Origin of the sequence: Nonomuraea rhodomycinica, assembly GCF_013363995.1 — a bacterium.
GTDB classification, from domain to species: Bacteria; Actinomycetota; Actinomycetes; order Streptosporangiales; family Streptosporangiaceae; genus Nonomuraea; species Nonomuraea rhodomycinica.
Genome location: NZ_JABWGO010000001.1, coordinates 1,924,810 through 2,038,962, shown reverse-complemented (window position 1 = coordinate 2,038,962; position 114,153 = coordinate 1,924,810). Strand labels below are relative to the sequence as shown.

95 protein-coding genes, 1 tRNA gene and 3 pseudogenes (3 of these 99 running past the window's edge) are annotated in these 114,153 nt (G+C 73.8%); 53 read left to right on the top strand and 46 right to left on the bottom strand.

All coding sequences use genetic code 11. The annotated features are described in order from the left end of the window. Positions 1-365, bottom strand: partial view of a hypothetical protein gene (locus tag HT134_RS09350; protein ID WP_175599736.1) — the 5' portion only. Its footprint begins 118 nt before the window's first position; the window shows 365 of its 483 coding nt (coding positions 1-365); the start codon lies at positions 363-365; its stop codon lies beyond the left edge, outside the window. Between the two features lie 136 nt (positions 366-501). Then, on the bottom strand, positions 502-1,227 hold the full coding sequence (locus HT134_RS09345; protein ID WP_376768075.1) for a Mut7-C RNAse domain-containing protein: 726 nt from the start codon (positions 1,225-1,227) through the stop codon (positions 502-504). Between the two features lie 41 nt (positions 1,228-1,268). Here HT134_RS09345 and HT134_RS09340 point away from each other — a divergent pair, with 41 nt between their 5' ends. Then, the gene (locus tag HT134_RS09340) at positions 1,269-2,168 is read left to right on the top strand and encodes a TAXI family TRAP transporter solute-binding subunit (RefSeq protein ID WP_175600246.1); all 900 of its coding nucleotides are present in this window, start codon (positions 1,269-1,271) and stop codon (positions 2,166-2,168) included. A gap of 19 nt (positions 2,169-2,187) precedes the next feature. Here HT134_RS09340 and HT134_RS09335 read toward each other — a convergent pair whose 3' ends face one another. The 4 genes from HT134_RS09335 to HT134_RS09320 all read right to left on the bottom strand — a co-directional run bounded on the left by HT134_RS09335 (position 2,188) and on the right by HT134_RS09320 (position 5,927). After that, on the bottom strand, positions 2,188-3,525 hold the full coding sequence (locus HT134_RS09335) for a sensor histidine kinase (RefSeq protein ID WP_175599734.1): 1,338 nt from the start codon (positions 3,523-3,525) through the stop codon (positions 2,188-2,190). Then, positions 3,522-4,187 (bottom strand): response regulator transcription factor, encoded by a 666-nt coding sequence (locus HT134_RS09330; RefSeq protein WP_175599733.1) that lies wholly within the window; start codon positions 4,185-4,187, stop codon positions 3,522-3,524. The genes HT134_RS09335 and HT134_RS09330 overlap by 4 nt, the downstream gene beginning before the upstream one ends. 10 nt (positions 4,188-4,197) lie before the next feature. After that, positions 4,198-5,523, bottom strand: coding sequence for an MFS transporter (locus HT134_RS09325; protein ID WP_175599732.1), 1,326 nt, complete (start codon positions 5,521-5,523; stop codon positions 4,198-4,200). A gap of 158 nt (positions 5,524-5,681) precedes the next feature. Continuing rightward, positions 5,682-5,927, bottom strand: a complete 246-nt coding sequence (locus HT134_RS09320) for a DUF2630 family protein (RefSeq protein WP_175599731.1) — start codon at positions 5,925-5,927, stop codon at positions 5,682-5,684. Between the two features lie 38 nt (positions 5,928-5,965). Between HT134_RS09320 and ddaH (HT134_RS09315) the strand changes: the two genes are divergently transcribed. Both ddaH (HT134_RS09315) and leuA read left to right on the top strand, forming a co-directional pair. Further along, on the top strand, positions 5,966-6,727 hold the full coding sequence (ddaH, locus tag HT134_RS09315) for a dimethylargininase (RefSeq protein WP_175599730.1): 762 nt from the start codon (positions 5,966-5,968) through the stop codon (positions 6,725-6,727). A 175-nt stretch (positions 6,728-6,902) separates the two neighbouring features. Beyond that, the gene (leuA, locus tag HT134_RS09310) at positions 6,903-8,609 is read left to right on the top strand and encodes a 2-isopropylmalate synthase (protein ID WP_175599729.1); all 1,707 of its coding nucleotides are present in this window, start codon (positions 6,903-6,905) and stop codon (positions 8,607-8,609) included. Between the two features lie 106 nt (positions 8,610-8,715). Here leuA and HT134_RS09305 read toward each other — a convergent pair whose 3' ends face one another. Beyond that, entirely contained in the window at positions 8,716-9,420 is a 705-nt protein-coding gene (locus HT134_RS09305) for a TetR/AcrR family transcriptional regulator (protein ID WP_175599728.1), read from the bottom strand. Positions 9,421-9,534: 114 nt separating this feature from the next. On the opposite strand from HT134_RS09305, the gene HT134_RS09300 reads away from it, so the two are divergent. Genes HT134_RS09300 through HT134_RS09290 form a run of 3 tightly spaced genes read left to right on the top strand, consistent with a single transcriptional unit; the run spans position 9,535 to position 11,701 of the window. After that, the gene (locus HT134_RS09300) at positions 9,535-9,888 is read left to right on the top strand and encodes a YrdB family protein (protein WP_175599727.1); all 354 of its coding nucleotides are present in this window, start codon (positions 9,535-9,537) and stop codon (positions 9,886-9,888) included. Positions 9,889-9,890: 2 nt separating this feature from the next. Further along, positions 9,891-10,802 carry an NAD-dependent epimerase/dehydratase family protein gene (locus HT134_RS09295; protein ID WP_175599726.1) on the top strand — a complete coding sequence of 304 codons (912 nt, stop codon included), beginning with the start codon at positions 9,891-9,893 and terminating at the stop codon, positions 10,800-10,802. Then, a complete protein-coding gene (locus tag HT134_RS09290; RefSeq protein ID WP_175599725.1) occupies positions 10,799-11,701 on the top strand; it encodes a Gfo/Idh/MocA family protein in 903 nt (300 codons plus the stop codon). The genes HT134_RS09295 and HT134_RS09290 overlap by 4 nt, the downstream gene beginning before the upstream one ends. 1,004 nt (positions 11,702-12,705) lie before the next feature. Here HT134_RS09290 and HT134_RS09285 read toward each other — a convergent pair. Continuing rightward, positions 12,706-14,013: a Glu/Leu/Phe/Val family dehydrogenase gene (locus HT134_RS09285; protein WP_175599724.1), complete on the bottom strand. Its 1,308-nt coding sequence runs from the start codon at positions 14,011-14,013 to the stop codon at positions 12,706-12,708. A gap of 243 nt (positions 14,014-14,256) precedes the next feature. Here HT134_RS09285 and HT134_RS09280 point away from each other — a divergent pair, with 243 nt between their 5' ends. Next, the gene (locus HT134_RS09280; RefSeq protein ID WP_175599723.1) at positions 14,257-15,810 is read left to right on the top strand and encodes an alkaline phosphatase D family protein; all 1,554 of its coding nucleotides are present in this window, start codon (positions 14,257-14,259) and stop codon (positions 15,808-15,810) included. A gap of 21 nt (positions 15,811-15,831) precedes the next feature. Further along, the gene (locus HT134_RS09275) at positions 15,832-16,548 is read left to right on the top strand and encodes a class I SAM-dependent methyltransferase (RefSeq protein ID WP_175599722.1); all 717 of its coding nucleotides are present in this window, start codon (positions 15,832-15,834) and stop codon (positions 16,546-16,548) included. A 123-nt stretch (positions 16,549-16,671) separates the two neighbouring features. Here the strand turns inward: HT134_RS09275 and rocD are convergent, their stop codons facing one another. The 3 genes from rocD to HT134_RS09260 form a co-directional block, all read right to left on the bottom strand. Beyond that, entirely contained in the window at positions 16,672-17,880 is a 1,209-nt protein-coding gene (rocD, locus tag HT134_RS09270; protein ID WP_175599721.1) for an ornithine--oxo-acid transaminase, read from the bottom strand. Position 17,881: 1 nt separating this feature from the next. Next, the gene (gene ddaH / locus HT134_RS09265) at positions 17,882-18,679 is read right to left on the bottom strand and encodes a dimethylargininase (protein WP_175599720.1); all 798 of its coding nucleotides are present in this window, start codon (positions 18,677-18,679) and stop codon (positions 17,882-17,884) included. A 183-nt stretch (positions 18,680-18,862) separates the two neighbouring features. Continuing rightward, entirely contained in the window at positions 18,863-19,372 is a 510-nt protein-coding gene (locus tag HT134_RS09260; RefSeq protein WP_175599719.1) for an Lrp/AsnC family transcriptional regulator, read from the bottom strand. Between the two features lie 144 nt (positions 19,373-19,516). On the opposite strand from HT134_RS09260, the gene HT134_RS47580 reads away from it, so the two are divergent. Beyond that, positions 19,517-21,871 carry a GH1 family beta-glucosidase gene (locus tag HT134_RS47580; RefSeq protein ID WP_217707253.1) on the top strand — a complete coding sequence of 785 codons (2,355 nt, stop codon included), beginning with the start codon at positions 19,517-19,519 and terminating at the stop codon, positions 21,869-21,871. Positions 21,872-21,958: 87 nt separating this feature from the next. On the opposite strand, the gene HT134_RS46805 is transcribed toward HT134_RS47580, so the two are convergent. From HT134_RS46805 to HT134_RS46795, 3 genes are all read right to left on the bottom strand, one after another. Further along, the gene (locus HT134_RS46805; protein WP_175599718.1) at positions 21,959-23,362 is read right to left on the bottom strand and encodes a glycoside hydrolase family 16 protein; all 1,404 of its coding nucleotides are present in this window, start codon (positions 23,360-23,362) and stop codon (positions 21,959-21,961) included. A 193-nt stretch (positions 23,363-23,555) separates the two neighbouring features. Beyond that, a complete protein-coding gene (locus HT134_RS46800; RefSeq protein ID WP_175599717.1) occupies positions 23,556-24,275 on the bottom strand; it encodes a DUF5941 domain-containing protein in 720 nt (239 codons plus the stop codon). Then, complete coding sequence (locus HT134_RS46795) at positions 24,272-25,780, bottom strand: CDP-alcohol phosphatidyltransferase family protein (protein ID WP_175599716.1); 1,509 nt, start codon at positions 25,778-25,780, stop codon at positions 24,272-24,274. The genes HT134_RS46800 and HT134_RS46795 overlap by 4 nt, the downstream gene beginning before the upstream one ends. A gap of 143 nt (positions 25,781-25,923) precedes the next feature. Here HT134_RS46795 and recO point away from each other — a divergent pair, with 143 nt between their 5' ends. The 3 genes from recO to tsaA are packed head-to-tail and all read left to right on the top strand — an operon-like array spanning position 25,924 to position 27,881. After that, positions 25,924-26,658 carry a DNA repair protein RecO gene (gene recO, locus HT134_RS09235; protein WP_175599715.1) on the top strand — a complete coding sequence of 245 codons (735 nt, stop codon included), beginning with the start codon at positions 25,924-25,926 and terminating at the stop codon, positions 26,656-26,658. Next, positions 26,655-27,428, top strand: coding sequence for an isoprenyl transferase (locus tag HT134_RS09230; RefSeq protein ID WP_312888045.1), 774 nt, complete (start codon positions 26,655-26,657; stop codon positions 27,426-27,428). The genes recO and HT134_RS09230 overlap by 4 nt, the downstream gene beginning before the upstream one ends. Before the next feature lie 42 nt (positions 27,429-27,470). Next, entirely contained in the window at positions 27,471-27,881 is a 411-nt protein-coding gene (gene tsaA, locus HT134_RS09225; protein WP_175599713.1) for a tRNA (N6-threonylcarbamoyladenosine(37)-N6)-methyltransferase TrmO, read from the top strand. Positions 27,882-27,912: 31 nt separating this feature from the next. On the opposite strand, the gene HT134_RS09220 is transcribed toward tsaA, so the two are convergent. Further along, entirely contained in the window at positions 27,913-28,461 is a 549-nt protein-coding gene (locus HT134_RS09220; protein WP_175599712.1) for a CGNR zinc finger domain-containing protein, read from the bottom strand. A gap of 72 nt (positions 28,462-28,533) precedes the next feature. On the opposite strand from HT134_RS09220, the gene HT134_RS09215 reads away from it, so the two are divergent. After that, positions 28,534-29,451: a DMT family transporter gene (locus HT134_RS09215; RefSeq protein WP_312888044.1), complete on the top strand. Its 918-nt coding sequence runs from the start codon at positions 28,534-28,536 to the stop codon at positions 29,449-29,451. On the opposite strand, the gene HT134_RS09210 is transcribed toward HT134_RS09215, so the two are convergent. The 5 genes and pseudogenes from HT134_RS09210 to HT134_RS09190 all read right to left on the bottom strand — a co-directional run. Then, a complete protein-coding gene (locus tag HT134_RS09210) occupies positions 29,391-29,780 on the bottom strand; it encodes a Fur family transcriptional regulator (protein ID WP_175599710.1) in 390 nt (129 codons plus the stop codon). The two genes, HT134_RS09215 and HT134_RS09210, sit on opposite strands and share 61 nt — an antisense overlap. Further along, positions 29,777-30,643: a metal ABC transporter permease gene (locus HT134_RS09205; RefSeq protein WP_175599709.1), complete on the bottom strand. Its 867-nt coding sequence runs from the start codon at positions 30,641-30,643 to the stop codon at positions 29,777-29,779. The genes HT134_RS09210 and HT134_RS09205 overlap by 4 nt, the downstream gene beginning before the upstream one ends. After that, on the bottom strand, positions 30,640-31,482 hold the full coding sequence (locus HT134_RS09200; protein ID WP_217707252.1) for a metal ABC transporter ATP-binding protein: 843 nt from the start codon (positions 31,480-31,482) through the stop codon (positions 30,640-30,642). Before HT134_RS09200 ends, HT134_RS09205 begins: the two co-directional genes overlap by 4 nt. Positions 31,483-31,484: 2 nt before the next feature. After that, entirely contained in the window at positions 31,485-32,399 is a 915-nt protein-coding gene (locus HT134_RS09195; protein ID WP_246363596.1) for a metal ABC transporter substrate-binding protein, read from the bottom strand. 393 nt (positions 32,400-32,792) lie between these two features. Next, positions 32,793-32,936 (bottom strand): annotated as a pseudogene (locus tag HT134_RS09190) (formate dehydrogenase accessory sulfurtransferase FdhD); the annotation flags it as partial. Positions 32,937-33,050: 114 nt separating this feature from the next. Here HT134_RS09190 and HT134_RS45365 point away from each other — a divergent pair. Further along, positions 33,051-33,254, top strand: a pseudogene (locus HT134_RS45365) (aldehyde dehydrogenase family protein); the annotation flags it as partial. A 7-nt stretch (positions 33,255-33,261) separates the two neighbouring features. On the opposite strand, the gene HT134_RS09180 reads toward HT134_RS45365, so the two are convergent. Then, the gene (locus tag HT134_RS09180) at positions 33,262-33,618 is read right to left on the bottom strand and encodes a DUF6703 family protein (RefSeq protein ID WP_175599708.1); all 357 of its coding nucleotides are present in this window, start codon (positions 33,616-33,618) and stop codon (positions 33,262-33,264) included. 59 nt (positions 33,619-33,677) lie between these two features. Here HT134_RS09180 and HT134_RS09175 point away from each other — a divergent pair, with 59 nt between their 5' ends. Then, complete coding sequence (locus tag HT134_RS09175) at positions 33,678-33,965, top strand: antibiotic biosynthesis monooxygenase family protein (protein ID WP_175589137.1); 288 nt, start codon at positions 33,678-33,680, stop codon at positions 33,963-33,965. A 92-nt stretch (positions 33,966-34,057) separates the two neighbouring features. After that, positions 34,058-35,443 (top strand): glycine--tRNA ligase, encoded by a 1,386-nt coding sequence (locus HT134_RS09170; protein WP_175599707.1) that lies wholly within the window; start codon positions 34,058-34,060, stop codon positions 35,441-35,443. 117 nt (positions 35,444-35,560) lie between these two features. Here HT134_RS09170 and HT134_RS09165 read toward each other — a convergent pair whose 3' ends face one another. Next, complete coding sequence (locus HT134_RS09165) at positions 35,561-36,958, bottom strand: cytochrome b (protein ID WP_175599706.1); 1,398 nt, start codon at positions 36,956-36,958, stop codon at positions 35,561-35,563. 226 nt (positions 36,959-37,184) lie between these two features. Here HT134_RS09165 and ppdK point away from each other — a divergent pair, with 226 nt between their 5' ends. Then, a complete protein-coding gene (ppdK, locus tag HT134_RS09160; RefSeq protein ID WP_175599705.1) occupies positions 37,185-39,836 on the top strand; it encodes a pyruvate, phosphate dikinase in 2,652 nt (883 codons plus the stop codon). Positions 39,837-39,908: 72 nt separating this feature from the next. On the opposite strand, the gene HT134_RS09155 is transcribed toward ppdK, so the two are convergent. Next, entirely contained in the window at positions 39,909-41,417 is a 1,509-nt protein-coding gene (locus HT134_RS09155; RefSeq protein WP_175599704.1) for a M48 family metallopeptidase, read from the bottom strand. An 81-nt stretch (positions 41,418-41,498) separates the two neighbouring features. On the opposite strand from HT134_RS09155, the gene HT134_RS09150 reads away from it, so the two are divergent. Together HT134_RS09150 and HT134_RS09145 are read left to right on the top strand one after the other, a co-directional pair. Next, complete coding sequence (locus tag HT134_RS09150; protein ID WP_175599703.1) at positions 41,499-42,719, top strand: deoxyguanosinetriphosphate triphosphohydrolase; 1,221 nt, start codon at positions 41,499-41,501, stop codon at positions 42,717-42,719. 12 nt (positions 42,720-42,731) lie between these two features. Next, positions 42,732-43,901 (top strand): NAD(P)/FAD-dependent oxidoreductase, encoded by a 1,170-nt coding sequence (locus HT134_RS09145; protein WP_175599702.1) that lies wholly within the window; start codon positions 42,732-42,734, stop codon positions 43,899-43,901. A gap of 21 nt (positions 43,902-43,922) precedes the next feature. Here HT134_RS09145 and HT134_RS09140 read toward each other — a convergent pair whose 3' ends face one another. After that, positions 43,923-44,780: a M23 family metallopeptidase gene (locus tag HT134_RS09140; protein WP_175600242.1), complete on the bottom strand. Its 858-nt coding sequence runs from the start codon at positions 44,778-44,780 to the stop codon at positions 43,923-43,925. A gap of 184 nt (positions 44,781-44,964) precedes the next feature. Here HT134_RS09140 and dnaG point away from each other — a divergent pair, with 184 nt between their 5' ends. After that, positions 44,965-46,806 (top strand): DNA primase, encoded by a 1,842-nt coding sequence (gene dnaG, locus HT134_RS09135; RefSeq protein WP_175599701.1) that lies wholly within the window; start codon positions 44,965-44,967, stop codon positions 46,804-46,806. A gap of 390 nt (positions 46,807-47,196) precedes the next feature. After that, positions 47,197-48,300 carry an RNA polymerase sigma factor RpoD gene (rpoD, locus tag HT134_RS09130; RefSeq protein WP_376768074.1) on the top strand — a complete coding sequence of 368 codons (1,104 nt, stop codon included), beginning with the start codon at positions 47,197-47,199 and terminating at the stop codon, positions 48,298-48,300. A gap of 60 nt (positions 48,301-48,360) precedes the next feature. Here rpoD and HT134_RS09125 read toward each other — a convergent pair whose 3' ends face one another. From HT134_RS09125 to HT134_RS09095, 7 genes are read right to left on the bottom strand one after another with little or no spacing between them, the layout of a single operon-like run. Continuing rightward, positions 48,361-49,188, bottom strand: coding sequence for a glutamate ABC transporter substrate-binding protein (locus HT134_RS09125; RefSeq protein WP_175599700.1), 828 nt, complete (start codon positions 49,186-49,188; stop codon positions 48,361-48,363). Then, positions 49,185-50,618 (bottom strand): GlnX family signal transduction membrane protein, encoded by a 1,434-nt coding sequence (locus HT134_RS09120; RefSeq protein WP_175599699.1) that lies wholly within the window; start codon positions 50,616-50,618, stop codon positions 49,185-49,187. The genes HT134_RS09125 and HT134_RS09120 overlap by 4 nt, the downstream gene beginning before the upstream one ends. Continuing rightward, a complete protein-coding gene (locus HT134_RS09115; protein ID WP_175599698.1) occupies positions 50,615-51,280 on the bottom strand; it encodes an FHA domain-containing protein in 666 nt (221 codons plus the stop codon). The genes HT134_RS09120 and HT134_RS09115 overlap by 4 nt, the downstream gene beginning before the upstream one ends. Continuing rightward, a complete protein-coding gene (locus HT134_RS09110; RefSeq protein WP_175599697.1) occupies positions 51,280-52,572 on the bottom strand; it encodes a vWA domain-containing protein in 1,293 nt (430 codons plus the stop codon). Before HT134_RS09110 ends, HT134_RS09115 begins: the two co-directional genes overlap by 1 nt. Then, positions 52,565-53,422 (bottom strand): PP2C family protein-serine/threonine phosphatase, encoded by an 858-nt coding sequence (locus HT134_RS09105; RefSeq protein WP_217707250.1) that lies wholly within the window; start codon positions 53,420-53,422, stop codon positions 52,565-52,567. The genes HT134_RS09110 and HT134_RS09105 overlap by 8 nt, the downstream gene beginning before the upstream one ends. Beyond that, positions 53,413-55,746, bottom strand: coding sequence for a serine/threonine-protein kinase (locus tag HT134_RS09100; protein WP_175599696.1), 2,334 nt, complete (start codon positions 55,744-55,746; stop codon positions 53,413-53,415). Before HT134_RS09100 ends, HT134_RS09105 begins: the two co-directional genes overlap by 10 nt. Next, positions 55,743-57,062, bottom strand: a complete 1,320-nt coding sequence (locus HT134_RS09095) for a hypothetical protein (RefSeq protein ID WP_175599695.1) — start codon at positions 57,060-57,062, stop codon at positions 55,743-55,745. Before HT134_RS09095 ends, HT134_RS09100 begins: the two co-directional genes overlap by 4 nt. Positions 57,063-57,238: 176 nt before the next feature. Between HT134_RS09095 and HT134_RS09090 the strand changes: the two genes are divergently transcribed. From HT134_RS09090 to HT134_RS09080, 3 genes are read left to right on the top strand one after another with little or no spacing between them, the layout of a single operon-like run. After that, complete coding sequence (locus tag HT134_RS09090; RefSeq protein ID WP_175599694.1) at positions 57,239-57,397, top strand: hypothetical protein; 159 nt, start codon at positions 57,239-57,241, stop codon at positions 57,395-57,397. A gap of 32 nt (positions 57,398-57,429) precedes the next feature. Continuing rightward, positions 57,430-58,704: an amylo-alpha-1,6-glucosidase gene (locus HT134_RS09085; RefSeq protein WP_175599693.1), complete on the top strand. Its 1,275-nt coding sequence runs from the start codon at positions 57,430-57,432 to the stop codon at positions 58,702-58,704. Next, positions 58,701-59,174, top strand: coding sequence for a hypothetical protein (locus tag HT134_RS09080; RefSeq protein WP_175589120.1), 474 nt, complete (start codon positions 58,701-58,703; stop codon positions 59,172-59,174). The genes HT134_RS09085 and HT134_RS09080 overlap by 4 nt, the downstream gene beginning before the upstream one ends. 134 nt (positions 59,175-59,308) lie before the next feature. Here the strand turns inward: HT134_RS09080 and HT134_RS09075 are convergent, their stop codons facing one another. Then, positions 59,309-59,620, bottom strand: coding sequence for a YtxH domain-containing protein (locus HT134_RS09075; protein WP_175599692.1), 312 nt, complete (start codon positions 59,618-59,620; stop codon positions 59,309-59,311). Positions 59,621-59,746: 126 nt separating this feature from the next. Here HT134_RS09075 and HT134_RS09070 point away from each other — a divergent pair. The 3 genes from HT134_RS09070 (at position 59,747) to HT134_RS09060 (ending at position 62,316) form a co-directional block, all read left to right on the top strand. After that, positions 59,747-59,818, top strand: a tRNA-Asn gene (locus tag HT134_RS09070). A 546-nt stretch (positions 59,819-60,364) separates the two neighbouring features. Beyond that, the gene (locus tag HT134_RS09065; RefSeq protein ID WP_175599691.1) at positions 60,365-61,498 is read left to right on the top strand and encodes a nitric oxide synthase oxygenase; all 1,134 of its coding nucleotides are present in this window, start codon (positions 60,365-60,367) and stop codon (positions 61,496-61,498) included. A gap of 44 nt (positions 61,499-61,542) precedes the next feature. Continuing rightward, positions 61,543-62,316, top strand: coding sequence for an enoyl-CoA hydratase-related protein (locus HT134_RS09060; protein ID WP_175599690.1), 774 nt, complete (start codon positions 61,543-61,545; stop codon positions 62,314-62,316). Position 62,317: 1 nt separating this feature from the next. Here HT134_RS09060 and galK read toward each other — a convergent pair whose 3' ends face one another. Further along, positions 62,318-63,442, bottom strand: a complete 1,125-nt coding sequence (galK, locus tag HT134_RS09055) for a galactokinase (protein ID WP_175599689.1) — start codon at positions 63,440-63,442, stop codon at positions 62,318-62,320. Positions 63,443-63,486: 44 nt separating this feature from the next. Here galK and HT134_RS09050 point away from each other — a divergent pair, with 44 nt between their 5' ends. Further along, positions 63,487-64,302 carry a 1-aminocyclopropane-1-carboxylate deaminase/D-cysteine desulfhydrase gene (locus HT134_RS09050; RefSeq protein WP_175599688.1) on the top strand — a complete coding sequence of 272 codons (816 nt, stop codon included), beginning with the start codon at positions 63,487-63,489 and terminating at the stop codon, positions 64,300-64,302. Positions 64,303-64,306: 4 nt separating this feature from the next. Here HT134_RS09050 and HT134_RS09045 read toward each other — a convergent pair whose 3' ends face one another. Continuing rightward, positions 64,307-64,978, bottom strand: coding sequence for a DUF6766 family protein (locus HT134_RS09045; protein WP_175599687.1), 672 nt, complete (start codon positions 64,976-64,978; stop codon positions 64,307-64,309). Positions 64,979-65,080: 102 nt separating this feature from the next. Continuing rightward, complete coding sequence (locus tag HT134_RS09040; protein ID WP_175599686.1) at positions 65,081-65,470, bottom strand: hypothetical protein; 390 nt, start codon at positions 65,468-65,470, stop codon at positions 65,081-65,083. A gap of 136 nt (positions 65,471-65,606) precedes the next feature. Here HT134_RS09040 and HT134_RS09035 point away from each other — a divergent pair, with 136 nt between their 5' ends. From HT134_RS09035 to HT134_RS09020, 4 genes are all read left to right on the top strand, one after another. Then, on the top strand, positions 65,607-71,135 hold the full coding sequence (locus HT134_RS09035; RefSeq protein WP_175599685.1) for a tetratricopeptide repeat protein: 5,529 nt from the start codon (positions 65,607-65,609) through the stop codon (positions 71,133-71,135). 61 nt (positions 71,136-71,196) lie between these two features. Further along, on the top strand, positions 71,197-71,970 hold the full coding sequence (locus HT134_RS09030) for a TetR/AcrR family transcriptional regulator (protein ID WP_175599684.1): 774 nt from the start codon (positions 71,197-71,199) through the stop codon (positions 71,968-71,970). Continuing rightward, positions 71,967-74,462 (top strand): PEP/pyruvate-binding domain-containing protein, encoded by a 2,496-nt coding sequence (locus tag HT134_RS09025; RefSeq protein WP_175599683.1) that lies wholly within the window; start codon positions 71,967-71,969, stop codon positions 74,460-74,462. Before HT134_RS09030 ends, HT134_RS09025 begins: the two co-directional genes overlap by 4 nt. Before the next feature lie 114 nt (positions 74,463-74,576). Further along, positions 74,577-75,497, top strand: a complete 921-nt coding sequence (locus tag HT134_RS09020; RefSeq protein ID WP_175599682.1) for an N-acetylmuramoyl-L-alanine amidase — start codon at positions 74,577-74,579, stop codon at positions 75,495-75,497. 70 nt (positions 75,498-75,567) lie between these two features. On the opposite strand, the gene HT134_RS09015 is transcribed toward HT134_RS09020, so the two are convergent. Beyond that, entirely contained in the window at positions 75,568-76,677 is a 1,110-nt protein-coding gene (locus HT134_RS09015) for a macro domain-containing protein (protein ID WP_175599681.1), read from the bottom strand. Positions 76,678-76,862: 185 nt separating this feature from the next. Between HT134_RS09015 and HT134_RS09010 the strand changes: the two genes are divergently transcribed. Then, positions 76,863-78,095 carry an FxsB family cyclophane-forming radical SAM/SPASM peptide maturase gene (locus HT134_RS09010; RefSeq protein ID WP_175599680.1) on the top strand — a complete coding sequence of 411 codons (1,233 nt, stop codon included), beginning with the start codon at positions 76,863-76,865 and terminating at the stop codon, positions 78,093-78,095. Then, positions 78,092-79,720, top strand: a complete 1,629-nt coding sequence (locus HT134_RS09005) for an aKG-HExxH-type peptide beta-hydroxylase (protein WP_175599679.1) — start codon at positions 78,092-78,094, stop codon at positions 79,718-79,720. Before HT134_RS09010 ends, HT134_RS09005 begins: the two co-directional genes overlap by 4 nt. 12 nt (positions 79,721-79,732) lie before the next feature. On the opposite strand, the gene fxsT is transcribed toward HT134_RS09005, so the two are convergent. Continuing rightward, positions 79,733-82,249: an FxSxx-COOH system tetratricopeptide repeat protein gene (gene fxsT / locus HT134_RS09000; protein WP_175599678.1), complete on the bottom strand. Its 2,517-nt coding sequence runs from the start codon at positions 82,247-82,249 to the stop codon at positions 79,733-79,735. Positions 82,250-82,456: 207 nt separating this feature from the next. On the opposite strand from fxsT, the gene fxsA reads away from it, so the two are divergent. The 5 genes from fxsA (at position 82,457) to HT134_RS08975 (ending at position 87,554) form a co-directional block, all read left to right on the top strand. Further along, the gene (gene fxsA, locus HT134_RS08995) at positions 82,457-82,615 is read left to right on the top strand and encodes an FxSxx-COOH cyclophane-containing RiPP peptide (RefSeq protein ID WP_175599677.1); all 159 of its coding nucleotides are present in this window, start codon (positions 82,457-82,459) and stop codon (positions 82,613-82,615) included. Positions 82,616-82,639: 24 nt separating this feature from the next. Beyond that, a complete protein-coding gene (locus HT134_RS08990) occupies positions 82,640-83,551 on the top strand; it encodes an SIR2 family NAD-dependent protein deacylase (protein WP_175599676.1) in 912 nt (303 codons plus the stop codon). A 19-nt stretch (positions 83,552-83,570) separates the two neighbouring features. Beyond that, positions 83,571-85,526 carry a tetratricopeptide repeat protein gene (locus HT134_RS47575; RefSeq protein WP_175599675.1) on the top strand — a complete coding sequence of 652 codons (1,956 nt, stop codon included), beginning with the start codon at positions 83,571-83,573 and terminating at the stop codon, positions 85,524-85,526. A 95-nt stretch (positions 85,527-85,621) separates the two neighbouring features. Beyond that, the gene (locus tag HT134_RS08980) at positions 85,622-87,022 is read left to right on the top strand and encodes an MFS transporter (protein ID WP_281387385.1); all 1,401 of its coding nucleotides are present in this window, start codon (positions 85,622-85,624) and stop codon (positions 87,020-87,022) included. A gap of 61 nt (positions 87,023-87,083) precedes the next feature. Continuing rightward, positions 87,084-87,554 carry a PPOX class F420-dependent oxidoreductase gene (locus HT134_RS08975; RefSeq protein WP_175599673.1) on the top strand — a complete coding sequence of 157 codons (471 nt, stop codon included), beginning with the start codon at positions 87,084-87,086 and terminating at the stop codon, positions 87,552-87,554. Between the two features lie 45 nt (positions 87,555-87,599). On the opposite strand, the gene kstD is transcribed toward HT134_RS08975, so the two are convergent. Further along, entirely contained in the window at positions 87,600-89,405 is a 1,806-nt protein-coding gene (gene kstD / locus HT134_RS08970) for a 3-oxosteroid 1-dehydrogenase (protein WP_175599672.1), read from the bottom strand. Between the two features lie 232 nt (positions 89,406-89,637). On the opposite strand from kstD, the gene HT134_RS08965 reads away from it, so the two are divergent. Beyond that, positions 89,638-90,285 carry an adenylate kinase family protein gene (locus tag HT134_RS08965; RefSeq protein WP_175599671.1) on the top strand — a complete coding sequence of 216 codons (648 nt, stop codon included), beginning with the start codon at positions 89,638-89,640 and terminating at the stop codon, positions 90,283-90,285. Between the two features lie 40 nt (positions 90,286-90,325). On the opposite strand, the gene HT134_RS08960 is transcribed toward HT134_RS08965, so the two are convergent. Together HT134_RS08960 and HT134_RS08955 are read right to left on the bottom strand one after the other, a co-directional pair. Further along, the gene (locus HT134_RS08960) at positions 90,326-91,381 is read right to left on the bottom strand and encodes a zinc-dependent alcohol dehydrogenase family protein (protein WP_175599670.1); all 1,056 of its coding nucleotides are present in this window, start codon (positions 91,379-91,381) and stop codon (positions 90,326-90,328) included. A 146-nt stretch (positions 91,382-91,527) separates the two neighbouring features. Beyond that, on the bottom strand, positions 91,528-91,794 hold the full coding sequence (locus HT134_RS08955; RefSeq protein ID WP_175599669.1) for a DUF1876 domain-containing protein: 267 nt from the start codon (positions 91,792-91,794) through the stop codon (positions 91,528-91,530). 169 nt (positions 91,795-91,963) lie between these two features. Between HT134_RS08955 and HT134_RS08950 the strand changes: the two genes are divergently transcribed. Both HT134_RS08950 and HT134_RS08945 read left to right on the top strand, forming a co-directional pair. After that, on the top strand, positions 91,964-92,806 hold the full coding sequence (locus HT134_RS08950; protein ID WP_175599668.1) for a universal stress protein: 843 nt from the start codon (positions 91,964-91,966) through the stop codon (positions 92,804-92,806). Positions 92,807-92,920: 114 nt separating this feature from the next. Beyond that, entirely contained in the window at positions 92,921-93,589 is a 669-nt protein-coding gene (locus tag HT134_RS08945; RefSeq protein WP_175599667.1) for a CBS domain-containing protein, read from the top strand. A 185-nt stretch (positions 93,590-93,774) separates the two neighbouring features. On the opposite strand, the gene HT134_RS08940 is transcribed toward HT134_RS08945, so the two are convergent. Next, positions 93,775-94,431 (bottom strand): CBS domain-containing protein, encoded by a 657-nt coding sequence (locus HT134_RS08940; protein WP_175599666.1) that lies wholly within the window; start codon positions 94,429-94,431, stop codon positions 93,775-93,777. Positions 94,432-94,783: 352 nt separating this feature from the next. On the opposite strand from HT134_RS08940, the gene HT134_RS08935 reads away from it, so the two are divergent. Further along, positions 94,784-95,311 carry a DoxX family protein gene (locus HT134_RS08935; RefSeq protein ID WP_175599665.1) on the top strand — a complete coding sequence of 176 codons (528 nt, stop codon included), beginning with the start codon at positions 94,784-94,786 and terminating at the stop codon, positions 95,309-95,311. A gap of 124 nt (positions 95,312-95,435) precedes the next feature. On the opposite strand, the gene HT134_RS08930 is transcribed toward HT134_RS08935, so the two are convergent. Next, positions 95,436-97,556, bottom strand: coding sequence for a glycoside hydrolase family 65 protein (locus HT134_RS08930; RefSeq protein ID WP_175599664.1), 2,121 nt, complete (start codon positions 97,554-97,556; stop codon positions 95,436-95,438). A gap of 163 nt (positions 97,557-97,719) precedes the next feature. Between HT134_RS08930 and HT134_RS08925 the strand changes: the two genes are divergently transcribed. Continuing rightward, the gene (locus tag HT134_RS08925) at positions 97,720-98,709 is read left to right on the top strand and encodes a universal stress protein (RefSeq protein ID WP_175599663.1); all 990 of its coding nucleotides are present in this window, start codon (positions 97,720-97,722) and stop codon (positions 98,707-98,709) included. 25 nt (positions 98,710-98,734) lie between these two features. Here the strand turns inward: HT134_RS08925 and HT134_RS08920 are convergent, their stop codons facing one another. Further along, a complete protein-coding gene (locus HT134_RS08920; protein WP_175599662.1) occupies positions 98,735-99,196 on the bottom strand; it encodes a cupin domain-containing protein in 462 nt (153 codons plus the stop codon). Between the two features lie 108 nt (positions 99,197-99,304). Between HT134_RS08920 and HT134_RS08915 the strand changes: the two genes are divergently transcribed. Both HT134_RS08915 and HT134_RS08910 read left to right on the top strand, forming a co-directional pair. Further along, a complete protein-coding gene (locus HT134_RS08915) occupies positions 99,305-99,901 on the top strand; it encodes a TetR/AcrR family transcriptional regulator (RefSeq protein ID WP_175599661.1) in 597 nt (198 codons plus the stop codon). 208 nt (positions 99,902-100,109) lie between these two features. Beyond that, entirely contained in the window at positions 100,110-103,193 is a 3,084-nt protein-coding gene (locus HT134_RS08910; RefSeq protein WP_175599660.1) for a CARDB domain-containing protein, read from the top strand. A gap of 76 nt (positions 103,194-103,269) precedes the next feature. Here the strand turns inward: HT134_RS08910 and HT134_RS08905 are convergent, their stop codons facing one another. Next, positions 103,270-104,583: a helix-turn-helix domain-containing protein gene (locus HT134_RS08905; protein WP_175599659.1), complete on the bottom strand. Its 1,314-nt coding sequence runs from the start codon at positions 104,581-104,583 to the stop codon at positions 103,270-103,272. Between the two features lie 207 nt (positions 104,584-104,790). On the opposite strand from HT134_RS08905, the pseudogene HT134_RS48040 reads away from it, so the two are divergent. Next, a pseudogene (locus tag HT134_RS48040) lies at positions 104,791-106,020 on the top strand (aminotransferase class V-fold PLP-dependent enzyme); the annotation flags it as partial. A gap of 72 nt (positions 106,021-106,092) precedes the next feature. Continuing rightward, positions 106,093-106,845, top strand: a complete 753-nt coding sequence (locus tag HT134_RS48035; RefSeq protein ID WP_376768084.1) for a methyltransferase domain-containing protein — start codon at positions 106,093-106,095, stop codon at positions 106,843-106,845. 133 nt (positions 106,846-106,978) lie between these two features. Here HT134_RS48035 and HT134_RS08895 read toward each other — a convergent pair whose 3' ends face one another. Continuing rightward, entirely contained in the window at positions 106,979-107,395 is a 417-nt protein-coding gene (locus tag HT134_RS08895) for a peptidase inhibitor family I36 protein (RefSeq protein ID WP_175599657.1), read from the bottom strand. Between the two features lie 237 nt (positions 107,396-107,632). Between HT134_RS08895 and HT134_RS08890 the strand changes: the two genes are divergently transcribed. From HT134_RS08890 to HT134_RS08870, 5 genes are all read left to right on the top strand, one after another. Continuing rightward, positions 107,633-108,733, top strand: a complete 1,101-nt coding sequence (locus HT134_RS08890; protein WP_175599656.1) for a Gfo/Idh/MocA family protein — start codon at positions 107,633-107,635, stop codon at positions 108,731-108,733. Beyond that, the gene (locus HT134_RS08885) at positions 108,730-109,668 is read left to right on the top strand and encodes a DUF6807 domain-containing protein (protein ID WP_175599655.1); all 939 of its coding nucleotides are present in this window, start codon (positions 108,730-108,732) and stop codon (positions 109,666-109,668) included. Before HT134_RS08890 ends, HT134_RS08885 begins: the two co-directional genes overlap by 4 nt. Further along, complete coding sequence (locus HT134_RS08880; protein ID WP_246363594.1) at positions 109,647-110,474, top strand: cupin domain-containing protein; 828 nt, start codon at positions 109,647-109,649, stop codon at positions 110,472-110,474. Before HT134_RS08885 ends, HT134_RS08880 begins: the two co-directional genes overlap by 22 nt. A 129-nt stretch (positions 110,475-110,603) precedes the next feature. Continuing rightward, entirely contained in the window at positions 110,604-113,144 is a 2,541-nt protein-coding gene (locus HT134_RS08875) for a DUF7824 domain-containing protein (RefSeq protein WP_175599654.1), read from the top strand. Between the two features lie 100 nt (positions 113,145-113,244). Further along, positions 113,245-114,153, top strand: partial view of a DUF72 domain-containing protein gene (locus HT134_RS08870; protein WP_175599653.1) — the 5' portion only. The gene runs 3 nt beyond the window's last position; the window shows 909 of its 912 coding nt (coding positions 1-909); it begins with the start codon at positions 113,245-113,247; its stop codon lies off the right edge, out of view. Then, a protein-coding gene (locus HT134_RS46790) for a CocE/NonD family hydrolase C-terminal non-catalytic domain-containing protein (protein WP_312888043.1) crosses the window boundary here: on the bottom strand, position 114,153 shows a 1-nt sliver of it. Its footprint extends 260 nt past the window's final position; a 1-nt sliver of its 261-nt coding sequence is all that appears in the window; the start codon falls outside the window, past its right edge — the gene reads right to left on this strand; the stop codon is cut by the window's right edge — 1 of its three bases falls inside, at position 114,153. The two genes, HT134_RS08870 and HT134_RS46790, sit on opposite strands and share 4 nt — an antisense overlap.

Genomic DNA, 114,153 nt, shown 5'->3' with positions numbered 1-114,153 from the left:
CCGCCCAGGTCGAGCGAGACCCGGCCGGTCACGCCGCCCGGGTCGGCCGCGAACATCACCAGCAGCACGGTCGCGAACGCCCCCGGCAGCGCGGCGAGCGCGGCCACCCACGGGCGGCGGCCCAGCAGCCCCGCCACCCCGAGCGCCAGCGCCACCAGCCCCGCGACGAGGGTGCTGACGCCGAGCCCGGCGTCGACGCCCCGCACGTCACTGGTGAGACCGCCGCCGATGACGTCGCTCCTGGCCTCGATGCCGGCCCATGGCAGGACGGCGCAGATCACGAGCAGCGCCGCGGCCACGCTGGCGGCCAGCGCGTACCCGCGCCTGCCGCGTCCGACGGTGCCCGGCTGAAGGGGATCGGCCACACCGCCACCTTAGGACGGCGACGCCGCCCCGGCCAGGGCGATGCGGGAGATGCGCCGAGCGCCGGCGAGGCCGGGCGAGGCTGCCCGCGAGGCCGGGAGAGGCTGCCGCGAGGCCGGCAGGGGCAGCCCGCGGGTCTCAGGAGAGGCTGCCCGCCCACTCGCGCGCCGTGCGGACGATCTCCTCCAGGTGGCCGCTGTGGGCGCCGTGCCAGTACACCTGGCCGCACGTCCGGCACTGCCCGTACGCGTCGTAGCTGCGCCTCGTCCCCGCCTCCAGGCGCGCGGCGACCGCCTCCTTGTCGGCGGCGGTCAGCTCGCCGTTGCAGGCGGTGCAGCGCGTCCACGGCCGCAGGGGCGGCGCGAAGCGCTCCATCAGGTCGCGGAGCTGGTCCTGGGGCCGCGAGCCGCGCACGTACGCGCCGAGCCACAGGGCGCGGCGGCGCAGCAGGCCGCGGTCCTGGGTGAGCAGCACCCGCCGCTCCTCGTTGGCCTGGACGACGAGCGCCGGGTCGTCCATGTCGTTGTGGTAGGCCGCGTCGATGCCGAGCAGCCGCAGCCGCCGCGCCAGCGTGCCGAGGTGGACGTCCAGCAGGAACCGCGGCTCGCGGGGGAGCTGCTGGGGGCGCGGCACCGGGCCGACCTCGACGACCTCGCCGGCGGCGAGCTGGTGGGAGGGGCTCACGCCGCGGCCGTCGACGGTCATGGGGCCGACCTCGGTCAGGGGGATGCCGACCGACTCGACGTGGTGCCCGAGGGTGGAGCTGCCGTCCGGAGCCACCCGCTGCCACTCCTGGCGGCGGCTCACGGGCAGGAACATCCTCAGCTCCGGAGCGATCCGGAGAAGTGCGTCCCGTTGGGTCATATCTCTCATTCTGCGCGATTCGATAGCGTGAGATCGTGCCGATGTCCCGCCGCGCCTTCCTGGCGCTCACCGCGCTCGCGGCGACCGGCTGCGCGCCCGCCGAGGACGGGGAGCACACGATCCGGCTGGCGACCGGGCTCGCGGGCGGTCCGTACGAGGTGCTCGGCGACCGGTTCGCGGCCGAGCTGCGGCACGACGGCGTCGCGGTGCAGGTCATCAAGACGGCGGCCAGCGTGCAAAACCTCCTGATGCTCGCCGACGGCCGCGCCGACGTCGGCTTCTCGCTGGCCGACAGCGCCGACGACGCGGTGCGGGTACGCCACCAGCCCGTCTCGGCGCTGGCCCGGATGTACATGAACTACGTCCACCTGGTCGTCCGCCACGACTCGGCGATCTTCGAGCCGAAGGACCTGGCCAGACGGGTCGTGTCCATCGGCGCGGAGGGGTCGGGCACCGCGGTGACGGCCGCGCGCGTGCTGTCGGCGGCGGGCCTGCCCAGCACAGGGACGCTCCGGCTCGGGCTGGACGCCTCCATCCTGGCGCTGCGCGAGGGGGACGTCGACGCGTTCTTCTGGTCGGGCGGCGTCCCGACCCCGGCGCTCGCCGCGACCGAGGGCATCAGACTGGTCCCGCTGGAGTCGCTGGTGCCGGTGCTGCGCCGCACGTACGGGCCGGTCTACGAACCGGCGGACGTCCCGGCCGGCGTGTACGCGGGGACGCTGCCCGTGCCGACCGTCGGCACCCCGAGCTACCTGATGTGCCGCCGCGACCTGGCCGAGGACGCCGCCTACACCGTCACGGAGACGCTCTTCCGCGCCCGCGACCGGCTCCAGGCCCCCTCGGCGCCCGGGGGGCGGCTGGACAAGAGGTACGCCATCGGGACCGGCATCGTCCCGCTCCACCCGGGCGCGGCCCGCTACTACCGCTCGGTCTACGGCTGACCGGGCCACGGCTGGGCGCTCAGTCACCCGCGTACTGCTCGGGCAGGCGCAGCTCCACCACCAGGCCGTGGGGGTCGGCCGACAGCAGCGACAGCGTCGCCCCGCACGCCTTGGCCAACTCGGCGGCGATCGCCAGCCCGAGCCCGCTGCCCGGCACGTTGGCGTGGCTGACCGAGCGCCAGAAGCGGCCGAGCGCGTCGGCCCGCTCCTCCTCGGCGAGCCCCGGCCCGTCGTCGGCGACGCGCAGCACCCCGTCGTGCAGGCTGACCGTGACCTTGCCGCCCGGCGGCACGAACTTCTGGGCGTTGTCGAGGGCGATGTCGGCGATCCTCGCCGCCGCCTCCGGCACGACCGACATCTCCGGTACGTCCATGTCGAGGGTGATGTCCTTGGCCGCGTACACCTCGCGCCACACCCCGAGCCGGGGCGCCAGCTCGACCTCCTTGTCGTCGGCGATCGCGCCCGCCTCCACCCGGGCCAGCGCCAGCAGGTCCTCGACCAGCACGGCCAGCCGGTCCAGCTCGGCCATGGCCTCCTCGAACTCGGCCGAGCCCTCGTCGCGCAGGTGCGGCTCCAGGTTCTCCAGCCGCAGCCCGAGCACGGTCAGCGGCGTGCGCAGCTCGTGGGAGGCGTCGGCGACGAAGGCCCGCTGCCGCTCCATCGCCCCCGACAGGGCGTCGGCCATCGCGTTGAACCGCTCCTCCAGCCGCCGCAGCTCCGTGGGGCCGACGCCGGGATGGGCGCGGGCGTCCAGATGGCCCTCGGCGATGGCCCGCGTCGTGCGGTCCAGCTCGGTGACCGGCCGCAGGATCCAGCGGGCCAGCCGGCGCGCCGCCAGCACGCCGTAGGCCAGCGCGATCAGCGACCCGAGCGCCAGCGCGCCCCACACCATCCCGACGTCCAGCCGGGCCTGGTCGGTGCGGGCCTGGATGAGCACCGCGCCCGAGAGCTGGGCGTCGCGGCCGGCCGGCTCGGCCAGCAGCACGGTGGCCGGGCCGAACGGGTCGACCATGGGCAGGTCCTCGGTGGTGCGGCCGGACAGCGCGAGCCGGGTGGGCTCGGTGTCGTCGGCCTCGAACCGGCCGGCCGTGACGAGCACGCGACCGCCCCGGTCGCGCACCCGCACGGCCGCGCCGTACAGCTCGGCGTAGCGGACCACCTCGGAGGTCAGGCTCGTGTGGTCGCCCTCGCGGGCCGCCTGGTCGGCCAGCTCCGCGAAGCGGGTGGCGTCGGCGCGGCGGTCCAGCAGCAGCCGGTTGGTGCGGTGGGAGGCGTAGGAGAGGGCCAGGGGCACGGCCAGCGCCGTGATGAGGATCGCGATCAGCGTGGTGAACGTGATCACCAGGCGGGAGTTCACGTGCCGGAGCCCAGGCGGTAACCCGTGCCGCGCAGCGTCTCGACCAGGCCGGGCCGGCCGGTCTTCGAGCGCAGGCCCGCGACGTGGACGTCGAGCGAGCGCGACGCCGACAGCAGCGGATCGCCCCAGACCTCGTCGAGGATCTCCTCGCGGCTGCGCACCACGCCCGGCTCGCGGGCCAGCAGGGCCAGCACGTCGAACTCGCGCCGGGTCAGGGTCACCGCCGCCCCCGCCACGGTGACCTGGCGGGCGACGAGGTCGATGCGGACGTCGCCGACGCTCACCACCTGCCCGCGGTCGGGCATCGGCCGGGTGCCGCGCCGCACGACGGCCTCCATCCTGGCCATCAGCTCCACCGTGCGGAACGGCTTGACCAGGTAGTCGTCGGCGCCCGAGCGCAGCCCGCGCAGCACCTCGCGCTCCTCGGTCCGGGCGGTGACCACGATCACCGGGACCGCCGACACGCGGCGCAGGCGGCGCAGCACGTCGAGACCGTCCATGTCGGGCAGGCCCAGATCCAGCAGGACGAAGTCGACGCCCCCCGCGAGGCGGAGGGCGTCGACTGCCAGCCCCGCCCGCGCGACCTGGTGGCCGTGGCGGGCGAGGGCCGTGGTGAGCGCGGAGGCGAGCCGATCGTCGTCTTCGACCAGGAGAACTCGCATGTCGCCCAGACTAGAGGCGAATCGGGACCGATTCCGCTTCGCCGGCCTTCTGCTCGGAGCGGCTGAGGGCGGCGTCGCGGGTCTCGCGCATGGTCAGGTACACGGCCAGGGACACCGCGGCGCAACCGGAGACGTACCAGTAGAAGCCGGACTCGATGCCGCTGGACTTGAACCACAGGGCCACGTACTCGGCGGTGCCGCCGAACAGGGCGTTGGCGATGGCGTACGGCAGGGCCACGCCGAGCGCCCGGATGTTGGTCGGGAACAGCTCCGCCTTCACCACCGCGTTGATCGAGGTGTAGCCGGTGATGATGATCAGGCCGACCAGCGAGAGGATGAAGCCGCCGAGGAAGCCGTTCACGCTGCCCAGCGCGGTCATGAGGGGCACGGTGCCGAGCAGCGAGCCGATGCCGAAGGTGATGAGCAGCGGCCGGCGGCCGATGCGGTCCGACAGCGAGCCGGCGAGCGGCTGGATGAGCATGAAGACGAACAGCGCGCAGAAGCTGATCAGCGTGGCGGTCTGCTTGGGCAGGTGCGCGGTGTTGACCAGGTACTTCGTCATGTAGGTCGTGTAGGTGTAGTACGCGACCGTGCCGCCCATGGTGAGGGCGATGACGAGCAGCGCCTCCTTCTTGTGCGCCATCAGGGCCTTGATGGTGCCGCGGTTCTTGTTGCCGCCCTCGACCTCGCGCTCCTCCTCGTCGTACGCCTCGGTCTCCAGGAGGTTGCGCCGCAGGTAGAACACCACCGCCGCGCCGAGCGCGCCGATGACGAACGGGATGCGCCAGCCGTAGGACTTGAGGACCTCGTCCGACATGGTGTTCTGCAGGATGATCTGCAGGCCCAGGCCGACGAGCTGGCCGGCCGTCATCGAGACGTACTGGAAGCTGGAGGCCAGACCGCGCTTGCCGGGAGGCGTGGCCTCGGTGAGGTAGGTGGCGCTGGCGGCGTACTCGCCGCCGACCGACAGACCCTGCAGGAGGCGCGCGATCAGCAGGACGACGGCGCCGAGGAAGCCGACCGCCTCGTACGTCGGGGCGATGGCGATCAGCAGGGCGCTGGCCGACATCAGGGTGACCGTGAGCGTGAGCGCTGCCTTGCGGCCCTTCCGGTCGGCGTAACGGCCGAGCAGCCAGCCGCCGACGGGCCGCATGAAGAAGCCCACGGCGAAGATGCCGGCGGTGTTGAGCAGCTGCGCCGTCGCGTCGCCGTCAGGGAAGAAGGAGGCGGCGAAGTAGATCGCGAAGCTGCTGTAGACAAACCAGTCGTACCACTCGACCAGATTGCCGATGGAGCCGCCGACGACCGCCTTCCACGGCACCTTGGGTGTGCTCACTGGTGTACCTCCTGGGGGGAGTAGTTGCAGGCCAGAGCCTCGCCGCAGAAGGTTGTTCGAACAAGGGGAGGAGGCCGATATCTAACGCACGCTTAACATCGGGGCAACACGCACGTGACGGACGGCCCCCTCCCACCACGCCGGTGAGCAGGGGCTTCCTACTGGCGGTAGCCCTCGACCTCCGAGGCCGGGCGGGCGTTGGCGGCGTCCGGGTCCTCGCCGGCGCCGCGGCGGGCGCGGCGCTGCCTCAGCAGGTCCCAGCACTGGTCCAGGGCGACCTCCAGCTCCTTGACGCGGGCGTTCTCCTCCTCGGAGGTGACCTCGCCCGCCGACAGCTTGCCGCGCAGCTCGTGCTCCTCGGTCACGAGGGCGCTGATCCGGCTCAGAATCTCGTCGTCACGCATGTCGGAGACTCTACTGAGTACGTGATAGAAAGCGCCCTATGTCTGGTATTGCGCTGGTAAGGAAGCCCGGGCCCCGGATCGCCGAGGGGCTCGTCACCCACATCGAGCGCGAACCCGTCGACCCCGAGCGCGCCCTCGTCCAGCACGAGGCGTACGTGGCCGCCCTCGCCGCCGCCGGCTGGACGCCCGTCCACGTCGAACCGGCCGACGACCTGCCCGACGCGCCGTTCGTCGAGGACACCGTCGTGGTCTGCGGGCGGCTGGCCGTGCTGACCCGGCCGGGCGCCCCCGAGCGGCGGCCGGAGGTGGCCGCGGTGGAGGAGGCGGTGCGGGGACTCGGCCTCAGCGCCGTGCGCGTCACCCGCCCCGGCACGCTGGACGGCGGCGACGTCCTCCAGGTGGGCCGCACCGTGTACGTCGGCCGCTCGTCGCGGACCAACGACGAGGGCATCGCCCAGCTCGCCGCGCTGCTGCCCGAACGGAAGGTGCGGCCGGTGGACCTCGACGGCGTGCTGCACCTCAAGTCCGCCGTCACCGCGCTGCCCGACGGCACCCTCATCGGCGACCCCGCCCGCCTCGGCCTCGCCGCCCTGCCCGAGCCCGCGGGCCTGCTCGAACCCGAGGAGGAGTCCGGCGCCCACGTCGTCCTGCTCGGCGGCGACCGCGTCCTCATGGCCGCCTCCGCGCCGCGCACCGCCGACCTGCTGGTGCGGCGCGGACTCGACGTGACGACCGTGGACATCTCGGAGTTCGAGAAGCTGGAGGGCTGCGTCACCTGCCTGTCCGTCCTCGTTCCCTGACATCTCAGCATCCGAGACGCGGGACGGTGCACGGCGAGACGTCTGGTAGCGTGCTTGACATGCTGCGCGGACTCCTTCTTAGCCGCCGCGGCGGGGGCCTCTAGGCCGGCTCCCTCGCCGCGGGGCGAGTCATGCGCGTCGGCCGTTCGTCATCGACCGACCGGGAGATCCCATCATGACCGCTCAGCAGCCCAGTTCCATGCCGTTCCATCGCTACCAGCCGTTCGAGCCGGTGCGCCTGACCGACCGCACGTGGCCCGACCAGGTGATCACCAAGGCCCCCCGCTGGTGCGCGGTCGACCTGCGCGACGGCAACCAGGCGCTCATCGACCCGATGGACGCCCACCGCAAGCTGCAGATGTTCGAGCTGCTCGTACGCATGGGCTTCAAGGAGATCGAGGTCGGCTTCCCGGCCGCCAGCCAGACCGACTTCGACTTCATCCGCAAGATCATCGACGAGGGGCGCATCCCCGACGACGTCGTCATCCAGGTCCTGACGCAGGCCCGCCCGGAGCTGATCGAGCGCACCTTCGAGGCGATCGAGGGCGCCCGGCAGGCCATCGTCCACCTGTACAACTCCACCTCCACGCTGCAGCGCCGGGTCGTCTTCGGCCAGGACAAGGACGGCATCACCGCGATCGCCGTCGAGGGCGCCAAGCTGGTCAAGAAGCTCGCCGACGCCACCGACGTCGACGTGTACTTCCAGTACTCCCCGGAGTCGTTCACCGGCACCGAGCTGGAGTACGCGGTCGAGGTGTGCGACGCCGTCAACGACGTGTGGCAGCCCACCCCCGACCGCAAGGTCATCATCAACCTGCCGGCCACCGTCGAGATGGCCACCCCCAACGTCTACGCCGACCAGATCGAGTGGATGCACCGCAACCTGCGCCACCGCGACTCGATCGTGCTGTCGCTGCACCCGCACAACGACCGGGGCAGCGCCGTGGCCGCCGCCGAGCTCGGCTACATGGCCGGCGCCGACCGCATCGAGGGCTGCCTGTTCGGCAACGGCGAGCGCACCGGCAACGTCTGCCTGGTCACGCTCGGCATGAACCTGTTCTCCCAGGGCGTCGACCCCGAGCTGGACTTCAGCGACATCGACGAGATCCGCCGCATCACCGAGTACTGCAACCAGCTGCCCGTCCACCCGCGCCACCCGTGGGGCGGCGAGCTGGTCTACACCGCCTTCTCCGGCTCCCACCAGGACGCCATCAAGAAGGGCTTCGAGCACCTGGAGCGGGACGCGCGGGAGGCGGGCGTGCCCGTCGACACGTTCACCTGGGCGGTGCCGTACCTCCCGATCGACCCCAAGGACATCGGCCGCACCTACGAGGCCGTCATCCGGGTCAACAGCCAGTCCGGCAAGGGCGGCGTCGCCTACATCATGAAGGCCGACCACCAGCTCGACCTGCCGCGCCGGCTGCAGATCGAGTTCTCCAAGGTCGTGCAGGCCCGCACCGACTCCGAGGGCGGCGAGATCAGCCCGGCCGCCATGTTCGAGATCTTCCAGGACGAGTACCTCCCCAACCCGGCCAACCGCTGGGGCCGCCTCGGCCTGATGGCGCACCGCCACGAGTCGGTGGCCGACGACGTCGACCGCATCAGCGCCGACGTGCGGGTCGACGGCGAGATCCGGGAGGTCACCGGCTCCGGCAACGGGCCCATCTCGGCCTTCATCGACGCCATCGCGCGCGTCGGCGTCCGGGTGCGCGTCCTCGACTACGTGGAGCACGCGCTCAGCGCCGGCTCCGACGCCAAGGCCGCCTCGTACGTGGAGTGCGAGGTGGACGGGCAGGTGCTGTGGGGCGTCGGCATCGACGCCAGCACCACGACCGCCGCCCTCAAGGCCGTGATCTCGGCCGTCAACCGCGCCTCCCGCTGACCCGGCGGGCCCGGCGTCCGGGCCCCGGCACGACCTGCCGGGCCCGGAGCCACTCGACCGCGCTCCCCGCGACCCCGGGGGAGGCGCGGTCGAGTCGTCTCCGGGGTCAGCCGCGGGTGAGCCCGATCATCGCGCCCAGGGCCCTCACCGAGTGGTCGAACGCCGGCCGCAAGTCCACGAAGGCGCCCTTGAACTGGCCGAACACCTCGAAGCTCACCCACCCGTACAGGGACGTCCACGCCGACAGGGCGCGCAGCAGCGCGTCGCCGGGCACCCCTGGCATGAGGTCGGCCAGGCTCGCCTCCGCCTCGCCCGCGAGCGCCGGATCGGCCTCGAAGGGGGTGGCGGGCGGTGTGAGCGCCCCGGCCCGCTGGGCGGCGGACAGGATCGCGCCGAACACCGTCAGGTCGCGCACCCTCGGCCCGATGGTGTCCTGCGGCGCCTGGTAGCCCGGCACGGGCGAGCCGTACAGCAGCGCGTACTCGTGGGGGTGGGCGAGCGCCCAGTCGCGTACGGCGTGGCACAGCGCCGCCCACCGGCCCGGGAAGTCGTCCTCGGGGGCGGCGGCGTCGGCGCGCTCCACGGCCTCGCCCAGCGCGTTGTAGCCGTCGATGATCAACGTGGTGAGCAGGTCGTCGCGGCTCGGGAAGTAGCGGTAGATCGCCGAGGACACCATCCCCATCTCGCGCGCCACGGCGCGCAGGGACAGGCCGCCGGCCCCCTCGGTGGCGAGCTGTCTGCGGGCGATCTCTACGATCTCCCTCGTCAGCTCGGCGCGGACGCGTTCTCTCGCGGTTCGGCTGGCTGTCATGTCCAGAACGCTACCAGAGCGGCGGCAGAAAACGAGAGCACCGCTCTTGACGACTGGCGCTCATATGAGAGAGCATTGCTCTCGTAAGCGAACGGGTAGTCACCGGAGGTCGAGATGCTCGCCACCCTCAAGGGCGCCAACGCGGTGCTGATGTTCATCCTGGAGCTGGGCGTGCTCGCCTCCGTGGCCTACTGGGGCTTCACGGTGAGCCCCAACTGGGCGATCAAGCTGCTCGCCGGCCTCGGCGGCCCGGCCCTGTTCATCGCCGTGTGGGCGCTGTTCGGCGCGGGCGGCGGCGCCAACGCCACGATCCCGCTCACCGGGATCGCCCGGGCGGTCCTGGAGATCGTCTGGTTCGGCGGCGGCGCGTTCTTCCTCTACGCCGCGGGCCGGGCGGCCCCGGCCGCCGTCTTCGCCCTGGTTTTCGTCGTCAACGCGGTCCTCCGCATCCTCTGGAAGCAGGTCTGATCATGGGCAAGCACATCGTCGTGGGCTCCGGCCAGGTCGGCGGCCACCTGGCCGCCCAGCTCATCGCGCGGGGCCACGACGTCACCGTCGTCACCCGCTCCGGCTCCGGCCCCGAGGGGGCCACCAGGGTGGCGGCCGACGTCACCGACCAGGCCAGGCTCACCGAGATCGCCAAGGGCGCCGACGTCCTCTACAACTGCGCCAACCCGGCCTACCACCGCTGGCTGACCGACTGGCCGCCGATGGCCGCCTCCTTCCTGGCCGCCGCCGAGGCCACCGGTGCCGTGTACGTCATGCTCGGCAACCTCTACGCCTACGGACCCGTCGACGGCCCGATGACCGAGGACCTGCCGCTCGCCTCCACCAGCCCCAAGGCGCGGGTGCGCGCCCGCATGTGGACCGACGCCCTGGCCGCGCACGAGGCGGGCCGCGTCCGGGTGAGCGAGGTGCGCGGCTCCGACTACTTCGGGCCCGGCGCCTCCGACCAGTCCTACCTGGGCGACCGGTTCATCGCCCCGCTGCGCGCCGGCAAGACCGTCTCGCTGGTCTGGCCCGCCGACGTCCCGCACAGCTGGACGTACCTGCCCGACGTCGCCGACGCGCTGATCGTGGCGGGCGCGGACGAGCGGGCGTGGGGGCGGCCCTGGCACGTGCCCACCGCCGAGCCGCTCACCTTCCGGCAGATCGGCGAGCGGATGGCGGCCGTCCTCGGCCGCCCGGCGCCGCGGATGAGCACGCTGCCGTGGCCCCTGGTGCGCCTCGCGGGCCTGGTCAACCCCATGGCCGGGGAGATGCGGCACATCCGCTACCAGTTCGTCGACCCCTTCGTGCTCGACTCCTCGGCGTTCCAGACCACGTTCGGCGTGCGTCCCACGCCGACGGACGAGGCGTTGCGGGCTACGCTCGCCGGATGAAGACAGCCGTGATCGGCCTGGGCGACATCGCCGAGAAGGCGTACCTGCCCGTGCTCGCCGCCCAGCCCGGAATCGACCTCCACCTCTGCACCCGCGACCGGCCGACCCTGGACCGGCTCGGCGACACCTATCGCGTCGCGGGCCGGTTCACCTCCGTCGGCGAGGTGATCGAGGCGGGCGTCGAGGCCGCCTTCGTCCACGCCGCCACGGCCGCGCACCGCGAACTGGTCGAACCGCTGCTCAAGGCCGGCGTCCACGTCTACGTCGACAAGCCGCTCGCCGACAACCTGCCCGACTGCGAGCACCTCGCCCGGGTGGCGCGCGCCGAGCGCCGCTCGCTGATGGTCGGCTTCAACCGCAGGTACGCCCCCGGCTACGTGGGCCTCGCGGCGCTGCCCCGGCACCTCGTCCTCATGCAGAAGAACCGCGCCGGCCAGGCGGACGATCCCCGGCGCACGGTGTTCGACGACTTCATCCACGTGGTGGACACGCTGCGCTTCCTCGCACCGGGCGAGGTCACCGGCACCGCGATCCGCACCCGCGTCGCCGGCGGCCTGGCCGAGCACCTCGTGCTGGAGCTGACCGGCGACGGGTTCACCGCGATCGGGACCATGTGCCGGGTCAGCGGCGCGGCCGAGGAGAGCTGCGAGGTCATGGGCGGCGGCGTCAAACGGCGGGTGGTCAACCTCGGCGACGTGATCGACTACACGCCCGGCGAGACGCTGGTGCGGCGGCCCGACTGGGTGCCGGTCGCCCGGCAGCGCGGCATCGAGCAGGCGTGCCTGGAGTTCCTCGACGCCGTGCGCGACGGGCGCCTGCTCACGGCCGACGACGCGCTCATCACCCACGCCATCTGCGAGGACATCGTGAGGCACGCCGCGGAGCACGGCACGATCTGATCCACGACCGGCCCGGGGACGAACGGCCGCTCGCCCGCCCACCTGCCGCCCGTCCGCCGCTCGGTCAGCCACCGGTCCGACTCGTCGAGCATCCGCCGGAACGCCCGGCCGCCGAGCCGCGTGAGCACGGTGAAACCGCGCGCATCGTGCAGCGGGCTGGAGGACGAGACGACGCCCGCCACCGCCCCGTCGTGCAGCACGGGGCCGCCGCTGCCGCCGTCGGGCGCGTGGCAGTTGCGGGTCACCAGCACCCCGGGCCCCCGGGCGGCGCCCTCGGCGGCGTCGCCCAGGCAGTGGTAGAGGTCCGTGCCCGGGTACCTGCGGCCCGCCGGATAGCCGAGCAGTTCCAGCCCGCGCAGCGAGGTGCCGTGCCGCGTGGGCAGCGTGCGCAGCCCGCGCCCGGTCACGTCCTCCAGCGCCGGGCCACGGCCGCCGACCCCGATCAGGCCGACGTCGTACGGGAGCTGGTCCACCGTGCCCGGCCCGGTGCGCCACCGCTCCGGCACCCACGTCCGCACGGCATGCCACACCCCGAGCGGCGGGCGGCCGCCCTGGAAGCCCGGCAGGAACGACACCTCCCGCAGCTTCCTGCCCTGGTCGTACAGGCAGTGGGCGGCCGTGAGCACCAGGCTCCGGCTGCGCGACCTGATCACCGCGCCGCCGCACAGCACCGTGCGGCCCGCGACCGGGTCGCGGGCCAGCACCAGCCCCGCCAGCCGCCGCTCCCCGGTGTAGGGCGGGGCGACGGGCGCGTACCCCAGCCGGTCGCCACCCGGCGTCAGGACCTGGCGCTGCGGGACGGAGCGCTGCGGAAGAGACCGCTGCGCCGTGACCTGCGTGCCGGGCACGACGGACGGGTGGAGGAGGGCGAGGGGCAGGGTGAGGGACAGCACCGACCTGAGCACGTCCCCCACCTTAGGTCCCCGATGATCAATGCCCTGACCTGCGACACCTGATGATCGGCGAGGTTTACCCAACCTAGGCGCGCCGCCGGGCGGGCTCGCTCAGGGGTACAGGCCGCGCACCCGGTGCGCCTCGGCGACCCGGTCCACGCCGATGACGTGCGCCGCCTGCCGCAGGGTCAGTCCCCGCTCGCCGGCCAGCGCGCGGACCTCGCCGTACGCGCTCTCCATGAGGTCGCGCAGCTTCAGCTCGACCTCGCCCGCGCTCCACGAGTACGCCTGCATGTTCTGCACCCACTCCAGGTACGACACGATCACCCCGCCCGCGTTGGCCAGGATGTCCGGGACGACCGTCGTGCCGGCGTCGGCGAGGATCTCGTCGGCCTCGGGCGTGGTGGGCCCGTTGGCGCCCTCCACGACGAGGCGGGCCCGGACGCGGGGCGCGTTGGCGGCGGTGATGACGTTCTCCAGCGCGGCCGGCACCAGCACGTCGACGTCCAGCTCCAGCAGGTCCTCGTGGGTCATGGCGTCGGCGTGCGGGTAGCCGAGCACGCCGCCCGACTCGTCGGCGTGGGCGCGCAGCGCGGCCACGTCGAGCCCGCCCGGCGCGTGGACGGCGCCCGAGGCGTCGGAGACCGCGACGACCACGCAGCCCGCGTCGGAGAGGTACTGCGCGGCCGGCGCGCCCACCTTGCCGAAGCCCTGCACGGCGACCGTCACGCCCTCGGGCGAGCGGCCCAGCGCGGCCAGGGCCGCGATCTGCACGCCGCGCGAGGTGGCGCCGGCCCGGCCGAGCGAGCCGCCCAGCGTCATCGGCTTGCCGGTGACCACCCCGGGCACCGAGTAGCCGGTGTTGACGCTGTAGGTGTCCATGATCCAGGCCATGGTCTGCTCGTCGGTGCCGACGTCGGGGGCCGGGATGTCCTTCTCCGGGCCGATCAGCGGCAGGATCTCGTTGACGTAGCGGCGGGTCAGCCGCTCCAGCTCGCGCGGGGTGAGGGCCCTCGGGTCCACGGCCACGCCGCCCTTGGCGCCGCCGTACGGGATGCCGACGAGGGCGCACTTCCAGGTCATCCACATCGCGAGGGCGGTGACCTCGTGGATGTCGGTGGCCGGGTGGAAGCGGATGCCGCCCTTGGCGGGGCCGCGCGAGATGTTGTGCTGCACGCGGAAGCCCTGGACGACGTCCATCTGGCCGTTCTCACGCCGCAGCGGGACCGAGACGGTCAGGGAGCGGCGCGGCGTGGCGAGCATCGTGCGCAGCCCGTCGTCGAGGCCGAGGTGCTCGGCCGCGTGGTGGAGCTGCCGGAGAGCGGAGTCGAGGGCCTGCAGGCCCGGGGTCGTGAGGTCGGACGGGATCGAGGCCGGTCTCGCGAGCGCCGGCGTCATTGACGGCACCATGACGGTCATGGAAGGAGTGCCTCCTGGTGTGTACCCCCATGGGGAGGGCAGGCGCCATTGCCTGCCTCTTTGGGGGTAGGTGTCGCGATGATCCTATAGCGGCTAGTTTCAGCTCGACTGGGTTTTTTGATAGTCGTGGCGAAACGGTGCTGCATTCATCGATCCAACCCCTGGCTCCGGGCGTGGCCTAGGTGCCACTCTGGCAGCCTTGGGTACGGGAATGTGCCTTGTTGTCGAATCGGAGGGGTTGGGATGCCCGCACTGGTGCTCGGGCCGATGCTGCGTTACGTGGACGCGTCCAGCGCCTCGATCTGGGTGGAGACCGACGCGCCGTGCTCGGTCTCCGTGGTCGCGGACGGGCACGCCCACGACTCGCGCACCTTCACGGTGCACGGCCACCACTACGCGATCGTCGACCTCGTCGGCTTAACTGCGGACGTCGAGAGCTACGCGGTCGAGCTGGACGGCGAGCGGGTGTGGCCGGAGGAGGGCCGGCCGCCGAGCCGCATCCGGCTGCTGCCGCCCGAGGGGCCGCGCCGGATGGCGTTCGGCTCCTGCCGGACGAGCGTGCCCCACGACGCCGCCCACGTCCTGACGCACGGCGAGGACGTGCTGCGCGCCTACGGCGGTCACCTCATGACGGCGGACGACGACGAGTGGCCCGACCTGTTGCTGCTGCTCGGCGACCAGGTCTACGCCGACAGCCCCTCGCCCGAGATGCTGGAGTTCATCCGCGCCCGCAGGGACGACGAGCCGCGCGGCGAGATCGCCGACTACGAGGAGTACGCCGAGCTCTACCGGCAGGCGTGGAGCGACCCCGAGATCCGCTGGCTCCTGTCGACCGTGCCCACGGCGATGATCTTCGACGACCACGACCTGCGCGACGACTGGAACACCTCCCACACCTGGCGCGAGCAGATGGCCGCGACGAGCTGGTGGCGGCGCCGGGTGATCTCCGGGCTCGGCGCGTACTGGATCTACCAGCACCTGGGCAACCTGTCGCCGGCCGAGCGGGAGGCCGAGCCGCTGCTGCGCATCCTGCGCGAGGGCACGGGCGACGGCGGCGGCGCGCTCGACGCCTTCGCCGACAAGGCCGACGCCGACACGTCGAGCACCCGCTGGAGCTACGCGCGCGACCTCGGCCACACCCGCCTCATCATGATCGACACCAGGTGCGCCCGGCAGCTCACCCCCGGCGACCGCCGGATGCTCGACCCGGTGGAGTGGCAGTGGCTGGTCGACGAGGTCGGCAAGCCGGCCGATCGGCTGGTCATCGGCTCCTCGATCCCGTTCCTGCTGCCCGAGGGCGTCCACTCGGTGCAGAACTGGAACGAGGCCCTGTGCGACGGCAGGTGGGGCCGCGTGGTCGCGCGGCTGTCGGAGAGGTTCCGGCAGGCGGTGGACCTGGAGCACTGGGCCGCGTTCCGCCGCTCGTTCGACGACCTGGCGCGGCTGCTGGTGCGGGTGGGCAAGCCGACGCTGGTCCTGTCGGGCGACGTCCACTACTCCTACGTGGCCAAGGCGAACGCCGGCCGCATCCACCAGATCGTCTGCTCGCCGATCCGCAACCCGCTCAGCCCGCTGCTGCGCTGGGCCAACGTGATCACCCAGTTCGGCGTCGCGACGCTGGTCGGCGGCTGGCTCGCGCGCTCGGCCCGCATCCCGAGGCCGCCGTTCCGGTGGCGGGTGACCGACGGGCCGTGGTTCCAGAACGCCCTGGCCACGCTCACCTTCCCCGACCGCGCCACGTGGTACCAGTCCTCCGGCAACACCATCAAAGAGATTGCTTCTGTACAAATAACATGAAAACGGTTATCGTTCGGCGCCGTGAGTAACGACCAGTATTCCGTCGCCGTGCCCTTCTACGATCTCTGGCACGAGGACGGGCACGTGCCCGAGATCCGCGAACTGCTGCCGCCGTTGCTCAAGGGCGTCCGGGGGAGCGTGCTGGAGATCGGCGCGGGCACCGGCCTGATCACCCGGGTCATCGCGCAGGCGACCCCCGGGGAGATCTTCGCGGTGGAGCCGGCGCTCGCCATGCGCTCGGTCCTGCTCTCCCGCCTGGCCGAGGACCCGGCCCTGCGGGAGCGCGTGACCGTCCTGGCGTGCGGGGCGCACGACGTGGACCTCGACGAGCCCGCCGAGGCCATCGTGATGATCTCGGTCCTGTACGGCTTCGGCCGGGCGGAGCGCGAGCGGCTCTGGCCCGTGCTGGCCCGTCAGCTCGAACCCGGCGGGCTGCTGCTGTTCAACCACCGCGAGCGGGCCCTGCCCGGGCCCGGGGAGATGGAGCTCATGGGCTCCTACCGGGTGGGCCGGCACACCTACCAGGTGCGGGGCCAGGTGCTGGAGGTCTCCGGCGAGACCTCGCGCTACCGCCACCTCTACCAGGTCACCCAGGACGGGGTGCTCATCAGCGAGGACGAGGTGCTGGGGGAGACCCACCGGCCCTCGACGGCCCGGCTGCGGGCGGAGCTGGAGGCCGCCGGGTTCGTCCCGGACGACGCCCCCGACGGCATGCAGGCCTGGCGCCGGGCGGGATAGCCCGGCGTCCACACAGCGCGGCGGACGTGCGGCCCCGCCACAGGCGAGGGTTCGCGGCGGGGCCGCACGTCCGGTCCGGTACGGGTGCCGTACGGCGGCGCGGGCCGCACGGCGCCCGTCAGCTCAGCGGAACGAGGCGATCGCGTCGGCGAGCTGGTCGACCGCCCACAGGAGGTCCTCCTCCGAGATCACGATCGGCGGAGCCAGCCGGATCGTGGAGCCGTGGGTGTCCTTGGCCAGCACGCCGCGCGCCATGAGCGCCTCCGACACCTGACGACCGGTCGCCAGCGACGGGTCGATGTCGACGCCCGCCCACAGGCCGCGCCCGCGCACGGTGACCACGCCGTCGCCGATCAGCTCGCGCAGCCGCGCGTGCAGCACCTCGCCGAGGCGGGCGGCGCGCTCCTGGAACTCGCCGGTGCGCAGGATCTCGATCACGGCGTTGCCCACGGCGCAGGCCAGCGGGTTGCCGCCGAACGTCGAGCCGTGCTGCCCCGGCTTGATCACGCCGAGCACGTCCGCGTTCGCGGCGACGGCCGACACCGGCACCACGCCGCCGCCGAGCGCCTTGCCCAGCACGTACATGTCCGGGACGACGCCCTCGTGGTCGCAGGCGAAGGTCCGGCCGGTGCGCCCGAGACCCGACTGGATCTCGTCGGCGATCATGAGGATGTTCTCGGCCGTGCACAGCTCGCGCAGCTGCGTCAGGTAGCCGTCCGGCGGCACCAGCACCCCGGCCTCGCCCTGGATCGGCTCGACCAGCACCGCGACCGTGTTGGCGTCGATCGCCTCGCGCACGGCCTCGACCGAGCCGTACTTGACGATCTTGAAGCCCGGCGTGTACGGGCCGAAGCCGTCGCGCGCGTCGGGGTCGGTGGAGAAGCTGACGATCGTGGTGGTGCGGCCGTGGAAGTTGTCCTCCATCACGATGATGGTGGCCTGCTCCGGCTCGACGCCCTTGACCTCGTAACCCCACTTGCGGGCCACCTTGATCGCGGTCTCGACGGCCTCGGCGCCGGTGTTCATCGGCAGGATCATGTCCTTGCCGGTGAGGTCGCCGAGACCGGCGCAGAACTCGGCGAACTGGTCGTGGTAGAACGCGCGGCTGGTCAGCGTGAGCCGGGCGAGCTGCCGCTGCGCCGCCTCGACGATCTTCTCGTTGCCGTGGCCGAAGTTCAGCGAGGAGTAGCCGGACAGGCAGTCGAGGAAACGCCTGCCGTCGACGTCGGTCACCCACGCGCCCTGAGCTTCGCTGATCACCACGGGCAGCGGGTGGTAGTTGTGCGCGCTCCGGCGCTCGATCACACCGATCAGCTCTGAGCTGGTCGCCATCCTAGTTGTCCCCCCTGATCTCCAGTGTGCAGCACTTCGGGCCGCCGCCCGCCTTGCGCAGCTCGGACAGGTCGACGGGGATCGGCTCGTAGCCCCGCCGCTTCAGCTCGAGCTGCAGGTCCGCGGCCTCGTAGTTGATGACCACGTGGGTGCCGTCGCTGACGGCGTTGAGCCCGAGCACCTCCGCGTCGGCCGCGCTCGCGAGCACCGCGTCCGGGAACATCCGGGCCAGCACCCGCCGGCTGCCCTCGGAGAAGGCGTCGGGGTAGTAGCAGACGTTGTGGCCGTCGAGCGGGAACAGCGCCGTGTCGAGGTGGTAGAAGCGGGGGTCCACCAGCGTGAGCGACACCACCGGGCGGCCCACGAACTCCTGGGCCTCCAGGTGGGCGGCGACGTTCGTGCGGAACCCGGTGCCGGCCAGCACGACCTCGTCCAGGGTCAGGAAGTCGCCCTCACCCTCGTTGACGTGCTCGGGCTCCAGCACAGGGTACCCGCGCTCGGCGAACCAGCGCAGGTATGCCGGGCCCTCCGGGCCGCGCTGCGGGAAGGCGAAGCGGGCGCCGTACGCCCGGCCGTCCACGACGAGGGCGCCGTTGGCCGCGAACACCATGTCGGGCAGGCCCTCGACGGGGTCGATGAGGCTGACCTGGTGCCCGAGGCTCTCGTACGTGGACTTGAGTCCCTCCCACTGCCGGATCGCGACGTCGCGGTCGGCGCCCGCCTCCGGATGCATCCACGGGTTGATGGCGTACTCAACCGCGAAGTGCTCGGGGCGGCACATGAGGAAGTGCTTGGGCATGCAGGTCTCCGTAGAGGTCGTACAAGGGTGTGTGAGCCCCGGGCGCGGGGGACGAGCACAGCCTAGGAATGTATGTTTATGCAGGCCAAGCAATGCGAATGGCGTGTTCGCGCGGGTCTGTTGCGAGTATCGGGGGTCGGCGTGCGATCCGTTGCGCGGCCCTCGGACGGCCGCGTCGCGGGGCTAGCGCAGGGCGGCCTCGGGCGGCGTCTCCCGCACCTGCCCGGCCCCCGCGACCTCGTCCAGGGAGGCCCCCGGAGGCTCGTCCACCAGGCGCGACAGCACGATCGAGCTCTTGGTGCGCACCACGAACGCCTCGGCCGCGATCCGCTCGATGACCCGCTCCACGTGGCGCACGTCCGTGGCGCGGATGTGCACCAGCGCGTCGGCCTCGCCGGTGATCGTGGCCGCCGCCACCACCTCGGGGAACTTCGCGACCGCGAGCGCGATGTCGGACGGCTTGGTCTTGCCCTGGCAGAACAGCTCGACGTACGCCTCGGTGGTCCAGCCGAGCGCGCGCGGCGCGACCCGGGCGCTGAAGCCGGTGATGACGCCGGTCTCGCGCAGCCGGTCGACGCGGCGCTTGACGGCGGACGCGCTCAGCCCGACGTGGTGCCCGATCTCCGCGTAGGTCTGCCGGGCGTCCTCGACGAGGGCGGCGATGATGGCGCGATCCAGCCGGTCCAGTTCCACGGGCCCTGTATACCGCCTCGCCCCGCCGCGGCGCGACGCGGCCGGGCGTCGGCGCGCCGCGCGACATGACGGACATGCGGCAGACTAGGCGCCGCGCGACGCCACCTGCCGCGTCCGCGTACGCCGCCGGAGGGTTGTCGAGAGATGAGCACAACGCGCTTCCCCGAAGGGTTCGTGTGGGGAGTGTCCACGTCCGCCTACCAGATCGAGGGGGCGACCACCGAGGACGGGCGCGGCCCGTCGATCTGGGACGTCTTCCCCGGCGGACGCAACGGCGACCCTGCGTGCGACCACTACCGGCGCCACGCCGACGACGTCCGGCTGATGAAGGACCTCGGCATGGCCGCCTACCGGTTCTCGGTGAGCTGGCCGCGCGTCATGCCCGCGGGCCGGGGCCGCCTCAACGGCCCCGGGCTGGACTTCTACGACCGGCTGGTGGACGAGCTGCTGGCCGCCGGCATCGCCCCCTACGCCACCCTCTACCACTGGGACCTGCCCCAGGCCCTGGAGGAGGAGGGCGGCTGGACCTCCCGCGACACCGCCCACCGCTTCGCCGACTACGCCCGGGCCGTCCACGACCGCCTCGGCGACCGCGTCGGCACCTGGTTCACGATCAACGAGCCGTGGGTGGCCGCCTTCCTCGGGTACGGCTCCGGCGTCCACGCGCCCGGCCGGCGCTCGGCGGCCGAGGCGTTCACCGCCGCGCACCACATGCTGCTCGCCCACGGGCTCGGCCTGGAGGCGCTGCGCTCGGCGGGCGCCGGCCGGGCCGGCATCGTGCTCAACCTCTCGCCCGTGCTCACCCCCGGCCAGCTCGGCGACATGCGGTCGCGGCCGTCGGAGGAGGACGCGGCGGCGGTGGCGCGCATCGACGCGCTGCACAACCGGCAGTTCCTGGAGCCCGTGCTGCGCGGGCGCTACCCCGCCGACCTGCTGGAGCTCGTCGAGCGGACGTCCGGGCTCGGGCACGTCCGCGACGGCGACCTCGACCTCATCGGCCGGCCGATCGACCTGCTGGGCGTCAACTACTACACCCCGACCGTGGTGCAGGCCCGGCCGGGCGCGGCGGCCGACCCGGCCTTCCCCGGCAGCGAGGACGTCCTGTTCTGCAGCGTGCCCACCGCCGTGACCGCCATGGGCTGGCCCATCGTCCCCGGCGGGCTGACCCTGCTGCTGCGCCGCCTGTCGCGGGAGTACCCCGAGACCGAGATGATGATCACCGAGAACGGGGCGGACTTCGTCGACGTGCTGACGGCCGACGGCATCCACGACGTCGAGCGGACGAGCTTCATCGAGGAGCACCTGCGCGCGCTGCGGGTCTCCCTGGAGGAGGGGGCCAAGGTCCGCGGCTACCTCGTGTGGTCGCTGCTCGACTGCGTCGAGTGGGCCGACGGCTACCGGCGCAAGTTCGGCCTGGTCCACGTGGACCTGGAGACCCAGCGGCGGCGGCTGAAGGACAGCGCCCTGTGGTACCGCGACGTCATCGCCCGCAACGGCCTGCCCGACGGCCGGACGCGGCGGCCCACGCTGGAGACCGTCGCCGCCCGCGCCGGCGTCTCACGGGCCACGGTCTCGCGGGTGGTCAACGGCGAGGCGTCGGTCAGCGCGGAGGCGCGCGAGGCGGTGCTGCGCGCGGTCCGCGAGCTCGGGTACGTGCCCAACGCCGCCGCGCGCAGCCTGGTCACCCGCAGGACCGACACGGTGGCGCTGGTGCTGTCCGAGCCCCGCCACGGCGGCGACGCGCTGATCGCGGCCATCGTCCGGTACGTCACCAGCATGCTGGAAGGGGCCGGCAAGCAGATCACGCTCATGCTGGCCGACACGGCCGACAGCCGGCGGCGCGTCGTCCAGCACGTGGAGGCGCGCCAGGCCGACGGGGTCGTGCTGCTGCCGCCCGACGACCACGGCCCGCTGGCCGAGCGGCTGGCCCGCACCGGCGTGCCCGTCGTGCTGCTCGGCCGGCCGGCCGTGGCCTCGCTCGTGCCGCACGTGGACGTGGACAACGCCGGCGGCGCGGCGGCGGCCACCGCCCACCTGCTCGGCCGGGGCCGCCGCCGCATCGGCATGCTCTGCGGGCCGACGGACCTCGTCGCCGTGCAGGACCGGCTCGCCGGGCACCGCGACGCCCTGCGGGAGGCGGGGCTGCGGCCGCTGCTCGCGCTGTCCGGGCTGGACCGCGAGTCGGGCGCGGCGGCGGCCCGGCGGCTCCTGTCGGACCATCCGGAGCTGGACGCCCTCTTCACCACGTCCGACGACCTGGCGATCGGCGCGCTGCGCGCGGCCCGCGACCTGGGGCGGCGGGTGCCGGAGGACCTCGCGGTCGCCGGGTTCGGCGACATCGACGCGGCCTCCTGCACGACGCCGGCCCTGACCACGGTCCGCGTGCCGGTCGAGGACCAGGCCCTCGCGCTGGCCCGGCTGATGCTGTCCCGCCTGGACGGCCGGCACGCGGGCCCCGTGGTGCTGCCGGCCCGCCTGGTGGTCCGCGACTCGGCCTGACGGCGGCCGGGACGCGCCGGCGGAGGAGGCGGGCCGGTCCGGGCCGACGCCGGCCCGGCCGGGCGGCGCGGCCGGCCGGGCGGCCGGTCAGGAGGTGGAGAAGGTGAACCAGTTGACGTTGACGAAGTCGGCCGGCTGGCCGCTGCTGAACGTCAGGTAGACCGTGTGCCGGCCCGTCACCGGAGCGATGTTGGCCGGCACGGTGCGCCAGCTCTGCCAGCCGCCGGTCGAGGCCACCGCGAGGTCGCCCACCGGTGCCGCGCCCAGGCTGTCCAGGCGCACCTGGACGAGGCCGCTCACCCCGGCCGCCGCCCCCGACGCCACGCGCACCTTGACCTGCCGGGCCGCCTCGGAGCCGAAGTCGACCCCGTCGAAGCGCAGCCAGTCGCCGCCCGACACGCCGCCGACGTTCTGCCCGCCGCCGGTGTCGGTCGTGCCCTCGACCATGGTGCCCGACTGGGCCTGGAAGCTCTCGGCCTGGATGGTGGAGCGGGCGTCCACCCCGCCGGGCGTGACGGTGGGCGTCGGCGTGGGGCCGGCCCCGCCGCTCTGCCACACGGCCACGTAGTCCACCAGCATGGGCCTGCCGGGCACGGTGGCCGCGGTGGGCGTGCCGAACCCGGCCACGCCGTTGGGGAAGGCGCCGCCCATGGCCACGTTGAGCAGCAGGAAGTAGCCGGCGTGGCCGGTCATCGCGGTCCAGGTGCCGGCGTCGAGCTGGGCCTGGCTCACGCTGTGGAACTGCTGGCCGTCCACGTACCAGCGGAGCTGGTTGGGGCTGACGGAGCGGTCCCACTCGAAGCGGTAGGTGTGGAAGGCCGACTGGCAGGTGGAGCCGGGGCAGGCCCGGCTGGCGCCGAGCCCGTTCGTCTCCTGGCAGGGACCGCCGGGGTTGACGCCGCAGTGCAGGACGCCCCAGACGGCGTTGAGGCCGTTGACGTTCTCCATGATGTCGAACTCGCCGATGCCCGGCCAGTTCCAGTAGTCGCCCCGGTACGGCGCGCCGAGCGCCCAGAACGCCGGCCAGTAGCCGAGGGCGGCGTCACCGGTGACGTTCGGCATCTGGATGCGGCCCTCGATGCGCAGCACGCGACCGTCGGCGGGCTTGAAGTCGGCCCGCCGGGTCTCGATCCGGGCCGAGGTCCACTCGCCGGACGAGGCGCGCTGCGGGGTGATGCGCAGGTTGCCGGAGCCGTCGAGGCTGAGGTTGGCGGGGTTGCCGGTGTAGTTCTGGATCTCGCCGGTGCCCCAGCCGGCGGGGCCGCCGGGGTAGGCGTGGCCGGTGCCGACGATCCACTCGGCGGACGGCGCCGAGCCGGAGGGGCCGGTGAAGTCGTCCGACCAGACGAGCGACCAGCCGGACGGGGTGGGCGGGACGGCGGCCGAGGCGCCGGCCGCCGCGTGGACGAGCAGGCCGGCGAGCGTGACCAGGGCCGCGGCGAGGGCGGCGAGGCGACGTCGGTGGCGGCCGGGGAGGAGGCGCGTTGTCATGGCTGCTCCTGGGGGATGCGGGGGCGGAGCGTGGCGGTCTTCAGAGAGCGCTCTCTTACAGAGAGGGAAACACGCCATGACGGGGGTGTCAAACAGTCGGAGAGCGCTCTCCAGAAGGTGGCCCGAAACGCCGGCGAGCCGGGGCGGTGCTCACGCACGCGCCCCGGCTCGCCGGACGGAGTACTGCCGGAGGTCAGCCCTTGTCGGCCTCGCCGGTGGCCGCTTCCAGGGCGTCCTCGGGGGAGGCCTCCAGGTCCTGCTCGGCCTCGGCGCCGGCCTGCGCGGACTGCTTGTCCAGGCGCACCCAGCTCGTCACGCTCTCCACCGCGAACAGCACGAACAGGTAGGCCGTCAGCAGGGCCAGCACCAGCGTCAGCCAGCCGAGCGCCGCGCCCGCGCCGATGAGGAGCAGCCGCAGCTCCCAGCCGAGCCCCGCGTGGAACACCCAGGCGGGCGGCCAGATGCTCTGCCGCGTGCGGTAGACGGTGTCGTAGGTGTGGTAGCCCACCACGTACACGAGCACGAACAGCAGCCACTTGGGCGCGTCGGCCGCCAGGCCCACCGCGATGATGGTCAGGAACTCGGTGCCGCGCAGCAGCGGCGGGGTGAGCCAGTCGAGCCGGCCCAGGTGGTCGCGCGGCGCGGTCGGCAGCACGAGCACGAGGACGACGAGCACGGGCAGCAGCAGCATCGGCCCGGACGACGGCAGGCCGATCGCGGTGATGACGGCGACCGCGACGAGTGCCAGCAGCGTGGCGGGCACCGGGGGCAGGCCCCTGCCGAGGCGGCCGGACAGCGCGTGGACGAGGGGCCCGTCGTCGCGGTAGGCGAGCAGGCGGGCGGTCTGGACGCGGCGGCGCTCCTCGTCGGGGTCCGGCGTGGGGGTGGCGGCGGCCTGCGGGTAGGTGATCATGCGAGCGACCTCATGAGGCGTCCGGTGAGGGTGTAGACGGCGGCGACGGTGCCCCAGATCACCAGCGTGAGGAAGGTGATGCGGGCGTCGAAGAGGGCGGCGGTGATCGCGATGGCCGCGAACCGCTCGCCGATGGGGAAGACGATCATCTTACGCGCCCAGTGGACGGCGCGGTACCGCCCGGCCTTGGACCACATCTTCAGCACGCCCCGGATGCCCTGGCTGCGCTCGACCCGGCGGCGCTCCAGAGCCTTGCGCAGAGCGCGGTCGTCGGGCGCGGTCAGCGGCAGCGTGGGCAGCTGGGCCGGCGGCTTGCGCCGGTTGGCGACGCCGTAGGAGAAGTCGAGCAGGTGGCGCACCGACTGCAGGCCGATGGCGGCCAGCGCGAGGATCCAGATCTCGTCGCCGTTGCCCGACACGACCCAGCCGATCGCCAGGCCGGCGAAGACGACGTACTCCTTGAAGCGGTCGAACGTCGCGTCGAGCCACGCGCCGAGCACGCCGAACTTGCGGGCGTAGCGGGCGACCTGACCGTCGACGCAGTCGAAGACGAACGCGAAGTAGATGAGCGCGCCGCCGAGCACCATCCACGGCCGGTCGCCGGTGGCGAAGCAGGCCGCCGCGAGCACGCCCAGCGTGATCGAGATGAGCGTGACCTGGTTGGGCGTCAGCCCGCGCCGGGCCGCCCAGCGGGCGATGAAACGGGAGTAGGTGGAGACGAAGTAGGTGGTGAAGAAGCCGTCGGCGCCCTTGACCGCGTTGTTGAGCCGGGCCCGGTCCTCGTCGTAGCCGGACATCTCGGCGACGGCCTCGTCGGCCTCCTGCTGCGTGGAGACGCGGCGGAAGAACAGGTCGCGCCGGCCGCGGACGCCGACCGACACGCCCTTGCGCACCAGGCCGAAGATCAGCAGCTGGACGAGGTCGTCGTCCTCGCCGAACAGGTGGGCCATGCCGGCCATCTCGCGGCAGGCCTCGGCCAGGACGGCCGCGTTGCGGGTGCTCACGTGCAGGGGGCCGAGCGCCACCATGTTGGGCCGGGTCACGGCGTGGTGGGCGGTGCCGACGGAGACGATGCGGGACTTGCCGGCGCGGGCGCGCACGGGCAGCCCCTCGAAACGCCGGAGGCTGATCTCGGGCTCCGCCTCGTCGATCGGGACGATGTCCTCCTGCGCCTCGTCGGCCGCCTCCGGCCGGGGCTCCTTGGCGATGAGGGCCAGCGCGCCGCGCTTGGTCTTGGTGATCTGGTAGATGAGCTCGTCGTGGATCACCGAGTTGGCGGGCAGGATGAGCAGGCTCTCGGTCGCGGACTCCGCGACGTCGGCCAGCGCGCGCAGGGCGGCGGCCACGTCGTCGGACTCGATGGTCGCCGGCCGCGGATCCAGGGACAGGATCTGGCTGCGCAGTCGCTCTGCCACGGTCGGGCCGCCGGGCAGCGCCGCGAGCCTCAGGCCGGTAGGAGCGGTGTCGGGGCCGGGCGAAGAGCCCAGCAGGACCACGCGGGTCATGACTCCCTTTCGAGGCGGTTGCGGGGGGATGAACTACTAAAGGTATTGCGGGGACAGGCGTCTGAGTCTAATGAGAGTCGCGCAGCGTCGCGTCACCGACGCGGTCCCGTAACAGAAAGACCGTGCGGCCATAAGATGGGCGAGTGAGTCTCTACCGTGACGAAGGCGTGGTTCTGCGCACGCAGAAGCTCGGCGAGGCCGACCGCATCGTCACCATCCTGGCCAAGCGCACGGGCAAGGTGCGCGCCGTCGCCAAGGGCGTGCGCCGCACCACCTCGCGCTTCGGCGCCCGGCTGGAGCCGTTCACGCACGTCGACCTGCAGCTCCACACGGGCCGCACGCTCGACGTCGTCACGCAGGCCGAGACGATCCGGCCGTACGGCGAGGCGCTGGCGTCCGACTACCCGCGCTACACCGCGGGCACGGCGATGCTGGAGACCGCCGACCGGCTGACCCACGGCGAGAAGGAACCGGCCCTGCGGCACTTCCTGCTGCTGGTGGGCGGGCTGCGCACGCTGGCCGACGGCCTCCACGAGCCCCGCCTGGTCCTCGACGCCTACTTCCTGCGCTCCCTGGCGGTGGCGGGCTACGCGCCCGCCCTGGACGCGTGCGCCAAGTGCCGGGCGCCCGCGATCAGGGCGTTCGCCATCGTCTCCGGCGGCGTGGTGTGCGGCGCCTGCCGGCCCGCGGGCGCGGCCGTGCCGGCGATCGAGACGATCGGGCTCATGACGGCGCTGCTGCGCGGCGACTGGGCGACGGCCGACGCCTCGGAGCAGCGCCATCGGGGCGAGTGCAGCGGCCTGGTCGCCGCGTATCTCCAATGGCACCTCGAACACGGAATACGCTCTCTGCGACACGTCGAAAGGGAGCCAGTGTGAACGTCCGACCGCCGTCCCCCCACCCGTCCGGTGCCACGCCGCCGCCGATCCCCCGCGAGTTCGTGCCGCGGCACGTGGCCATCGTCATGGACGGCAACGGGCGCTGGGCCAAGGCCCGCGGGCTGCCCCGCACCGAGGGCCACAAGGCGGGCGAGGCGTCGCTGTTCGACGTCATCGAGGGCGCGCTGGAGCTGGGCATCCCGTACCTCAGCGCGTACGCCTTCTCCACGGAGAACTGGAAGCGCTCGCCCGACGAGGTGCGCTTCCTCATGGGCTTCAACCGCGACGTCATCCGCCGGCGCCGCGACGAGCTGCACGCGATGGGCGTGCGGGTGCGCTGGGCGGGCCGGCCCGGGCGGCTGTGGAAGAGCGTCATCTCCGAGCTCCAGGCGGCCGAGGAGATGACCGAGCACAACCGGAAGCTGACGCTGCAGTTCTGCGTCAACTACGGCGGGCAGGCCGAGATCGTGCAGGCCGCGGTCAAGCTGGCCGGCGACATCGCGGCCGGCCGGGTCAAGCCGTCGAAGGTGGACGAGAAGGTCTTCGCGCGCTACCTCGACGAGCCGGAGATCCCGGCGGTCGACCTGTTCGTGCGCTCGTCGGGGGAGCAGCGCTTCTCCAACTTCCTGCTGTGGCAGTCGGCCTACGCCGAGATGGTGTTCCTCGACCGGCTCTGGCCCGACTTCGACCGCCGTGACCTGTGGGAGGCGTGCGAGATCTTCGCCAAGCGCGACCGGCGCTACGGCGGCGCCCTCCCCAACCAGGTCTGAGCCCCTGGAAGGCAGGGCGCGGGTACGGCAGGATGCTGCGCCATGGAGTCGTACACGATAGAGCCGATCGGCCGGGTCGAGTCGCCTCTCATCGACCGGGGCCAGGCGCCCAGGCAGGGTGACGAGGGCGCGCCGGAGGCGTGGCTGGTGTTCGAGGAGCGGGTGCTCGAAGGGCTGCGCGACCTGCGGGAGGGCGACGAGGTGATCGTGCTGACCTGGCTGGACCGGGCCAGCCGCGACGTCCTGTCCGTCCATCCGCGCGGTGACGCGAGCAGGCCCCGGCAGGGCGTCTTCAGCACCCGCTCGCCGGACCGGCCCAACCCCGTGGGGCTGCACCGGGTGGGCGTCGTCGCGGTCGAGGGGGCGCGGATGCGGGTGCGCGACCTGGAGGCGCTGGACGGCACGCCTATCGTGGACGTCAAGCCGGTGCTCGACCGCGACACCGAACGCTAGCCGCCGAACGGAGTGAGGCCGTGAGCCCAGCTCAGGCGCGGCGGCGGGCGCGGTAGGCGGCGACGTGCATGCGGTTGCCGCAGGTGCGGCTGTCGCAGTAGACGCGCGAGCGGTTGCGCGACTCGTCGACGAACACCCGGTCGCAGTCGGGCGCCGAGCAGGTGCGCAGCCGCTCCCACTCGCCCTCGACGAGCAGGTGGGCCAGCGCCACCCCGCAGTCGGCGGCCAGGTGCTCCGACAGCGTCGCGTCGGGCGCGAAGTAGTGGACGTGCAGCGGGTGGCCGTCGTGCTCGGTCAGCCGCGGCGTGATCCGCGTCTCGGAGAGCAGCGCGTTGAGCTGGCGCACGGCTGACGGCTGGTCGGGCGCGGTGAAGACCCGGTGGAACGCCTCCCGCACCAGCCGCACCTGGCCGAGGTCGCGCGGGGTGAGCGTGGTGATGCCGCTGACCTGCCGCGCCTCGACGAACGCCCGGAGCGTGGCGAGGTCGGCCAGCCGGTCATCGCCGCCGGTCGAGGGCGAGGTGTTGACCAGCTCGACGACCGTGGCCAGCGAGTGGACCATGTCATGGCCAAACGGCATGTTGACTCCTGTCTGGCGCCCATTCTAGCGTGGACGCAGCGTATCTCTAGTCTGCGCGTTCGGGGGTCATACGTGAGCGGACACCGCCGCATCGTGCTCGTCGCGATCGCCGGAGCGCTGATCATCTCGACCTCCGCCCCCCTCGTCAGGCTGGCCGACGTCTCACCCGCCACCTCGGCGTTCTTCCGGTGCGCGTACGCCGTGCCGCCCATGGCGGTCCTGGCCTGGCGCGAACGCCGCCGGCTCGGCCCGCTGGGGCGCCGGGCGACCGCCGTCGCGTGGGCGGCGGGCCTGCTGTTCGCCCTCGACCTGCTGTTCTGGCACCACACCATCGCCTACGTGGGCGCGGGCCTGGCCACCGTGCTGGGCAACCTCCAGGTCTTCATCGTGGCGTTCGCCGCCTGGGCGATCTTCCGCGAGCGGCCGTCGGGCCGGCTCATGGTCGCCACCCCGGTGGTGTTCGCCGGGGTCGCGCTCATCTCGGGCCTGTTCGACAGCGCCGCCTACGGCTCCGACCCGCTGCTCGGCGCGCTCGCCGGCACCGCCACCTCGATCTCGTACGCCGGGTTCCTGCTGCTGATGAAGGGCGGCTCCCAGCGGGCCGCCGGGCCTCTCGCGCACGCCACAGCCGTGGCCGCGCTCGCCATCGCGGCGCTGAGCCCGCTCTTCGGCGGGGCCGACCTCGTCCCGGCCTGGCCGGCGCACGGGTGGCTGCTGCTGCTCGCGCTCGGGCCGCAGGTGATCGGCTGGTCGCTCATCACGTACACGCTGCCGAGGCAGCCGGCCGCGCTCACCGCGCTGCTGCTGCTCGTGCAGCCCCTGACCACCGTGGCGCTGTCGGCGCTGATGCTCGGCGAGCGCCCGTCGCCGCTCCAGCTCGCCGGCTGCGGGGTGATCGTCCTCGGCGTCCTGTACGGCTCGCGCGGGGCTCAGCCGGCCCGCACGGCGGCCGAGCAGGACGCGCAGGTGCCGAAGACCTCGACCGTGTGAGTGATCTCGGTGAAGCCGTGCTCGCCGCCGACCGCCTCGGCCCAGCGCTCCACGGCCGGGCCCGCCACCTCGACGGTGTGACCGCAGCGGCGGCAGACCAGGTGGTGGTGATGGTCGCCGCTCGCGCACGCGCGGTAGACGGACTCGCCGTCGTCGGTGCGCAGCACGTCGACCTGACCGCCGTCGGCCAGCGCCTGGAGGGCGCGGTAGACGGTGGTCAGGCCGATCTTGGCGCCGTGCTGGCGCATCTCGGTGTAGACGTCCTGCGCGCTGCGGAACCCCTCGCTTCGGCGAAGAGTGTCGTGCACGGCATCGCGTCTCGTGCTCATGCAGCCTCCCTGACAGGCGTGGGCTCGTGCACGCCCGGCTCCCGGACACGGCCTCGGCGTACGAATCTACCGACACCGAGGGCCAGCACGAAGCCGCCGAGCGCGAGAAGGACGATCGCGGCGCCCGGCGGCACCCGCGACGACAGCGTGGAGGCCAGCAGGCCGCCCACGGCGACGACCACGCCGATCGTCATGGCCAGCGCCATCGTCGCCCGGAAGCCCCTCGTGAGCTGCTGGCTCGTGGCCACCGGGATCACCATGAGCGCGCTGACGAGCAGCAGCCCGACCACGCGCATGGCGATGACGACGGTCAGCGCCGCCGTGATCGCGATCACCAGGCTGAGGAAGCGCACCGGCAGGCCGCTGGCCCGGGCCATCTCCTCGTCCTGGCACAGGACGAACAGCTCCCTGCCGAAGATCACCACGACCGCGATGACCGCGACCGCCAGCGCGCCGATGACCCAGATGTCCTGGGTGGTGACGCTGGCGATGGCGCCGAACAGGTAGGAGTTCAGCTTGGCGTTGCTGCCGCCCGGCGCGATGCCCATGAGCATGACGCCGCCGGCGATGCCGCCGTAGAACAGCAGGGCCAGGGCCACGTCGCCGCTCGTCCGGCCGCGTGCCCGGACCAGCTCGATGGCGACGGCGCCCGCGACGGACACCACGACGGCCGTCAGCACCGGCGCGGTGTTCGTGAGGAACCCGAGCGCCACGCCGGTCAGCGCGACGTGCCCGATGCCGTCGCCGAGCAGCGCGAGCCGCCGTTGCACGATGAACGTGCCGACGGCGGGCGCGCACAGGCCCACCAGCAGCGCCGCGACCAGCGCGAGCTGGAAGAACTGCGTCCGCAGCAGCTCGATCATGCCTCTCCCTGCCAGTTCAGCGGCCCGGCGCCCGCGCCGCGCCCGAGGATCTCCGCCGCGCCGGGCTCGTCCGGCGCGTGCGGATGGACGTGCTCGTGTCCCGGGCGGGCGCACTCGCCCTCCGGCCGGGGCGGCGCCCCGTCGTGGGTGATCAGGCCGTCGCGCACCACGACGCCCCGGGTGATCAGCGGCTCCAGCGGGCCCAGCTCGTGGGCGACCAGCACGATCGTGCGTCCGCGCAGCACCAGCGTGGCGAGCGTGTCGGCCAGCAGGCGCTGCGTCTCGGCGTCGACGCCGGCCGTGGGCTCGTCCATGACGTACGTGTCGGGCTCGCCGGCCAGCGCGCGGGCGATGAGCACCCGCTGCTGCTGGCCGCCCGACAGGTGCTGCACGGGGTCGCCGGCCCGCGCGGTCAGGCCCACGGCCTCCAGTGCCTCCGCGACCGCCGTCCGGTCCGCCGCGCTCGTCCGGCGCAGCCGGCGCTGCCGCGCGATCCGCCCGGAGGCGACCACCTCGCGGACCGTGGCGGGCACGCCGCCGCCGACCTGGAGCCGCTGGGGGACGTAGCCGATGCGCCACCAGTCGCGGAAGCGGGCGGGCGGGCGGCCGTACAGGAGGGTCTGGCCGCCGGACAGCGGGATCAGGCCGAGCAGCGCCCGCACCAGCGTGGACTTGCCGGAGCCGTTGGTGCCCATGACCGCGACCACCTCGCCGGGACGGACCGTGAGGTCCACGCCCCGCAGGATGGGCCGCCGGTCCAGGGTGACCTTCCCGCCGGTCATCGCGAAGGCGCTCTCGCCCGCGCTCTTCACTCCCGTCTCGGTGGCGGTCTCGCTCATGGTCATGCTCCGCATCCCAGGGCCGTGCGCAGGGTGGTGAGGTTGGCCCGCATCGCGGACAGGTAGTCGCCGGACGGCTTGCTCTCCAGCGGGTCGAGCACCGCCGTCCGCGCCCCCACCTCGGAGGCCAGCACCTGCGCGACCTTCGGGTTGACCAGCGACTCGGTGAAGACGGTCGTCACCTTCTCCGTCTTCGCCAGCCGGGCGACCTCGGCCAGGCGGGCGGGGGAGGGCTCGGCGTCGGGGTCGAGGGTGATGCCGACCTGCTTGAGCCGGTAGCGGTCGGCCAGGTAGCCGAACGCCTCGTGGGCCGTCACCAGGGTCCGGGAGCGGCAGCTGGCCAGGCCCTGCGTGAACTCCTTGTCGAGCGCGCCGAGGGAGGCCGCGGTCGTGGCGGCGCGGTCCTTGTAGCCCTGCGCGTGCGCCGGGTCGGCGGCGGCCAGCCGCTCGCCGAGCCTGGTGGCGACCGTGGCCAGGCGGGCCGGGTCGAGCCAGAGGTGGGGGTCGTAGGAGACCTCGTGGTCGTGCTCCTCCGCCTCGCCCTCGTGACCGGCCTCGTCGTGACCGGCCTCCTCGTGGCCGGCGGGGAGGGTCTTGACGGCGGTGGCCGCGTCGAAGGCCTTGTCCGCATCGACGGCTTCGTCCACGGCGGGCTGCACGCCCTTGATGTAGACGATCAGGCTCGCGTCGCCCAGCTCCGCCATCTGGTGGGCGCCGAGCTCCAGGTCGTGCGGCTCGACGCCGGGGGCGGTCAGCACGCTCACGGCGGCGTCGGGGCCGCCGACCTGCTCGCTGAGCCACTGGAGGGGGTAGAAGGCCGCGACCACGGCAGGTTTGCCGCCGCCCGCGCCGCCTCCGGTCTCCGCCGAACCGGCTCCGCACGCGGTGGAGGTGAGGAGGGCGGCTCCGGCCAGCAAACCGACAGCGTACGAGCGGGACAATCCTGACATCATGTGAGCCAGTATGCGGCAAAATGAAAATGGTTGTCAAAATCTCCCGGCTTGCGAGGGAGCGCCGTCGCCTGGACTGAGGAGCGTCGGGAGCGTAGTGACCAGAGCGACGAGGGAAGGCGGCGGGAGTGAGCGACCGAGCCGCCGCACGGGGTGCGGCCATGGGCAGGTGAGGGAGCGGCGTCGGAGTGAGGCCGTAAGCGCGGGGATGCCGGACGGCGTCCGGGGGCAAGGGGCGCCGTCCGGTGGGCCGCGGGCGGCCCGCCGCAGGTAGTGGGTCCGTACCCGGGCATCCCGTCATCGCCCCGGTGGACGCGCCGGCAGAGCCGTCGCCGGTGCCCGGGGCGACGTGTTGGGGCATCACGTCACGGAGGTCGTGGGGGCGGGAGGTCGTTGAGCGCGGATCAGGGGGGGTGTGAGGCGGTGTTCGCCCGTGTAGACGTTCATCGAGGCGCCGCGAAGGAACCCGACGAGCGTCAGCCCCTCCTCGGCGGCCAGCTCGAGCCGATCCGCCTGAGCAGGACGAGCCCGTCGCGCCCGGCCTGCGGCACGGCGTCGGTCACTGGGGAGCCGGTCACCATGGAGTCGGTCACCGGGGCGCCGGTCACCAGCTTCCACCGCCTGGCGCCGGAGGTACGGGCCTTCAAGGTCGGGCACAACCGGCCGCGCTCGCGCGGCGACCGGGAGGAGCTGTTCGGCGGGCTCGGGGCGTCGTGGCGCGGCGCGATCGTCGGCGGCGAGCTGCTGGTGCGCTCCGCCACCGCCGGCGCCGACGGCGAACGCCTGCCGGGCAACTTCCCGCACTACGCGCTGCTGCCCCAGGACGCCGTCACAGGCCGTCCGGGAAGGCGCCGAAGCGGGTCGCCACCAAGAGCACCAGGAAGGTCAGCACGGCGACCCGTAGCAGCTTGCCGCCGGCCCCCAGCGACGGCCACGACAGGTACGCCAGCCAGCTCACGAAGAGGATCACCGGCAGCACGGCCACGCCGCCCAGCGGGCCGGCCACCGCGAACCCGGCCAGCAGCAGGACCACCAGCGCCGCGGGCGCCACCCAGCGGGGGACCTGCGTGAACAGGTACGTCATCGGCACGGCGCTGCGCCGCTCGACGGCCTTGCGCAGACCGGTCGCGCCCGGCGTGAAGAACTGCTCCCCCTGGGGAAGCGGGCGCTTGCTGTTCGGGGCCACAGCCAGAGCCTACGGCAGTCCGCGCCTCCGGCGGGTCCAAGCGCCTCTAATCTGGTCACGTGCTCGCCGTCATGCGCTACACCGTTCCCGAGTCCCAGTCCCAGGACTTCGTCAAGCAGGGCCACGCCATCCTCGACACCCTCGCCACCCAGCCCGGTTACCTGCGCGGCAGGCTCGCCCGATCCGTCGACGAGCCCAACCTGTGGGCCCTGGTCAGCGAATGGGAGGGCGCGGGCTTCTACCGCCGGGCCCTCTCGGCCGCCCGGATGGCGATGTATCCCCTGATGATCCTCATGGTCCACGAGCCCAGCGCGTTCGAGGACGTCTACACACAAGAGCGGGCGTAACCATACTCCCGCGCGAGGGGCCCGCCACGTCCCCTAAGCTGGGAGCTCATCCAACCCCTCGCCGACCTCCAGCCGGAAAGAGACCCAACCACATGGCACGCCGAACAGACGTCATGGACACCATCGTCAGCCTCGCCAAGCGCCGCGGGCTCGTCTACCCGTCGAGCGAGATCTACGGCGGTCTGCGTGCGTCGTGGGACTACGGTCCCCTGGGCGTGGAGCTGAAGAACAACGTCAAGCGCCAGTGGTGGCAGTCCATGGTGCAGGCGCGCGAGGACGTGGTGGGCCTCGACTCCTGCGTCATCCTGGCCCGCGAGGTCTGGCAGGCCAGCGGCCACGTCGAGACGTTCACCGACCCGCTCACCGAGTGCCAGTCGTGCCACAAGCGCTTCCGCGCCGACCACCTCGTCGAGGCGTACGAGGAGAAGAACGGCCGCGCCCCGGAGCACGGCCTGGCCGACGTCACCTGCCCCAACTGCGGCAACAAGGGCGCCTTCACCGACCCCCGGCAGTTCAGCGGCCTGCTCAAGACCTACCTCGGCCCGGTCGAGGACGAGTCCGGCCTGGCCTACCTGCGGCCCGAGACCGCGCAGGGCATCTTCATCAACTACCTCAACGTCCAGCAGTCGGCCCGCCGCAAGATCCCGTTCGGCATCGGCCAGATCGGCAAGTCGTTCCGCAACGAGATCACCCCGGGCAACTTCATCTTCCGCACCCGCGAGTTCGAGCAGATGGAGATGGAGTTCTTCGTCAAGCCCGGCACCGACGAGGAGTGGCACCAGTACTGGATCGACGAGCGCTTCCGCTGGTACTCCGACCTGGGCATCAACAAGGACAACCTCCGGCTCTACGAGCACCCCAAGGAGAAGCTGTCCCACTACTCCAAGCGCACCGTCGACGTGGAGTACCGCTTCAACTTCGCCGGCTCGGAGTGGGGCGAGCTGGAGGGCATCGCCAACCGCACCGACTTCGACCTGACCGCCCACTCCAAGGCGTCCGGCGTCGACCTCAGCTTCTTCGAGCAGGACACCGGTGAGCGCTACGTCCCCTACGTGATCGAGCCGGCCGCCGGCGTCGACCGGGCGACGCTCACCTTCCTGCTCGACGCCTACACCGAGGACGAGGCGCCCAACGCCAAGGGCGTCATGGAGAAGCGCACGGTCATGCGCCTCGACCACCGGCTCGCCCCGGTCAAGGTCGCGGTGCTGCCGCTGTCGCGCAACGCCGACCTGTCGCCCAAGGCGCGCGACCTGGCCGCGCAGCTGCGCCGCCGGTGGAACGTCGAGTTCGACGACGCGGGCGCCATCGGCCGCCGCTACCGCCGCCAGGACGAGATCGGCACGCCGTTCTGCGTCACCGTCGACTTCGACACCCTCGAGGACCACGCGGTGACGATCCGCGAGCGCGACACGATGGCCCAGGAGCGCATCAGCCTCGACCAGGTCCAGACCTACCTGCGCACCCACCTCAACGACTGAGGCGCGGCTTCTCACGACGCGGCCGGGCGGCTCCCAGCGAGCCCCCGGCCGCGGCCGTCTCCGCCTGCTCAGAGACGCGGGCCGGGGTTCTCGGGGCTACGGGCTGGGAGCGGGTCCTCAGGACCGCGGGCCGGGAGCGGGGTCCTCAGGGCCGCGGGCCGGACCAGGGCCCTCGGGGACTCGGGTGGGTGCGGGGCTCTCAGGACGGCGGCGGGCGCGGCGGTGGCACCAGGCCCGGGTGAGGGCGTAGGCCGCCGCCGGCAGCACGAACACCGCCGCCCGCAGCCCGTACACGATGCCCCGGTAGATCTCCTCCGTCGTCACCAGCGTCGGCTGCGGCGACCACGGGTCCGGCGGGATCACCGACACCCACGTCCCCGCCCACAGCACCGCGAAGAGGACGAGCACCGCCACGCCCAGCGCCGTGCGCCCCGGCGCCCGGGCGGGCCGGTCCAGCAGATGGTGCTCGCCCCGCTCGCCCGTCACCCGGCGCTCCGCGAACGGGTACACCAGCAGCGCCACGAAGAACACCGCGAGCGCCAGCGGCGGGAGCCACAGCCCGACCGGCAGCGTGTACGAGCCCAGCGTGACCTCCCACGGCGGCGCCAGCCGCAGCGCCCCCTCCAGCACCCCGGCGTACCAGAACGGCTGCGCCGACGGCGGCGGCGCCCCCGGATGGTAGGGCCCGTGGTGGCCCGCCCAGCCGGCGCCGACCGGGAAGAGCGTCGCCATCAGCGCGATCATCGCCGCCGCGGCCAGAGCCGTCCCCGCGCTCCGGGCCACGAAGGACGGGAAGAACGGCCCGCCGCTCACCCGCGACCCGGCGGCCGGAACGCCCGCCCCGCGCCGCTCGGTGTGCCCCTGCCGCCACGTCAGCACGAGCGCGTGCAGCGGTACGGCGGCCAGCAGCACCCCCGGCACCAGCAGCACGTGCGCCGTGAACAGCCGCGGCACCGCCTCCCCCGGGAAGTCGCCGCCGAAGAGCAGCCGCGACACGTACACCCCGGCGACCGGCACCGACAGCAGCAGCCCCTGCGCCTCCCGCAGCCCCGTGAACCCGAGCCGGTCGGCCGGCAGCGACACCCCGAGGAACGACTCCGCCAGCACCAGCCCGAAGATGACCACCCCGAGGATCCAGGCCGGCTCCCGCGGCCGGCGGAAGGCGCCGGTGAAGAACACCCGGCACAGGTGCGCCACGATCGCCAGCACGAACACGGTCGCCGACCAGTGGTGCAGCCCGCGCACCAGCAGCCCGCCGCGGACCTCCAGGCTGAGCCCCCGCACCGACGGGTGGGCGCCCCCGGCCGACGGCTCGTAGAACAGCGTCAGGAACGCCCCGGTCAGCACGAGCAGCGCGAACGCGTACAGCGCCAGCTCCCCGAGCAGGAACGACCAGTGCCCCGGGAAGAGCTTGCGCAGGGCGGGCCGCAGCCACCGGGCCGACCCCAGCCGCTCGTCCAGCCAGAGCGCGACGGCCCGCGCGGCGCGGGCGGCGCCCGGGCGAAGGACGGCCATGGGCGCCTCCTGGCAGGGGGATGCCGTGATTCTTCCCGCTTCCCGACTTTCCGAAGAATTGGTGTAAACCACTGGTATAAACCAATTTCCCGATCAACGGAATATTAATTGGATTAGACCGGTGACAGCCGGTCTACCAGGGGAAACGATGACTTAACCGATGAGTGCGGTTTCTTCATCTTTCTCGCCGGTAGAGTCCCCGGCAGAGGCGTCGATTGGAGCTGTGGTGGCCAAGTACGTTTACGACTTCACCGAGGGCAACAGAAATCTCAAGGACCTCCTCGGCGGCAAGGGGGCGAACCTGGCCGAGATGACCAATCTCGGTCTGCCCGTGCCCCCCGGGTTCACGATCACCACGGAGGCGTGCCGGTACTACCTCGCCGAGGGCAAGGTGCCCGACGGCCTCGGTGACGAGGTCGACCGGCACCTGGAGGCCCTGGAGCGGGCGATGGGCAGGAAGCTCGGCCAGACCGACGACCCGCTGCTCGTCAGCGTCCGCTCCGGCGCGAAGTTCTCCATGCCCGGCATGATGGAGACCGTCCTCAACATCGGCCTCAACGACGAGTCCGTCCACGGCCTGGCCAAGCAGGCCGGCGGCAACGAGCGCTTCGCCTGGGACTCCTACCGGCGGCTCATCCAGATGTTCGGCAAGACCGTGCTCGGCATCGACGGCGAGCACTTCGAGGGCGCCCTCGAAGCGCTCAAGGGCGACCGGCAGGACACCGACCTCGGCGCGGGCGAGCTCCAGGGGCTCGTCGAGACGTTCAAGGGCATCGTGCGCGAGCAGGCGGGCATGGAGTTCCCCGCCGACCCGCGCGAGCAGATGCGCCTGGCCGTCAAGGCGGTCTTCGACTCCTGGAACGCCCCGCGCGCCGTCCTGTACCGGCGCCAGGAGCGCATCCCCGCCGACCTCGGCACCGCGGTCAACATCGTGGCCATGGTCTTCGGCAACTGCGGCAACGACTCCGGCACCGGCGTCGCCTTCACCCGCGACCCCGGCTCGGGCCAGCAGGGCATCTACGGCGACTACCTGCAGAACGCCCAGGGCGAGGACGTCGTCGCCGGCATCCGCAACACGATCCCGTTGCAGGACCTGGAGCGCATCGACAAGCGCTCCTACGACGAGCTGCTCGAGATCATGGCCACCCTCGAGAACCACTACCGCGACCTGTGCGACATCGAGTTCACGATCGAGCGCGGCAAGCTGTGGATGCTGCAGACCCGCGTCGGCAAGCGCACCGCCGCCGCCGCGTTCTGCATCGCCACCCAGCTCGTCGACCAGGGCCTCATCACGATGGACGAGGCCGTCACCCGGGTCACGGGCGACCAGCTCGCCAAGCTGATGTTCCCGCGCTTCGACGCGGAGGCCGCCAAGAAGCGCATCGCCAAGGGCATGAACGCCTCGCCGGGCGCCGCCGTCGGCAAGGCTGTCTTCTCCTCCGAGCGCGCCGTCGAGCTGGCCGGCCAGGGCGAGGACGTCATCCTGGTGCGCCGCGAGACCAACCCCGACGACCTGTCCGGCATGATCGCCGCCCGGGGCATCCTCACCAGCCGCGGCGGCAAGACCTCGCACGCGGCCGTGGTCGCCCGCGGCATGGGCAAGACCTGCGTCTGCGGCGCCGAGGAGCTGGAGGTGTCGATCGAGGGCAAGCGGTTCACCGCTCCGGGCGGCGTCACCGTGTCCGAGGGCGACGTGATCTCCATCGACGGCAGCACCGGCGAGGTGTTCCTCGGCGAGGTGCCGGTGGTCGACTCCCCGGTGGTCGAGTACTTCGAGGGCAAGGACGTCGGCGACGACGACCTGGTCCGCGCCGTGGACCGCGTCATGCGGCACGCCGACGAGACCCGCGGCCTGCAGGTGCGGGCCAACGCCGACACCCCCGAGGACGCCGCCCGGGCCCGCCGCTTCGGCGCGCAGGGCATCGGCCTGTGCCGGACCGAGCACATGTTCCTCGGCGAGCGGCGCAAGCTGGTCGAGGACCTCGTGCTCGCCTCCGGCGAGCAGGAGCGGCAGGCGGCGCTCGACGCGCTGGAGCCGTTGCAGCGCGCCGACTTCGAGGGCATCTTCCAGGCGATGGACGGACTGCCCGTCACGATCCGCCTCATCGACCCGCCGCTGCACGAGTTCCTGCCCGACCTCACCGAGCTGTCGGTGCGCGTGGCGCTCGCCGACGCGGGCGCGGGCGAGGCGACGGACAAGGACCGCGAGCTGCTGGCCGCCGTCAAGCGGCTGCACGAGCAGAACCCCATGCTGGGCCTGCGCGGCGTACGGCTCGGCCTGGTGATCCCCGGCCTGTTCGCCATGCAGGTACGGGCCATCGCCCAGGCCGCCAAGGCGGTGCCCGGAGCCCGTCCGGAGATCATGATCCCGCTCACGGTGGCCGTGCAGGAGCTGGAGGCGGTCCGCGAGGAGGCCGCCGCGATCCTCGCCGAGGCCGGGGTGGACGCCCTCATCGGCACGATGATCGAGACGCCGCGGGCCGCGCTGACGGCCGGGCAGGTGGCCGAGGCCGCGCAGTTCTTCTCCTTCGGCACCAACGACCTGACCCAGATGACGTGGGGCTTCTCCCGCGACGACGTGGAGGCGGCGTTCTTCTCGCGCTACCTGGAGCTCGGCATCTTCGGGGTCTCGCCGTTCGAGACGCTGGACCGCGACGGTGTGGGCCGCCTGGTGCGCATCGCCGCGGAGGAGGGCCGCGCCGCCCGGCCGGACCTCAAGCTGGGCATCTGCGGCGAGCACGGCGGTGACCCCGACTCGGTGCACTTCTGCCACGAGGCCGGGCTCGACTACGTGTCCTGCTCGCCGTTCCGCATCCCGGTGGCCCGCCTGGAGGCGGGGCGGGCCGCGCTCAGCCAGAACGACTCCGACACCCGCTGACCCGCCCCCGGCCGGCCCTCCCACCCGGGACGGCCGGCCGGCGAGGCCCTCCCCGCGACGCGGGAGGGCCGGTCAGGCGGGCAGACCCGGCGCGTGCCGGTCCTCCTCGGGGACCGGCACGTAGTCGTGCCGCACCCCGTGGTCGCCCAGCCACTTGCGCAGGCCCGCCACGGCCGGCGGGTTGGCCGCCACCTGGGCCGCGTACTCGGCCAGGGCGACCTCCTCGCCGTCGTCGTAGACCAGCCGCGCCGGGCCCGACCACGACAGCTTCCACCGGGCCTGGCCGTGCTCGATGAGCACCCCCTCCAGCGCCTGGCCGAGCACCCCGGCCAGCATCGTGGGGGAGGGGCTCCAGCCCAGCTCGGTCAGCCGCGCCGCCAGCTCCTCCTGCCGGCCCCGGGCGATCGCCTCGAACGCCGCGTCCAGGTACGGCCGGGCCGCCCCCACCACCCGCTGGCCCGCCACGGCCAGGTCGTGCAGCGCCTCGGCGTTGCGCGCGGCGTACATGCCCCGCTCGACCAGGTCCTCCCACGAGGCCGGCCGCAGCGTCGCCAGCGCCTCTGCCGTCCACATGGACTGCTCCACCGCCTGCGCCGCCACGCCGGGGTCGCGCAGCAGCGTCAGCGCCGGCCGCGGGTCGGGCACGTGCGGCGGCTCCGGCAGCCGCTCCACCGCGGCCAGCCGCTCGGCCAGGCTCGGGTGCGAGTCGTACGGCGAGGTCTCCTCCGGCCGCGCGGCCAGCTCGGCGACCTCCGCCTGCCGCGCCGGGTCGTTCATGAGCGCGTGGAAGCCGTTGAAGACCGACGCCGGGCGCAGGCCGCCCGCGCCGGTCAGCGACAGGTAGCTGCCCACGTAGACGTCCCAGGCGGCGGCCGTGCCGTGGATCTTGCGCAGCGCCTCGGCCATGGCCCGCCGGCCGCCGATGGCGACCGCCAGCTCGTCGGCCTCCAGCTCCTGCCGCCGCGAGACGGCCTGCGAGACCCGCAGGTAGAGCTTGGCGTACGCGGAGAACACCCGCTGGATGACCGGATGCCCGTCGAGCCCCTGCACGGTGGCGATGAGCGAGACCCGGCCCCGGTAGACCGGCGCGCCCAGCCGGGTGTGCGCGCCGCTGTAGTGGCCCAGCTCGTGCCCGAGCACGGCCCGCATCTCGTCCACGGTCAGCGTCTGCAGCAGCGGCAGGCCGATGAACATGCGCCGCCTGACCGCCTTCAGGCCGAGGAAGCGGGTGTCCTCGGCCACGGCCGCGTTCACCTCCGGCACCAGGCGGATCTCGGCGGGCGGGGCGGTGCGCACCCGCTGGGCGAGGTCCTCGACCGTCTGCCAGAGCGCCGGCTCCTGCTCGCGGGTCACGGCCACGCCGGGCTCCTCGCCGCCCTTCGTCCGGCTCACCATGATCAGCGCCCGGACGAGCGCCGCGGCGGCCAGGGTCAGGACGATCGCGGCCTTGAGGGCGTTGACGTGGAAGTCGACGATCAGCAGCACGTCGAGGAAGACGGCGGCGCCGACGAACAGGCCGACCAGCACGTAGAACCCTGCGAGCAGGGTGAAGGCCAGCACGGCACGGAACGCAGTGGTCATGGGGGAGGGCTCCCGGGGAAGGGGGTTCTCGCGAAACTTGACACTAGCGGAGTCCGGAAAGTGGATAAAATCACTGCACTTATGGCCCGCTACGACGACCACGACCAGGCACGCTGGGTGCCCGAGCCGCCCGGCAACCCCGAGCGTGGCGCCTTCGAACGCGACCGCGCGCGGGTGCTGCACAGCTCCGCGCTGCGCCGCCTGGCCGCCAAGACGCAGGTGGTGGGGCCGTTCGAGGCCGTCGGCGCCGGCCAGCACATCCCGCGCACGCGGCTCACCCACTCCCTGGAGTGCGGGCAGGTCGGCAGGGAGATGGGCGCCGTCCTCGGCGTCGACCCCGACCTGGTCGAGACCGCCTGCCTGGCCCACGACCTCGGCCACCCGCCGTTCGGCCACAACGGCGAGGTCGCGCTCAACGAGCTGGCCGCCGGCTGCGGCGGCTTCGAGGGCAACGCGCAGAGCCTGCGCCTGCTGACCCGCCTGGAGGCCAAGGTCCTCACCGAGGACGGCCACAGCGCCGGCCTCAACCTGACCCGGGCCGCGCTCGACGCCTCGATCAAGTACCCGTGGACCCGCGAGGCGGGGCCGAAGTTCGGCGTCTACGACGACGACCTGCCCGTCTTCGAGTGGATCAGGGACGGCGCGCCGCCGCGCCGGGTCAGCTTCGAGGCGCAGATCATGGACTGGTCCGACGACGTCGCCTACTCCGTCCACGACCTGGAGGACGCGCTGCACTCCGGCCACGTCACGCCCGAGGCGCTGCGCTCGCCGGAGGAGCGGCGGCAGGTGTGCGAGCTGGCCCGCGCCTGGTACGCCCCCGACGCCGACTGCGCCGAGCTGGAGGAGGTCTTCGGCCGGCTGATCGCCGACCCGCTGTGGCCGCGCGGCTTCGCCGCCACCCTCGCCGACCTGGCCGGGCTCAAGGCGCTCACCAGCGGCCTCATCGGCCGGTTCTGCCGCTCCGCGCAGACCGCCACCAAGGAGGCGTACGGCATGCGCCACCGGGTCGAGCTGGTCGTGCCCCGCTCCACCAAGCTGGAGTGCGCCGTGCTCAAGGGCATCACCGCCCACTACGTGATGACCACCGAGGACCACCACGCCAACCAGGCCAGGCAGCGCGAGCTCATCAAGGAGCTGGCCGTCCTCATCACGCTCGGCGCGCCCGGCACCCTGGAGCCCGCCTTCCGGCCCGCGTTCCTCGCCGCCTCGGGCGACGCCGCCCGCACCCGCGTGGTCATCGACCAGATCGCCTCGCTCACCGACACCTCCGCCGTCGCCTGGCACCGCCGCCTGTCCGGCTGAGAGACTGCGGCCATGGCCACATATGTGATCGTCGGCGCCGGCCTCGCGGGGGCCAAGGCCGCGCAGACGTTGCGCGAGGAGGGCTTCGACGGGGAGATCGTCCTCGTCGGAGCCGAGAACGAGCGCCCCTACGAGCGCCCGCCCCTGTCCAAGGGCTACCTCCAGGGCAAGAGCGAGCGCGAGAAGATCTACGTCCACCCCGAGCAGTGGTACACCGACAACGCCGTCGAACTGCTGCTCGGCACCCCGGTCACCCGGATCGAGCCCGGGGAGCACGCCGTCGGGCTCGCCGACGGCTCCCGCCGGGCGTACGACAAGCTGCTCATCGCGACCGGGGCGACGCCGAAGCGGCTGCCCGGACCCGCCCTCTACCTGCGCACCGCCGGGGACAGCGACGCGCTCAAGCGGAGCCTGGCCGAGGTGGGCGCGGCGGGCGGCCGGGTCGTCGTCGTGGGCGGCGGCTGGATCGGCCTGGAGACCGCCGCCGCGGCCCGCCTGGCGGGCTGCGAGGTCACGGTCGTCGAGCCGGGCCCCACGCCGCTGCACCGCGTCCTCGGGCCCGAGCTGGGCGAGGTGTTCGCCGGCCTGCACCGCCGCAACGGCGTGGACCTGCGCCTCGGCGCCGGCGCGGCGGAGCTCGCCGAGGACGGCGTGCGGCTGACCACCGGGGAGCGGCTGAACGCCGACCTCGTCGTGGCGGGCGTCGGCGTCACCCCGGAGGTCGGGCTCGCCCGTGAGGCGGGGCTGGAGGTGGGCCACGGCGTCCTCACCGACGCCTCGCTGCGCGCCTCCCACCCCGACGTGTACGCGGCGGGCGACGTCGCCGAGCCGTTCAACCCCCTGTACGGCCGGCGGCTGCACGTCGAGCACTGGGCCAACGCCCTCAACGGCGGCCCGGCCGCGGCCCGCGCCATGCTCGGCCAGGAGGTCGTCTACGACCGGGTGCCGTACTTCTTCACCGACCAGTTCGACCTGGGCATGGAGTTCTCCGGCGACACCACGGGCTACGACGAGGTCGTCTTCAGCGGGTCCGTGGACGACCTCGAGTTCGTCGCGTACTGGCTGCGCCAGGGCCGGGTGGTGGCCGGCATGAACGTCAACGTCTGGGACGTCGTCGGGGGCATCCAGGACCGCATCCGCTCCGGCGAGGTCGCCGACCCCAAGGAGCTGGCCTCGGGCTGACGGCCGCCGCCGGAGGGCGGCTCAGGTCGGGTTGACCGTGATCGTGATCACCGGGTCCGGCGTCTCGCGCGGCTCGCGCTTCTTCTTGACCGGCTTCTTCGAGGCGCACTGCACCTGGCAGCGGGGCGTCTCGCCGAGCCGGGCCCGGGTGGCCATGGTCTCCTCGCGCGGGGAGAGCGTCCGGTTGCCCGACAGCCACGCGTCGAGGTACCGCCAGGGGTTGACCATGCCGCGCCGCACCCACCAGGCCGACGAGCCGGTCTTCCACGAGATCGCGAAGTACAGGTTGGACCCCTGCGTGCGGGCGTTGCCGGAGGCGCCGACCCGGCCGAGCGCCTGCCCCGCCGTCACCCGCACCCCGGGCCTGATGCCGGCGGCCACCGAGTCGAGGTGGCCGCCGAGGTAGCGGACGCCGTCGTCGCCGACGACCGTGACGAAGCGGCCCTCCCGGTCCTGGCCCCGGTCGGTGGCCGCGCTCCACCGGTCGCTGGTGCTCACCTCGTCCACGACGCCGTTCGCGGGCGAGACGAACGTGCACCCCTTGCCCGCCCAGATCGTCGTCTTCGGCAGCACGAGCAGCTGACGCTGGTAGCTGACCTGGCAGCCGGTCACGGGGAAGGCGTAGGTGAAGTCGGACAGCCGCGGCGGCGGCACGTTGACCGGCGACTTGCCCTTCGGCGCCTGCACCGACGCCTCCGTCGTGGCGTCCGGGCCGGGGATGGTCCCGGTGACGACGGGCGTCGGCCCGGTCGCGGCCGGCGGTACGGTCTCGGGCGACTGGGCGCTGACCCCCGCCACCCCGGTCGACTGGGCGCAGGCGCCGGTCAGCAGCAGTGCGCCCGCCACGGCGGCCCAACGTCCCAGAAGCCCCGATCGCATGATCTCCACCCGCGTCACCGTATCCACCCCGCGCTTTACCTTTGTAGCCGACGTGGACAACAGGCTGGACACGTTTTCCGCATTCCGGGCGCTGAGGTGATATCACCCTTCCCATCACCTCAAACCGGACTCAGCGCGGTCGCCGGGGTGGGGTCTGTCCGCCGGTCGCAATAGACTCACCGGCGTGGCTGGCCGCATCCGTGACGTCGACATCGCGCTCGTACGCGAGCGATCGCCCATCGCCGAGGTGATCGGCGAGCACATCCAGTTGCGCAACGCCGGCGGCGGCAACCTCAAGGGCCTGTGTCCCTTCCACGACGAGAAGACCCCGTCGTTCAACGTCACCCCCGAGCGCGGCATGTACTTCTGCTTCGGCTGCTCCGAGGGCGGGGACGTGATCACGTTCGTGGAGCGGATCGAGCACCTGACATTCGGCGAGGCCGTCGAGCGGCTGGCGCAGCGGGCCGGGATCCAGCTCCAGTACGAGCAGGGCGGCTACGTGCCGCGGCGCGACCACGGCGAGCGGGCGCGGCTCATCGAGGCGCACCGCGCCGCCGCCGAGTTCTACGCCGCCAAGCTCATGAGCCCCGACGCGGCGCCCGGGCGGCGCTTCCTGTCCGAGCGCGGCTTCGAGCGGGCCGACGCCGAGGCGTTCGGCGTGGGCTACGCGCCCGCCGAGTGGGAGGCGCTGGCCCGCCACCTCATGGGGCGCGGGTTCACCGCCGAGGAGCTGATCAAGGGCGGGCTGGTCAGGGAGGGCCGCCGGGGGCCGATCGACCGGTTCCGCGGGCGGCTCGTCTGGCCGATCCGCGACGCGACGGGCGACGTCATCGGGTTCGGCGCGCGCAAGCTGCTCGACTCCGACGACGGGCCGAAGTACCTCAACACCCCCGACTCGCCGCTGTACAAGAAGAGCCAGGTCCTCTACGGCATCGACCTGGCCAAGCGGGAGATCTCCAAGCGCTCCCAGGCGGTGATCGTCGAGGGCTACACCGACGTGATGGCCTGCCACCTGGCCGGGGTGCCGACGGCCGTGGCCACCTGCGGCACCTCGTTCGGCGAGGAGCACATCAAGGTGCTGCGGCGCTTCCTGCTCGACCAGGCCGAGTTCCGCGGCGAGGTGATCTTCACCTTCGACGGCGACGCCGCCGGGCAGAAGGCCGCCCTGCGGGCGTTCGCCGACGAGCAGAAGTTCGTCACCCAGACCTACGTGGCCGTGCAGCCCGACGGGCTCGACCCGTGCGACCTGCGGGTCAAGCAGGGCGACGCGGCCGTGCGCGACCTGATCGCCGGCCGCGAGCCGCTGTTCCAGTTCGCCATCCGCAGCACGATCGCCCGCTACGACCTGCGCAGCAACGAGGGCAAGATCGCGGCACTCGACGCGGCGGCGCCGATCGTGGCCGGCATCAAGGACCCCGGCCTGCGCAAGCGCTACGCCATCGACCTCGACCGGTGGCTGGGCTTCATGGACGAGCGGTTCGTCATGCAGCGCATCGCCGAGGTGGGCAACGCCCAGGCGGGCCGTCCCCAGCGCGCGCCGCGACCCGCGCCGGTCGACCCGCACACCCGGGTGGAGGCCGAGCTGCTCAAGCTGGCCGTGCAGCGTCCGGCGCTGCTCGGGCCGCGCTTCGACGCGCTCGACCCGCAGGCGTTCACCGTGGCCGACCACGTGACGCTGCGCCAGGTGATCGCGGCGGCGGGCGGCACGGCGACGGCCGGGCACGGCGGGCGCGGGTGGGTCGACCGCCTGCTGGAGCAGGCGCCGGACGAGGCGGCGCGGGTGCTGGTGACCCGGTTCGCGGTGGAGGCGATCCAGGCCGACGCGCACGTCGAGGAGCGTTACGGCGCCGCCATGCTGGCGGCCATCGAGGCCATCGCGGTCGACCGGGCCATCGCCCAGGTCAAGTCCCGCATCCAGCGCCTCAACCCGGTGGACGAGCAGCAGGAGTACAACAAGCTGTTCGGCGAGCTGGTGGCGCTGGAGCAGCAGCGGCGGGTGCTGAGGGAACGCGCCGCCGGAAGCTGAGGCGGCGCCGCCGCGCGTTCGGAGAACGCGTATGGCATGGATCGGCACAAAGCCGAGCTGTTGTGAAGGAAAGTGTTATTCGCATCAGTCGTCCGCACATCCGGCATGCCGGGCAAGACACGCGCCGAGCCGTCTCGCGAGGAGGCGTCCGGGCAGGCCGCGGCACGGGCGCCGCCCGCCGTCGTCGCGGCGCCCCGTTACCCGGTCGCGTAATTGACTTTTCTTTCCTGATCAATCTCCGGCTAAACCTTTAATGGATCTCAATTCGGTAAGGGCCGACGCCTTACCTTCGGTGCCAAAAATGGGTCTGCCATTTTATGGAAGCAATACTGCAGACTGTCTCCCGTGGGTGCATCGGTGCTGCCAAGCGGGCCGCCATCGGTAGATCAGGTGGCGGACCTCGTCGCGAAAGGAAGAGAGCGCGGAAGCGTCACCGTCGATGACGTCGCCGCCGCGCTTGACCGATCAGAGTTGCCGTCCGACGCGCTGGAACGCGTCGTGCGCATGCTCGCCGAGAACGGCGTGGAGGTCCTCGAGCCCCAGGGCGACGACGACACCTCCCGCGCCGATGAGGAAGACGTGGGCAAGCGGGCGCCGACCAGCGATCTGGTCCGCATCTACCTGCGGGAGATCGGCCGGGTGCCCTTGCTGACGGCTGAGGAGGAGGTGGAGCTCGCCAAGTCGATCGAAGCCGGCCTGTTCGCCGAGGACAAGCTGGCCAACGGGGTGTCGCGCCTGGCCTTCCCGGAGTTCAGGGAGCTCGTGTGGCAGGGCACGAGGGCCAAGCAGCGCCTCATCGAGGCCAACCTCAGGCTCGTGGTGTCGATCGCCAAGCGGTACGTGGGGCGGGGGATGCTGTTCCTGGACCTGATCCAGGAGGGCAATCTCGGCCTGATCCGCGCGGTGGAGAAGTTCGACTACACCAAGGGCTACAAGTTCTCCACCTACGCCACCTGGTGGATCCGGCAGGCGATCACGAGGGCGATCGCCGACCAGGCCCGCACGATCCGGATCCCCGTCCACATGGTGGAGACGATCAACAAGCTCGTCCGGGTGCAGCGCCAGCTCCACCAGGACCTCGGCCGCGAGCCCGTGCCCGAGGAGATCGCCAAGGAGATGGATCTCCCCGTCGACAGGGTGGTGGAGATCCAGCGCATCGCGCAGGAGCCCGTGTCGCTCCAGTCGCCCATCGGCGAGGAGGACTCCGACCTCGGCGACTTCATCGAGGACGCGGACGCGGTCGTGCCCATGGAGGCCGCCGCCTTCATCATGCTGCAGGACCAGCTCGACGACATCCTGGCCACCCTGTCGGACCGCGAGCAGCGCATCATCCAGCTCCGCTTCGGCCTGGCCGACGGGCATCCGCGCACGCTGGAGGAGGTGGGCAGGGAGTTCGGCGTCACCCGGGAGCGCATCCGGCAGATCGAGTCCAAGACCCTGGCCAAGCTCCGCCATCCGACCAGGGCGCAGATGCTGCGCGACTACCTGGACTGACCGTTCCAGGCGTACGAGGGGCCCGGGGGTTCGCTCCCGGGCCCCTCGTACGCGGGCCGGCTACGAGCAGCCCTCGAACTGGGGGACCGCGAGCGTGGACAGGTCCAGGCCCGCCTTGCCGAACCAGCGGTGCAGCAGCCGCGAGGCCGTGCCGTCCTGGTACATCGCGGTGATGGCCCGGTTGACCTCCTCGCAGCCCTCGACGTCGCCCTTGCGCATGCCGACCCCGGTCCGCTGCTCGTTGAACTGGGCGTGGGCCAGCCTGAGGCCCGAGCCGTCCCGGATGGCCAGGCCGGCCAGGATGACGTCGTTGGTCGTGATGGCGTCCACCTGGTCCTGCTTGAGCGCCGCCAGGCACGCCGCGTAGTCGGGGAACGGCACCACCTGCGCGGCCACCTTGCGCTCCTCGACCACCCGCTGCGCGGCGTTGGAGCCCTTGACCTCGCAGATGCGCCGGCCCTTGAGGTCGCGCACGTTGCGGATGCCGCCCTCGTCGCGCCGCACCAGGATGTCCTGGTAGGAGATGTGGTACGGCCCGGCGAACAGCACCTTCTGCTTGCGGTCCATGCTGATCGTGTACGTGGCCAGCACCAGGTCGGCCCGGCCCGAGGTGATGGCCTTCTCGCGCTCGGCGGCGAGCACCGGCACGAAGCGGACGTCCTTGCCGAGCTTGCGGGCGATGTAGCGGGCCACGTCCACGTCGAAGCCCTCGAACGTGCCGTCGGCCCTGCGGAAGCCCACCGACGGCAGGTCGGGGCGCACCCCGATGACGATCCTGTCCGCGTCGAGGACCGACGTCCGCCCGCCCGCGGCGCACCCGCCCGCCAGCAGGCCGGTGACGGCCAGCAGGGCGGTCAGGCCGAGCGCGACGGGGAAGATCCGCTTCATCGGTACTCCTTGAGTCGGGGCCAGACGCCCGCGAGGATCAGCAGCGCGATGCCGCCGATCCCGAACGGGAGCAGCCGCCACAGGTCGTCCAGCGCCCGCTCGCCGTCGCCGACGGCCCGTCGGAAGGCGGCCTCGTGGCCGCGCGACAGGGCCACCAGGGCGCCGTCGTAGGTGTCGAACGCCTGCCGGACCTCCCCGAGCCGCGCCGCCACGGCGTCGTCGGCCCGCCCGGCCGCCGCGAGAGCGCGGAAGCCGGTGTCGGCCCGCTGGAACGCCTGGTAGGCGCTCAGCGCCTGCTCGCCGTCCCGGCCGCCGAGCCGGTCGCCCATGAGGCCGAGGTAGCCCTGCCTGGAGGCGGCCACGCCGGCGTGGTAGGCGTCGAGGTTGCCCGCCGGCAGGTAGAACACGGTCTGGGCCTTGTCGAGGTAGGTGTGCTCGTAGGTGTCGGCCCGGACCTTGTCCAGCAGGTAGCGGCTCTGGTCGCCCTGCATGCTGTTGCTGATCGCCCGGGCCCGCGCCACGTTGAGCACCGGGTCGAAGCCCTGCGTCTTGGCCACCCGCAGGTCGCGCTCGTCCTGCCCGAGCACGCTCGCCCCGGCCACGAGCGCGACGGCCGTCGCCAGGGTGGCCGCCAGCAACGCGAGCCCGAACACGCGCCGGAAGCGCCGCGCCAGGTACACCTGCAGCCACACCAGGCAGGCCAGCGCCACCAGCCCGGTCACGATCACCACGACCCGCAGCGCGGGCACGACGACGCTCTTGTCGTCGTAGGTGCGCCGCACGATCGTGCCGCTCTCCAGGGTCAGGTTGTACGCCTGGGGGAGCAGGACCAGCCGCATCAGGTCGGTGGCCTGCCGGTAGACCTCGACGACCTTCTCCGGCGGGGCGCCGGCCGGGTGGCGGGCCTGGGAGTCGAGCAGCAGCGCCTGCCCGACCAGCCGCTCGTAGCGGCCGAGCCCGTCGAGCACCGACTGGACGGTGCGCCGCTCGGCGGGGTCGTCGCCGGACAGGGCGAACGCCTTCATCAGCGCGTCGTTGGCCTCGGAGCGCCGCCGCTCGTAGCGGGCCAGCGCCTCCTGCCGCCGCCCGCCGTACCCCTGGCCCATGAGCAGGGCGTCGGCGATCTGCGCGTCCATGTCGCTCAGCCCGAAGTACAGGCCAGCGGTGGCGAGCACCTGGGGGCCGGCGTCGCGCCCGATGACGCGCAGGCCGTCGCGGGCGGCGGCGCTGCCCACCGCGAGCGAGCCGAACAGCAGCGCCAGGGCCGTGACCGTGACGCCGGTGATGACCCGGATCCTGCGGGGCACGCTGCGGCGCGGCGGCGCGGGCGGCCGCACCGCGGGGAGCGCGGCGACCGGGGCCGGCGGGCCCGACGGCGAGGGGCCGGGCGCCGGCGGGGTGGACGGCGGCGGGGCCTGGACGGTGGTCACGGCGTTCCCTCCCTGATCGTGATGACCGTCCACGCGCCCACGTGGATGCGGTCGCCCGGCCCCACCGGGACGGGCACGTTGACGGCGACCGGCTTGCCGTTGACCCGCGTGCCGTTGGCGGAGCCGGGGTCGACGAGCGTCCACGACCCGTCGTGCTGCGCGAGCAGCACCGCGTGCAGGTGGGAGACGCCCGGGTCCTCCGGCGGCCCGGTCAGGTCGATCTCCGGCTTGACCGGGCGCCGGCTGCTGCCGCGCCCGATGCGCACCTGCTCACCGGCGAGCGGGAAGGAACGTTCCGGGCAGTACGGCGGGAAGGCGATCGTGTGCGCGTCGGGGCCGCCCTGGCCGACGACCTCGTCGTAGTAGGCGCGGTCGGCGCCGGTGACCGCCTCCCAGCGGGCGGCGACCACCGGGACGCGGGGCGGCGCGCTGCCGGAGAAGTCGTGGCCGCACACCTCGCAGTACTGGCCGGCGCGCGGCGTCCGGCAGACCGGGCACTCCTCCACCGGCCCCTGGGCCGCCGCGGCGGGGGAGGCCGCACCGGACGGAGCGCCGGCCGGGCCGGCCGCCGGGGCGGCGACCGGGGAGCCGGCCATCTGGGCCCCGCAGACGTCGCAGTAGTCGTCGGCGCCCGAGGCGTGCCCCTGCGGGCAGGAGGCCATCAGGAGCCCTCCCCGCCCTGCCGCAGCCGGCTGGTGCGGACCGAGCCGGTGTCCAGCTCGATCTCGTCGGCCTTGTCCACGTTGCGGCGCAGCCGCGCCGTCCCGTCGCGCGGATCGACCTCGACGACCTTGTCCAGCAGCCGCGCGGTGTCCTCGCGGCCCGACTCGGCCGCGATCCGCCGCGCCTTGGCCAGCCGGGCGGTCGCGACGTCCACGTGGCCCGCGGCCCGCGCGCTCAGCCCCTCCTGGATCAGCTCGTGCAGCTCGGCCTGGCCGGTGTAGTGGGCGACCTTGCCGTTGATCCGGGTGGACTGGGCCAGGTCGTCGGTCCACTGGGCGAGCACGTTGCCGCTGGCCAGCACCTCCTGGGTGTCGGGGCGCACCAGCTTCACCCAGCCGGCGCGGATCTCGGTGCCGATCTGGCCGGGCGGCACCTCCACGCACAGGTGGTACTCACGCTCCTCCGCGCCCCACGAGCCCGTGGGGTAGTCGCCGGTCAGCGGGTTGACGTCGGCGCGCTTGCCGGTCAGGTCGAGCAGCGTGGGGGAGACCTGCTTGACGAACTTCAGCGTCGCGGTCTGCGGCACCCACACCCGCAGCGCCAGCTCGGCCACGGTCTTGCTCATCGACTCCTGGGTGATGCGGTTGAAGAAGGCCGACAGGTCGCTCTGGTTGCGCACGAAGTCGAACGTGCCGAGCAGCGCCTCGGACACCTTGCGCAGCTCGGCCGGCACCCAGTCGGAGCCCACGCCCAGGCTGTCGCACACGAACCGGCCCGAGCAGGCCGACAGGGCGCGGGCGAAGGCGTCGCCGCTCTCGTTGTTCTGCCCGTCGGTCATGAGCAGGGCGTGCCGGATCGCGTCGGGGTGCGCGTCGAGCAGGTCGCGGGCTAGCAGCAGCCACTCGCCGATGGACGTGCCGCCGTTGGCCGACAGCCGGCCGATGGCGGTCTGCGCCTCGGCGCGGGTGGCGCGCGTGGCCCGCGCCATCGTGCGGCCGCGCGGGTAGACCACGCGGGCCGTGTCGGTGCCCGCGATCACCGCGAAGCTCACGCCGTCCCGCAGGGCCTGCACGGCGCTCGCGGCGGCCTGCCGCGCCTCGCGGATCTTGCCGCCGCTCATGGAACCGGACGTGTCCACGATGATCACTTCGGCGGCCTCGGCCGGCACGGACGTCGTCGTCGTGACGGTCCCGGTGGAGGAGACGGTGAGGATCGCGTGGACCTCACGCCCGTCGAGCGGCAGGTACTTGTTCTGGTCGATCTGGAGCGTGAAGGCGGGCTGGTCACCCATGCTGTCCTCCTAGGGGGATCAGGACGATGGTCACGTTGTCGTGGCCGCCGCAGCCGAGCGCGTGGCGCAGCAGCTCGCGGGCCAGGTCGAGGGAGGCGCCGCCCGGGTGGACGGCGGCGCCGGGGACGGTGTGGCCGTCCAGGTAGCGCCACAGGCCGTCGCTGCACACCAGCAGCGACCCGGGGCCGGGCGGTTCGAAGACGCGGACGCTCGGCTTCCAGTCGCCGGCGTCGGCGCCGAGCCACGCGGTGATCTCACCGGTGGCGGTCGCGTGGTCGTCGGTCAGCCGCACCGCGGTCACCGGCCCGCAGCCGTGCGGCAGCCAGTAGACGCGCGTGTCGCCGGCCCAGGCGAGCGTCGCCCGGCCGCCGGAGACGACCGCCGAGACGTACGTGCAGGCCGGGGCGTCGTCCGGGGAGGAACCCAGCTCGGCCACGGCCCGGCCCGCCAGCGCGAACGCCTCCGCCGGGTCCGTCCCGCGGGCCAGCGCCGGTGCCGCGACCCCCACCGCCACGGCCGACGCCTCGTCGGCGCGCGGCGAGCTGCCCACGCCGTCGCACACCACCGCCACGGTGACGTCGCCGGCCTCCAGCAGCGCCATCGCGTCCTCGTTGCGGGCCCGGCGCAGCCCCTTGTGGGTGACTCCGGCCGCGCCGCCGGGGATCGTGAGCTCCGCCTCGTCCCTGCCGGTGGGCTGGCGCAGCCCGCACCGCTCGCAGTAGCCGTCGGCGTCCACCGCCTGCGCGCCGCACGCGGCGCAGGCGGGGGCGTCGAGGCCGTGGCCGCACGCCTCGCAGAAGGCGTGCTCGGCCAGCACCGGGGCCTCGCAGAGGGGGCAGGTCACAGCCACGTCCGGGGGCGTACGGCGTTGGCCCGGTCGATGAGGTCGTGGCGTTCCTGCCGGGTGTCCGCGGCGACGGCCAGGCGGCGGAAGATGCCCTCCAGCCGCTCGCGCAGGCCGCGGTCGGTGAACGGCGCGCCCGCCACGGTGAGCCCGCGCGGCGCCCCGGCTCCCGGCCCCGTCCCGGCTCCCGGCCCCGTTGCGGGTGCGGGTCCCGTCCCGGCTCCCGGTGGTGCGCCCGAGGCGCGCAGCCACGCCAGCGCCGCCTGGAGCAGCTCCGCGGTCATCGCCTCGCGGCGGCGCGGGTCGAGGTCGGTCAGGTCGTCCAGCCGGTCGGCCGCCGCCGCCAGCTCCTCCGGGCGCAGCGCCTCGGGCCGCGGCGCCCGCGCGAGCGACGCCACCAGCGCGAGCTGCGCGGCCACCCGGTGCGAGGAGGTGGGCGGCACCTCGTCCAGCACCCCGGTCCGGCCCGCCCGGGCCAGCCCGAAGGCCGCGCTCACGTACCCGTGGTCGGTGCGCCACACGCTGTCGTACCAGGGGGCGGCGTCCCGGCCCGAGCACTCCAGCGCGAAGGCGAGCGCGAGCTTGGGCGCGCACTCGCCCGGCAGCGTGGAGAAACACGCGTCGAACAGCGGCACGGCCCGCGCCGCCTGCCCGAGCGCGAGCTCCAGCACCCCGCGGTACCAGGTGACCCGCCAGTCGCCGGGCAGCGCGCGCTCGGCGTCGTCGAGGGCCTGGGCGGCCCCCTCGGAGCCCTGCTCGGCCAGCAGCCGGGCCCGGGTGAGCCAGGTCTCGGGGGTCTGCGGCATCGCCGCCACCTGCGTGACGAGCTGGGCGGGGTCGCGCCCGACCAGGCCCGCCAGCGCGCCCGCCGCCGGGTCCTCGGGGTCGGCGAGCGGCACGGGCAGCGCCGCGGCCGCCGCGCGGGGGTCGAGCGGGTCGAACACCAGGCCGGTGTCGGCCGACAGCGCCGCCCCCGCCGCGAGCCGTTCCGGGCCGAACAGCGCCGACGGCGCCGGGTACGTGCGGCCGTCGGCGATCGCGCTGACCTCGCGCAGCACGCCGACGAGCTGCGCCTCCATCTCCTCGGCGCTCTGGAAGCGGGCCGCCGGGTCGGGGGCGGTCGCGCGGCGCAGCAGCCGGATGAACGACTCGGTGCCGAAGCTGTCGGGCAGCGGCGTCTCGGCGCCGTTCCTGGCCGGGCTGAACGACGGGATGGCCATGACCGCCAGCGTCCGCCCCACCGTGTACAGGTCGGAGGCCACCGATGCGGGCCGGGTGTCCAGCTCGGGCGCGTGGTAGCCGAGCGTGGCCCACGACGAGCCCGCCGGGGAGCCGATGCGCTGGACCGCGCCCAGGTCGATGAGCCTGAGCTGCTTGCCGACCCGGATCACGTTGGCCGGCTTCAGGTCGCAGTAGACCAGGCCCTGCTCGTGCAGGTACGCGAACGCGCGCAGGATCTCGCGGCCGTACATGAGGGTCTCGCGCAGCGGCTGCGGCCCCTGGCGGCGCAGCTCGTGCAGCGACTGGCCGCCCACGTACTCCATGACGATGTAGTCGAGGCCGGCCTGCCGCTGGAAGTTGAAGATCTTGACGATGTTGGGGTGGTCGACCGTGGTGAGGAAGCGCCGCTCGGCCTCGGCCGCCGCCAGCGCCTCGGCGTCGGCGGTGTTGAGCAGGCCCTTGAGCACCACCCAGCGGCCGTCGAGGTTCTCGTCGGCGGCCAGGTAGACCCAGCCGAGGCCGCCGTGCGCCAGGCAGCCCAGCACCCGGTACTGGCCGCCGACCAGGTCGCCCTTGCCGAGCTTGGGCGTGAACGAGAACTCGCGCCGGCAGTGCGGGCAGAACCCGGCGGTCAGCCCCGGCCGGCCGCCCCGCGAGCGGCCGATCGGCTTGCCGCAGTCGGGGTTGGAGCAGAAGCGCTTGTCCTCGGGCACCTCGGGGTTGGCCATGACGGCGGCGGCCGGGTCCCGGTAGGGCACCGAGGGCAGGTCGGCCAGCTCGGGCAGGGCCCCGGCGCGGGAGCGGCCGGTGCTGACCGGGCCGGTGAGCGGGCGGCTGGGGGTGGGCGCGTCGTACCCGGGGAAGCCACCGCCGGCCTGGGACGACGTGGCTCCCGCGCCGGCCGCGCCCGAGCCGGTCCCCGCACCCGCCACGGGCGCGCCCGTGCCCGTGCCCGTCCCCGTGCCCGTGCCCGTCCCCGTGCCCGTGTCCGCGCCGGTTGCGGCGGGCGGCCCGGATAAGGGGGCCGCCTGAGTCTCGGGGTGGCCGCACAGGTCGCAGTAGCCGTCCTCGATCGTGCCCGTGCAACCGGGCTGCCGACATGCGCTCATCGGCCACCTCCGTGGATCGCGCGCTGGTACAGGTCGACGGCGTGCGCCGCCTTCGTCAGGTCGCAGGGCGCGGTCCACAACAGCAGCCGCGCCCGCTCGTAGAGCCGGGTCGCCTCGGGGTCCTCCGCCGTGCCCTTGCGCACCGCCATGGCCTGGCAGGCCCCCAGCCGGCCGCGCAGCTCGTCGCGCCTGCCGAGCAGGCCGTACATCGCCGCGGCCGTGGCCCGCGCCTGGTCGGCGGCCTGCCGCGCCGCCTGCTCCAGGGCGGCCAGCCGGCGGGCCCGGGCGAGCCAGTCGTCGGCGGAGGCGTCGAGCAGGGCCAGCTCGTCGCTCAGGGTGTCCACGCGGGTGCGCGGCACGGCGCTGGCCGGCAGGGCGATCTTCGCGACCACCGCGCCGTGGGCCAGCCGGGCCTCGCTCTCGGCGGCCCGTACCCGGTCCAGCGCGGCGGCCAGGTCCTCGCGGCGCCGGCCGTACTCGCGCCTGGCCCGCAGCGCCTCCTCCAGGTCCGTGCGGTGGGCGGCGAGGAGGCGGTCGATCCGGTCGAGGTCCTGGGGGGACGGTGGCGCGCCCAGGGGGTCCTCCACGACGGACACCCGCATCCGCCGCAACTCCCCGGCCACCCCTGCCGCCACGCCCGCCGCCATGCCCGCCGGCCCGGGTTCCGCCATCACACCCGCCGCCCCGTGAGCACCGGCGGTCCCGTGGGCTCCGTCGGCCCCCGCAGCTGCGGCCGTCCCTAGTCCGGCGGCCCCCTGAGCCCCGGAAGTCCCGCGGGCTCCGGTGTCGGGCGCGTCCAGCTCCCGCTGGAGGGCGGTCACCTCGCGTAACAGCGCGTCGGCCGCGTCCAGCCGGGGCAGCGCCGCCGACCAGACGGCGTCGATGTCCGCCAGCACGTCCGTGACCTCCTGGAAGGAGGCGTCCATGCGGGCGACGGCCTCGTCGAGGCTGAGCCGCTCGTCCCGCTCGGGCAGCAGCGAGCGCTGCTCGACCGGCTTGACCGCGGCCGTCAGCACCACCGAGGGGCCGGCCAGCAGGTTCGTCAGGGCGGAGAGCTGCTCGGAGCCGAGCCGCCCGCGCGACGCCCTGATCTGCTCGGCGTCGCGCAGGACGCCCCGGTAGGCGTCGTACAGCGTCCACAGCGCGGTCAGGGCGGCCTGGCCGGCGGCCCAGCGGCGCTGGGTGAGGCCCCGCAGCGGCGCGCCCTTGAGGAGTTGGTAGGTGGTGTGTGACTCGAGGTCGAGCAGGTGTCCCGAGATGCGGTCGCGCTCCTCGGTCCGGGCACGCAGCGCGTACTCGGCCCCTTCCCTGCTCATGGGTGGTCCCAGGCTCATCCCGCTCCCCCTGAAGAGGGTCCCCGATCCCCCGCTTTTACCGGCTTAACGGGAGTCGTGATCGGTTGGTTCCGGCAACTGGGGGAGGTCCCTGACATGACCCTGATTGAACCCTGTGTCACCTGCAAGACGCTTAAAGGATCTTTTATCGTCAAAGCATGGGACGCATTCTTCTGATCGCCGCGGCCGTTCTCGCCGCGCTGGTACTCATCGGCCCGCTCCTGGGTCTCGCCTTCACCCTGCTGAAGTGGGGTCTCATCATCGGCCTCGTCGCCGCAGGCGTAATGCTTGTGTCAAAGTGGACGAAGAGGACATAGCTTCCGCGCGCCGGTCGGCGCATAGTAAATGAATGGATGCGCGGCCAGCGGTCGACGACGCCGCGCTCGGGCGTGAGGCGCTGTCCGTGCTCGACGCGAACTGGACGGGGACCGCCACCGTGCCCGCGCCCGGCCTCTATCCCCACCAGTGGAGCTGGGACTCCGCGTTCGTGGCGATCGGCCTCGCCCGGCACCGCCCCGACAGGTCCCGCGCCGAGCTCCTCAGCCTCCTCGCCGGGCAGTGGGCGACCGGGATGGTCCCGCACATCGTCTTCCACACGCCCGAGGCGTACTTCCCCGGGCCGTCCGTCTGGCGCTCGCACGACCACGACGCGGCGCCCCGCGTGCTCACCTCCGGTCTCACCGCGCCACCCGTCCACGGGCTCGCCCTGTGGTGGATCTACCGGCACACCGGGGACGTCGAGTTCGTGCGGCGTGCCTTCCCGTCGCTGGTCGCGCAGCACCGCTACCTCGCCGCCGCCCGCGACCTCGGCGGGGCCGGGCTCGCCGCGATCGTCCATCCCTGGGAGTCCGGGATGGACGACAGTCCCGCCTGGGACCAGCCGCTCGCCGCCCTGCCCGAGATCCGGTACGGCTACCGCAACCTCGACCTCGACGAACGCCACCCCGACAGCGACCACGACCGGTACGTCTGGCTCGCCCTGCGCTACCGCGACGCCGGCTACCGGGCCGAGTACCTGCGCGACGAGCACCCGTTCGCCATCGAGTGCCCGCTGTTCAACGGCATCTGGCTGGCCTCCTGCCAGGCGCTGGCCGAGCTCGCGCCGCTCGCCCGCGCCGACCCCGGTCCGCACGCCGAGCAGGCCGAGCGGATCCGGCGCGGCCTGCTGGAGCGCCTGTGGGACGGCTGCTTCTACGCCCGCGACCTGCGTGCCGACCGGCTCATCCCGATCTGCACGGTCGGCGGGTTCGGGCCGCTGCTCGACCCCTGGCTGCCCGGCGAGCACGTCGGCGCGCTCGTCGACGTGCTCCAGTCGGCCCGCTTCATGGGCGCGACCGGCTATCCGGTGCCGAGCTGCGAGATCCGCGCGTCCCAGTTCGACCGCACCCGCTACTGGCGCGGGCCCTCCTGGGTGAACACCAACTGGCTGCTGCGCCGCGCCGCCTCCGTGCACGGCCTCGGACCGCTGCGCGACCAGCTCACCGGCGGCACGCTGCGCCTCGTCCGCCAGGCCGGGTTCCGGGAGTGCTTCGACCCGTTCGACGGCAGCGGGCGCGGCTGCCGCGACTTCTCGTGGAGCGCCGCGCTCACCCTCGACCTGCTCGCCGATAACGTGGGGGCATGAGCCTGCTGCGCCGCCTGCCCTCCGACGTCCGCAAGTCCCTGGCCACCGAGCCGGGGGAGCGGGTGCTCACCTTCGCCGGGTCCGACGGCGGCTACGTGGTCGCGACCGACCGCGCCCTGTTCCTGTCCGACGGCACGCGGGTGCCGTACGAGACGGTCGACAAGGCGTCGTGGGACGAGGAGGGGCTGCGGGTCCTCACCATGGACGGCGCCTGGCACCGCGAGCGCATCGCCGAGCCGCGGCTGCTGCCCGAGACCGTGCGGGAGCGGGTCAACTCCACGATCATCGTCAACAAGCACGTGTCGCTGCCCGGGCGGGGCGGCGTGCGGCTGGTCGCCCGGCGCCGGCCCGGCGGCGACATGCTCGGCTGGACGCTCGTCTTCGACGACGGTCTCGACCCCACCGACCCGGGGCTACGGGCCCAGGCCGAACAGGCCCTGGAGGGCGTACGGCGGAGCATGGGAGTCTGAGCGCGAAGATCAGGACGGCGGGGGAGGGCCGGGCGGGCGCGTGGGCGGCCTGAAGGTGCCGCCGCACACGCCCGTCGATCTCCCGGGGGGCCGGCCGTCCGGCGACCGGTGCGCGCGGGGACGCGCCCGTCCGGTCAGTAGGGGATGCCGGTCTCGTCGGGCTTCTTCTGCCCCGCGGTGTCCTCGGGCCAGCCGGTGCCGGAGTCGTGGTCCTGGCCGCCCAGGAAGGGGATCTTCTCCTGCAGCGTGCCGCCGACCCGGTCGCGGGCCACACCGGCCACCTTCGACACCTGCGCGCCCACGACGCCCGCGGCTTCCTGAACCCTCGGGTCGTCGGCCACACGCTGGGCCATCTTCTTGATCTGCTCGTACCGCTCGCGACCCGCCCGGCTGCCGAGCACGTACCCGACCGCCATACCGACGGCGAATGTCATTCGATATCGCATTTCGCACCTCCGCTGACACCGGGCCTACCCCGATGACGATGCGACACGCACTCCAGGAGTGCGCTAATCTAGTCCTGCGCCGAACGGAAGGGGCCGAAAAGCCCGCCGCTCAGCGCGAACGAGCGATCCCGCGTAGCTCAACGGCAGAGCAGCCGGCTGTTAACCGGCAGGTTATAGGTTCGAGTCCTATCGCGGGAGCTTGTCAGTCCTGCGGGACATGGCTCAGGCCCCCTACCTGGAGACAGGCTAGGGGGCCTGAGTCGTTCCGGGAGTTGCCACGCGGTCGACTCGTCGCTCCCGAAGACGGCGTTCATGGTTCAAGACCGTGGACGACGGGTCGGGCTCCGAAGGCCTTCAGGGGCCGGGCAGCCACGAGACCGCCCAGCGGCGTCATGGTGAGGACAGGTCAATCCTCCGTGTGGTGGAGATCCGATCCCTGACATGTCTCTGATCCGGCCAGTGAGCCCCGTCCTCCTCAGGGGCGCGGCTTTCGCATGGCCGGGGGATGTCGGCGCAGCACTCCGGCCGTCCAGGAGGGAGCTGTGGACTGCGCCGACAGTTCACCCTTTGTAGCGGTAAGGTCACACTTTCTTGCATATGCAGTGACAAGCCAGGGCCGAGCCGCCAGGATGGGGTGGCCGCGGACAGGCCGACGGCGGTGCGGAGAGGGGCGCCGCCGGCAGGAGCGTGCCGCCGACCCGGAATCGGCGGGGTGCTTCGTGAGAGAGAAGTGCTGGTTTCTGCGTGCGTACCTGGATCAGATCTCTCCGTCCCTTCGACTCGATCGCCGTGCAGACGCTCATCGAGCGGACCATCGACGTCCGCGAGGCCGAGCGCTTCATCAGGCTCTTCCACGCGGAGAACCCCGCCGCGGGGCCTCCGCACGCCCGGCTGCGCGAGGTGGCCGCCGACATCGCGCGGTACGGCACCTACGCGCACACCTTCGCCGAGCTGGAGTTCGGCGCCCGGGTGGCCTGGCGCAACAGCAGCCGCTGCATCGGCCGCCTGTACTGGCGTTCGCTGCGGGTGCGCGACCGGCGGCAGGTCACCAGCGCCGAGGGCGTCGCGATCGAATGCGTGGAACACCTGCGGGAGGCCACCAACGGCGGCCGGATCCGGCCCGCCATCACCGTGTTCGCCCCGGACGTGCCCGGCCGGCCCGGGCCCCGGATCCTCAACGAGCAGCTCATCCGCTACGCCGGATACCGCACCGCCGACGGGCGGGTGGTCGGCGACCCGCGCCAGGCCGACTTCACGGACCTGGTCAGGGCGTCGGGGTGGCGTGGCGCGGGGAGCCGGTTCGACGTGCTGCCGCTGGTCGTGCGGTCCGGGCGCGGCGGGCCGCTGCTGTGCACCCTGCCGGGCGACGCCGTGCTGGAGGTGCCGATCGTGCACCCGCACTACCCATGGTTCGAGGAGCTCGGGCTGCGCTGGCACGCCGTGCCGGCCATCTCGGACCTGTGCCTGGAGATCGGCGGGATCTGCTACCCGTGCGCGCCGTTCAACGGCTGGTACATGGGCGCGGAGATCGGCGCCCGCAACCTGGCCGACGTGGACCGCTACGACCAGCTCCCGGTGGTGGCGGCCCGGCTCGGGCTCGACACCTCCACCGAGCGGTCGCTGTGGCGCGACCACGCGCTGGTGGAGCTGAACGTGGCCGTGCTGCACTCCTTCGAACGGGCGGGGGTGACGATGACCGACCACCACACCGAGGCGCGGCGCTTCCTGACGCACCTGGCGCGCGAGGAGAAGGCGGGACGGGTCTGCCCGGCGGACTGGTCGTGGATCGTGCCGCCGATCTCCGGCGGGGCCACTCCGGTGTTCCACCGCTACTACGACAATCCGGCGCTCACCCCGGCCTTCGTACGCCACAAGTGACCCCCGGCTTGCCCGCCGCGGCTAGAACATGATTCGGTTCACCTATGGACGAACTCGTGCTCTCCTCCACCGACCGGGGCGTGCTGACCCTGACCTTCAACCGTCCCGACCGGCTCAACGCGTGGACGGTCCCGATGGGGCGGCGCTACTTCGACCTGCTGGAGGAGGCCGCGAAGGACCCGGCCGTGCGGGCGATCGTGGTCACCGGCGCGGGGCGCGGCTTCTGCGCGGGCGCCGATTTCGGCACGCTGGGCGAGATCCGCGACGGCAGCCACGACGAGGAGCTCGATCCGCGGCCGAACACGTTCCCCACGACCATCGGCAAGCCGATCGTCGCCGCGGTCAACGGCGCGTGCGCCGGCCTCGGGATGGTCCACGCCCTCGTCTGCGACGTGGTCCTCACCGCCGACGAGGCGAAGTGGACCACCGCCTTCGCGCGCCGCGGCCTGATCGCGGAGTACGGCCTTGCATGGGTGCTGCCCCGGCTCATGGGGCAGCAGCGCGCCATGGACGTCCTGCTGTCGGCCCGGGTCTTCACCGGGCGGGAGGCGTACGAGATGGGGCTGGTCAACCGGTCGGTGCCGGGGGAGCGGCTGCTCGCCGAGGCGCAGGGGTACGCCCGGGAGCTGGCGGAGCACAGCTCGCCCGCGTCGATGGCGGTGATCAAGCGGCAGGTGTGGCACGACTGGGAGGTCACGCTGGCCGAGTCGGCCGCGAGCGCGTTCACCGAGATGGTGGCCTCGTTCGGGCGGCCCGACTTCGCGGAGGGCGTCGCGTCGTTCCTGGAGCGACGCCCTCCGAACTTCCCGGCTCTCTGAGTCAGGCGCGGCGGCGGGCGCCCGGGCTCGGGACCGCGGGCAGGAAGCGCGGGGCGCGCCAGCCCCGCTCCGCGTACGCGGCGGCCACGCTCTCCTGGACGCTGCCGAGGCGGTCCTCGGCCACCAGGGCGATCGCCGAGCCGCCGAACCCGCCGCCCGTCATGCGCGCGCCGCGCGCCCCGCCGCGGACGGCGGCCTCGACCGCGACGTCCAGCTCCGGCGACGACACCTCGTACTGGTCGCGCAGCGACAGGTGCGAGGCGTTGAGCAGCGCGCCGATCTCCGTGACGGCGCCCGCCCGCAGCAGGCCGACCAGCGCCTCGACCCGGTGGTTCTCCGTGACGACGTGCATGGTGCGCTTGCGCTCGTCGCCCTGCAGCCGCTCCAGCGCGCCGGCCAGGTCGGTGACGTCGCGCAGCGCCTCGACGCCGAGTTTGCGGGCCGCCGACTCGCACTCGGCGCGCCGCTTGGCGTACTCGCCGCCCGCGTGCTCGTGGTGGACGCCCGTGTCGACGATGAGGATGCGCAGCCCGTGGGAGGCCAGGTCGAGGGGGATGTTGCGCGATCCCAGCGAGCGGCAGTCGAGGAACAGCGCGTGGCCCTCCTCGCCGAGCGCCGAGGCGGCCTGGTCCATGATGCCGCAGGGCATGCCGACGAAGTCGTTCTCGGCCCGCTGCGACAGCAGGGCCAGCTCCATGGGCGTCATGCCGAGGCCGTGCAGGTCGTTCAGCGCGCAGGCGACGGCGACCTCCAGGGCGGCGCTGGAGCTGAGCCCGGCGCCCTGCGGCACGTCGCCGTCGATCGCGATGTCGGCGCCCGGCACCGGCTCGCCCAGCCGGTCGGCCAGCATGGCGAGCACACCCACGACGTAGCGGGTCCAGCCGCGCGCGTCCTCGTGCCGTTCGATCGTGACCGGCCCGCCGTCCGACTGGAGGGACAGCAGCCGGACCGTGTGGTCGGCGCGCGGCGTGACGGCGGCCGTGACGCCCCACGGCACGGCGAAGGGCAGCACGAACCCGTCGTTGTAGTCGGTGTGCTCACCGATCAGGTTGACGCGGCCGGGCGCGTGCCAGACCGTCCGCGGGTCCGCGCCGAACGCCGCGCGGAAAGCTTCAACAACGCGCATAACCAAACACTCCTCAACAAGGGCCCGACCGTAGACTAGCGCGGGTGGAGGAGCTGCTGGATACGGACCTCGGCTCGGTCCGGGTCTTCCTGAAGCGGGACGACAACAAGGCCCGCAAGCTGCGCTACAACCTGGGCCATCCGCGCGTGCTCACCTTCGGCGGCGCCTGGTCCAACCACATCCGGGCCGTGGCCGCGGCGGGGCTGCGCCACGGGTTCGCGACGATCGGCGTCATCCGGGGCGAGGAGCGGCTGCCGCTCAACCCGTCGCTCGCGTACGCGGCCTCCTGCGGCATGACGCTCACCTACCTGGACCGGGGCACGTACCGGCGCAAGCACACCCCCGAGGTGGAGGCGGCGCTGCGCGAGCGGTGGGGCGAGGTGCTGATCCTGCCGGAGGGCGGCAGCAACGCGGCGGCCGTGCGCGGCTGCGCCGAGCTGCCCCCGGAGCTGGAGACGGAGATCGAGGCTGCGACCGGCGGCGCGTACGACGTGGTCTGCTGCCCCGTCGGCACGGGCGGCACGCTGGCGGGCATCGCGGCGGGACTGCCGGCGGGCCGGCGGGCGCTCGGGTTCGCGGTGCTGAAGGGCGCCGGGTTCCTGACGGAGGAGGTGGCGCGGCTCCAGCGCGAGGCGTACGGGCGGGTGTGGGACAACTGGTCGATCGACCTCGACCACCACTTCGGCGGCTACGCCCGCACGACGCCGGAGCTGCGCGCCTTCGCCGCCCGCCACGGGGTGGAGGAGGTGTACGTGGCCAAGATGCTCCTCGGGATCGTGGCCCGGGCCCGTGGCGGCGGCTTCGCGCCCGGCACCCGGGTCGTCGCGGTCGTCACCGGTGAGCCCTTCCCGCCGAGGTGAGGGCTCAGCCCTCGACGCTCGTCGCGTGGTGCGGCGCGCCCACCGGCTTGGACTCGGGGGAGCCGCGCTGGCGCAGGTAGACGGACAGCACCACCATCGACAGCACGGCCAGCAGCTCCGACTGCCAGTTCTGCAGCGAGCGGTTCCAGAACTCCGACGAGGTCACGTACCAGCCCCAGGTGACGGGGTCGCGCAGGTCGGTGATCCGCTCGGAGTTGTAGGCCGCGAGGCCCGCCACCGACTGCGCCAGCCACGACAGCACGAAGATCGTCCCCATGACGAGCCCGAGCGAGTTGCTGTACACCCAGAGGCGCACCCCGCGCACGCGGGCCCAGCGCGGCGAGTCCGGCTCGGCGTGCTCGCCGACGAGCTGCTCGTGGTCGGTCTCGGGGCCCTCCTCGCCCGGCTGCTTCGACTCGGGTGAGCCCTTCTGCACCAGCCAGACGGTCAGCACGATGAACAGCAGGAACTGGAGGTACTCCGACTGCCAGTTCTCCGCCACGTCGACCGCGAACGACGACGACGTCACGTACGCCCAGACCGACACGGGCTGGAGGCCGTTGACCAGCTGCTCCTCGTTGTAGTGGATCGCCCCCGACCACGCCTGGCCGGCCAGCGCCAGCAGGAACATCACCAGGAACGCCAGTGACAGCGCGTTGTCCTTGATCCGCCTCATGCATCCCCCTCAGGCGCGCTCACAGATGCGCCAGCCCGACCGCGAAGAAATAGACCAGGCCGATCGCGATCAACGCGAGCGTGAGCCAGAACATCAGCCGCATCAGTCCTCGACCTCGCAGTCGTAGGGAAGGTCGTGCCGGGGCTCGCACCCCGCCGCCGTGACCCTCCAGCCGTCGGAGAACTGGTGCAGGAACACCGTGTCGCCCGCCATCCGCACCAGGGCGTCGTCGCCCCAGACGTCGACCCCGGTGACCCGGCCGCCCGGACCCAGCTTCAGCGCGGCCAGCGCCTGGGCGCACGTCTCGTCCGGGTCGGGCAGCTTCTCGGCGGTCTTGGGCGTGAGCAGGGCGCAGGCCACCGCCTCCTGGTGCGCCGCCACGGCGGTGTGGAAGCGCGCCGCCGCGCGGGCGGGCGAGGCCGTGTCCACGCCGCACCCCGCGCTCAGCGCCAACGCGAGTCCGAGCGCGGCGATCGCGAACGGAGATCTCATGGGCCCTCTGTTACCCCGGCGTGCACGGGACATGCCAGGCCGTGACGGCGGCGCCGATCGGGCTGGCGCGAAATGCCTGTGACGTAGGTGACACCTGGGTAGTTTTTTCACTCTATTGAGTGACTTGGGAGTCGATATGACGTCAGAACAGCTCGCCGCGGCCATGAAGCGCTGGGAGGAGGGGGATCTCGGCGGCGCCGCCGTGCTGTTCCGGCAGATCGCCGCCACCGGCGACCCGGAGGCGTCCCACCTGCTGGCGTGCCTGCTGGAGGAGCAGGGCGACCTCGACGGGGCGGAGGCGGCCCACCGGTCGGTGATCCAGTCGGGAGATCCGGTGTTCGGTCAGCGCTCGGCCATCGCCATGGGCATGATGCTGGTCGCCGCCCGGGAGTGGCCGGCGGCGTACCGGGTGCTGACGATCGCCTCCGACGGGGCGGACTTCGAGGTCGCCGCGCTCGCCGACACGGCGCTCGTCCTGGTGCTGACCGAGCTGGGCGACGCCGCGGGCGCCACCGAGGCGCTGGAGCGGGCCCGCCGCTGCGACAGTCCCGCGGTGGCGGAGCTCGCCGAGCGGCTGGAGCTGCCCGTCTTCGAGTGGGCCGACCCGCGGACGCCGTGGGAGCTGTACGAGCGGGCGGAGGGCGAGGAGGACTACCGCGAGCTGCTGATCTGCGGCGACCCGGAGGTGGTGTCGCTGTCGGCGTTCCGGCTGTACCGGATCCACGCCGACGAGGGCGACTTCGCGGCGGCGCGGGAGGCGTGCGAGCACGCCATCGCCGTCGGCCACCCCGACCACCTCACGATGGCTTACAAGCTGCTCGGTGCGGTCCTGGTCGATCTCGGCGAGTACGCGGAGTCGGTGGAGGCGTACGCCAGGGCGGCCGAGGACCCGCGGCCGGACGTGCGCCTGCCCGCCCTCATCGAACAGGCCAAGGTCATCGCCCAGCTCGGCGACATGGCGGCCACGCGGGCGATCTTCGAGCGGGTCATCGCCAGCGGGCAGCGGGACTACGCGCTGGAGGCGCGGGCCTGCCTGGCGCAGCTCCACACCGAGGCGGGCGAGGTGGACGAGGCGCTGACGGCGCTGCGCGCGGTGTTCGCGGCCGGGGAGTCGCCGTGGGCGTCGGTCAGCGCCACGCTCCTCGGCATGCTGCTGGAGCAGCACCCGGAGCGCCGCGAGGCGATCATCGAGCTGGCCGGGGAGGTCGCCGGGCATCCGGACCAGGACGCCGCGTTCAAGGCCGGACTGCTGCTCGACCACGACGCGCGGCACCGGCCGCGCGCCGACCCAGTCGAGGAGCGGGCGCTGCGCGACGTGGACGACGCGATCGTGCTGCTCCAGGACGGCCGCCTGGCCGAGGCCCGCGGGCTGCTGCGCCGCGCCGCCGACTCGGGCGCGGGCACCCAGGCCGTGCGCGCCATGGTGGCGCTCGCCCAGGTGGAGCTGGCCGAGGGGGACGTGGACCAGGCCGACGAGCTGCTGTCGTACGTGGCGGAGGGCGACGACGTGGTGGGCGGGTTCACCGCCACGTTCATGCTGCACCTGCTGCGGACGCCCGAGCCGTCGGGGACGGGGGCGCATCCGGTGCTGCGGGCGATCCTCGACCACCAGCGGTTCGGACGCGAGGAGGGGCTGGCCGGCTACCGGGCGGCCACGGAGCATCCCGACCCGGCGGTGGCGGCGGTCGCCACGGCGGTCCTCGCGCAGGTGCTGGCCACGACGGGCTACGACGTGTCGGAGGCGGGCAGGCTGTTCCGCACGGCCGCCGGGGCGGGGGACCCGCTGGCGCTGTCGTACACGGCGCTGGTCTACAGGGAGATCCTGGAGAGCCGGGGGGAGGGCGGGGAGGCGGTCGAGCTGCTGCGCCGGGCCCGCGCGGAGGGGCACCCGGTGCTGGCGCCGTGGGTGGGGTACGCGCTGGGCGGGCTGCTCGACGGGCACGCGGAGGGGCTGGCCGAGGCGCGCCGGGCGTACGAGGCGGCGCTGGAGGGGGGACACCGGGGGCTGCGGGCGGAGGCCGCGGGGGCGCTGCTGCGGGTGCTGGAGCTGCAGGGGGACCTGCTGGCGGCAGGCCGGTTGCACGAACGCCTGATCGCGGAGAGCGGTGAGGGGCGGGCGGCGGCCCGGCACGCCCTGCTGCTGGGGCTGACGCGGGTCCGGCTGGACGACCTGGAGGGGGCCCGTGCGGCTTTCGCCCTGGTTCCTCCGGAAGGTGATGCGGCGTCGGCGTCGGCGTCGGTGTCGACGTCGGGGGAGGAGGAGGCGGGGCTCGGGCGGTACGCGCGGTGCCTGCTGGACGGGGATCTGGCCGCCGCGGGACGCGCGCTCGCTCGTCTGTCCCCGGACGACGGGGGGCCGCTGGGCACGCTGCTCGGGCTGGAGTGCGCGCACGCCTGGCGGCGCGCGGGGCGGGCGGCCGACGCCGGCGCGCTGCTCGCGCTCCTGCTGGAGCGGGGGCATCCGGCGTACCGGGAGCAGGTGGCCTGCCGGCTCGGCGCGTGGCGGGCGGAGGCGGAGGACTGGCGCGGCGCGCTGGCGGCCTGGGAGAGCGCGGTCAGGGAGGGCGCGGCCCCGGAGAGCGCGGTCGGGGAGGGCACGGACAGGGAGAGTGCGGTCGGGGAGGGCGTCTTCGGGGGAGGCCGCGGGCCCGCGGTGGTGGCGTTGACCGGCATGGGGCGAGCCCTGCACCGGCTCGGCGATCCGGAGGCGGCGGCCGAGGTCCTGTCCCGGGCGCTGGGGCAGGCGGCCGGCGAGTCGGAGGGCGGCGTCGCGGGCGCCGGTGAGATGGAGGCCGGTGCCGGGGGTGTCGGTGAGTCGGAGAGCGGTGACCTGGACCCCGCCGCACGGGACGCGCGGGGTGCCGGTGGGTCGGAGGCCGGTGTCGGGGACGCGCGTGAGGTGGCGGAGGCCGCGATGCTGCTGGCCCGGGTGCTGGCCGAGCTGGGGCGTGAGGAGGAGGCTCGCGCGCTGCTGGACACGCTGACCGGGGAGGCGGCGCCGCTGTATCTGGCCACGTTCCTGCGCGACGCGGGAGAGGTCGCGGCCGCCCTGGCGGTGGCGGAGGAGGCGGCTGGTTCCGTACCGGAGGATCTCGCCGGATGGGCGGCCCGGGTGCTCGGCGCGGCCCGGGCGGCGGCGGGCGACCCGGACGGGGCTCGGGCGGCGTTCGAGCGGGCCGCCGAGCTGGAGCCGGACCTCGCGGGAGAGATCCTGCTGGAGGGCGCGCACGCGCTGGCCGGGGCCGGCGACGAGGAGGGCGCCCGGGCCGCCTGGCGGCGCGCGGCGGACCTTGACGGGAACCCGGTCGTGACGCTCGCCGCCCGGCTGAGGCTCGGGCTCGCCACGCCGGAGGAACGCCCGGCTGCCCTGGCCGCCACGGGGGACGTGGACGGCGCCCTGGCGGCCCTGGGAGAACTGGCCGGCTCCACGCCCTCGGCGGGGCAGGGGCTTGAGGCGCCGGTCGGCGGCTCGGGCGTGCACGGTCGGCGTGCGGAGGCCGCCGGAGTCGGTGGCGGCGGCCGGGACGGTGCTGTCGGCCTGAGCGCTGCGGTGGGCGGCGCCGGTCCTGGTGGTGATGGGCGTGACGGTGTTGTCCGCCTGGGTGCTGCGGTGGACGGCGCCGGGGCCGGTGGCGGCGGGCGCGGTGGTGGTGGGCGCGGCGGTGAGGCCGGGCTGGGGAGGGCGTACGCGCTCGTGCTGGAGGTGGCGCGGGAGCTGGGTGGCCGGGCCGGTGAGGCGCTCTACCGGCGCGTCGCCGAGCGCGCCGACGCCGAGACGGCCGCACGCGCGCGGCTCGGGCTGGGCGCGCTCCTGTCCGGCGAGGGACGCCACTCGCACGCGGAACTGTGCCTGCGGCCCGTCATCGAGGCCCTCGCCCCGGAGCTGGCCGAGGCGGCGTGGCGGGGGATCGCCGTCGCCCGGCACGGACGCGGTGACCTCGCCGGTGCCGCCGAGGCGCTCAGGGCCGCGATGCCCGCCACCGCCGTCACCCTCGCCGGCGTGCTCGACGACCTCGGCGACGCCGAAGGCGCCGGCCGGGCACTCGCCGCCGGGGCCGAGGCGGGCGGCCTCGCCTCCCTGCGCGCCCTGATGGTCCACCTGGTACGCCACGAACGCCACGAGGCCGCCGAGGCGCAGGCCCGGCGGGCGGTGGACACGGGCGACCCCGAGACCGTCGTCCTCGGCCACCGGGTGCGGGGCGCGTGCCTCCGCGCGGCGGGCGACCTGCGGGGCGCGGCGGCGGCCTACCGCGAGGGGATCAGCGCCGTCTCCCCGGACGCGGCGGGAGGCGACCGGACCATCCTCGACCCTGCGGGTCCCGACCTTGCGGGCCTCGCCCCTGCCGGCCCCAGCGGCGCGGGGAGCGTGGTCGATGCCGCCGTGGGTGGCGTGCGGGCCGATCTGGCGGCCGTTCTGGACGAGCTGGGCGACAGGGAGGCGGCCGCGCGGGAGGCGCGGCTGGCCATGGCGTCCGGCGACCCCGACGCGGTCGCGCGGGCCGGGCTGCTGCTGGGCGCGCGGCTGCGCGACGCGGGCGACCTCCACGGTGCCGCCGAGGCGTTCGCCGCCGCCGCGGCCACCCCGGCCGCGCAGGCCCGTACCGCGGTGGAGGAACTGGAGGCGACCGCCCGCCTGGCGCACGAAGGCGGCGCGCACGCGCCGGCGGTGCAGGCCCTGGCCGCGATGGGCGAGCACGGCGTGGCGGCGGCGCGCGAGCTGGGCGGGAGCTGCCCGGACCCGGGCGCGGTCCGCTCCTACTACGAACTGGCCGGCTCCGGCCCGTTCGTCGAGCTGGACGTCGCCGAGCGCCTCGCCGAGCTGGGGCGCACCGCCGAGGCGCGGGCGATGTTCGAGCGGCTCCACGAGCACGAGGACCCCGGCGTGCGGTTCGCGGCCGGGGGCAGGCTGCTCGCGCTGCTCGACGCCGAGGGCGACGCCGACGCCTTCTACCGTCTGGCCGAACGGCAGGCCGGCGACGCCGACAGCCCCGCGCCGGGCGTGTTCGGCGGCCTGCTCGGCATGCTGCAGGAACGCCAGGGCGACACGGAGACCGCCCTGCGCACCCTGCGCGAGGCGGCCGCGACCGGCGAGCCCACGGCCCTCGCCCTGCTCGCCCAGGCCCTGGTCGCCGCGGGCGAGGTGGACGAGGGCCGCCGGGCCTACCGGCGGGTCCTGGACGCGGGCGACCCCGACCTGGCCGCCCGTGCCGTGATCGCCATCGGCGAGACCTACCACGACGAGGACGAGGCGGAGGCCCGCTCCTGGTACATGCGGGCCCTGGACGCCGAGGACGGGCACACGGCGGCCGTGGCGGCCATGTACCTGGGCGCGCTGGCGAAACGGGCGCGCGACTACCCCGAGGCGCTCGGCTGGTACCAGCGGGTGATCGACGCGGGCGACCCCGAGTCGGGCATGGCGGCGGCGCACCTGGGCGAGCTGTGCTACTGGCTGGGCGACCGCGACGGGGCGCTGCGCCACTACGAGCTGACCCTGACCCTCACGGACCGGCCCGACCTGGTGGCGGAGGCGGCCTTCCGGCTGGGCGGGATCCGGTACGAGCACGGCGATCTCGCGACGGCCCGCCGCCTGCTGGAGAGGGCCGTGGCCACCGGGGACGCCGCCTTCGCACCACAGGCGGCCGAACTCCTGGCGAAGATCGGGTGACGTTGCGGTGAATTGATTGACCACATAGTCTTATCCAGTCATGAAACTGAGGTGAGACGACATGGTCAGGACGGGAAGGCCCCCGCAGGATCCGGCGAGCAGGCTGGAGCGGGCGCACCGGATCCTCGACGCCGCCGCGGAGCTGATCCTGCGCTGGGGCTACGACAAGACGACGATCGACGACGTGGCCCGGGGCGCGGGCGTCGCCAAGGGCACGATCTACCTGCACTGGAAGACCCGGGAGGCGCTGTTCTCGGCGCTGCTGCGCCGCGACCGGGTGGACATGCTGCAGGAGGTGGCCGCCGCCGCGCCCACGACGCTGCGCGAGCTGGTCCGCGAGCTCGCCGCGGGCCTGCTGCGCCGGCCGCTGATGACGGCGCTGATGACGGGCGACTCCGAGGTGCTGGGCAAGCTCGTACGGCAGAAGCGGCTCGGCGCCGCGGACGCCCCCGAGCTCCTGGCGGGGCAGCTGGCCGCGTTCGAGGACTACCTGGCGGTGCTCGGCCGGCACGGCGCCCTGCGTCCCGGCCCCGCGCCGGGGGAGCGGATCTCCGTGCTGAGCGCCGTCCTCTTCGGGTTCCTCATGACGCGGGGCATGCTGCCGCCCGGCTCCGAGCCCGCCGAGGAGCGGCTGCCCGGCCTGATCGCCGAGACCGTGGACCTGGCCATCGGCTCGGGGACGCCCCTGGACGACGAGGGGGCCCGCGCCGTCCGGGAGGCCACGGCCGGCTACCTCGCCGGCATGCGCGACATCGCGCTGACCAAGCTGGCGGCGTCCCTCGACGTCCCCCTGGAGATCATGGCGCTGACGGGCGCGGCGGGGAGCCGGGCATGAAGACCGTGCTGCCGTTCGACGACGAGGGCGCCGACCTGGAGACCGTGGGCGGCAAGGGCGCCTCGCTGGCGCGGCTGAGCCGCGCGGGGCTGCCCGTGCCCGGCGGGTTCCACGTCACCACGGCCGCCTACCGGGAGTTCACCGCGGGCTTTCGCGAGCAGGTCGCCGAGGCCGCCGGGCGCCGCGACGCCGCCCGCGTCGCCGAGCTGTTCGCGCGGCGGGAGATGCCGCCCGGCCTGGCCGCCGAGATCCACGCCGCCTACGACGCGCTCGGCGACGGACGGGCGGTCGTCGCCGTCCGCTCGTCCGCCACCGCCGAGGACCTGCCGGACATGTCGTTCGCCGGCCAGCAGGACACCTACCTCGGCGTCGAGCGCGACGGGCTGCTCGACGCGGTCAGACGCTGCTGGGCCTCGCTGTGGAACGAGCGCGCCGTCGCCTACCGCGAGCACAACGGCGTGCCGCACGACGACGTGGCGCTGGCCGTGGTGGTGCAGGAACTCGTCGACGCCGACGCCGCGGGCGTCATGTTCACCGCCGACCCCGTCACCGGCGCCCGCGACCGTGTCGTCGTCAACGCCTCCTGGGGGCTCGGCGAGGCCGTCGTCGGCGGCCAGGTCACCCCGGACACGGTCGTCGTGTCCGGCGGCGCCGTGAGCGAGACCCGGATCGGCGACAAGACCGTGATGACCGTGCGCGTCCCCGGCGGCACCCGGGAGCAGCCCGTGCCCGACGAGCTGCGCCGCCGTCCGGTGCTGGACGACCGGCAGGCCGTACGGCTGGCGGAGCTGGGGTCCCGGATCCAGGAGCTGTACGGCACGCCGATGGACGTGGAGTGGGCCCGCCGGGACGGCGAGCTGTTCATCCTCCAGGCGCGGCCCGTCACGAACCTCGCCCCCGAGGTCGAGGAGTGGAACGACAGCCTCAAGGGCGGCGACCTGTGGACCGCCGGCAACCTCGGCGAGGCCATACCCGACGTGATGACGCCCGCCACCTGGTCGTTCGTGCGGCTGTTCATCCACGAGGCGATGCACGCCTCGACGCTGCCCGGCTTCGACCTGGTCGGCAACATCGGCGGCCGCTTCTACATGAACCTCAGCGTGACCTTCTCCATCGCCCGCGCCCTCGGCATGGGCAGCCGGCTCGGCGCCGTGGAGCAGGTCTTCGGCAAGCTGCCGCCCGGCCTGGACGTGCCGCTGCTGAACACCTCGCGCTGGGAGATCATCAGGCGCACGGTGCCCATGGCGCTGAGCCTGCGCCGCCGCGTGCGCGACAACCTCAAGGGCATGCCCGCGTTCCTCGCCGGCTCCCAGCGGCGGTGCGAGGAGCTGCGCGCCCGGATCGCCGCCACCGCGACCGGCCCCGAGCTGGCCGCGCTCTGGGCGGACGAGATCGAGCCGCACCTCGTCACCGCCTGCCGCATGCTGGAGGCGGCCGGCCGCCAGGGCGGCGCGACCCTCGTGTGGACCCGCGACAAGCTGCGGCGCATGGTGGGTGAGGTCGAGGCCGAGGCCATGCTGACCGGCGCGGGCACCGGCGGCGAGCTGGCCAGCCTCGGGCCGGTCACCGGCCTGGCCCGGCTGGCCGCCGGCGAGATCGACCGCGACACCTACGCCAGGACCTACGGGCACCGCGGGCCGCACGAGTTCGAGGTGTCGGTCCCCCGGCCCGGCGAGGACCCCGCCTGGATCGACGCGGCGCTGGCCGGTCTGCGCGACGCCGCCGCCGGCACGCGGACGCTGCTCGAACGCCAGAAGGAGGCCCGCGACGCCGCCTGGGAGCGCTTCGCCCGTCGATACCCGCGCCGGGTGGCGCGGATGCGGGAGCGGGTCCGCCGCTGGAACCAGGTGGTGCGCGACCGCGAGGCCACGCGCTCCGAGGTCATCCGGGCGTTCTGGGTGCTGCGCGCGTTCGTGGTGCGCGCCGGTGAGCTGACCGGGCACGGCGACGACCTGTTCTTCCTCCATCTGGAGGAGATCCTCGACGTGCTGCGCGGCTCGTCCGGGCCGCTCGGCCGCGTCCCGGTGCGTCGCGCCACGTACGAGCGGTACGCCGCGCTGCCGCCGTACCCGGCGCTGATCGTCGGCCCGTTCGACCCGGTGCGCTGGGCGGCGGACCCGGAGCGGCGCGCCGACGTGTACGACGCGCGCGGCGCGTCGGCGCCCGCCGCCGACACCGTGACCGGGTTCCCCGGCGCGCCTGGCGTCGTGGAGGGCGTGGTGCGGGTGCTGTCCGGCCCCGAGGACGGCGAGCGGCTGCGGCCCGGCGAGATCCTGGTCACGACGCTGACGAACGTGGGATGGACGCCCATGTTCCCGCGGGCCGCGGCCGTCGTGACGGACATGGGGGCGCCGCTGTCGCACGCCTCGATCGTGGCCAGGGAGCTCGGCATCCCGGCCGTGGTGGGGACGGGCAACGCCACCATGCGGCTGCGCGACGGCGACCGCGTCCGCGTGGACGGGGAGAGGGGGACTGTCGAGCTGCTGTCCTGATCTCCGCTGAACGGGGATCCTCACCGAACGGGGATTCCCACCTGAGCGGGGATCTTCCGAATGCGGGCGGAACGTAGACCGGGGCGTGCGCAGGCGGCCGGTACGGTACGAGGCATGCGCGCCGACGGGACGGCACCGGCGATCGCCGCCGCAGCGCTGGTGGCCCTGGCCACGGCATGCGGCGGCGCGAGCCCGCCCGCCCGTGAGGCCACCACGCCGCCAGGCACGCGATCTCCAGGCGCGCGGGCGACGCTCACGGAGCCCCCGGGTTCGCGGGCGACGCTCACAGCGCCTCCAGGCGCGCGGGCGACGCTCACCGGCTCTCCCGGTTCCCGGACGACGCCCACCGGGCCCGAGGGCGAGCGGGCCGGCAGGCCGCTGGCCGGGAAGGTCGTCGTGATCGACCCCGGCCACAACGGCGGCAACGCCGCCCACCCCGCCCAGATCAACCGCCAGGTCGACATCATCACCGGCCGCAAGCCGTGCAACACCACCGGCACCAGCACCGACGCCGGATACCCGGAGCACGCCTTCACCTGGGACGTCGCCCGCCGCCTGCGCCCGCTGCTCCTGGCCGAGGGCGCCAAGGTGGTGCTCACCCGGCCGGACGACAAGGGCGTCGGCCCGTGCGTCACCGAGCGGGCCGTCATCGGCAACAGGGCCAGGGCCGACGCCGTCCTGTCCGTCCACGCCGACGGCGCGGCCGCCTCGGGCCACGGCTTCCACGTGATCCTGCCCGGCCTCGTCGCCGGCCACAACGACGCCGTCATCCGGCCGTCCCGGCGGCTGGGGCTCGACGTGCGCGACGACTTCCACCGCCTCACCGGCCTGCCGTACGCCACCTACACGGCCAGGAACGGCCTGTCGGTCCGCACCGACCTGGGCGGGCTCAACCTGTCGACGCGGCCCGCGGTGTTCATCGAGTGCGGCAACATGCGCAACCGCGGCGACGCCGCCAAGATGTCCGACCCGCGGTTCCGGCAGCGCATGGCCGCGGCGCTCGCGGCCGGGATCACCCGCTACCTCAAGAAATGAACGCGGCGCATTTCTCGCATCGCCTCGCGCCGTTTCGGGTCCGGAAACGCCCTATTCGCGTGGGCCTGTTTCACGACGTCGTCCGCGGGCCCTTTCCGCCGCCCCGAGCGCGCCGTTTCGGCCTCGGCCGGCTGAAGGCGGGCCGTAACCGTTCGCAGTCGTCCAGCGCCCTCTCGCAGGCCGCCAGTTCGGCGTCGGTGTAGGCGAGCAGGTAGACCGCGCGCGTCCGCGGCTCCGGCGGGCCCGCCAGGTGGCCCACGATGGCGTTGACCATCGTGCGGACCGTGGCCTCCACCGGCGCGCCCCCCGTGCCCGCCCCGAGGATCGGCAGCAGCACCGACCCCGCCCGGCGCTCGCCGTCGCGCACCTCCCCGGCCCGCGCCAGGGCGTTGCGCACGCAGGCGGCCAGGTTGCCGACCTGGCCGTATCCGGCGCCCGTGCCGTGCACGGCCGCCGCGTGGACCACGCCCATGACGCCGTACCGCTCGGCCAGCCCGTGGGCGCCCGTGACGACCGCCGATCCGGGCTCCACCGACGGCTGGCCGCCGAGCCGCTCGCGCAGCTCGTCGGCCACCAGGTCCTCCACGACCCGGCCGGTCACCGGGTCGCGCCGGGCACCCTCGTACCGGATGATCGCCGAGATGGAGGTCTCGTGGAACCGGCACATCTGCATGTCCGTGTTCTCCGAGTTGACCCAGACGTCCACGCCCTTGACGCCGCGCAGGTCGCCGGTGATCACGATGAGCCGCCGGTCCGGGGCGCCGTCCAGGACGTACTCGTACGTCCTGGTCTCCTCGATGGGCGAGGGCAGCCGCAGCCGCGCCCGCAGCTCCTCGGCCTCCCGCGTGCGCCCGGCCAGCTCCGCGCGCAGCCGGTCCACCGTGGCGGCGGCCCGGGAGGTCCGCGTGCCGTACCACCACAGGAACACGAACAGCGCCACCGCGCCCGTCGCGGTGGCGCCCTTGACCCCGGCCGAGAACTCGCTCTGCGGGAAGAACGAGAAGATCAGCAGCACCGGGAACAGCGAGATCAGCAGCCAGGACACCACGTAGGCCCGCTCGGAGCCGCCCCCGCCCCCGCCCCTGTCGCCGTCGCCGCGCCGCGCCCGCCAGGCGTAACCGCCGAGACCCACGAGAAGGCTGAACACCGCCATGGCGACGACCACCGGCTCCGCTTTCATCTGCGCCTCCCCACCCGGATATCGGAACGGCACTATCCGGCTTTTGCGGACCGTACGAGAAAGCGCCCGCGCGACGGGAACAGGGATTTACTTTAATCCCGTCGGGATGCCGGTATCCATTCATGCGCGGCCCGGTTACCATCGGTATTTGCTCATGCTTTCGGGCTCACGGGAGTGGTTTCTCGATGAAATCCGGCGCGGCGCGGCCAGGGCGTGAGTGGCCCGCCACGCTCGACGTCGACGGGCTCGTCGCGGACGGCTGGCGCCCCCGCCCCTTCCGGCAGTTCCTGCTCAAGATGCACAGCAGGTGCAACCTCGCCTGCGACTACTGCTACGTCTACACGCTCGGCGACCAGAGCTGGCGCTCCCAGCCGATGGTCATGTCGTCCGCCGTCGTGGCCGCCGTCGCGCGCCGCATCGCCGAGCACGCCCGCGCCCACCGGCTCCGCTCCGTGCGGGTCATCCTGCACGGCGGCGAGCCGCTGCTGGCCGGGTACGCGTACCTGGCCGACGCGATCCGCCTCATCCGCGCCGAGGCGGCCCCCGACGTGCGCGTGGACGCGGCCGTCCAGACCAACGCCGTGCTGCTCGACGAACGGGCGCTGAACGCCTTCCACGAGCTCGACCTCAAGGTCGGCGTCAGCCTCGACGGCAGCCCGCGCGCCCACGACCGCAACCGCCGCTACGCCGACGGGCGCGGCACCCACGCCGCCGTCGCCGCCGCCCTGCGCCTGCTGACCCGCCCCGCCTACCGGCACCTGTACGCGGGGCTGCTCTGCACGATCGACCTGGCCAACGACCCCGTGGAGACGTACGAGTCGCTCATCGCGTTCGACCCGCCCGTGATCGACCTGCTGCTGCCGCACGGCACCTGGGAGTCGCCCCCGCCGGAGCGCACCCCCGACCAGAACCGCGCCCCCTACGCCGACTGGCTGATCGCGATCTTCGACCGCTGGTACGGCTCCGACCGGGACGAGACGGTGGTCAGGCTGTTCCACGAGATCATCCGGCTGCTGCTCGGCGGCGCGTCGGCCAGCGAGGCCGTGGGGCTGACGCCGGCGACCCTCGTGGTCGTCGAGACCGACGGCACCGTCGAGCAGACCGACTCGCTCAAGGCCGTCGGCCACGGCGCCGCCGCGACGGGGCTGAACATCGCTGACCACCCGTTCGACGAGGCGCTGCGGAACCCGGGCATGGTGGCGCGGCAGCTCGGCTGGGCCGCGCTGGGCGAGGAGTGCCGGGCGTGCCGGTTCGGGCGGGTGTGCGGGGCGGGGCTGTACCCGCACCGCTACCGGGCGGGGACCGGGTTCCGCAACCCGTCGGTGTACTGCGCCGACCTGTACCGGCTGATCGGGCACATCCGCTCACGCGTCGTCGCCGACCTGCGGCGATCGCCGACACCTGCGGAGGGCGCATGACGGCGGGTCCCGGGGGTTCTCACGCGCTGCCGGCCGAGGCGTTCGCGGCGCTGGCGCGGGGCGGGGGCGGAGCCGCCGCGGCCGGCCACCTGCGCGCCTCCGAGCGGGGCCGGCACATGCTGCTGATCCTGGGGGTGGTGGAGGCGGCCAGGCGGGCCGGCCATCCGCACGCGGGGGCGGCGGAGCGGGCGTACGCGGCGCTGGCGGCCCTGGAGCGGGTGGCGCCGGCGGCGGTGGACACGCTGATCCGCTATCCGGCGGTGGGCGCGTGGGCCCGCGCCACGGCCGGCGCCCTCCTGCGGGGGACGGACGCGACGGGCCTGGGAGGGACGGGCGCGACGGGCCTGGGAGGGACGGGCGCGGCGGCCGTGCGAGAGGCGGGCGCGACGGGCCTGGTAGAGGCGGGTGCGACGGGCCTCGTAGAGGTGGGTGCGGCGGCTCCGCGAGGGGCGGGCGCGGCGGAGTGGGGTGGGCATGATCCGGCGCGGCTGGGCGCCATGGCCGCGGCGGCGGCGCTCCGCGCCGGCCTGCCGTACGAGGGGGAGGCGCCGGTCGCCGCCGGGCACCTCACCCTGCCGTCCCTCGGACGCCTCGCCGTGCCGGGAGAGGACGGCCTCGTCCGCCTCACCGTGCGCCCAGGAGGCCGGGTGACCGCGGGCCCGGCCGAGGTGACCGTGACGCACGTGACCGTGACGGACGTGACCGTGACGGAGATGACCGCGGCCGAGATGACCGCGGGTGAGACGACCGCGGCCGGGACGAGCGCAGGTGAGATCGCCGCGGCCGGGGTGGGGGTGGCGGAGACAGTGGGACGTTGGCGCGGGACGGTCCCCGGCGCGGACGCGGACTCGCCCGCCTGGCGCGGGCTCCATCGGCTGACGGCCGAGGCCGGCGGGCGGCGGCTCACTGTGCTCCTCGACGACCTCGACCCGTACCGCTGGCCGGCCGGCTCCGTCCGGCGCGGCCCTTTGCCCGGCCCCGAGCGCGAGGCCCTCGCGGCACGCCTGCGCGACGCCTGGCGCCTCCTCCAGGCCGGCCACCGCACCCTGGCGGAGGAGACCGCCGCGATCGTCACCGTCCTCACCCCGATCGACGCCCCCGAGCACGACCGCACGCGCAGCGCCTCCTCGGGCGACCACTTCGGCACCCTCGCCCTGTCGGCGCCGCCCGACGGGCTGTGGCTGGCCGGCACATTCGCTCATGAGGTGCAGCACGCCAAGCTGGGCGCGCTGCTGACCCTGGTCCCGCTGCTGCGGCCGGACGACGGGCGCCGCTTCTACGCCCCGTGGCGCGACGACCCCCGGCCCGCGCACGGCCTGCTCCACGGCGCGTACGCCTTCCTGGGGGTGACCGGGTTCTGGCGGCGGCAGCGGAGGCTGCTGGAGGACGAGGAGGACCGGTTCCGCGCCGAGGTGGAGTTCGCCCGCTGGCGGGAGGCGGCGTACGAGGCCACAGGGACGCTGGCGGCGAGCGGGCTGCTGACGGAGGCGGGGGAGGCGTTCGTGGCGGGCATGCGCGGCACGCTGGAGGGCTGGCTGAAGGAGCCCGCGCGGGAGCGGGCGGACGCGGCGGCCCGCCACGAGTCCGCCCGCCACCGGGCCCGCTGGAACACCGCCCACTCCTGAGGGCGCGGCCGGTCAGAGCGGCGGCGGGTCGAAGTCCATGTCGACGCGGCCGCCCGCCAGGATCTCCCGGCGGTGGTCGGAGGAGGTGTCGTCAAGCCTGAGCCGGCCACGCATCTCGGCGTCGAGGCGGTCGGCCTCCTCCTGCTCGCCCGTCGCCCGCAGGTCGAGGACGAGGTTGTGGGTGGCGGAGAACGTGATGTAGTGGTCGCGGTCGAAGTGCGTGGCCAGGTCCTCCAGGACCTGCCGGCCGAGATCCCTGGCCGCGGTGTGCTCGCCGAGCACGGACAGATCGCTGGCGAGGTTGATGGCGCAGCTCAGCGCGTAGTCGTGCTTGGGGCCGAGGCGCCGCAGCAGAGCCTCGCGCACCTCCTCGTTCAGTGCCCGCGCCTCGTCCGGCCGGCCCCGCAGCCGGTGCAGCAGGGCCAGGTTGAGCCGGCAGCCGTGCGTGTACGGATGTCCCGCCCCGTAGACCTCGGCGTACCTGGAGGCCGTCTCCTTCGTCAGGCGGAAGGCGTCCTCCAGCTCGCCCATCCGGCGCAGGACGTTGGCCATGTTGACCGCGGCGGCCAGGGTGTCGGGGTTGCGCGGGCCGAACAGGGCGCTCAGCCGGCTGTGCGTGAGCTCCGCCAGCTCCCGCGCCTCGGTGAGGTCGCCGCGCATCCGCAGGGCGATGGACAGGTCCTTGCCCGCCTTCAGGGTCAGCGGATGGTCGGGGCTCAGCTCCGTGCGCCCGTAGTCGTACGCCTCCGCGCCGATGTCGCAGGCGTCGGAGAAGTCGCCGCACAGCCGCACCACCCGCGCCAGGCCGGTCATCGTGTTGAGGATGTCCCAGCGGCTCGCCCCGCCGGCGCCGCTGGTCTGCTCCAGGTAGGCGTGCTCGTGCTGTCCGCGCGCGGCCGTGTAGTCACTGGTGAGGGCGTAGTCGAGCGCCAGGTTCCCGATCACGCGCAGCGTGCGCGGGTCGTCCTTGCCGAAGACCTTCTCGTGCAGCTCGCGGGAGTTCGCGTCCTCCTCGGCGGCCTTGCCGAAGTCGCCGCTGGCGCGCAGGTTCGCGCCGAAGTTGTTGATGACGCCCAGGGTCTCCTCGTGCTCGGGCCCGAGCGTGCGCCGCATGAGCTTCAGCGTCTCCTCGTTCAGCCGGTACGAGGTGTCGTACTCGCCCAGCTGCCACAGCACGTTGCCGAGATGCCGGCGGACGGCCAGCACGTCGGGGTCGTCCGGTCCCGAGTTCTGCGTCCACTTCTCCAGCAGCTGCTCGGCGATGTCGCGAGCGGTGCGGTAGTCGCCGCGGCGGTAGAGGTAACGCATGACCTTGATGGCGAACGCGCGGACCTCGTCGTCCTCGCAGTCCGCCACCAGCGACGGCCGCAGGTGGCCCACGAGCTCGGCCCAGCGGGGCCAGGTGGTGTTGTCGTCGGGGTCGCGTGGGGCGCCGTTGGCCAGCAGCCGGTGGACGACGTGCCGGGTCGCGGACTGCTCCGCCGGGTCCAGGTCGTCGCGGAGCAGCGCCTGGATCAGCCGGTGGACCTGGAGGGTGCGGCTGTCGGAGTCGATGCGGGCCAGCGCGAAGCGGTTGAGCTCGCCGATGGCCTTGCTCAGCTCTATGGGGCTGGACAGCAGCTCGCTCAGGCGGGCCGGAAGGGGGCCGCCGCCCGGGCGGAACACGTCGCGCGGGATGGGCTCCGGGCCGAAGAAGGCGCAGCAGCGCAGGATGTCGATGGCCTCGGGGCGGCGCGCCTGCAGGTGGGTCACCGACAGCCGCCAGGCGGCCGTCATGGACGTCGGGTACTCGGTCGGCCGGCCCACGGCCAGCAGCTCGCGGGTGTTCTTCTCGAGCTGCGTCAGGTACTCGTCCACGGAGATCGCGGTCTGCGTCATCAGCGAGCTGGCCTGCTCCAGGGCGAGGGGGAGGTCGCCCAGGGCGTCGGCGACCCGGTCGGCGTCGGCTAGGCCGATCTTGGGCAGGCGCTTGGTCAGGAACTCGACGCTCTCCTCGCGGGCGAACACGTCCACCGACACGGTCTCGGCCGCGGTGTCCCAGCGCGTGTTGCGCGAGGTGATGAGGACGTGCCCGTTGGCGGGGATGTAGCCCTTGATGGACTCGGGCTGGTCGGCGTTGTCGAAGACGAGCAGCCACCGGCCGTACGGGTCGCCGCGCTCCAGCGCCTCGCGGACCGCCTCCGCCGACTCGTCCACGCCCACCGTGTCGGCGTGGGCGACGCCGAGGCGCGGGGCGAGCGCCGCCAGCGCGGGAGGCACCAGGGCCTTCTGGTCGGCCGTGATCCACCAGACGACGTCGTACTCGCCCCGGTAGCGCCAGCAGTACTCGATGGCGAGCTGCGTCTTGCCCACGCCGCCGAGGCCGTGCAGCGCCTGCGGGAGGGGGACGACGGCGGTCACCTCGCCGATGCTGCGCCGGATCTGCGCCAGCAGCTCCTCGCGGCCGGTGAAGTTGCGGTTGCGCGGTGGCACCTTGCCCCAGACCTCGGGAGCCCGCTCCGGCGTCGTGACGTTGCCCACCGAGATCATCTGGAACCTCCCGCACCTGGAAGATTATTTTCCGCTACCGCGATCCTAAAGGTTGAATAGCATGGCGTCGCATCACAGAATCGCATATAGCGATGAAACGATCGCGAGGGAGCGATCATCTCCATTTATCGGTCAGATATCAGGTCACGTATCACCAGATAACGGGTGACCGAATAGGGTGCCCGGACCGTCCACAGGGAGAAACGCATGAGCGAAGAGTCGTCCGGAACGGCTGTTCTCATCGATGTCTCGGATCTGGCCCTCGACGATCTTCCCGCTCTCGGCAACGCCAGGCTGAGGCGGGCGCTGGAACAACTGGTCGCGAGGAACGGAGAGGCGGTCGCCGCGTTCAACTCCGCGATGTGAGCGGAGGCGGCGCCTGGGTGAGCGATGGCGGAGATCGCGTGGCGGGACGGTGAATGGGATCGGCTGGTCGATCAGTTGAGCAAAGGTGACTGCGTGCCCTTCGTCGGGGCCGGCGCCGGGGCCGGCGTCCTTCCGGACGCGGCGAAGCTGAGCCGGTGGCTGGCCGAGAAGTACAAGTACCCCTACGACCGGCCGGGCGATCTCATCGAGGTCACCGACTACCTCGTGTGGTGGTTCGGCGGCGACGTCCCTTACGTGAAGTCGCTGATCTGTGAGGAGATCCGGGCGGGGGTGGACGGCCTGGACGCGGTGCTGGAGCCGTACGCCCTCCTGGCGGAGCTGCCTCTGCCGATCTTCATCACCACCAATTACGATGATCTCCTGCTCAAAGCGCTCACCCGCGCCGGCAAAAAACCAAATGTCGCCATTTGTCCGTGGCATGACCAGATCAACCACGGCCAGGAGCTGCTGAGCAGCGAGGAGGGGTGGAATCCGCGCCCCGATTCTCCGCTGATCTACCACCTGCACGGCAGCATGCGCCAGCCGCAGTCGATCGTGCTCACCAACGACGACTACGAGGAGTTCATCACCAGCCTGGTGGCCGATCGCGAGATCATACCGCCCGTCATCCGCGCGGCCCTGACGACGCGGTCTCTGCTGTTCATCGGCTACGGAATGCGTGACATGACATTCCGCACCATCTTCAACGGCCTGCAGCGCGTGCTGCCGGGAATGGTCCGGCGGCGTCATGTGAGCGTTCAGCTCCCGCCGTCCGTGAACACGCCGGGAAGTGGCTCCGGACCGTCGATGATGCAATATCAAGCGGCTCGCTTCGATAAATGGCGTATTTCCATCTACTGGGGGACAATCGACGAATTCACGGGGGAGCTTCGGCGGCGATTGGGACGACATGATGACACCCCGCAGCAGGGCTGAGCAGCAAGGAGGGCCGTACGTGGGGCCGCGCGCGTTCCGGCCCGAGGATCGTCACGTCTTCTTCGGGCGGGCCAGGGAGGCGCGCGAGCTGGCCGACCACTGGCAGGCCAACTCGCTGACCTTCCTGAGCGGACCCGCCGGGGCGGGGAAGACCTCGCTGCTCCAGGCGGGCGTGCTGCCGCTGCTCGATCCGGACGTCGTGGACGCGCTGCCCGTCGGGCGCGTGGCCTCCGGAACGCGGGTCCCGGTCGTGCTGCGGGGCGGGTCCAACCCGTATGTCTTCGCCGTGCTGTCGTCCTGGCTGCCGTACGAGGCGCCGTCCGGGCTCTCCGACGTGACCATCTCCGGATTCCTGGCGCGGCGGCGCGTCCGCCACGACCAGTACGGCGACCCGATGCCCACGCTGATCGCCGTCGACGGCGCCGAGGCGCTGCTGGCCGCCGGCCGGGACCCGGCCGCGAGCGATGATCTGTTCGCCCAGCTCGCCGCCGCGCTGGAGGGCGATCGCGACCTGCGCGCGCTCGTCGTGATGCGCGAGGACGCGCTGCCGATGCTGAGGAGCCGGCGCGAGAAGGTCTTCCGGCGCGCCGTCGAGTACGCCGTCGAGGCGCTCGAACCGGCCGCGGCGGCGGCCGCCGTCCGCGGACCGGCGAAGGCCGCGGGACGCCCCTTCGCGCCGGGCGCCGCGGAGAGGCTGGTGGACGACCTGCTGACCGTCCGGCGGGTCAGCCCTCTGGGCGACGAGACCGAGGAGCGGCTGCCCCTGGTCGAGCCCTTGCACCTGCAGGTGGTGTGCGCCGCGCTGTGGAAGGCCCTGCCGCCGGGCACCTCCGTCGTCACCGCCGGGCACGTGCGGGACCTCGGCGACGTCGCCCGCTCCCTGGCGGACTTCTACGACGGCGTGATCGAGGAGGTCGCCCGGGACGCCTACCACGGCGAGAGCGAGCGGCTGAGGGCGCGGCTGCGCGAGGCGTTCGTGGACGAGAAGGGCGGCCGCAAGGACGTGGTGGCCGGTCCGGCGGAGAGCGCGGGGCTGCCGGACGCGGTGATCAGGGCGCTGGCCGGGCGTCATGTGCTCCGGCTGGAGGAGCGGCCCCAGGGCGGGAGCCGCTGGCGGCTCTCCCACGACCACCTGGTACGGGCGCTCACCCGCGGTCAGGAGAGCCGTACGCCGGCCGGACGGGTGGACCCGGCGGAGTACCGGCGGCTGGCGGAGGCGGCCCTGCGCGAGGGCCACCTCGAACGCGCCCGCGATCACGCGCGCACGGCGCTGCGTCACAGCGGGCCCGACAAGCGCCTGCGGGCGGACGTGGAACAGCTCCTCGCGGACATCGCCTACCGCAGCGACGACCTCGACACCGCAGTGGACCACTACGGGCGGGCGTCCGTCCTGCTCCAGTCGCTGCCGGGCGCGGAGGGTCAGGTCGCCGGGGTGCTGACGGCCATCAGCCAGATCAAGATGGCGCAGGGACGGTTCGAGTCGGCGCTGCGCGACCTGGAGGCCGCGGCGCTGCGCCGCCCCGACGACGCGGGCATCAGGGTAGAGCTGGCCTGGGTGATGTGGTGCTCCGGGCACGTCAACGGCGCCGTGGACCTGCTGGGCACCGTGCTCGCCGAGGAGGGCGACGAGAGGCGGGCGCTGCGCGCGCGGGGCGAGATCATGGCCGACCTCGGACGGCCGGCGGCGGCGCTGCGTGATCTCGGGCGCCTGGACTGGGGTTACTCGCCGTCCGCGCGGACGGCTTACGCGCTGGCCCTGGCGCTGGAGGGGCGCGCGGACGAGGCGCTGGACCTCGTGCCGCCGATCGAGCCGGGGACGAGCGTGACCGTGCTGCTCCGGGTCGCCCGGATCCGCGACGCGGCGGGGCGGCGGGACGAGGTCGCGAGCCTGGCCCGCCGGGCCCTGGAGGACGGCGTGCGGCCGCCGCTCCCGCGGCCGCTGGTCGAGGTGGCGGAGCGCCTGGCCCGGGGCTAAATCGGCGATCCCATAATCAACAAAGGTTTCCCGTGCATTAGCATTCAGCGGTGAGTCCTGACCCGTTACCGCCGGGACCCGACGAAACTCACTCCATGGTTCCTGCCGGTAAAAAGGGTGAGGTGAGGAGACGAGGACCGCTGGCGGTTCTTGTCGCTTATCCCGGTTTCCGGAGGCTTTGGCTGGGTTCGGCCGTATCCATGGCCGGCACTCGGGCGCTTGGCGTCGTCTATCCGTTGCTCGCGGTTCTGGACGGGCGGTCCGTCGTGTGGGCGGGATGGGTGGTGTTCGCCTGGACCGTGCCGACGCTGCTCTACATCCCGGCCGGCGCCCTGGTCGACCGGTGGGATCCGCGCCTGGTGCTGCGGTGGAGCGAGGTCCTGCGGGGGGTGGCGATCGCCAGTGTCGTGCTGGCCCTCGCGTGGGGGCGGCTCGACGTCTGGCATCTGCTCGCCGTCGCTTTCTTCGAGGCCGCGTTCTCGGTCTTTTCCTCCCTCGCCGAAACCGCTCTTATATCCGCTATAGTCCGCAAAAAGGATATAGGGAACGCGATGGCCGTCCATGAGAGCAGTGTGCACATCGCGGTGCTCACCGGACGCCCTCTCGGCGGCCTGCTGTTCGGCTGGATGCCCGTCGCCCCGCTGTTCGCCAACCTCGTCCTGATCGGCGGCTTTCTCACGGCGCTGCGCGGTCTCGGAGGATCGTTCGGCTCCCGCGACCGGGCGCCGCTGCTCCAGGAGATCCGCCGGGGCATCACCGTCGTGCGCGGCGACGCCTTCCTCCGGGTGGCCACGTGGTTGACCGCCTCCACGAACATGATCTTCCAGGCGCTCGTCATCGTGTTCATCGCCTCCGGCGTGGACCATGGCACCTCCCCGCTCGTCACGGGACTGGTGCTGGCCGCCAGCGGTGTGGGCGGACTCGTCGGCTCACTCGTCGCGCCGCGGCGCGGCCGGGTCGCCGCCTGGCTCTCCCGCTGGACGGACCGCAGGCCCCTCGTCGGCAAGGTGACCGACCACGCGGGGCTGACCCGGCGAGGCCGCTCCACGCTCGTCCTGCACGCCTGGCTCTGGGCGCTGTCGCTGGCGCTGATCGCCTCCACCGACGCCCCGGTGTTCTTCGCGGCCGGGCTGGTCGTCATGGGCGCGGCGGGCGGGCTCAGCAACGTGACCATCAAGACGGTGACGAGCCGCAGCCACCCCGACCTCATCGCCCGCGTCACCGGCTTCTCCCGGCTGGTGAGCTACGGGGCGTCCGCGGTCGGCCCGCTGTTCGGCAGCGTCCTGCTCATGGTCCTCGGCGTCCACCTGACCGTGTTCGCGCTGCTGGGGCTCACGCTGCTGATCGCGTCGCTCGTCACGTGGGTGCGCCGCCTGCGCCGCAGCCTGTCGCCCCGCTGGGAGGCGGTGTCCGGCCACGCGGGCGCCACGGAGCCGTCGGAGTCTCGTGGGGCCGCCAACGACGCGGTGTACGAGCCGCAGCAGGTCACCGTCTGAGATCCGCGACCGTGCCCGGTAGCCTGGCCCCGCTCTGGACACGTATGAGGGAGAGGCCCCGATGGCTCCGAACATCGCGACCGCGCGCCGCGTCGACCTGCCCGAACTGCTGGAGTTCCTGCGCCCCAGGCACCACGGACTGCTGGCGACCACCCGTGCCGACGGGCGGCCCCAGCTCTCGCCCGTGAGCTGCGGGGTCGACGGCGAGGGCCGGATCGTGGTGTCCACCTATCCGGAGCGCGCCAAGGCCCGCAACGCGCGGCGGGACGAGCGGACGTCCATCTGCGTGCTGTCCGACGACTGGAACGGCCCGTACGTGCAGGTGGACGGGCGCGCCGAGGTGCTGGACATGCCCGAGGCGCTGGACGCGCTGGTCGACTACTACCGGTGCATCGCGGGCGAGCACCCCGACTGGGACGAGTACCGGGCGGCGATGGCGCGGCAGGGCAAGTCGCTCATCCGGCTGCACATCGAGCGCTGGGGGCCGATCTCGACGGGCGGGTTCCCGGCGCGGCTGGTCGCGGACGACTGACCGCGCCGGGGGCGACTGACCGCGCCGGGGGCGAGGCGGAGCGGGTCAGCCGGTGGCGATGTCGTTGGCCGCCACGTAGCCGAACGTCATGGCCGGTCCCAGGGTCGAGCCCGCCCCCGCGTAGCTGTGCCCCATGACGGCGCCGCTCGCGTTGCCCGCCGCGTACAGGCCCGCGATGACGGACCCGTCGGCCCGCAGCACGCGCGCCCGCGCGTCCGTCCGCATGCCGCCCTTGGTGCCCAGGTCACCGGGGACGATCTTGAACGCGTAGAACGGCGGCAGCCACAGCGGCGCCAGGCACGGGTTCGGCCTGACGAACGGGTCGGCGTAGTAGCGGTCGTAGACGCTGTCGCCGCGGTGGAAGTCGGCGTCCCTGCCCGTGGCCGCGAACCCGTTGAACCGGTTGACCGTCGCGCGCAGCGCCGCCTGCGGCACGCCGATCTTCTGGGCGAGCAGCTCGACGGTCGCCGCCTTGAACACGGCCCCGCTGTCGTACCAGGAGTCGGGGAACGGCAGCAGCGGCGCGATGTCCTTGAACAGGTACTTGTTGCGGTAGTTCTGGTCCACGATCAGCCAGGCCGGGATGTGCGGCGACGACGGCGTGTCGCGGTCGTACATGACGTGCACGACGTCGCTGTACGGCGCGCCCTCGTTGACGAAGCGCTCGCCCTTGCCGTTGACCAGGATGCAGCCGGGCAGGGTCCGTTCGGCCAGGCAGAAGTACGGCTCGCCGGGCAGCGGGATCGCCGGGCCCCACCAGGCGTCCTCCATCAGGTCGAGCGCGGCGCCGGCGCGCTCGCCGGCCCGGATGCCGTCGCCGGTGTTCGACGCGGCGCCGACGGTCCAGTCGGTGCCGATGGGCTGGCGCTGGAACTCCGCGCGCATCGCGGCGCTGTGCTCGAACCCGCCGGAGCCGACGATGACGCCGCGGCGGGCCTTGACCAGCGTCTGGGTGCCCTCGCGGTCGACGAGCACGCCGGTGGCGCGGCCGTTGTCGATGCGCAGGTCCACGAGCGGGGTGCCGAGCCAGACCGGGACGCCGGCCGCGAGCAGGCCGGCGCGCAGCCCGCCGGCCAGGGCCTGGCCCATGGTGAGGGGCTTCTCGCCGCGCAGCGCGGCGGCGGTGCCGCGGGCCAGGCAGGCGGCGCTGACCTCCAGGCCCTTGGGGTTGACGGCGGCCAGCGTCAGCCACTTGTAGTCGGCGCTGAAGACGACCAGGCCGGCCGGGGTGGGGATGTAGGCGGGGTTGAGACGGGCCAGCTCGGCGCCGAGGATGTTGCCGTCGAGCTGGTCGGGCTCGATGGAGCGGCCGTTCGGCATGCCGCCGGGGTACTCGGGATAGTAGTCGGAGTACCCCTCCATGAAGCGGAAGCGCAGCGGGCTGTTGCGCATGACGAACGAGATCATCGCCGGGCCGTTGGCGAGGAACGCCTGCTGCCGCGCGGCGGGCACCGTGTCGCCCACGACGCGGGCGAGGTAGGCGGCGGCCTTGGCCGGAGTGTCGGGCACACCGGCGGCCAGGATGACCTCGTTGTTGGGGATCCAGATGCCGGCGCCGGAGCGCGCGGCGGATCCGCCGAAGACGGGCGCCTTCTCCACGACGACCACGCTGAGTCCCCGCCTGGCGGCGGTCAGCGCAGCGGTCATGCCGGCGGCGCCGGCTCCCACGACCACGACGTCGTACTCCGCCTCCGCGTGGGCGGGGGAGGGGCGGCCGAGGGTGGCGCCGGCGACCAGCGCGCCGCCGGCCAGGGCGGCGCCCCGGAGCAGGGTGCGGCGGCTGGGCCCGGGGAGCGCCGGCGGCTCGGGGGTGAGGGGCTGGGGGGTGGGGTCCGTGCTGGACTCGGGCATGCTGGATCCGATCCCTTCCACGTGCGTGCGCCGCTACGGCGGAGAGCTCGCCGGCGGCAGCCGGAGGAACAACCGCGATGGCACCTCGCGCCCGGTGCGAACGCTACGGACGAGCTGGGGATGTGGCCCCCGTCACAGCATGAAGCATGCGCTTGGTTGGTTCGGCTGTCAACACGAAGCGCGTGCCGTCCCCGGTGACACGTCCGCCGCCGCGGGCGTCCGACAATGGGACATGCGCAAATACGTGATCATGGGTGTGCAGGGGAGCGGCAAGGGCACCCAGAGCAAGCTGCTCGCCGACGACCTCGACCTCACCCACATCAACGTCGGCGACATCTTCCGGTGGCACGTCAAGCAGCACACCAAGCTCGGCGCCCAGGTGCGCCGCATCGTGGCCGCGGGCGAGCTGGTCGGCGACGACCTCGTCGAGGACGTCGTCCGCGAACGTCTCCAGCAGCACGACTGGAACTACGGGTTCGTCGTCGACGGCTTCCCGCGCAACCGGCGGCAGGCGGAGTTCTTCCTGGAGAGCTTCGACATCGACGGCGTGATCCACCTCGACCTGCCCGACGAGGAGGTGCGGCGGCGCGTGCTGGGCCGGCGCCTGTGCTCCCGCTGCGGCATGGACTACAACCTCATCGCCCACCGCCCCGAGGTCGAGGGCCGCTGCGACGTGTGCGGCGGCGAGCTGGTCACCCGCGAGGACGACACGCCGGAGGCGCTGGCCCGGCGGCTGCGCGACTACCACGACAAGACGGACCCCGTGCTGGAGCTGTTCCGCGGCAAGGAGTACGTCACGACCGTGGACGCCCGGGGCGAGAAGGCCGCCATCCAGCGCACCATCCGCGAGCGCCTCGGCCTGCCCCCGTACCACCCCTGACGCCTGCCGCCGTACCACCTCCTACGGACGGGCGGGCCGCTCAGGCCGTGGCGCGGGACAGGACCACCTTGAGCGCGCCCGTCGCCAGCGGGTCGGCGAACGTCGCGTACGCGGCGTCCATGCCGTCCGGCGCGTCGAGCGCGAAGCGGTGCGTGACGAACGCCCCCGGGTCGAGCCGCCCCGCCGCGACCATGGCCAGCAGGTCGGGCGTGGAGAAGGTGTCCACGAGCCCCGTGGTGATGGTGACGTTCCGGATCCACAGCTGCTCCAGGTGGAGGGTCGCGGGCGCGCCGTGCACGCCGACGTTGGCGACGTGACCGCCCGGGCGCACCAGGCGCGCGCACAGCTCGAACGTCTCCGGCACCCCCACGGCCTCCACCGCGACGTCCGCCCCCAGCCCGTCGGTCAGAGCGGCCACCGCGGCGGCCGCGTCGTCGCCGGGGCCCACCAGGACGTCCGCGCCGAGCCGCCGCGCCGCCTCCAGCCGCGCCGGGGCCAGGTCCACCGCCACGATGTGGCCGGGCGTGAACAGCCGCGCCGTCATGACGACGGCCAGGCCGATCGGTCCCGCGCCCACGACGACGACCGTGCCGCCCGGCCGCACCCGGCCGTTGAGCACGCCCACCTCGTACGCCGTCGGCAGGATGTCGGCGAGCATGAGCGCCGCCTCGTCGGAGACCGATTCGGGCAGCCGGTGGAGCGAGGTGTCGGCGAACGGCACCCGCACGTACTCCGCCTGCGTCCCGTCGACCAGGTGGCCGAGGATCCAGCCGCCGCCGCCCAGGCACTGGCCGTAGGAGCCGGTCCGGCAGTAGCGGCACCGGCCGCACGCCGAGATGCACGAGACGAGCACGCGATCGCCCGCCTTGAGCGTGGAGACCCCGTCGCCCGTGGCCGTCACCGTGCCGACCGCCTCGTGGCCGAGCACCCGGCCCGGCTTGACCTCCGGCACGTCGCCCTTGAGGATGTGCAGGTCCGTGCCGCAGATCGTGACCGCGTCCACGCGCACCACCGCGTCCGACGGCTCGGCGACGGACGGGTCCGGGACGTCCTCCCAGGAGCGCCTTCCGGGGCCGTGGTAGACGAGAGCCTTCATGGGGCCACCTTCCCTTCGTCCTGCTCTCCCACGGTCGTCCCGCCGCCGGGCGGGGCGCCAGGGACGAAGGTCCCGGCGTCTCGGTGGCCTTCTCCTCCGGACGACCCGGCGGCGTGAGCGCCGCCGCCACCCCGGCCCCGGAGGCGTCAGCGGACCTCGGCCGGGCCGCCCAGCTCCGCGACGTCCCGGGCGGCGTCGCCCAGGAGCTTGTCGGCCAGGTCCATCAACGCCCGGCCGGCGGCCAGCTCGTCGCCGATCTCGGGCACCGGACGGTCCGCCGGGTTGCGCCGGGCCAGCCCCACACTCTCGTGCCATGGCGTGCCGGTCGCCGACAGGACCGCGCGGGCGAGCGTCCGCTCGTCGGTCTCGTCCTCGCTGATGTAGATCTGTACGGTCCACTGCTTGGCGTCCATCGCCGCCTCCTCGCCTCTCACCGGGCGTTCACCCTCCCTGCGAGGCGTGCCCGGCGCGGGCTCGTCGAACCACCCCGCCGGGATGCCGTTCGGCCCGGGCTGTCGGGACCAAGGGCCCTGCCGTCCGGCCGTCCCCCGCGATGCGATGGGGATGGACAGGGAGGCAACCATGATCATCGTAGGTGTCGACGGCTCCGCGCCCGCGCGCGCCGCCGTCGAGTGGGCGGCGGACGACGCCCTCCGGATGCACGAGCCGCTGCGCATCGTGCACGCCGTGGACCGCTCGCCGTACCAGATCGCCAAGTTCCCCACCGCAGACTGGCCCGACGCGCTCGTCCACGGCGGCGAGAAGGCCCTGGCCGAGGCGCTCGCCGTGGCGCACGAGCGCCAGCCGTCCGTCGAGGTGACCACGCGGCTGCTCGAAGGCACGCCCGCGCAGGTCCTCCAGGACGAGGGACAGGACGCCGCGGAGATCGTCGTCGGCAGCCGCGGGCTCGGCGGGTTCGCCGGCGCGCTGCTCGGCTCGATCAGCGCCCACGTCGCGGGCCAGGCCCTGTGCCCCGTCGTCGTGGTGCGCGGCGAGACGGGCCGGCGGCACAACCTCATCACGGTCGGCGTGGACGACTCGGCCGCGTGCGAGCCCGCCCTGCCGTACGCCTTCGAGCAGGCCAAGCTGCGCGGCAGCGCCATCCGCGCCGTCTACGCCTGGAACATGCCGGTGTACGCGTTCGCGCCCGGTCCCCACGACATGGACGCGATCCGCAAGGCCGCGTGCGAGGTCATCGACGCGCACCTCGAACGGTACAAGAAGGAATACCCGCAGGTCAGCGTCACGGAGGAGGTCCGTGCGGCCCACCCGGTGGACGCGCTGCGCCGGGCGTCGGCCGAGAGCGACCTCGTGGTGATCGGCTCCCACGGGCACGGCACGCTGGCGTCGGTGTTCGTCGGCTCGGTACGCCGCGGCGTCCTGCACCACGCGCAGTGCCCCGTGGCGGTCGTGCGCGCCCGCTGAGGGTCCGTGGTCCGCCCGGGCCCGGGACCAAAGGCACGTGGAGGCGGGACGTCGGCCGGTGACGCCGGAGCGGCCCCGCGAAGCATCGTGAGAGGCGAAAGCGAGGTGGCATCCATGTCCATCACCGTGAAGGACGTCATGGGCCGTACGGCCGTCGCCGTCCGGGAGGACGCGTCGTTCTCCGACATCGTGGCCGCCATGAGGCTCGGCGCCGTGGGCGCGGTCACCGTGGTCGACGCCGACCGGCGGCCGGTGGGCGTCGTGTCGGAGGACGACCTGCTGCTCAAGGAGGCCGGCGCCGGACGCGGCGGCCTCCCGTTCCTCGGGGGCCGCCGCCGGCGGCGGGAGCAGGAGAAGGCGGCGGGGAAGACGGCGGCGCAGCTGATGACCGCGCCCGCCGTCACGGTGACCCCCGGGACGCCGGTGCGCGACGCGGCCCGGTCGCTGCGCGACAGGCGGGTCAAGCAGCTTCCCGTCATCGACCCGGTGACCGGCCGCGTGATCGGCACGCTCCACCAGCGCGACGTCCTGCGGGTCTTCACCCGGCCGGCCGCCGAGCTGGCGGCCGACGTGCTGGCCGCGCTGCCGGACCCCGCGGACTCCGGCGAGGACCTGTCCGTCGAGGTCGACCGGGGCGTGGTGACGATCCGGGGCCGCGCGGCCTCCGTGTCGCGGGCCGCCGCGACGGCCGAGGCGCTGCGCGCGGTGGACGGCGTCGTGGACGTCGTCTCCGAGCTGGACGTCGCCCCGGAGGACCGGCTCGTCGTACCCCCGCTGCTGTAGGCCCCCACTCCTGTAGGCCCCCGCTGCTGTAGGCCCCCTGCAGCGGGAGGGGCCTTCCCGAACTCCGATGCCAGGCGGCGCCGCGGCCGTGCGCCGGCCCGCCCGCGTGGCACTCGGCCACCTCGTCGGCGGCGAGACCACCATGAGGCCCACTCCCGAGGGTCTCGCCGCCGGCCTCCTCCCGATCACCTCAGATGCCGAACCCGGACGACGCCGGGCACGGTACGGGCCAGCACGTCGGCGACATGCTCGGCGAGCACGTCCCCGGGGCCGGAGGCCAGGACGGCTCCGGCCGGGCCGGGGACGGGGGAGGGGCGCGGCTCGGCGGCCGGTCGCAGCTCGGCGACGCCGTCGTGGACCGCCACCTCCCAGAACGGGCCGTGCGGGTAGTGCTCGCGCAACGCGGCCGCCACCTCCGCGCGCAGCTCCTCGTCGGGACGGGCGAGCATGCGCATCAGGTCGCGGCGGCTGACCATGCCGACCACGCTGTGGCCCGCCAGCACCGGCAGGCTCTTGACCTGCTTGCCGACCATGAGATCGATGGCGGCCGTGACGTCGGCCGTCTCGCTGACCGTGACCACCGCGTGGGTCATGACCTGCCACACGAGCGCCGGCGGCGGGCCCTGCCCGCCGGGCACGGGGCGGGTGGTGGCGCGCGGGTCCGGCTGGAACTCGCCGCGCAGCAGGTCCAGCTCGGACACCACGCCCACCAGCCGCCCGGCGTCGTCGAGGACGGGGGCGGCGGTGACGTCGCGCTCGTACAGCACGCGGACGGCCTGGCGGATCGACGTGGTGCGGCCGACCGTCACGACCGGGCTCGACATGACCTCCCGGACCAGCATGGCTTCCCACCCTCCTCGCCGGCGGCGCGCCCGTCACGACCCGGCGCGCCTCGCGCCCGGAGGGACGAAGGTCCCGGCGACCGCGGCCCCTGACCAGCGCGTACGGGGCGGGGGCGCTGGGCCGTCACCTCCGCCTGAGGCTTGATTACCCTTCTGAGCTGCGAAGACCCCCCTTCTCCCGGACCCCGGCGACACCGGCGGGCGAAGGCGGTACGGGGTCGAAGGTCCCGGCGGGGAGGGGCTGGAAGGTCCGGGCGTACGGGACCTTACGGCTCTGCCCGGCGGGCGCCGGGTCCGATGGTATGGAGACGTACAAGAGAACATCCTGAACCGGCAATGAAAGGGGGCCGTCATGGCCACCACGCTCCCCCGCACCGCCCCTCGCGCTCACACGGCCGAGACGGCGCACCGTCCCGCCGACTACGTCTGGGCGATCGCCCGGATCTCCCTCGGCTGGGTGTTCCTGTGGGCGTTCCTCGACAAGACGTTCGGCTGGGGCTTCGCCACTCCCGCCGCGAAGGCCTGGATCGCGGGCGGAAGCCCGACGACCGGCTTCCTCAAGGGCACCGGAGAGAACGCGCTCGGCGGGGCCTTCTCGGCGCTGGCCGGTCAGGCCTGGGTGGACTGGCTGTTCATGGCCGGCCTGCTCGGCGTCGGCCTGGCCCTCACCCTCGGCGTGGGCACCCGGATCGCGGCCGTCAGCGGCGGTCTGATGCTGATGCTCATGTGGGCCGCCGAACTGCCCCTGACCACCAACCCCTTCATGGACGACCACATCGTCTACACGATCGTCCTGGCCGGTCTGGCCCTGTCGGGCGCCGGCGCCACCCTCGGCCTGGGCAACCTGCCGATCGTCCGGCGCCACCCGATCCTCAAGTAGGCCGATCCGCGAAGAGGCCGATCCCCATGGTCCTCCAGCAGGTGCCGCGAAGAGCACCGCACCGGACGCCGCGCCCGCCCCGACCCCGGGGTGGGCGTTCGCGCGTCACCCGGGGACACCCCCGTCACCCCGCGGACCGGCCGAACAGGCTGAGCACCCCCGCCATCGCGCCCAGGTGGACGCCCTCCGCCGTCGTCCCGCCCTGGACGTCGCGCACGTCGCTGTTCAGCGCCTCCACCAGGAACGGCTCGGAGGCTCCCGGCCGGACCCGGGCCAGCACCCCGGCGTGGACCACGGCGCTCAGCGTCGAGCCGTGGCAGGTGCGGGCCAGGTAGTAGTCCACGGTCCGCGCCGCGGCGGCGGCGTCCCAGGCGTAGCCCAGGCCGGTCAGCAGCCGGGTCAGCTCCTCCTCGCCCAGCACGTGGAACAGCATGAGCACGTCGGCCTGCTTGGACGCCTTGTAGCGGTTCGGGGTGTCGCCCTCGGCCTCCAGGATGCGGTCCAGCCGCCGGATGTCGCCGTACCCGCGCCGGTAGCGGTCCCAGTCCAGCTCCAGCAGCTCGCCGTACCCCTCGAACTGGCTGATGACGCCGTCGTGGAAGTCCACCCGCATCCCGTGCGCCAGCTCGGCGAAGCGGTCCAGCTCGGCGGCGGTGAGGTCGCCCGCCTCCGCGACGGCGGGGGTCTCCAGCACGCGGCGCATCAGCCAGGCCGTCATCACGTTGGTGTAGGCGTTGTTGTCGATGCCCGGCCGGGCCCGGTCCGGGTAGCCGTCGTGGTACTCGTCCGGGCCCATCACGCCGCGGATCGCGTACCGGTCGCCCTCGCGTACGGCCAGCGACGCGAAGAAGCGCGCCACCTCCGCCATCAGCTCGCCCCCGAACCCGGTGAGGAACCCGGCGTCGCGCGTCACCCGCTGGTGCCGCCACACGTTGACGGCGACGGCCAGGCCGACATGGCGCTGCAGATGGGAGTTGTCGGGCAGCCAGCGGCCGGAGCGGGGGTTGTAGTGCAGGTCAGGCGTCTCCTCGCGGCCGTCGCCGGCGCTCTGCCACGGGAACATCGCCCCGGCGCGCCCCTCCCGCGCGGCGGCCCGGCGCGCCGCGGGCAGGCGCCGCCACCGGTAACGCAGCAGCGCCTCGGCGACGTCGGGGAAGCGCGGCGCGAGGTACGGGAAGACGAACAGCTCGTCCCAGAACACGTGCCCCCGGTAGGCCTCGCCGTGCAGGCCCCGGGCGGGCAGGCCCACGTCCAGGTCGGTGATGTGCGGCGAGGCCGTCTGCAGCAGGTGGAAGGCGTACAGGTTGAGGGTCTGCCGCACCTCGGCGTCCCCGCCCTCGACCCGGGCCCGCGCCCACAGCCGCTCCCACGCGCCGGCGTGCCGCTCCAGCAGCTCCTCGAAGCCGGGCGCGCGCAGCGCCGCCGCGCGGGCCGCCTCGGCGGGGGCGCCGACGGCGCGGTCGCGGGAGGTGTGGACGGCCACGACCTTCTCCACCCGCACGGCCTCGCCGGCGCGCGCGTGGAGGGTCAGCACGTCGGCCACCCACGCCCGCCGGGTGACGGCCGCGCGGCGCGCGCCCGGGTGGCCGGGCGCCGTCGTGCGGGCCGCGAGCGCGATCTCCACCCGGGAGGTCGCGGTACGGACCAGCAGCTCGGCGACGCCGTCCGCGGAGGAGTGGGCGGCGAGCGGCACCAGGTGGTGGCCGTTGAGCTGGCGGTAACGGGCGACGCCCGCGTTGACGACCCGCCCGTCGAGGGCCGAGCGCACCTCCAGGAGCCCGTCCCAGTCCTCGGGGGTGACGGTGACGGCCAGCGCGGCCAGGTGCGGGTCGTCCATGGACACCAGCCGCCGCTCCTCCACCGCGGTCGTGCGCCCGGCGCCGTCGCGCACCCGTACCCGCCGGGTCAGGACGCCGCGCCGCAGGTCGAGCCGCCGCTGACAGGCCAGGATCCGGACGTCGCCGCCCGGCGCGAACCACTCGCCCCCGGCGGGGCGGAAGGTCAGGGGCAGCCAGTTGGGGATGTTGACGATGTCCTCGTTCGTCACGGTACGGCCGGCGACGTGCGACTCCAGCCGGTCGTAGCAGCCCGCGAGGTACGTGCCCGGGTAGTGGACGCCGTCGGCCTCCGCCTCGGCCGCGGCGCCCCGGGTGGCGACGTACCCGTTGCCCAGCGTGGTCAGCGCCTCCCGCAGCCCTTCGGCGGCCGGGTCGAAGCCGTCGTAGTCCAGCACCCAGGGATCCACGTCGCCTCCCGCGCCGTCGACGTCGCGACATGACACGTTCTGAGCCGTCTTCTACCCGCTTGCTCCTTCCTTGCCGACATTCCGCGTCGGGCAGGTGCGTCGCCGCTGGTCACAGGGGTATGGGGCGAGAGAGCGCGGGCTCGCGGAGAGCGGGGAGAGCGTCATGAGCGGGGTGATCGTCGCCGGCACGGACGGCTCGGCGGGCGCCGCCGCGGCCGTGCGGTGGGCGGCCGACGACGCGTCGCGGCGCGGGCTGCGCCTGCACCTGGTCCACGCCGTGACCCCTGGCTTCACGGGGCCGGTCAGGGCCGAGGAGGGGGAGCGGCTGCTCGCCGAGGCCGCCCGGGTCGCCGCCGGGTACGCGGGCGCCTCCGCCGTGACCACCGAACTGGCCGAGGGACGGCCGGACGAGGTGCTGCGCGAGCGCGCCGCCGGGGCCGCCGAGGTGGTGGTGGGCAGTCACGGGACAGGCGTGATCCCGGGCATGCTGGTGGGGTCGGTGCCGCTGCGGGTCGCCGGGCACGTGGCCGGCGTCGTGGTGGTGGCCCGCCCTCGCCAGGCGCCGGGATCGCCCTCCGGTGAGGCCGGGGTCGCGTCCGGAGGCGATCCGTACGGGATCGCGTTCGGTGATCTGGGCGGCGGGCAGGTCGGGCGGATCGTCGTGGGCGCCGGTGAGGAGTGCGCCGGTGCGGCGGGGGAGGGGGACCCCGCGCTGGAGTTCGCGTTCGAGCAGGCCCGGCTGCACGGCCGCCCGCTGCTGGTCGTCCACGCCCTCCCCGAGCACGCCACCACGCGCCGCCCGCCCGAACACGGATCGCCCGCCGCGACGGACGCGGGCGGCGGCTCCCCAGGGCCGCGGACCGCGGACGGGGAGGAGCGGCACGGGGAGGAGCGGCACGTGGAGGAGCGGCCCGGGGAGGAGTGGCCCGGCGAGGAGCGGCTCGCGGGCCTGCGGGAGCGCTACCCGGACGTGACGGTCACCTGCGAGGTCACCCGCTGCCCGCCCGTGCCGGCCCTGGTGGCCGCCTCCACCCGGGCGGCGCTGCTCGTCGTCGGGTCCAGGGGGCTGGGGCCGGTCGGGTCGCTGCTGCTGGGCTCGGTCAGCCGGAGCGTCCTCCACCACGCCCGCTGCACCGTCGCCGTCGCCCGCTGACCGCCCGCCGCGGGGTCAGGGTGGGTCAGGGGACCTCGTAGGTGATGCCGTGCCGGGCGGCGACGCGGTTGAGCTTGACCGGGTCGAAGGCGCCGCCGGTCGTGACCGCCGGTCCGGCCTCGATCAGGTCCTCCACGTAGCACTCCCACCCGCCGGGCGAGGAGATCTGGATGACCCGGGGCGGCGGCGACGACCCCTTGCGCAGGGCGTGCGGCACCCCGTGCGGCAGCAGCACGAACCCGCCCTTGCCCAGCCGCTCGGTCCGGTCGTCGAACTCCACCTCCAGCACGCCGTCGAGCACGTAGACGCACTCGTCGGCCTCATGGTGGACGTGCCGCGGGATGTCCCTGGTCAGGGTCGTCTCCAGCAGGGACAGCCGCCCCTCGGTGTCCTCGGTGCGCGCCTTCACGGCGAACGCGGGAGGCACGGGGATCCGGCCCGGCCGTGCCTGGCCGGGTTCGAGCAGGATGAAACGGTCCTTCGACATGGGAGCATCCCTTCGCGCCGCGAGTGTCGCGGCATGGGGAACGATGAGCGGTACAATCGGAATGCGGAATCCGTATTCCGGAAAAATCTAGCCAGAGGAAGGCCCCTGATGTCAACACCGCCGTCCCGCCGCAAGCCGCGCACCGACGCCGAACGCAACCGCGCCCGCGTCCTGGAGGCGGCCCGGGCGCTGTTCGCCGAGCACGGCCAGGACGTGCAGATGGCGGAGGTGGCGCGGGTCGCCGAGGTGGGCATCGGCACCCTCTACCGGCACTTCCCGACCCGCCAGGCGCTCATCGAGGCCGCCGCCGAGAGCCGGTCGGCCGAGCTGCTGGACCACGCGCGGGCGCGTTGCCTCGGCGAGGCCGACCCGGCCCGTGCGCTCGCCCTCTTCGTCGAGCACGTCGGCGAGGTGCTGGCCGCGGACCGCGGCATGTCGCAGGTCATCGAGGGCGTCGTGGGCACCACCGAGCCGCAGGGGCGGACGGGGGAGGCCCTGCGGGACGTCGCCCGCGAGCTGGTCGAACGGGGAAAGGCCGTGGGCGCGTTCCGGGCGGACGCCGCGACCTCGGACGTCAACATGATCGTCTGCGGTCTCGCGTCGGTCATCCGCAACGGGGCCGGTGACTGGCGCCGCTTCGCCGAGATCGCCCTCGACGGCCTCAAGCCCGGCGCGGGATCGCCCACCGTGATCCAGAACGGTTGATCCGAGCCGACCTCGCCTTCTCCGGCTCACGCCCTCGTCCCCCAGGGAAGCCGGCCCCATGTCCGTGCTGTGACCGGTACGGTGCGGGATATCCCGGCACCGGCCCAATTCCCGGCAAAGGCTCATCCGAGTAGAGGGCTACTCATGCGCCGGACCTGCCCCGTCCCCATCCTTGCCACAGTCCCATCAGATGGCAGGGGGAAATGTCATGCATCCTCACTCCGGCGTGGCGGTCCGGGCCAGAGCGCTCGCCGTCCTCGCCGCGCTGCTCCTCGTCACGGCCGGCCTGGCGGCGCTCGCCGCGCCGGCGCGCGCCTCGACCGACGTCCGGCTGAAGCTGTCGATCACCTGGATCCAGCAGGGCGAGAACCCCGACGACGACGGGGGCGACGGCGACTACTTCCCGGAGATCCGCATCGGCGACGGGCCGCTGGTGCGCAAGCCGTACGTCCAGGACGACGTGTTCAACCCCAGCACCTTCCCCGACCCGTGGGTCTTCACCCAGGACACCACGGTGCCCGACGACCGGACCACCGTGCCGATCCTGGTGCGGCTGTGGGACTACGACGACGGCACCAACTTCGGTGACGACCACATGGACATCAGTCCCGGCAACCAGGACGACGACCTCGACCTCAAGTACGACATCGGCACCGACACCTGGACGTCCCCCGAGGACGGCATCACCCCCGGCCAGGAACGCATCACGGGCGACGGCGACCCGAACTTCCCCGACACCAACGACGGCGTCGCCATCACGATCGGCATCAAGATCGAACGGCTGAGCCCGCTGCCCGACACCGACGGCGACGGCATCTACGACGTCATCGAGCGGTTCGGGGTGCGCGACAAGGACGGGTCGATGAAGTACGACCTCAAGGCCATGGGCGCGAACCCGTGCCGCAAGTCCGTCGTCGTCCAGATCGACTACATGACCGGCGCCGCCGACGGGCACAGCCACCAGCCGAAGGACGCGGCGATCGAGGAGGTCAAGCGCGCCTTCGAGGACGCGCCCGTCGATCCCGTGTCACCCTGCCCGTATCCCGGCTTCAGCACCACCCAGGGCGTCGACTTCGTGCACATCGCGGGTAAGTCCGTCGCCGAGCAGAACGTCATGGGCCTGGACGCGAACTACCGCGCCGCGCGCAACGCGAACTTCAGCAACCTGCTCGCCCCGTACGCCCACTACGCGATCTTCGCCCACCGGCTGACGCCCGGCGGCTTCAGCTCCGGCCGCTGCTGCGAGCCCAACCGGGGCGACAACAAGGACTTCATCGTCACCCTCGGCGGCTGGCGCACGGTCTGCGTCGCGCCCGGCGCCAACGGCAAGCTCGACACCACGCCCGCCGCCACGGACGCGAAGATGGGCGAGGACCTGCTGGTCGGCTCCGACCGGACCTGCGACACCGACGCCGACCCGCGCACCGACGACCGGCAGATCCTGAAGAAGGGCACCGGCGCCGCCGACGCGGACGTGGGGACCGTACGCGACCAGTCCGGCAGCATCATGCACGAACTCGGGCACGCGCTCGGTCTGGCGCACGGCGGCGCGGACCGCACCAACTTCAAGCCCAACTACCTCAGCGTCATGAACTACGCCTTCGATCCCGGCGGCATCCCGACGGGCCCGGACCCGCTGCCGCGCCGCCTGGACTACTCACGCGGCTCGCTGCCCACGCTCGACAAGGGGCAGCTCCTGGAGGGCGACGGCATCCGCGACGGCGAGGACCTCACCCGCTGGCGGCTCCCCGGCGGCGACCCGCTGTTCGGGCCCGGCACCGGCGCGCTCAACTGGAACGACGACGCCGTGCCCGACGACCCGAACCGCGTGGCCGCCGACATCAACTCCGAGGACGACGTCTGCGTCCTCGCGGGCACCGACGGCGTCCTGACCACGACGGCCGTCGGCAACGACGAGAACGTGGGCGACGCCATCCTCAACGGCGGCGACGCCTGCAACACGGCGCCCGCGACCGGCGACACCGGCCGCGCCACCCTGCTGACCGGCCACGACGACTGGGGAAGCCTCAAGTACCGCGCCGTGGGCTCCCCGGACGCGGGCGCCCCGGCCGCCGCGCCGTCCGTCAACGAGATCGGGTTCCCGGCCGTGCTCGGCGCAGAGCTGGCGCTGCGCGACTTCTACGACCCGGACGTCACCGCCACCAAGACCGTGGACGAGCCCGAGGCGCTGCCCGGCGACACCCTCACCTACACCGTCCTCGTGCGCAACGAGGGCCGGGGGACCGCCGCCGACGTCAAGGTGACCGACACCTTCCCGGACGGCACCACGGCCGAGCAGCGGCTGCCCGACATCAAGGCGGCGGCGCAGCGCAGCGCGACGTTCACCTACGTCGTGCCGTGCACGGCCGAGAACGACTCGGTCGTGACCAACAAGGCCACGGTGGCGGCCAAGAACCTCGCCGGCGGCGACGAGGCCGACACCTCCGACAACACCGGCACGGCGAAGAGCACGGTCAAGGCGCCGCGCCTCACCCTGTCCGCCGCCACCACCCCGGAGGCGAACGCGGGCGAGGCCACGACGACCACCCTGACCGTCCGCAACACCGGCGGCGCCGCCGCCACCGGCGTCACGCTCACCTACGCGCTGCCCGACGAGGTGTACTACAGCACCGCCCTCGACCAGGGGAGCGGCCCCCGGCCCACGGAGGTCTCCGGCGGCACGCTGACCTGGCGCCTCGACCCGGTGGAGGCGGGCGCCACGGCGACCGTCGCGTTCACCACCCGTTCCAGCCTGCTCGTGACGGGCGGCACGGAGCAGACGGGGCACGCCGAGGTGGCGTACGTCAACGCCAACGGCTGCGCGTACGACCCGGTGACGGCCTCGGCCACCTCGACGGTCACGGAGGTGGCGCCGAGCCGCGACCCGCGTCCGTCCGCGGTGTGGATGGCGATGCCGGCGCTGCGCACCGCCGAACTGCTGGCCCGGGTGCAGGCCACCGACACCCGTTTCGACGGGGCCGACGGCTCCGCCCCGGACGGGCTGCTGACGCAGCAGGAGGTCACGGCCGCGCTCGCGCCGCCGCTCCCGCAGCCGCGGGCGCTGCGCACCGAACTGCTCGGGGCGTACCTCAACCTGGGCAGCCGCCGCGTCAACGCCGCCACGGCGGTGCGCGGCGTCGCCATGGACCGCATCGGGGCGCGGACGGTCGGCGCCGCCGCCCGGCACGCCCGGACGGTGCTGACCGAGCCGCCGGGCGGTGACCTCACGGCCTACCAGCAGGCCACGCTGGCCCTCATCGAGATCAACACGGGAGCCGCCGAACGCTACTGAGTTCCCGGCCGCACGCCGCGGGGCCACCGTGAGGAGGCTCCGCGGCGTCGCCATGCCAGGGCGCTCACGGCGGCGGTCAGGCCGTGAGGCGGGTCAGCTCGCGCAGCTCGCGGAGCTCGACCTGGGTGGTGGCGCAGTCCAGGAGGCGCAGCTCCGCCAGCAGCCGCACCGCCTGTGCCCCGTGCTTCAGCTCCTCCGGGCAGCTCTCCGCGACCTTGCGGAGCATGGCGGCGGCGGCCCGCGGGGCGCGGTCCCTGGCGTGGGCCGCGGCCAGCGTCAGGAAGTGCCGGACGCGCAGGTCACGGGTGGTCAGGCGGGCCGGATCGAGGTCCTCGGCCAGGCGCAGGGCCTGCCGGTGACGGCCCATGCGGACCGCGGCCGCCGCCGCGCGCAGGTCCAGCTCCACCAGGAAGCCGTCGCGGTCCTCGCCCTCGCCCTCGCCCTCGCCCCCGCCCCCGCCCCCGCCCTCGCCCTCGCCCCCGCCGAGCCGGGCCGCCAGCCCGCGGGCGCGGTTCAGCAGCTCCTCGACGCCCAGCAGGTCGTGCTCGGCCGCCGCGGCGTGCGCCGCCGCCAGCAGGCACGCCCCGACGGCCGCCGCGTACGGCCCGGTGTGGGGGGACGCCGCACCGGCGGCGAGGTCGGCGGCTGTCAGGCACACGCGGCGGGCGTCGGCCGGGCGCCCCAGGAGCACCAGGACCTCGGCCGTCTCCGCCCACGCCGGGGCCGCCGCCACGGGGTCCCCCCGTGCGGCCGACACCGCCCGGTCGGCCGCCAGCAGGGCGGGGGCGTACTCGCCGCTCCCGCGCAGCACCGTCGCGAACAGCCGGTACACCCGCGCGAGCTCGGCCGCCGCCATCCCCGCTTCCTCCGAGGCCGTCCCCTCCGAGGCCGTTCCTTCCGAGGCCGCTTCTTCCGAGGCGGGGGCCGCGCGGGAGGCGGCCTGGGCCGTCAGCAGCAGGCCGGGCAGGTCGCGGCGCAGCTCCGTGTACCGCCGCGGCGAGCGCCGCCACACCTCCCAGGCCGCCGTCACGTGCCGGCGCACCCGATGGACGCTCCCGGCCGGCCCGTCACCCGCCGGACGGCGGGGGAGCAGCAGCGCCAGCACCATCTCCGCCGACCCGCCGAAGCCCCCGTCCGGGTGCCCCGGGAGGCCGGCCGCGGCGGGCAGCGCGACCGGGCCGTCCACCAGCTCCGACAGGTCCCCGACGCGCAGGACGCCGGCGATGCGCATGAGGGTGGACAGCCGGTCCAGCGGCCGTACGCCCTTCTCCACGAGCCGCAGCCACTCCTCGCTGCACCCCACGAGGTCGGCCAGGACCCGCCGGGACAGGCCGCGCGCCCGCCGCATGGCCATGATCCGCGCCCCGTCGACCAAGTAATCGCCGGCCATGCCGCCAGGTTAGGCGCCAGATCATCACCGGGCCGAAGGCCAGAAGCGGCGGCCGGTTCCTGCCACCCCGCGCCCCCCGCGTCGCGGACCGGAGGCGGACTATCGTACGGAGGACATCGTGGGATCCGCGTGGCGCAACTCCAGTTGGGTCCGCGCGCGCCGGCCCGGGCGACACTGCCGCTACACCGCACGGCAGAGGAGGCCACGATGGCGATCGACGTCGAGTCGATTCGGAAGGCATTCCCGTTCTTCGAGACACCCGCTGACGGCTCCCGCCCGCCCGTCTACCTCGACAGCGCCGCCACCACGCAGAAGCCCGCCGCGGTGCTCGACGCCCTGGCCCACTACTACACGCGCGCCAACGCCAACGTCCACCGGGGCGTCTACCGCCTGGCCGTCGAGGCGACCGAGCTGTACGAAGGGGCCCGCCGCACCGTGGCGGCCTTCGTCGGCGCGTCCCGCCCCGAGGAGATCGTCTTCACCAAGAACGCCACCGAGGCCGTCAACCTCCTGTCCAACGCCCTCATGTGGGCCGGCGAGGACCTGCGGGTCGGTCCCGGCGACGAGATCGTGGTGACCGAGATGGAGCACCACTCGAACCTCATCCCGTGGCGGCTGCTCGCCGAGCGGGCCGGGGCGACGGTGCGCTACCTCGGCATCACCGACGACGGCCGCCTCGACCTGTCCCGCCTGTCCGAGGTGGTCACCGAGCGGACCCGGGTGGTGGCGGTCGTCCACGCCTCCAACATCCTCGGCACCGTGAACCCGATCGCGCCCATCGCCGCCCGTGCCGCCGAGGTCGGCGCGCTCCTGGTGGTGGACGCGGCGCAGTCGGTGCCGCACCTGCCGGTGGACGTGGCGGCGCTCGGCGCGGACTTCGTGACGTTCTCCGGGCACAAGATGTGCGGGCCGACCGGGATCGGCGTGCTGTGGGGCCGGCACGAGCTGCTGGAGGCGCTGCCGCCGTTCCTCGGCGGCGGCGAGATGATCGAGACGGTCAGCGTCGACGCCATGCGGTACGCCGCGCCGCCGCTCAAGTTCGAGGCCGGCACTCCGCCGGTCGCGCAGGCCGTGGGACTGGGCGCGGCCTGCGACTTCCTCGGCGAGATCGGCATGGACGCGATCGCGGCGCACGACCAGGCCCTGGTCGAGTACGCGCTGGAGCGGCTCGGGCGGGTGCCGGGCATCCGGTTCATCGGGCCGGCCGACGGCGTGGACCGGCTGCCGCTGCTGTCGTTCGTGGTGGACGGGGTGCCGCTGCAGAAGCTGCGGACGGTGCTCGACGAGGCGGGCATCGCCGTGCGCTCCGGCCACCACTGCGCCCAGCTCGCGTGCAGCCGCTTCGGCATCCCGGCGGCCATCCGGTCGTCGTTCTACCTGTACAACGCGGCCGACGAGGTGGACCACCTGGCCGCCACGCTGGAGGGGGCGACCAGGTCGGGGCGGGGCGGGGGCGCCGCGCCCGCGTTCGAGGCGGGCGGCACGGCGCGGGTCCGGCCGTACCGGGAGGTGCTGGTGCCGGCGATCTTCGGGCCGTGGGCGGAACGGCTGGTCGGCGCGCTCGCTCCCGCGCCCGGCGCGCGGGCCCTCGACGTGGGCACCGGGCCGGGGACGGTCGCGCGCGTGCTGGCGGCGGCCGTGGGCCCGACCGGCGCCGTCGTCGGCACCGACCCGAGCCCGGCCATGCTGGCGCTCGCCCGCGAGGAGCCGCCGCCGTCCGGCGGGCCGGCGTCCATCCAGTACGTCGAGTGCGGGGCCGCGCCGCTGCACGTGTCCGACGAGGCGTTCGACGTCGTCACCGCGCAGCAGGTGCTCCAGTTCGTGCCGGACCGGCGGGCGGCGGTGGCGGAGATGCGCAGGGCGGCCCGGCCGGGCGGGCGGATCGCGATCGCCACCTGGCTGCCGCTGGAACGCAACCCGCTGTTCCGCGCGCTGCGCGACGCCGTGGGGGCCGTGCTGGGCCCGGAGGAGGCCGAGCTGTTCGCCGAGCCGTGGACGCCGGCGGGGGAGGAGGTCGCCGCGCTGGTCGAGGAGGCGGGGTTCACCGGGGTCGAGCGGCACGAGTGGACGGTCCCGGTCACGCTGCCGGGCGGGCCGGACGCGCTGTGCTGCCTGTTCGGGTTCTCGGCGGTCGCCGCGCCGTACGCCGGGGAGCACGGCGAGGCGCTGCGCCAGGCCGTACGGGAGCTGCTGGCCCGGCACACGGACGAACGCGGCCTGCACGGGGAGACGGCGGCGAGCGTCGTGACGGCCCGCGCCTGACCGGCGAACCCGCACCGCCATGTTCCGCCGGCCCGCCTCGCCCCGCCGGCCCGCGTCGGCCCGGCGGGTCATGAGACGGCTCCGGCCCGGCGACGCGCGTGACCCCTCGCGCGCCGCCGGGCCGGGGACCGGGTCAGCCGTGCGAGTCGGTGACCGAGCGGGAGAACGTCACCTCGCAGGAGGGGCCGTTCGGGCCGCCGACGCGGACGGAGTCGAAGAAGTCGCGGAAGGCGCTGTAGAAGTTGCCCTTGCCGCCGGGGCTGGTCACAGCCGAGCAGCCGCCGTAGTTGGCCTCGGAGTACAGGTGGATGTAGGAGGTCGTGCGGTTCCAGTCGGACTTGGCGCGGTCCGCCATGTTCAGCGCGGCGAGGTCGGGGGTGTCGCTCTTGATCTCGACGATGTCGCCCGAGCCGTCGAGGCCCGAGAACAGGCAGTAGTAACCGGCGTGGCAGCGGTCGTAGCCGTCGGCGGCCTGGGCCGGGCCGCCGGTCAGGGTGGCCAGCGCGATGGCCGCCGCCGGTAACGCCAGCAACTGAAGCTTCTTGCCCACTGTCCCTCCAGGGGTGAAACTTTTCTTCGCGAACGGATCTGACCATACCTGTTGAGATCTTGTAGGTGAAGGGGTGCGGTCGCTCTTCCTCGGTCCGGAGGGAGGGCGTGCGAGGCGCACCCGGAGCCCGGAAGGGCGCGGGCGGCCTCGACGGCGGCTCTTGACGCTGCCGCGACCCTCCGGGCAGACTGTGGAAAGCGTTTTCCCAGCGTGCCCCCGCCCCCCTGGAGCCCCACCTTGTCTCAACGGAACTACCGGTCCGCCATCGTCGGCACCGGTGGGATCGCCACCGCCCACGCCGAGGCCGTCGCCGCCTCGGCCGGGCGGGCGAGCCTCGCCGCCGCCGTTGACGTGGACCTCGGCCGGGCCAAGGCGTTCGCGGAGACGTGGGAGATCCCCCGCGTCCACGCGAGCCTGACCGATCTGCTGCGCGAGGGCGAGGTGGACCTGGTCCACCTCTGCACCCCGCCCGCGCTGCACGCGCCGCTCGCCCTGGAGTGCCTGGAGGCGGGGGTGACGGTGCTGGTGGAGAAGCCGCCGACGCTCTCGCTGGCCGAGATGGACGCGCTGGTGGAGGCGGAGGCCCGCTCCACGGCGCACGTCGCCACCGTCCTGCAGCACCGCTTCGGCGCGGGCACGCTGCGGCTGCGCCGCCTCGCCGACGCGGGGGAGCTGGGCCGGCCGCTGCTCGCCACCTGCGCCACCCAGTGGTACCGCGACGAGGCGTACTTCGCGGTGCCCTGGCGCGGCACGTGGGAGAGCGAGGGGGGCGGCCCGACGATGGGGCACGGCATCCACCAGTTCGACCTGCTGCTCTCGGTCCTCGGGCCGTGGCGCGAGGTCACCGCGGTCGCCGCCCGCCGGGCCCGCGCCGTCGACACCGAGGACGTGTCGGCCGCGCTGGTCACCTTCGACAGCGGCGCGGTCGCCACCGTGGTCAACTCGGTGGTGTCGCCGCGGCAGACCTCCGCGCTGCGCTTCGACTACGAGCGCGCCACCGTCGAGGTGGAGCACCTGTACGGCTACACCGACGACGACTGGACCGTCACCCCGGCCCCCGGCCACGAGGACGTCGCCGCGCTGTGGAACCGGGAGCGCAGCTCCGTGCCGAGCGGCCACGAGGGCTGGTTCGCGGCGGTGCTCGACGCCCTCGACCGGGGCGAGGCGCCGCCCGTCACGGCCGGGGACGCCCGGCGGACGATGGAGTTCATCGCCGCCCTGTACCGCTCCGCCTTCACCGGCGAGCGCGTACGCAGCGGACAGATCACGCCCGGCGACCCGTTCGCGTCGCGGATGGACGGGACCGGCACACCCTGGGAGAAGGTGAGGAACCCGTGACCCTTCAGGTCGACCACGCCCTCGGCCGGTCGGTCGCCGTCTCGGCGGGCGGCGTCCAGCTCTTCACCTACGTCTACCGGCCCGACACGCCGGTGCTGGAGTCGCCCAAGCCGTACCTCCACCCGATCCGCACCCTCGGCGGCGAACTCGTGTCGCTGTTCCGGCCGCACGACCACGTCTGGCACAAGGGCATCGCCTGGTCGCTGCCGCACGTCGGCGAGCACAACTTCTGGGGCGGACCGACGTACGTGCACGGCCGGTTCTACGTGCAGCTCGACAACAACGGCAGCGCCACCCACCAGGAGATGACCACGCTGTCGGCCGAGGGCGGCCGGGCCGAGATCGGCCACACCCTCGCCTGGACCTCCCAGGCGGGCGCCCCCGTCATCGACGAGCGGCGCACGCTGGCCGCCTCGGTCCTCGACGACGCGACGTGGGCGCTGGTGTTCGACACCACCATGACGAACGTGTCCGGCGCGGCGCTGTCCTTCGGCTCGCCGACCACCAAGGGACGCGAGAACGCCGGCTACGGCGGGCTGTTCTGGCGCGGGCCGCGCTCGTTCACCGGCGGCCTCATCCAGTCGCCCACCGGGGCGGGCGGCGGCGAGCTGCGCGGCACCCGCGCCGAGTGGTTCGGCTTCCGCGGCCGGCACGACGGCACGGGCGGCCACTCGACGATCGTCATGGTGGACGACACCGCGAACCCGCGGCACCCGCCGCAGTGGTTCGCCCGCACCGAGGAGTTCGCCTGCCTGTGCCCGGCACCGTTCTTCAGCGAGGAGCTGGAGCTGCCGGACGGCGAGACGCTGCGCTTCCGGTACGCGGTCGTGGTGGCCGACGGCGACCGGGGGGAGGAGGGCACGGCGCTGCTGGCCGAGCGGGGCAGGGCGGCGCTGGCCGCAGGAGCGACGGCATGGCCTCCCACGACGGCATGACCTCCCGCGACGGCATGACCTCCCGCGACGGCATGACCTCCTCCGGCGGCATGACCTCCTCCGGCGGCGCGCCGTCGCCCGGCGGCACGTCGTTCCCCGGTGGCACGTCGGTGAGCCGGCTGTCGGTGTACTCCGGCACGTGCGCGGCCGACGGCCTGGCCGGCGGGACGCCGCACCTGCACACGGCCTCGACGGAGGCGTACGTGGTGGTCGGCGGGCGGGGCGCGTTGCAGACGCTGGACGTGCGGGGGCCGCGCGAGACCGAGCTGGTGCCGGGCTCGACGGTGTGGTTCACGCCCGGGACGATCCACCGGGCGGTCAACCACGACGGCCTGGAGGTGGTGGTCGTGATGCAGAACGCGGGCCTGCCGGAGGCGGGCGACGCGGTCATGACGTTCCCGCCCGACGTCGTGGGCGACCCCGTGCGCTATCGCGAGGCGGCCACGCTGCCCGCCGGCGGGTCGCGGGAGGAGACCGAGCGGGCGGTGGCCCGGCGCCGTGACCTGGCGGTGGAGGGGTTCCTGCGGCTTGCGGAGGCCGCCGCGGCCGGTGACCTGGAGCCGCTGCGCCGGCTGTACGCCGACGCGGTGGCGCTGGTGCGCCCGAACGTGGGGCGCTGGCGGGAGCTGTGGGAGCGCAACGTCGCCGAGCAGGCGCGGCGCACCGCCGCCGTGCTGGACGCGCTGGAGGGGGGCGACGCCGCCCACCTCGCGGGCTCGGCCCTCATGGAGAGCCCGCCGGAGGAGCGGTGGGGCATGTGCGGGCACCTCCGCGCCCACGACGTGACCCGCCCGACCGTCCGCTGACCCCGTCCCTCCCCGACCGCCGCGCCGGATTCGCGGCTGTGCTCGCCGAGGCCGGCCCTGGCCGATCAAGATTGTCGTAAGGCGTCGCTAATGTCTCCGATCCAGTGACCCCGTACTGGAGAGGCCCCCATGACCGCCTGGAACGACCTGTACCCCTTCATCCGCGGCGGCGACGTCGCCCGCACGGCCCAGCTCGTGGCCGGGCTCGGCCCGGCCGACCGCAAGGCCGTCGCGGCCGAGGCGACGGAGCACGTGCGGAAGTCGGTCCGCGGCGGGCAGCCGTGGTGGGGCGGGGAGTTCCGCCACCACATCCGTCCCCTCGTCATGGTGGGGGTGGGCTGCCTCGGCGGCTCGGCGGCGGTCGCCACGTGGCTGTTCCGGCGCGAGTTCCGCTGGCGGAGGCAGGACCCGCGCGACGTCGTTCGCATCCTCGACCTGGTGCGCGACCGGCCGGAGCCGTGGCGGGCCGAGCTGGCCCGCCGCGTCGCCGCCCGGGTGCGCCTGCCCGAGCTGGACCACTGGGAGCTGGCCGCCGCCCTCCTCCGCGAGAGCGGCGCCGAGCCGCCCGACAACCCCGCGTTCATGGCGGGCTGGCTCGGTGAGCTCCAGGTCGAGTCGGCCGCGACGGACCCGCTGCTCCCCGTCCTGGGGCCGCGGATCTTCGAGAGCGACGGACTGCGCGACGGCCTCTCGGCCGCCGGAGCCCTGGTCATCAGCGAGCTGGTGCGGGCCGGACTGCTGGATCGCCGCGCCGTGCTCGACGGCGTCGTCGGACGCCTCCTGCGCGACGGTCAGAACGGCCTGCCCGTCCTCGCGAACCTGCACGACTGGCTCGAACCGAACCTCGACGAGACCGCGGAGCGCGCCGAGGACTACGTCCGCCTGCTGCCGCCCGCGCCGGTCCCGGTGGCCGAGTCGGCCGTGGCGCGGCTGCGGGCGCTGGACGAGGCGGGCCGGCTGGAGGAGGAGCTGTTCGCCGAGGCGGTGGAGGCCCTGACGTTCCGGCCGGAGCCGAGGCTGCTGCGGGCCGTGCTCTCGTGGCTGGGGTCCACGGCCGGGCCCCGCGCCGCCGGGCGGGCCGACGTCGCGCTGCGCGCCCTGTCCGGGATCATCGGCCACGAGGCGCTGGTGCTGCAGGAACGGGCCGTGCGGCTGGCCGTCCCGCTGGCGCCGGTGGCCGGGGAGGAGGGGCGCGAGGCGATCAGGGAGGCGGCGGCCACGCTGCCGGGCGAGCTGCGCGAACGGATCGCCGCGGCCTACGGCGAGCTGCCCGAGGAGGACGAGCCGGCCGTCCCGGTCCCGGTCGCGGCTCCCGCCCCGCAGCTCCCGCCGCCCGTCGCCTCGCCCGGCGAGCTGGCCCGCGAGCTGGCCGGCTTCCGCGGGTCGCGCGGCGACGCGTACACCTTCGAACGGCTCCTCGCGGGGCTCGCCGAGTGGTCGCACCGCGCGCCCGACGCGCTTCGCGAGGCGCTGCGCCCGTGGTGGGAGCACCCCCGCCACTACTACGGCAAGAACCTCGGCGACGAGGCGGAGCACCTCCTCCACCGGGCCTTCCTCGCCTTCGCCGCTCCGCAGGAGAGCCGCGGGATCTCGGCCGCGAACCGGCCGGACGGCTCGTCCGGCGACCACAGGGCGATCGACCGGCTGTACCGGGCGCGCGCGTTCGAGCTGGTCGCCGTCTTCGAGCGCGGGGCGGGCTACCCGGTCCTGCTGGCCGCCCCGACCTCGGGCACCGGCCACGTCGCCGCCGAGACCTTGCTCGACCGCCTCGCCCTCCTGGAGGCGTCCGGGGCGGAGGCGCTGCCCGCCGACCTCGCGCAGGCCCTCCTCCGGCTGCCCCGCGAGGTGGACGAGGCGACCGCGGCCCGGGCCCGGACCTTCACCTCCGCCGCCGGCCGCGCCTGCGCCGCCTGGATGTCCGGCGACCGCCTGCCCGACCCGGAGGTGTCCTGCGAGCCGTTCACCTCGACCGACTACTGGTCGACCCACGCGTGCGTCCGCGTGAGCCTGACGCTGCCCGCCATGGAGGGGCTGGAGACGATCTCGTCCGCCTACTATCCCGAGCTGCTGAACTGGTGGGCCCTGGCCCTCCCGTCGCACCGGGAGCTCGCGGCGGCCCATCTCCTCCGGTACCTGGCGCACGCGGTGGAGGCGAAGAGCGGCGTGGCCGCCGTCCTGGGGGATCTCGCGCGGTGCGCCGGTCCCGCGGGGACGGCCACCGCGTACGCGCTGGCCTACGGGATGGGCCACGCCGACCCGGCCTCCCGGGCGAGCACGGCCGACGCGCTGCTCACGCTGGCGGCGCGCGGTGAGACGCCGATCGAGGCCCTCGGCGCCGCGCTCACCGAACTGATCAGGGAGGGTCACCTCAAGCTCAACCGGGTGTCGGCGACCCTCGACGAGGCCGCGCGCGGGGGCGGCCACGACGCGGCGTGGGCGGTGGCCGCGCGGCTGCTGCCGTCCCTGCTCCCCGCGGACGGCGACCGGCCCCGCGCCGGGCTCGCCGACCTCATGGCCGCCGCCGCGACGGCCGCCCGCCCCGCGAGGGCCCGGGCCGACCTGCCCGCCCTCGCCGCCATGGCGTCCCGCAAGGGCTCGAGCCGGGTCGTGCAGGAGGCGCGGCGGCTCCACCGGCTGGTCGCGCCGCGCGCATCGGTGCCGGTGAGCTGACCGGCGTCGCTCTCGCGCCTACATCGTCCGCGCCGGGGAATGCGTGTGCGTCGACGACCCCGACCGCCGACCCGCATTCCCCCCAACGAACGGTGACCTCATGGGCAAGATCCTCGTCGGTACGGCCTCGTGGACCGACAAGTCGCTGCTCGCCTCCGGCTGGTATCCCCCCGACGCCGCCACGCCCGAGGCCCGTCTTCGTTTCTACGCCTCCCGATTCCCGCTGGTGGAGGTGGACGCCACCTACTACCACCCGCCCTCCGAGCGGACCGCGGCGTCGTGGCGCGACCGCACCCCCGCCGACTTCACCTTCAACGTCAAGGCGTTCTCCCTGCTCACCCACCATCCCACCCGGCCCGACGCGCTGTACAAGGACTTACGGACGGCGCTCGGCGAGCCGCGGCGCTCCCTCTACCTGCGGGACGTGCCGCCGGAGGTGGCCGAGCAGGTGTGGGACCGGTTCCTGGGGGCGCTGCGGCCGTTACGGGAGGCGGGCAAGCTGGGGGCGGTGCTGTTCCAGTTCCCGCCGTGGTTCCGGCCCGGGGGCGCGAGCCGCCGCTACATCCTGGAGTGCCGCGACCGCTGCCGGCCGGCCCGGATCTGCGTCGAGTTCCGCAACGCGGCGTGGCTGGACGACGGCCACCGCCGCGAGACACTGGGCTTCCTCGCCGCCCACGACCTGCCGTACGTGGGGGTGGACATGCCCCAGGGGCACGCGTCGTCCGTGCCGCCCGTGCTGGCCGCGACCTCCGACCTGGCCGTGGTGCGCCTGCACGGCCACTCCGACAAGTGGACCAGCCGGGTCATCGAGGAGCGGTTCGGCTACCTGTACGCCGAGGAGGAGCTGCGCGACTGGGCCGGCCGGATCGCGGCGCTGTCCCAGGAGGCCGCCGTCACGCACGTGCTCACCAACAACTGCTGCGCCGACAACTCCCAGCGCAACGCCGCCCGCCTGGCCGAGCTGCTGGAGGAGGTCGGCGCCGACGTCATCCCCCCGCCCGGCGGGCCC

Bases quoted from the DNA above. Each gene is read 5' to 3' on its own strand.
- HT134_RS09345 (WP_376768075.1), bottom strand. From the start codon at position 1,227: ATGACCCAACGGGACGCACTTCTCCGGATCGCTCCGGAGCTGAGGATG.
- HT134_RS09340 (WP_175600246.1), top strand. From the start codon at position 1,269: ATGTCCCGCCGCGCCTTCCTGGCGCTCACCGCGCTCGCGGCGACCGGC.
- HT134_RS09330 (WP_175599733.1), bottom strand. From the start codon at position 4,187: ATGCGAGTTCTCCTGGTCGAAGACGACGATCGGCTCGCCTCCGCGCTC.
- HT134_RS09320 (WP_175599731.1), bottom strand. From the start codon at position 5,927: ATGCGTGACGACGAGATTCTGAGCCGGATCAGCGCCCTCGTGACCGAG.
- ddaH (WP_175599730.1), top strand. From the start codon at position 5,966: ATGTCTGGTATTGCGCTGGTAAGGAAGCCCGGGCCCCGGATCGCCGAG.
- leuA (WP_175599729.1), top strand. From the start codon at position 6,903: ATGACCGCTCAGCAGCCCAGTTCCATGCCGTTCCATCGCTACCAGCCG.
- HT134_RS09305 (WP_175599728.1), bottom strand. From the start codon at position 9,420: ATGACAGCCAGCCGAACCGCGAGAGAACGCGTCCGCGCCGAGCTGACG.
- HT134_RS09300 (WP_175599727.1), top strand. From the start codon at position 9,535: ATGCTCGCCACCCTCAAGGGCGCCAACGCGGTGCTGATGTTCATCCTG.
- HT134_RS09295 (WP_175599726.1), top strand. From the start codon at position 9,891: ATGGGCAAGCACATCGTCGTGGGCTCCGGCCAGGTCGGCGGCCACCTG.
- HT134_RS09290 (WP_175599725.1), top strand. From the start codon at position 10,799: ATGAAGACAGCCGTGATCGGCCTGGGCGACATCGCCGAGAAGGCGTAC.
- HT134_RS09285 (WP_175599724.1), bottom strand. From the start codon at position 14,013: ATGACCGTCATGGTGCCGTCAATGACGCCGGCGCTCGCGAGACCGGCC.
- HT134_RS09280 (WP_175599723.1), top strand. From the start codon at position 14,257: ATGCCCGCACTGGTGCTCGGGCCGATGCTGCGTTACGTGGACGCGTCC.
- rocD (WP_175599721.1), bottom strand. From the start codon at position 17,880: ATGGCGACCAGCTCAGAGCTGATCGGTGTGATCGAGCGCCGGAGCGCG.
- ddaH (WP_175599720.1), bottom strand. From the start codon at position 18,679: ATGCCCAAGCACTTCCTCATGTGCCGCCCCGAGCACTTCGCGGTTGAG.
- HT134_RS47580 (WP_217707253.1), top strand. From the start codon at position 19,517: ATGAGCACAACGCGCTTCCCCGAAGGGTTCGTGTGGGGAGTGTCCACG.
- HT134_RS46805 (WP_175599718.1), bottom strand. From the start codon at position 23,362: ATGACAACGCGCCTCCTCCCCGGCCGCCACCGACGTCGCCTCGCCGCC.
- HT134_RS46800 (WP_175599717.1), bottom strand. From the start codon at position 24,275: ATGATCACCTACCCGCAGGCCGCCGCCACCCCCACGCCGGACCCCGAC.
- HT134_RS46795 (WP_175599716.1), bottom strand. From the start codon at position 25,780: ATGACCCGCGTGGTCCTGCTGGGCTCTTCGCCCGGCCCCGACACCGCT.
- tsaA (WP_175599713.1), top strand. From the start codon at position 27,471: ATGGAGTCGTACACGATAGAGCCGATCGGCCGGGTCGAGTCGCCTCTC.
- HT134_RS09220 (WP_175599712.1), bottom strand. From the start codon at position 28,461: ATGCCGTTTGGCCATGACATGGTCCACTCGCTGGCCACGGTCGTCGAG.
- HT134_RS09210 (WP_175599710.1), bottom strand. From the start codon at position 29,780: ATGAGCACGAGACGCGATGCCGTGCACGACACTCTTCGCCGAAGCGAG.
- HT134_RS09205 (WP_175599709.1), bottom strand. From the start codon at position 30,643: ATGATCGAGCTGCTGCGGACGCAGTTCTTCCAGCTCGCGCTGGTCGCG.
- HT134_RS09200 (WP_217707252.1), bottom strand. From the start codon at position 31,482: ATGAGCGAGACCGCCACCGAGACGGGAGTGAAGAGCGCGGGCGAGAGC.
- HT134_RS09170 (WP_175599707.1), top strand. From the start codon at position 34,058: ATGGCACGCCGAACAGACGTCATGGACACCATCGTCAGCCTCGCCAAG.
- HT134_RS09165 (WP_175599706.1), bottom strand. From the start codon at position 36,958: ATGGCCGTCCTTCGCCCGGGCGCCGCCCGCGCCGCGCGGGCCGTCGCG.
- HT134_RS09155 (WP_175599704.1), bottom strand. From the start codon at position 41,417: ATGACCACTGCGTTCCGTGCCGTGCTGGCCTTCACCCTGCTCGCAGGG.
- HT134_RS09150 (WP_175599703.1), top strand. From the start codon at position 41,499: ATGGCCCGCTACGACGACCACGACCAGGCACGCTGGGTGCCCGAGCCG.
- HT134_RS09145 (WP_175599702.1), top strand. From the start codon at position 42,732: ATGGCCACATATGTGATCGTCGGCGCCGGCCTCGCGGGGGCCAAGGCC.
- HT134_RS09140 (WP_175600242.1), bottom strand. From the start codon at position 44,780: ATGCGATCGGGGCTTCTGGGACGTTGGGCCGCCGTGGCGGGCGCACTG.
- HT134_RS09125 (WP_175599700.1), bottom strand. From the start codon at position 49,188: ATGAAGCGGATCTTCCCCGTCGCGCTCGGCCTGACCGCCCTGCTGGCC.
- HT134_RS09115 (WP_175599698.1), bottom strand. From the start codon at position 51,280: ATGGCCTCCTGCCCGCAGGGGCACGCCTCGGGCGCCGACGACTACTGC.
- HT134_RS09110 (WP_175599697.1), bottom strand. From the start codon at position 52,572: ATGGGTGACCAGCCCGCCTTCACGCTCCAGATCGACCAGAACAAGTAC.
- HT134_RS09100 (WP_175599696.1), bottom strand. From the start codon at position 55,746: ATGAGCGCATGTCGGCAGCCCGGTTGCACGGGCACGATCGAGGACGGC.
- HT134_RS09095 (WP_175599695.1), bottom strand. From the start codon at position 57,062: ATGAGCAGGGAAGGGGCCGAGTACGCGCTGCGTGCCCGGACCGAGGAG.
- HT134_RS09090 (WP_175599694.1), top strand. From the start codon at position 57,239: ATGGGACGCATTCTTCTGATCGCCGCGGCCGTTCTCGCCGCGCTGGTA.
- HT134_RS09085 (WP_175599693.1), top strand. From the start codon at position 57,430: ATGGATGCGCGGCCAGCGGTCGACGACGCCGCGCTCGGGCGTGAGGCG.
- HT134_RS09080 (WP_175589120.1), top strand. From the start codon at position 58,701: ATGAGCCTGCTGCGCCGCCTGCCCTCCGACGTCCGCAAGTCCCTGGCC.
- HT134_RS09075 (WP_175599692.1), bottom strand. From the start codon at position 59,620: ATGCGATATCGAATGACATTCGCCGTCGGTATGGCGGTCGGGTACGTG.
- HT134_RS09060 (WP_175599690.1), top strand. From the start codon at position 61,543: ATGGACGAACTCGTGCTCTCCTCCACCGACCGGGGCGTGCTGACCCTG.
- galK (WP_175599689.1), bottom strand. From the start codon at position 63,442: ATGCGCGTTGTTGAAGCTTTCCGCGCGGCGTTCGGCGCGGACCCGCGG.
- HT134_RS09045 (WP_175599687.1), bottom strand. From the start codon at position 64,978: ATGAGGCGGATCAAGGACAACGCGCTGTCACTGGCGTTCCTGGTGATG.
- HT134_RS09040 (WP_175599686.1), bottom strand. From the start codon at position 65,470: ATGAGATCTCCGTTCGCGATCGCCGCGCTCGGACTCGCGTTGGCGCTG.
- HT134_RS09035 (WP_175599685.1), top strand. From the start codon at position 65,607: ATGACGTCAGAACAGCTCGCCGCGGCCATGAAGCGCTGGGAGGAGGGG.
- HT134_RS09030 (WP_175599684.1), top strand. From the start codon at position 71,197: ATGGTCAGGACGGGAAGGCCCCCGCAGGATCCGGCGAGCAGGCTGGAG.
- HT134_RS09025 (WP_175599683.1), top strand. From the start codon at position 71,967: ATGAAGACCGTGCTGCCGTTCGACGACGAGGGCGCCGACCTGGAGACC.
- HT134_RS09020 (WP_175599682.1), top strand. From the start codon at position 74,577: ATGCGCGCCGACGGGACGGCACCGGCGATCGCCGCCGCAGCGCTGGTG.
- HT134_RS09015 (WP_175599681.1), bottom strand. From the start codon at position 76,677: ATGAAAGCGGAGCCGGTGGTCGTCGCCATGGCGGTGTTCAGCCTTCTC.
- HT134_RS09010 (WP_175599680.1), top strand. From the start codon at position 76,863: ATGAAATCCGGCGCGGCGCGGCCAGGGCGTGAGTGGCCCGCCACGCTC.
- HT134_RS09005 (WP_175599679.1), top strand. From the start codon at position 78,092: ATGACGGCGGGTCCCGGGGGTTCTCACGCGCTGCCGGCCGAGGCGTTC.
- fxsT (WP_175599678.1), bottom strand. From the start codon at position 82,249: ATGATCTCGGTGGGCAACGTCACGACGCCGGAGCGGGCTCCCGAGGTC.
- fxsA (WP_175599677.1), top strand. From the start codon at position 82,457: ATGAGCGAAGAGTCGTCCGGAACGGCTGTTCTCATCGATGTCTCGGAT.
- HT134_RS08990 (WP_175599676.1), top strand. From the start codon at position 82,640: ATGGCGGAGATCGCGTGGCGGGACGGTGAATGGGATCGGCTGGTCGAT.
- HT134_RS08980 (WP_281387385.1), top strand. From the start codon at position 85,622: ATGGTTCCTGCCGGTAAAAAGGGTGAGGTGAGGAGACGAGGACCGCTG.
- HT134_RS08975 (WP_175599673.1), top strand. From the start codon at position 87,084: ATGGCTCCGAACATCGCGACCGCGCGCCGCGTCGACCTGCCCGAACTG.
- kstD (WP_175599672.1), bottom strand. From the start codon at position 89,405: ATGCCCGAGTCCAGCACGGACCCCACCCCCCAGCCCCTCACCCCCGAG.
- HT134_RS08965 (WP_175599671.1), top strand. From the start codon at position 89,638: ATGCGCAAATACGTGATCATGGGTGTGCAGGGGAGCGGCAAGGGCACC.
- HT134_RS08960 (WP_175599670.1), bottom strand. From the start codon at position 91,381: ATGAAGGCTCTCGTCTACCACGGCCCCGGAAGGCGCTCCTGGGAGGAC.
- HT134_RS08955 (WP_175599669.1), bottom strand. From the start codon at position 91,794: ATGGACGCCAAGCAGTGGACCGTACAGATCTACATCAGCGAGGACGAG.
- HT134_RS08950 (WP_175599668.1), top strand. From the start codon at position 91,964: ATGATCATCGTAGGTGTCGACGGCTCCGCGCCCGCGCGCGCCGCCGTC.
- HT134_RS08945 (WP_175599667.1), top strand. From the start codon at position 92,921: ATGTCCATCACCGTGAAGGACGTCATGGGCCGTACGGCCGTCGCCGTC.
- HT134_RS08940 (WP_175599666.1), bottom strand. From the start codon at position 94,431: ATGCTGGTCCGGGAGGTCATGTCGAGCCCGGTCGTGACGGTCGGCCGC.
- HT134_RS08935 (WP_175599665.1), top strand. From the start codon at position 94,784: ATGGCCACCACGCTCCCCCGCACCGCCCCTCGCGCTCACACGGCCGAG.
- HT134_RS08925 (WP_175599663.1), top strand. From the start codon at position 97,720: ATGAGCGGGGTGATCGTCGCCGGCACGGACGGCTCGGCGGGCGCCGCC.
- HT134_RS08920 (WP_175599662.1), bottom strand. From the start codon at position 99,196: ATGTCGAAGGACCGTTTCATCCTGCTCGAACCCGGCCAGGCACGGCCG.
- HT134_RS08915 (WP_175599661.1), top strand. From the start codon at position 99,305: ATGTCAACACCGCCGTCCCGCCGCAAGCCGCGCACCGACGCCGAACGC.
- HT134_RS08910 (WP_175599660.1), top strand. From the start codon at position 100,110: ATGCATCCTCACTCCGGCGTGGCGGTCCGGGCCAGAGCGCTCGCCGTC.
- HT134_RS08905 (WP_175599659.1), bottom strand. From the start codon at position 104,583: ATGGCCGGCGATTACTTGGTCGACGGGGCGCGGATCATGGCCATGCGG.
- HT134_RS08880 (WP_246363594.1), top strand. From the start codon at position 109,647: ATGGCCTCCCACGACGGCATGACCTCCCGCGACGGCATGACCTCCCGC.
- HT134_RS08875 (WP_175599654.1), top strand. From the start codon at position 110,604: ATGACCGCCTGGAACGACCTGTACCCCTTCATCCGCGGCGGCGACGTC.